Origin of the sequence: Streptosporangium carneum (assembly GCF_027922005.1) — a bacterium.
GTDB lineage: Bacteria > Actinomycetota > Actinomycetes > Streptosporangiales > Streptosporangiaceae > Streptosporangium > Streptosporangium carneum.
This window is the reverse complement of record NZ_BSEV01000008.1, coordinates 1-111,608: the sequence shown is the minus strand read 5'-3', so window position 1 is coordinate 111,608 and position 111,608 is coordinate 1. Positions and strand designations below refer to the sequence as shown.

General features: G+C 68.9%; 113 protein-coding genes, 4 tRNA genes, 3 pseudogenes and 1 riboswitch (1 of these 121 running past the window's edge). Of the genes and pseudogenes, 87 read left to right on the top strand and 33 right to left on the bottom strand.

Translation table 11 applies throughout. The features are described from left to right. The 5 genes in view from allB to PKF00_RS19140 are tightly spaced (at most 37 nt apart) and all read right to left on the bottom strand, a layout consistent with a single transcriptional unit that may run on beyond the window. Positions 1-372 carry the 5' end (the start) of an allantoinase AllB gene (gene allB, locus PKF00_RS19160; RefSeq protein ID WP_271218926.1) on the bottom strand. 969 nt of this gene lie to the left of the window's left edge, so only the first 372 of its 1,341 coding nucleotides appear in the window; the start codon lies at positions 370-372; its stop codon lies off the left edge, out of view. Further along, positions 372-1,154: an aspartate/glutamate racemase family protein gene (locus tag PKF00_RS19155; protein ID WP_271218925.1), complete on the bottom strand. Its 783-nt coding sequence runs from the start codon at positions 1,152-1,154 to the stop codon at positions 372-374. Before PKF00_RS19155 ends, allB begins: the two co-directional genes overlap by 1 nt. 1 nt (position 1,155) lies before the next feature. After that, entirely contained in the window at positions 1,156-2,427 is a 1,272-nt protein-coding gene (locus PKF00_RS19150; protein WP_271218924.1) for a DUF6986 family protein, read from the bottom strand. Then, positions 2,424-2,708, bottom strand: coding sequence for a hypothetical protein (locus PKF00_RS19145; protein WP_271218923.1), 285 nt, complete (start codon positions 2,706-2,708; stop codon positions 2,424-2,426). The genes PKF00_RS19150 and PKF00_RS19145 overlap by 4 nt, the downstream gene beginning before the upstream one ends. Before the next feature lie 37 nt (positions 2,709-2,745). Beyond that, entirely contained in the window at positions 2,746-3,876 is a 1,131-nt protein-coding gene (locus PKF00_RS19140; RefSeq protein ID WP_271218922.1) for an amidohydrolase family protein, read from the bottom strand. A gap of 76 nt (positions 3,877-3,952) precedes the next feature. Here PKF00_RS19140 and PKF00_RS19135 point away from each other — a divergent pair, with 76 nt between their 5' ends. Then, the gene (locus PKF00_RS19135; protein WP_271218921.1) at positions 3,953-4,621 is read left to right on the top strand and encodes a FadR/GntR family transcriptional regulator; all 669 of its coding nucleotides are present in this window, start codon (positions 3,953-3,955) and stop codon (positions 4,619-4,621) included. Between the two features lie 75 nt (positions 4,622-4,696). Here PKF00_RS19135 and sigJ read toward each other — a convergent pair whose 3' ends face one another. After that, on the bottom strand, positions 4,697-5,590 hold the full coding sequence (sigJ, locus tag PKF00_RS19130) for an RNA polymerase sigma factor SigJ (protein ID WP_271218920.1): 894 nt from the start codon (positions 5,588-5,590) through the stop codon (positions 4,697-4,699). A gap of 110 nt (positions 5,591-5,700) precedes the next feature. On the opposite strand from sigJ, the gene PKF00_RS19125 reads away from it, so the two are divergent. Together PKF00_RS19125 and PKF00_RS19120 are read left to right on the top strand one after the other, a co-directional pair. Continuing rightward, a complete protein-coding gene (locus PKF00_RS19125; protein WP_271218919.1) occupies positions 5,701-6,063 on the top strand; it encodes a hypothetical protein in 363 nt (120 codons plus the stop codon). 554 nt (positions 6,064-6,617) lie between these two features. Beyond that, a complete protein-coding gene (locus PKF00_RS19120; RefSeq protein ID WP_271218918.1) occupies positions 6,618-7,157 on the top strand; it encodes a DinB family protein in 540 nt (179 codons plus the stop codon). Positions 7,158-7,301: 144 nt separating this feature from the next. Here the strand turns inward: PKF00_RS19120 and PKF00_RS19115 are convergent, their stop codons facing one another. After that, a complete protein-coding gene (locus PKF00_RS19115; RefSeq protein WP_271218917.1) occupies positions 7,302-7,757 on the bottom strand; it encodes a GNAT family N-acetyltransferase in 456 nt (151 codons plus the stop codon). Positions 7,758-7,971: 214 nt separating this feature from the next. On the opposite strand from PKF00_RS19115, the gene PKF00_RS19110 reads away from it, so the two are divergent. After that, positions 7,972-8,808 (top strand): hypothetical protein, encoded by an 837-nt coding sequence (locus tag PKF00_RS19110; protein ID WP_271218916.1) that lies wholly within the window; start codon positions 7,972-7,974, stop codon positions 8,806-8,808. A 111-nt stretch (positions 8,809-8,919) separates the two neighbouring features. Here the strand turns inward: PKF00_RS19110 and PKF00_RS19105 are convergent, their stop codons facing one another. Both PKF00_RS19105 and PKF00_RS19100 read right to left on the bottom strand, forming a co-directional pair. Further along, positions 8,920-9,264 carry a glycosyltransferase family 2 protein gene (locus PKF00_RS19105; protein ID WP_271218915.1) on the bottom strand — a complete coding sequence of 115 codons (345 nt, stop codon included), beginning with the start codon at positions 9,262-9,264 and terminating at the stop codon, positions 8,920-8,922. 31 nt (positions 9,265-9,295) lie between these two features. Beyond that, the gene (locus PKF00_RS19100) at positions 9,296-9,703 is read right to left on the bottom strand and encodes a hypothetical protein (protein WP_271218914.1); all 408 of its coding nucleotides are present in this window, start codon (positions 9,701-9,703) and stop codon (positions 9,296-9,298) included. Positions 9,704-9,936: 233 nt separating this feature from the next. Between PKF00_RS19100 and tcuA the strand changes: the two genes are divergently transcribed. The 9 genes from tcuA to PKF00_RS19055 all read left to right on the top strand — a co-directional run bounded on the left by tcuA (position 9,937) and on the right by PKF00_RS19055 (position 19,558). Then, the gene (tcuA, locus tag PKF00_RS19095) at positions 9,937-11,463 is read left to right on the top strand and encodes an FAD-dependent tricarballylate dehydrogenase TcuA (protein ID WP_309298421.1); all 1,527 of its coding nucleotides are present in this window, start codon (positions 9,937-9,939) and stop codon (positions 11,461-11,463) included. A gap of 1 nt (position 11,464) precedes the next feature. Continuing rightward, positions 11,465-12,403 (top strand): SDR family NAD(P)-dependent oxidoreductase, encoded by a 939-nt coding sequence (locus PKF00_RS19090; RefSeq protein ID WP_309298416.1) that lies wholly within the window; start codon positions 11,465-11,467, stop codon positions 12,401-12,403. 100 nt (positions 12,404-12,503) lie between these two features. Beyond that, positions 12,504-13,289 (top strand): citryl-CoA lyase, encoded by a 786-nt coding sequence (locus PKF00_RS19085; RefSeq protein WP_271218911.1) that lies wholly within the window; start codon positions 12,504-12,506, stop codon positions 13,287-13,289. A 3-nt stretch (positions 13,290-13,292) separates the two neighbouring features. Next, complete coding sequence (locus tag PKF00_RS19080; protein ID WP_271218910.1) at positions 13,293-14,159, top strand: MaoC/PaaZ C-terminal domain-containing protein; 867 nt, start codon at positions 13,293-13,295, stop codon at positions 14,157-14,159. Next, entirely contained in the window at positions 14,147-15,079 is a 933-nt protein-coding gene (locus PKF00_RS19075; RefSeq protein WP_271218909.1) for a phosphotriesterase family protein, read from the top strand. Before PKF00_RS19080 ends, PKF00_RS19075 begins: the two co-directional genes overlap by 13 nt. 97 nt (positions 15,080-15,176) lie before the next feature. Beyond that, on the top strand, positions 15,177-16,154 hold the full coding sequence (locus tag PKF00_RS19070) for an alpha/beta fold hydrolase (protein ID WP_271218908.1): 978 nt from the start codon (positions 15,177-15,179) through the stop codon (positions 16,152-16,154). A gap of 36 nt (positions 16,155-16,190) precedes the next feature. Beyond that, complete coding sequence (locus PKF00_RS19065) at positions 16,191-16,955, top strand: enoyl-CoA hydratase/isomerase family protein (RefSeq protein WP_271218907.1); 765 nt, start codon at positions 16,191-16,193, stop codon at positions 16,953-16,955. 74 nt (positions 16,956-17,029) lie between these two features. After that, a complete protein-coding gene (locus PKF00_RS19060) occupies positions 17,030-18,094 on the top strand; it encodes an LLM class F420-dependent oxidoreductase (RefSeq protein ID WP_271218906.1) in 1,065 nt (354 codons plus the stop codon). Positions 18,095-18,130: 36 nt separating this feature from the next. Then, positions 18,131-19,558, top strand: coding sequence for an aldehyde dehydrogenase family protein (locus PKF00_RS19055; RefSeq protein WP_271218905.1), 1,428 nt, complete (start codon positions 18,131-18,133; stop codon positions 19,556-19,558). Positions 19,559-19,689: 131 nt separating this feature from the next. Here PKF00_RS19055 and PKF00_RS19050 read toward each other — a convergent pair whose 3' ends face one another. Beyond that, positions 19,690-20,445: a GntR family transcriptional regulator gene (locus PKF00_RS19050; protein ID WP_271218904.1), complete on the bottom strand. Its 756-nt coding sequence runs from the start codon at positions 20,443-20,445 to the stop codon at positions 19,690-19,692. 156 nt (positions 20,446-20,601) lie between these two features. On the opposite strand from PKF00_RS19050, the gene PKF00_RS19045 reads away from it, so the two are divergent. From PKF00_RS19045 to PKF00_RS18990, 12 genes and pseudogenes are all read left to right on the top strand, one after another. Further along, positions 20,602-21,330: a GntR family transcriptional regulator gene (locus tag PKF00_RS19045; RefSeq protein ID WP_271218903.1), complete on the top strand. Its 729-nt coding sequence runs from the start codon at positions 20,602-20,604 to the stop codon at positions 21,328-21,330. Beyond that, positions 21,327-22,082 carry a CoA transferase subunit A gene (locus tag PKF00_RS19040; protein ID WP_271218902.1) on the top strand — a complete coding sequence of 252 codons (756 nt, stop codon included), beginning with the start codon at positions 21,327-21,329 and terminating at the stop codon, positions 22,080-22,082. Before PKF00_RS19045 ends, PKF00_RS19040 begins: the two co-directional genes overlap by 4 nt. A gap of 107 nt (positions 22,083-22,189) precedes the next feature. Then, entirely contained in the window at positions 22,190-22,906 is a 717-nt protein-coding gene (locus PKF00_RS19035; protein WP_271218901.1) for a CoA-transferase, read from the top strand. Beyond that, complete coding sequence (locus tag PKF00_RS19030) at positions 22,891-23,820, top strand: phosphotriesterase family protein (protein ID WP_271218900.1); 930 nt, start codon at positions 22,891-22,893, stop codon at positions 23,818-23,820. Before PKF00_RS19035 ends, PKF00_RS19030 begins: the two co-directional genes overlap by 16 nt. A gap of 61 nt (positions 23,821-23,881) precedes the next feature. Next, positions 23,882-24,685: an enoyl-CoA hydratase/isomerase family protein gene (locus PKF00_RS19025; RefSeq protein ID WP_271218899.1), complete on the top strand. Its 804-nt coding sequence runs from the start codon at positions 23,882-23,884 to the stop codon at positions 24,683-24,685. A gap of 201 nt (positions 24,686-24,886) precedes the next feature. After that, positions 24,887-26,506 (top strand): ABC transporter substrate-binding protein, encoded by a 1,620-nt coding sequence (locus PKF00_RS19020; protein WP_271218898.1) that lies wholly within the window; start codon positions 24,887-24,889, stop codon positions 26,504-26,506. Positions 26,507-26,536: 30 nt separating this feature from the next. After that, positions 26,537-27,280: an enoyl-CoA hydratase/isomerase family protein gene (locus PKF00_RS19015; protein WP_271218897.1), complete on the top strand. Its 744-nt coding sequence runs from the start codon at positions 26,537-26,539 to the stop codon at positions 27,278-27,280. Between the two features lie 39 nt (positions 27,281-27,319). Continuing rightward, positions 27,320-28,378: an LLM class F420-dependent oxidoreductase gene (locus PKF00_RS19010; RefSeq protein ID WP_271218896.1), complete on the top strand. Its 1,059-nt coding sequence runs from the start codon at positions 27,320-27,322 to the stop codon at positions 28,376-28,378. After that, complete coding sequence (locus tag PKF00_RS19005) at positions 28,378-29,316, top strand: ABC transporter permease (protein ID WP_271218895.1); 939 nt, start codon at positions 28,378-28,380, stop codon at positions 29,314-29,316. The genes PKF00_RS19010 and PKF00_RS19005 overlap by 1 nt, the downstream gene beginning before the upstream one ends. Before the next feature lie 94 nt (positions 29,317-29,410). After that, positions 29,411-30,322 (top strand): ABC transporter permease, encoded by a 912-nt coding sequence (locus PKF00_RS19000; protein ID WP_271218894.1) that lies wholly within the window; start codon positions 29,411-29,413, stop codon positions 30,320-30,322. Positions 30,323-30,356: 34 nt separating this feature from the next. Continuing rightward, positions 30,357-31,415, top strand: coding sequence for an ABC transporter ATP-binding protein (locus PKF00_RS18995; RefSeq protein WP_271218893.1), 1,059 nt, complete (start codon positions 30,357-30,359; stop codon positions 31,413-31,415). Between the two features lie 211 nt (positions 31,416-31,626). Further along, a pseudogene (locus tag PKF00_RS18990) lies at positions 31,627-32,472 on the top strand (ABC transporter ATP-binding protein); the annotation flags it as partial. Positions 32,473-32,554: 82 nt separating this feature from the next. On the opposite strand, the gene PKF00_RS18985 reads toward PKF00_RS18990, so the two are convergent. From PKF00_RS18985 to PKF00_RS18960, 6 genes are all read right to left on the bottom strand, one after another. Beyond that, positions 32,555-32,920: a cupin domain-containing protein gene (locus PKF00_RS18985; RefSeq protein WP_271218891.1), complete on the bottom strand. Its 366-nt coding sequence runs from the start codon at positions 32,918-32,920 to the stop codon at positions 32,555-32,557. A gap of 152 nt (positions 32,921-33,072) precedes the next feature. Then, positions 33,073-34,110, bottom strand: coding sequence for an alpha/beta hydrolase (locus PKF00_RS18980; protein ID WP_271218890.1), 1,038 nt, complete (start codon positions 34,108-34,110; stop codon positions 33,073-33,075). Between the two features lie 496 nt (positions 34,111-34,606). Continuing rightward, positions 34,607-35,431 carry a MoaF C-terminal domain-containing protein gene (locus PKF00_RS18975; RefSeq protein WP_271218889.1) on the bottom strand — a complete coding sequence of 275 codons (825 nt, stop codon included), beginning with the start codon at positions 35,429-35,431 and terminating at the stop codon, positions 34,607-34,609. Positions 35,432-35,872: 441 nt separating this feature from the next. Continuing rightward, the gene (locus PKF00_RS18970; protein WP_271218888.1) at positions 35,873-36,826 is read right to left on the bottom strand and encodes an NAD(P)H-dependent flavin oxidoreductase; all 954 of its coding nucleotides are present in this window, start codon (positions 36,824-36,826) and stop codon (positions 35,873-35,875) included. Then, positions 36,823-38,451, bottom strand: coding sequence for an AMP-binding protein (locus PKF00_RS18965; protein WP_271218887.1), 1,629 nt, complete (start codon positions 38,449-38,451; stop codon positions 36,823-36,825). The genes PKF00_RS18970 and PKF00_RS18965 overlap by 4 nt, the downstream gene beginning before the upstream one ends. 145 nt (positions 38,452-38,596) lie before the next feature. Further along, a complete protein-coding gene (locus PKF00_RS18960) occupies positions 38,597-39,082 on the bottom strand; it encodes a MarR family winged helix-turn-helix transcriptional regulator (RefSeq protein ID WP_271218886.1) in 486 nt (161 codons plus the stop codon). 253 nt (positions 39,083-39,335) lie between these two features. On the opposite strand from PKF00_RS18960, the gene PKF00_RS18955 reads away from it, so the two are divergent. The 6 genes from PKF00_RS18955 (at position 39,336) to PKF00_RS18930 (ending at position 44,387) form a co-directional block, all read left to right on the top strand. Next, a complete protein-coding gene (locus PKF00_RS18955; protein ID WP_344927677.1) occupies positions 39,336-39,635 on the top strand; it encodes a helix-turn-helix domain-containing protein in 300 nt (99 codons plus the stop codon). A 382-nt stretch (positions 39,636-40,017) separates the two neighbouring features. Then, complete coding sequence (locus PKF00_RS18950; protein ID WP_271218884.1) at positions 40,018-40,503, top strand: hypothetical protein; 486 nt, start codon at positions 40,018-40,020, stop codon at positions 40,501-40,503. A 407-nt stretch (positions 40,504-40,910) separates the two neighbouring features. Beyond that, a complete protein-coding gene (locus PKF00_RS18945; RefSeq protein WP_271218883.1) occupies positions 40,911-41,369 on the top strand; it encodes a DUF4279 domain-containing protein in 459 nt (152 codons plus the stop codon). A gap of 85 nt (positions 41,370-41,454) precedes the next feature. Continuing rightward, positions 41,455-41,811: a GntR family transcriptional regulator gene (locus PKF00_RS18940; protein WP_271218882.1), complete on the top strand. Its 357-nt coding sequence runs from the start codon at positions 41,455-41,457 to the stop codon at positions 41,809-41,811. A gap of 38 nt (positions 41,812-41,849) precedes the next feature. Beyond that, a complete protein-coding gene (locus PKF00_RS18935; protein WP_271218881.1) occupies positions 41,850-42,437 on the top strand; it encodes a 3'-5' exonuclease in 588 nt (195 codons plus the stop codon). A gap of 294 nt (positions 42,438-42,731) precedes the next feature. Then, entirely contained in the window at positions 42,732-44,387 is a 1,656-nt protein-coding gene (locus PKF00_RS18930) for a hypothetical protein (protein WP_271218880.1), read from the top strand. Positions 44,388-44,426: 39 nt separating this feature from the next. Here PKF00_RS18930 and PKF00_RS18925 read toward each other — a convergent pair whose 3' ends face one another. After that, a complete protein-coding gene (locus PKF00_RS18925) occupies positions 44,427-44,663 on the bottom strand; it encodes a hypothetical protein (protein WP_271218879.1) in 237 nt (78 codons plus the stop codon). A 62-nt stretch (positions 44,664-44,725) separates the two neighbouring features. Here PKF00_RS18925 and PKF00_RS18920 point away from each other — a divergent pair, with 62 nt between their 5' ends. The 4 genes and pseudogenes from PKF00_RS18920 to PKF00_RS18905 all read left to right on the top strand — a co-directional run. Further along, positions 44,726-45,271, top strand: coding sequence for a DUF4396 domain-containing protein (locus PKF00_RS18920; RefSeq protein WP_271218878.1), 546 nt, complete (start codon positions 44,726-44,728; stop codon positions 45,269-45,271). 626 nt (positions 45,272-45,897) lie between these two features. Beyond that, entirely contained in the window at positions 45,898-46,884 is a 987-nt protein-coding gene (locus PKF00_RS18915) for a C40 family peptidase (RefSeq protein ID WP_271219149.1), read from the top strand. 590 nt (positions 46,885-47,474) lie between these two features. Continuing rightward, positions 47,475-47,642: riboswitch (cyclic di-AMP (ydaO/yuaA leader) on the top strand. 15 nt (positions 47,643-47,657) lie between these two features. Then, entirely contained in the window at positions 47,658-48,353 is a 696-nt protein-coding gene (locus tag PKF00_RS18910; protein WP_271218877.1) for a CHAP domain-containing protein, read from the top strand. Between the two features lie 198 nt (positions 48,354-48,551). Further along, a pseudogene (locus PKF00_RS18905) lies at positions 48,552-48,638 on the top strand (hypothetical protein); the annotation flags it as partial. A gap of 43 nt (positions 48,639-48,681) precedes the next feature. On the opposite strand, the gene PKF00_RS18900 reads toward PKF00_RS18905, so the two are convergent. Next, complete coding sequence (locus PKF00_RS18900; protein WP_271218876.1) at positions 48,682-49,308, bottom strand: MFS transporter; 627 nt, start codon at positions 49,306-49,308, stop codon at positions 48,682-48,684. Between the two features lie 166 nt (positions 49,309-49,474). Here PKF00_RS18900 and PKF00_RS18895 point away from each other — a divergent pair, with 166 nt between their 5' ends. The 3 genes from PKF00_RS18895 to PKF00_RS18885 all read left to right on the top strand — a co-directional run bounded on the left by PKF00_RS18895 (position 49,475) and on the right by PKF00_RS18885 (position 53,067). Beyond that, positions 49,475-50,356, top strand: coding sequence for a haloalkane dehalogenase (locus PKF00_RS18895; RefSeq protein ID WP_271218875.1), 882 nt, complete (start codon positions 49,475-49,477; stop codon positions 50,354-50,356). Between the two features lie 691 nt (positions 50,357-51,047). After that, the gene (locus PKF00_RS18890; protein WP_271218874.1) at positions 51,048-52,832 is read left to right on the top strand and encodes a chondroitinase-B domain-containing protein; all 1,785 of its coding nucleotides are present in this window, start codon (positions 51,048-51,050) and stop codon (positions 52,830-52,832) included. A 76-nt stretch (positions 52,833-52,908) separates the two neighbouring features. Beyond that, positions 52,909-53,067: a hypothetical protein gene (locus PKF00_RS18885; RefSeq protein ID WP_271218873.1), complete on the top strand. Its 159-nt coding sequence runs from the start codon at positions 52,909-52,911 to the stop codon at positions 53,065-53,067. Between the two features lie 584 nt (positions 53,068-53,651). Here the strand turns inward: PKF00_RS18885 and PKF00_RS18880 are convergent. Then, positions 53,652-54,614 carry a hypothetical protein gene (locus PKF00_RS18880; RefSeq protein ID WP_271218872.1) on the bottom strand — a complete coding sequence of 321 codons (963 nt, stop codon included), beginning with the start codon at positions 54,612-54,614 and terminating at the stop codon, positions 53,652-53,654. Between the two features lie 1,215 nt (positions 54,615-55,829). Between PKF00_RS18880 and PKF00_RS18875 the strand changes: the two genes are divergently transcribed. The 10 genes from PKF00_RS18875 to PKF00_RS18830 all read left to right on the top strand — a co-directional run bounded on the left by PKF00_RS18875 (position 55,830) and on the right by PKF00_RS18830 (position 63,673). Continuing rightward, positions 55,830-56,201: a hypothetical protein gene (locus tag PKF00_RS18875; protein ID WP_271218871.1), complete on the top strand. Its 372-nt coding sequence runs from the start codon at positions 55,830-55,832 to the stop codon at positions 56,199-56,201. Positions 56,202-57,245: 1,044 nt separating this feature from the next. Beyond that, positions 57,246-57,845, top strand: coding sequence for a DUF1707 SHOCT-like domain-containing protein (locus PKF00_RS18870; protein WP_271218870.1), 600 nt, complete (start codon positions 57,246-57,248; stop codon positions 57,843-57,845). A gap of 138 nt (positions 57,846-57,983) precedes the next feature. Further along, positions 57,984-58,607: a hypothetical protein gene (locus PKF00_RS18865; protein ID WP_271218869.1), complete on the top strand. Its 624-nt coding sequence runs from the start codon at positions 57,984-57,986 to the stop codon at positions 58,605-58,607. 455 nt (positions 58,608-59,062) lie between these two features. After that, positions 59,063-59,344 (top strand): type II toxin-antitoxin system RelE/ParE family toxin, encoded by a 282-nt coding sequence (locus PKF00_RS18860; RefSeq protein ID WP_271218868.1) that lies wholly within the window; start codon positions 59,063-59,065, stop codon positions 59,342-59,344. Further along, positions 59,341-59,697, top strand: a complete 357-nt coding sequence (locus tag PKF00_RS18855) for a helix-turn-helix domain-containing protein (protein ID WP_271218867.1) — start codon at positions 59,341-59,343, stop codon at positions 59,695-59,697. Before PKF00_RS18860 ends, PKF00_RS18855 begins: the two co-directional genes overlap by 4 nt. Positions 59,698-60,119: 422 nt before the next feature. Beyond that, complete coding sequence (locus PKF00_RS18850; RefSeq protein WP_271218866.1) at positions 60,120-60,365, top strand: hypothetical protein; 246 nt, start codon at positions 60,120-60,122, stop codon at positions 60,363-60,365. After that, positions 60,362-60,787, top strand: a complete 426-nt coding sequence (locus PKF00_RS18845; RefSeq protein WP_271218865.1) for a type II toxin-antitoxin system VapC family toxin — start codon at positions 60,362-60,364, stop codon at positions 60,785-60,787. Before PKF00_RS18850 ends, PKF00_RS18845 begins: the two co-directional genes overlap by 4 nt. Before the next feature lie 259 nt (positions 60,788-61,046). Next, entirely contained in the window at positions 61,047-61,559 is a 513-nt protein-coding gene (locus PKF00_RS18840; RefSeq protein WP_271218864.1) for a hypothetical protein, read from the top strand. 328 nt (positions 61,560-61,887) lie between these two features. Next, positions 61,888-62,193 carry a hypothetical protein gene (locus PKF00_RS18835; RefSeq protein WP_271218863.1) on the top strand — a complete coding sequence of 102 codons (306 nt, stop codon included), beginning with the start codon at positions 61,888-61,890 and terminating at the stop codon, positions 62,191-62,193. A gap of 325 nt (positions 62,194-62,518) precedes the next feature. Next, positions 62,519-63,673 (top strand): sensor histidine kinase, encoded by a 1,155-nt coding sequence (locus PKF00_RS18830; RefSeq protein ID WP_271218862.1) that lies wholly within the window; start codon positions 62,519-62,521, stop codon positions 63,671-63,673. Positions 63,674-63,829: 156 nt separating this feature from the next. Here PKF00_RS18830 and PKF00_RS18825 read toward each other — a convergent pair whose 3' ends face one another. Beyond that, entirely contained in the window at positions 63,830-65,119 is a 1,290-nt protein-coding gene (locus PKF00_RS18825; RefSeq protein ID WP_271218861.1) for an NsdA family TPR-like regulatory protein, read from the bottom strand. A 349-nt stretch (positions 65,120-65,468) separates the two neighbouring features. Here PKF00_RS18825 and PKF00_RS18820 point away from each other — a divergent pair, with 349 nt between their 5' ends. The 10 genes from PKF00_RS18820 (at position 65,469) to PKF00_RS18775 (ending at position 72,759) form a co-directional block, all read left to right on the top strand. Continuing rightward, the gene (locus PKF00_RS18820) at positions 65,469-65,774 is read left to right on the top strand and encodes a hypothetical protein (RefSeq protein WP_271218860.1); all 306 of its coding nucleotides are present in this window, start codon (positions 65,469-65,471) and stop codon (positions 65,772-65,774) included. A gap of 264 nt (positions 65,775-66,038) precedes the next feature. Beyond that, entirely contained in the window at positions 66,039-66,770 is a 732-nt protein-coding gene (locus PKF00_RS18815) for a GntR family transcriptional regulator (protein WP_271218859.1), read from the top strand. Between the two features lie 111 nt (positions 66,771-66,881). After that, positions 66,882-67,313 carry a plasmid replication, integration and excision activator gene (locus PKF00_RS18810; protein ID WP_271218858.1) on the top strand — a complete coding sequence of 144 codons (432 nt, stop codon included), beginning with the start codon at positions 66,882-66,884 and terminating at the stop codon, positions 67,311-67,313. After that, on the top strand, positions 67,313-67,585 hold the full coding sequence (locus PKF00_RS18805; RefSeq protein WP_271218857.1) for a hypothetical protein: 273 nt from the start codon (positions 67,313-67,315) through the stop codon (positions 67,583-67,585). The genes PKF00_RS18810 and PKF00_RS18805 overlap by 1 nt, the downstream gene beginning before the upstream one ends. Next, positions 67,582-67,896: a hypothetical protein gene (locus PKF00_RS18800; protein ID WP_271218856.1), complete on the top strand. Its 315-nt coding sequence runs from the start codon at positions 67,582-67,584 to the stop codon at positions 67,894-67,896. Before PKF00_RS18805 ends, PKF00_RS18800 begins: the two co-directional genes overlap by 4 nt. A 79-nt stretch (positions 67,897-67,975) precedes the next feature. Beyond that, positions 67,976-69,415, top strand: coding sequence for an FtsK/SpoIIIE domain-containing protein (locus PKF00_RS18795; RefSeq protein ID WP_271218855.1), 1,440 nt, complete (start codon positions 67,976-67,978; stop codon positions 69,413-69,415). Next, positions 69,415-69,609, top strand: a complete 195-nt coding sequence (locus PKF00_RS18790) for a hypothetical protein (protein ID WP_271218854.1) — start codon at positions 69,415-69,417, stop codon at positions 69,607-69,609. Before PKF00_RS18795 ends, PKF00_RS18790 begins: the two co-directional genes overlap by 1 nt. After that, positions 69,606-71,321: a replication initiator gene (locus PKF00_RS18785; protein WP_344930431.1), complete on the top strand. Its 1,716-nt coding sequence runs from the start codon at positions 69,606-69,608 to the stop codon at positions 71,319-71,321. Before PKF00_RS18790 ends, PKF00_RS18785 begins: the two co-directional genes overlap by 4 nt. Then, entirely contained in the window at positions 71,318-71,572 is a 255-nt protein-coding gene (locus PKF00_RS18780; protein WP_271218853.1) for an excisionase family DNA-binding protein, read from the top strand. The genes PKF00_RS18785 and PKF00_RS18780 overlap by 4 nt, the downstream gene beginning before the upstream one ends. Continuing rightward, positions 71,572-72,759: a tyrosine-type recombinase/integrase gene (locus tag PKF00_RS18775; RefSeq protein WP_271218852.1), complete on the top strand. Its 1,188-nt coding sequence runs from the start codon at positions 71,572-71,574 to the stop codon at positions 72,757-72,759. Before PKF00_RS18780 ends, PKF00_RS18775 begins: the two co-directional genes overlap by 1 nt. Before the next feature lie 83 nt (positions 72,760-72,842). On the opposite strand, the gene PKF00_RS18770 is transcribed toward PKF00_RS18775, so the two are convergent. Further along, positions 72,843-72,913, bottom strand: a tRNA-Gly gene (locus PKF00_RS18770). Positions 72,914-73,021: 108 nt separating this feature from the next. On the opposite strand from PKF00_RS18770, the gene dcd reads away from it, so the two are divergent. From dcd to PKF00_RS18755, 3 genes are all read left to right on the top strand, one after another. Beyond that, the gene (gene dcd, locus PKF00_RS18765; RefSeq protein ID WP_271218851.1) at positions 73,022-73,597 is read left to right on the top strand and encodes a dCTP deaminase; all 576 of its coding nucleotides are present in this window, start codon (positions 73,022-73,024) and stop codon (positions 73,595-73,597) included. Positions 73,598-74,119: 522 nt separating this feature from the next. Then, positions 74,120-74,737 (top strand): DUF47 domain-containing protein, encoded by a 618-nt coding sequence (locus tag PKF00_RS18760; RefSeq protein ID WP_271218850.1) that lies wholly within the window; start codon positions 74,120-74,122, stop codon positions 74,735-74,737. After that, positions 74,738-75,742, top strand: coding sequence for an inorganic phosphate transporter (locus PKF00_RS18755; protein WP_271218849.1), 1,005 nt, complete (start codon positions 74,738-74,740; stop codon positions 75,740-75,742). Between the two features lie 99 nt (positions 75,743-75,841). On the opposite strand, the gene mshD is transcribed toward PKF00_RS18755, so the two are convergent. Then, entirely contained in the window at positions 75,842-76,777 is a 936-nt protein-coding gene (gene mshD, locus PKF00_RS18750; protein ID WP_271218848.1) for a mycothiol synthase, read from the bottom strand. A 131-nt stretch (positions 76,778-76,908) separates the two neighbouring features. Here mshD and PKF00_RS18745 point away from each other — a divergent pair, with 131 nt between their 5' ends. Further along, positions 76,909-78,756: a bifunctional metallophosphatase/5'-nucleotidase gene (locus tag PKF00_RS18745; protein WP_271218847.1), complete on the top strand. Its 1,848-nt coding sequence runs from the start codon at positions 76,909-76,911 to the stop codon at positions 78,754-78,756. Positions 78,757-78,941: 185 nt separating this feature from the next. On the opposite strand, the gene PKF00_RS18740 is transcribed toward PKF00_RS18745, so the two are convergent. Beyond that, positions 78,942-79,655, bottom strand: coding sequence for a response regulator transcription factor (locus tag PKF00_RS18740; RefSeq protein ID WP_271218846.1), 714 nt, complete (start codon positions 79,653-79,655; stop codon positions 78,942-78,944). 206 nt (positions 79,656-79,861) lie between these two features. On the opposite strand from PKF00_RS18740, the gene PKF00_RS18735 reads away from it, so the two are divergent. The 9 genes from PKF00_RS18735 to PKF00_RS18700 all read left to right on the top strand — a co-directional run bounded on the left by PKF00_RS18735 (position 79,862) and on the right by PKF00_RS18700 (position 84,995). Beyond that, complete coding sequence (locus tag PKF00_RS18735) at positions 79,862-80,113, top strand: MoaD/ThiS family protein (RefSeq protein ID WP_271219147.1); 252 nt, start codon at positions 79,862-79,864, stop codon at positions 80,111-80,113. A gap of 116 nt (positions 80,114-80,229) precedes the next feature. After that, complete coding sequence (locus PKF00_RS18730; protein WP_271218845.1) at positions 80,230-80,910, top strand: LmeA family phospholipid-binding protein; 681 nt, start codon at positions 80,230-80,232, stop codon at positions 80,908-80,910. 279 nt (positions 80,911-81,189) lie between these two features. Next, complete coding sequence (locus PKF00_RS18725) at positions 81,190-81,702, top strand: sigma-70 family RNA polymerase sigma factor (protein WP_271218844.1); 513 nt, start codon at positions 81,190-81,192, stop codon at positions 81,700-81,702. Continuing rightward, positions 81,699-82,499: an anti-sigma factor family protein gene (locus PKF00_RS18720; RefSeq protein ID WP_309298415.1), complete on the top strand. Its 801-nt coding sequence runs from the start codon at positions 81,699-81,701 to the stop codon at positions 82,497-82,499. Before PKF00_RS18725 ends, PKF00_RS18720 begins: the two co-directional genes overlap by 4 nt. 243 nt (positions 82,500-82,742) lie before the next feature. Beyond that, positions 82,743-83,207 (top strand): TlpA family protein disulfide reductase, encoded by a 465-nt coding sequence (locus PKF00_RS18715; protein WP_309298414.1) that lies wholly within the window; start codon positions 82,743-82,745, stop codon positions 83,205-83,207. Between the two features lie 64 nt (positions 83,208-83,271). Then, positions 83,272-83,382 carry a putative leader peptide gene (locus PKF00_RS44690; protein WP_369011176.1) on the top strand — a complete coding sequence of 37 codons (111 nt, stop codon included), beginning with the start codon at positions 83,272-83,274 and terminating at the stop codon, positions 83,380-83,382. 62 nt (positions 83,383-83,444) lie between these two features. Then, positions 83,445-83,843: a DUF4395 domain-containing protein gene (locus PKF00_RS18710; protein ID WP_271218843.1), complete on the top strand. Its 399-nt coding sequence runs from the start codon at positions 83,445-83,447 to the stop codon at positions 83,841-83,843. 16 nt (positions 83,844-83,859) lie between these two features. Beyond that, positions 83,860-84,699 (top strand): sulfurtransferase, encoded by an 840-nt coding sequence (locus tag PKF00_RS18705; RefSeq protein ID WP_271218842.1) that lies wholly within the window; start codon positions 83,860-83,862, stop codon positions 84,697-84,699. Beyond that, positions 84,699-84,995, top strand: coding sequence for a DUF1416 domain-containing protein (locus PKF00_RS18700; protein ID WP_271218841.1), 297 nt, complete (start codon positions 84,699-84,701; stop codon positions 84,993-84,995). Before PKF00_RS18705 ends, PKF00_RS18700 begins: the two co-directional genes overlap by 1 nt. Positions 84,996-85,251: 256 nt before the next feature. Here PKF00_RS18700 and PKF00_RS18695 read toward each other — a convergent pair whose 3' ends face one another. After that, the gene (locus tag PKF00_RS18695; protein WP_271218840.1) at positions 85,252-88,395 is read right to left on the bottom strand and encodes an AfsR/SARP family transcriptional regulator; all 3,144 of its coding nucleotides are present in this window, start codon (positions 88,393-88,395) and stop codon (positions 85,252-85,254) included. A 291-nt stretch (positions 88,396-88,686) separates the two neighbouring features. On the opposite strand from PKF00_RS18695, the gene PKF00_RS18690 reads away from it, so the two are divergent. Then, positions 88,687-89,211 carry a hypothetical protein gene (locus PKF00_RS18690; RefSeq protein WP_271218839.1) on the top strand — a complete coding sequence of 175 codons (525 nt, stop codon included), beginning with the start codon at positions 88,687-88,689 and terminating at the stop codon, positions 89,209-89,211. Positions 89,212-89,303: 92 nt separating this feature from the next. On the opposite strand, the gene PKF00_RS18685 is transcribed toward PKF00_RS18690, so the two are convergent. Further along, a complete protein-coding gene (locus PKF00_RS18685) occupies positions 89,304-90,311 on the bottom strand; it encodes a DsbA family oxidoreductase (protein WP_271218838.1) in 1,008 nt (335 codons plus the stop codon). Between the two features lie 60 nt (positions 90,312-90,371). Here PKF00_RS18685 and PKF00_RS18680 point away from each other — a divergent pair, with 60 nt between their 5' ends. Next, positions 90,372-90,941: a TetR/AcrR family transcriptional regulator gene (locus tag PKF00_RS18680; RefSeq protein ID WP_271218837.1), complete on the top strand. Its 570-nt coding sequence runs from the start codon at positions 90,372-90,374 to the stop codon at positions 90,939-90,941. A gap of 246 nt (positions 90,942-91,187) precedes the next feature. Then, entirely contained in the window at positions 91,188-92,474 is a 1,287-nt protein-coding gene (locus PKF00_RS18675) for a hypothetical protein (protein WP_271218836.1), read from the top strand. Here PKF00_RS18675 and PKF00_RS18670 read toward each other — a convergent pair. The 3 genes from PKF00_RS18670 to PKF00_RS18660 all read right to left on the bottom strand — a co-directional run bounded on the left by PKF00_RS18670 (position 92,464) and on the right by PKF00_RS18660 (position 95,554). Beyond that, a complete protein-coding gene (locus PKF00_RS18670) occupies positions 92,464-93,123 on the bottom strand; it encodes a hypothetical protein (RefSeq protein ID WP_271218835.1) in 660 nt (219 codons plus the stop codon). The two genes, PKF00_RS18675 and PKF00_RS18670, sit on opposite strands and share 11 nt — an antisense overlap. Before the next feature lie 1,061 nt (positions 93,124-94,184). Next, on the bottom strand, positions 94,185-94,883 hold the full coding sequence (locus PKF00_RS18665; protein ID WP_271218834.1) for a hypothetical protein: 699 nt from the start codon (positions 94,881-94,883) through the stop codon (positions 94,185-94,187). Further along, positions 94,883-95,554 carry a hypothetical protein gene (locus PKF00_RS18660; protein WP_271218833.1) on the bottom strand — a complete coding sequence of 224 codons (672 nt, stop codon included), beginning with the start codon at positions 95,552-95,554 and terminating at the stop codon, positions 94,883-94,885. Before PKF00_RS18660 ends, PKF00_RS18665 begins: the two co-directional genes overlap by 1 nt. A 174-nt stretch (positions 95,555-95,728) precedes the next feature. On the opposite strand from PKF00_RS18660, the gene PKF00_RS18655 reads away from it, so the two are divergent. From PKF00_RS18655 to PKF00_RS18640, 4 genes are all read left to right on the top strand, one after another. Beyond that, positions 95,729-97,678 (top strand): hypothetical protein, encoded by a 1,950-nt coding sequence (locus PKF00_RS18655; RefSeq protein WP_271218832.1) that lies wholly within the window; start codon positions 95,729-95,731, stop codon positions 97,676-97,678. A gap of 172 nt (positions 97,679-97,850) precedes the next feature. After that, a complete protein-coding gene (locus tag PKF00_RS18650; protein WP_271218831.1) occupies positions 97,851-100,820 on the top strand; it encodes an ATP-binding protein in 2,970 nt (989 codons plus the stop codon). Positions 100,821-101,007: 187 nt separating this feature from the next. Beyond that, positions 101,008-102,345: a MurT ligase domain-containing protein gene (locus PKF00_RS18645; RefSeq protein ID WP_271218830.1), complete on the top strand. Its 1,338-nt coding sequence runs from the start codon at positions 101,008-101,010 to the stop codon at positions 102,343-102,345. Continuing rightward, positions 102,335-103,051, top strand: coding sequence for a type 1 glutamine amidotransferase (locus PKF00_RS18640; protein WP_271218829.1), 717 nt, complete (start codon positions 102,335-102,337; stop codon positions 103,049-103,051). Before PKF00_RS18645 ends, PKF00_RS18640 begins: the two co-directional genes overlap by 11 nt. A gap of 187 nt (positions 103,052-103,238) precedes the next feature. Here PKF00_RS18640 and PKF00_RS18635 read toward each other — a convergent pair whose 3' ends face one another. Continuing rightward, the gene (locus PKF00_RS18635; protein ID WP_271218828.1) at positions 103,239-103,601 is read right to left on the bottom strand and encodes a DsrE family protein; all 363 of its coding nucleotides are present in this window, start codon (positions 103,599-103,601) and stop codon (positions 103,239-103,241) included. Positions 103,602-103,669: 68 nt separating this feature from the next. On the opposite strand from PKF00_RS18635, the gene PKF00_RS18630 reads away from it, so the two are divergent. From PKF00_RS18630 to PKF00_RS18610, 5 genes are all read left to right on the top strand, one after another. Next, positions 103,670-104,179, top strand: coding sequence for a heme-binding beta-barrel domain-containing protein (locus PKF00_RS18630; protein WP_271218827.1), 510 nt, complete (start codon positions 103,670-103,672; stop codon positions 104,177-104,179). Between the two features lie 77 nt (positions 104,180-104,256). Next, positions 104,257-104,562 carry a DUF2470 domain-containing protein gene (locus tag PKF00_RS18625; RefSeq protein WP_271218826.1) on the top strand — a complete coding sequence of 102 codons (306 nt, stop codon included), beginning with the start codon at positions 104,257-104,259 and terminating at the stop codon, positions 104,560-104,562. A 600-nt stretch (positions 104,563-105,162) separates the two neighbouring features. After that, positions 105,163-105,243 (top strand) — tRNA-Tyr (locus PKF00_RS18620). A 4-nt stretch (positions 105,244-105,247) separates the two neighbouring features. Beyond that, positions 105,248-105,328 (top strand) — tRNA-OTHER (locus PKF00_RS18615). Positions 105,329-105,334: 6 nt separating this feature from the next. Continuing rightward, positions 105,335-105,408 (top strand) — tRNA-Met (locus tag PKF00_RS18610). A gap of 325 nt (positions 105,409-105,733) precedes the next feature. Here PKF00_RS18610 and PKF00_RS18605 read toward each other — a convergent pair. After that, complete coding sequence (locus PKF00_RS18605) at positions 105,734-106,108, bottom strand: peptidase inhibitor family I36 protein (RefSeq protein WP_271218825.1); 375 nt, start codon at positions 106,106-106,108, stop codon at positions 105,734-105,736. A gap of 334 nt (positions 106,109-106,442) precedes the next feature. Here PKF00_RS18605 and PKF00_RS18600 point away from each other — a divergent pair, with 334 nt between their 5' ends. Further along, positions 106,443-106,856, top strand: coding sequence for a Fur family transcriptional regulator (locus tag PKF00_RS18600; RefSeq protein WP_271218824.1), 414 nt, complete (start codon positions 106,443-106,445; stop codon positions 106,854-106,856). Positions 106,857-106,875: 19 nt separating this feature from the next. Beyond that, entirely contained in the window at positions 106,876-107,862 is a 987-nt protein-coding gene (ygfZ, locus tag PKF00_RS18595; protein ID WP_271218823.1) for a CAF17-like 4Fe-4S cluster assembly/insertion protein YgfZ, read from the top strand. Positions 107,863-108,059: 197 nt separating this feature from the next. On the opposite strand, the gene PKF00_RS18590 is transcribed toward ygfZ, so the two are convergent. Beyond that, positions 108,060-108,881 carry a hypothetical protein gene (locus PKF00_RS18590; RefSeq protein ID WP_271218822.1) on the bottom strand — a complete coding sequence of 274 codons (822 nt, stop codon included), beginning with the start codon at positions 108,879-108,881 and terminating at the stop codon, positions 108,060-108,062. A gap of 255 nt (positions 108,882-109,136) precedes the next feature. Continuing rightward, the gene (gene dtd / locus PKF00_RS18585) at positions 109,137-109,562 is read right to left on the bottom strand and encodes a D-aminoacyl-tRNA deacylase (protein WP_271218821.1); all 426 of its coding nucleotides are present in this window, start codon (positions 109,560-109,562) and stop codon (positions 109,137-109,139) included. A gap of 81 nt (positions 109,563-109,643) precedes the next feature. Here dtd and PKF00_RS18580 point away from each other — a divergent pair, with 81 nt between their 5' ends. Then, positions 109,644-110,585 carry an asparaginase gene (locus tag PKF00_RS18580; protein ID WP_271218820.1) on the top strand — a complete coding sequence of 314 codons (942 nt, stop codon included), beginning with the start codon at positions 109,644-109,646 and terminating at the stop codon, positions 110,583-110,585. Between the two features lie 27 nt (positions 110,586-110,612). Continuing rightward, positions 110,613-110,681: pseudogene (locus tag PKF00_RS44685) on the top strand (hypothetical protein); the annotation flags it as partial. 80 nt (positions 110,682-110,761) lie between these two features. Here the strand turns inward: PKF00_RS44685 and PKF00_RS18575 are convergent. Beyond that, positions 110,762-111,181 carry a hypothetical protein gene (locus PKF00_RS18575; protein ID WP_271218819.1) on the bottom strand — a complete coding sequence of 140 codons (420 nt, stop codon included), beginning with the start codon at positions 111,179-111,181 and terminating at the stop codon, positions 110,762-110,764. Between the last annotated feature and the right edge of the window lie 427 nt (positions 111,182-111,608).

Here is a 111,608-nt window from a genome sequence, read left to right as displayed (position 1 = left end):
GACGTCGACGTGCACCCGCCCCTCGGCGGCCTCCCGCTTCACCCGCAGCGCCGCCGCGTCGACGGTGGGCGGGACGCTGTTCAGCGGCATGTCGACGATCGTCGTGACGCCGCCGGCCGCGGCCGCCCGGGTGGCGGTCCCGAATCCCTCCCACTCGGTCCGGCCGGGGTCGTTCACGTGCACGTGACTGTCCACGAGGCCGGGCAGCAGCACCTCGTCGTCGCCGAGCTCGATGACCTCGGCGGCGTCGAGACCGGCGTCCAGCGGCTCGACCGCGACGACCGTCCCGCCCCGTACGCCGACGCTGCGTGCCGCCTCTCCGTCGGCGGTGACCACTCGACGGGCCCTGAACAGCAGGTCCAGCCCGGCCATCAGGCGTCACCTCCACGGCTTCGCCGTCCCGCGTCGGTCGACCGGACGCCGGTCGCGGTCCCGGTGGTGATCGGCCACCCGGTCACGGCCTTGGGGCGCGGCGTCCCGTAGGTGCGTACCTTGCTCGTGGTGAGGCCGAGCCGGACGAGCCCTTCGGCGAGGGCGACCGCGGCGGCGACGCCGTCGACGACGGGTACCCCGGTGGCGGCGGTGATCTCCCGGTCGAGGCCGGCCATTCCGCCGCACCCGAGGCAGATCACCTCGGCCCGGTCGTCGACGACGGCTTCGCGGGCCTGGGCGACGATCGCGTCGACGGCCAGGGCGGGGTCCCTCTCGAGCTCGAGAACCGACAACCCGCTGGCCCGGACCGACGCGCACCGGCCGGTCAGCCCGGCGAGCCGCAGCCTGTCCTCGATCTGCGGTACGGCACGGTCCAGCGTGGTGACGACCGAGTACGTGCGTCCGATCAGCATCGCGACCTGTGCGGCCGCCTCGGTGATGTCCACCACGGGGACGTCGAGCAGCTCCTGCAGCCCCTCGCGGCCGTGCTCGCCGTACCCGGCCTGGATCACCGCGTCGTACGGCTCGTCGTATCGGACGACCCGGTCCATCACGGCGACCGCCGCCAGATAGCTCTCGAAGTTCCCCTCCACCGACTCGGGCCCGAACGACGGGGTGAGGCCGACGATCTCGACGCCCGGCGACGCGTGCGCCGCGGCCTGGGCACGGATCGTGTCGGTCATCGACGAGGTGGTGTTCACGTTCACGATCAGGATGCGCATGTCAGCCCCCTGTCCTGCCGCCGACGCGCACGGCACGTAGTTCGGGTGGGGCGATGCCGACGAGGGCGTGGAGCTCGGCTTCGCCGACGGCGCCGCAGTCGAGACCTCGGGCGAGAAACCCGGCCATCGCCCGGGCGGTCGCGGGCTCGTCGAGGAAGCCGGACTCCTCGCGTTCGAGATAGCCGCGTAGCCGGGCGGCCGCGGCCTGCAGTCCTTCCCGGAAGAAGGCGTAGACGGCGGCGTACCGGCTCGGAAGCTGGGCCGGATGCAGGTCCCAGCCCTGGTGGACGCCGCCCTCCAGGGCGCGCCGGACCAGGCGCGCGTGCAGCCTCCAAGCGGCGCGGACCGCGTCACCGTCGCCGACCGGGAGCACGTTGGTCGAGCCGTCGCAGACGCGTACGCCGGTGCCGGCGGCGGCGACCTGCATCACCGCCTTGGCGTGGTCGGCGACCGGATGCTCCACGCTCTGGTACGCCGCCGACACCCCGAGCGCCGCCGAGTAGTCGTAGGTGCCGTAGTGCAGGCCCGTGCAGCGTCCGGCCGAGGCGCGGATCATCGGCGCCAGCGGCGAGACGCCGTCCGTGCCGAGGATCGCCTGCGGTGTCTCCACCTGGATCTCGAACCGCAGGCTCCCGGCTTCCAGCCCGTACGCCGCCTCCAGCCGCTCGCCGGTCAGCACCATCGCCTCCACCTGCTCGACGGACGTCACCTTCGGGAGCGTGACGACGAAGCCGCCGGGCGGCGGGCCGAGGGTCTCCAGGAAGAGCGCCAGGGTGCGCAGGCCGCGCCGCCGGGTCGGCGCCTCGAAACTCTTGAACCGGATTCCGCAGAAGGGCGAGCCGTCGCCGGCGGCGACAGCGGCGGCGAGGGCCTTCGCGGCGGTCCGGGCGGCGGCGTCCTCCTCGGCGTCCGAGCGGTTGCCGTAGCCGTCCTCGAAGTCGATCCTCAGGTCCTCGACCGGCTCGCGCTCCAGCTTGGCCCGGACCAGGTCATACACCTCCGCCGCCGTCCGCGGCGGCAGGTCGAGCGCGTCGGCGAACTCCATGGCGGTCCGGCCGTGCTCGGCCAGCGCCGCCCGGGCCCTTCGGCCCCATGTTCGTACGGTGTCCGGCGTGTAGCGGTCGGCCGGGACGTAGACGGTGTGCACCGGCTGCCGGCCGGACGGCTCACCGGGGTAGGCCGTACGCAGCCGCTCGTCCGCCGCGGCGAGCCGGGTGTCGAGCTCGGCGGCGAGGTCGGCGCTGAGCTCGGTGAAGCGTCCGGTGCCGCTCATGGGCCGGCCTCGACGACGCGGAAGGAGGCGGGGAACGGCAGCGCCGGGTCGCGGCGCATGCGGTCACGCTCGGAGCAGGCGGCCTTCATCGTCTCGAAGCAGGTCCGCGCGCGGAACCGCACCGGCTCCTCCAGCACGTCCAGCGGGTGCCGGCCGTACCGATCGCGCAGCAGCCGCAGCTCCGTCGACCCCCGCATGCGGATCACGTCGGCGAGCCCCTTCTCGCCGAGCTCGGGCTCCCGGCGCACGTCCTCGCCGCCGTCGGCACGCAGCACCGGCACGCCGGAGCGGTGGCCACAGGTATGGCTCGACGGATCATCAACAGGACCTTTCGCGAACGCGTCCGTTGCGGACGACGAACTGGGGGGTGGGCTTGTCCACGACCGCTTGGGCCACGGACTCGGCGCGAACCAGGATGAAGTCGGCGGGGTCGCCGGCCTGCAGCCGAGCCGGCTCCAGGCCCAGCAGGGCGGCGCCGCCGTGCGCCGCGACCTCGTAGCACGTGGCCAGCTCCTCGTCGGTGCGGGCGTCGGTGCGGTAGGCGAGCAGGTGCGCGCGGTTGATCATGTCGCCGTCGCCGAACGGCGTCCACGGATCCCGTACCCCGTCGGATCCGAGGCCAACCAGCACTCCGGCCTTGAGCAGCGACCTGACGGGCAGGACCGGGTCCGCGCCGAGCGCGCAGGTGGTCAGCGCGACCTTCGCCTCGGCCAGCGTCTCGGCCAGGTCCTCGCGGTCGGCCAGGCAGAAGGCGTGGCTGATCGTGGTCGGCACACCGCTGGACCTCGCCCTGCGAGCGATCTCGAGCACCTGCGCGACCCCCTGCTCGCCGCCGTCGTGCAGGTGGATGTCGACGGGTACGGTGTGCCGCTCGGCCATGCCGTACAGCAGGTCGAGGTGTCCGTGCAGGTCGCCGTCGACGCCCACGGGGTCGAGGCCGCCGACGATGTCCGCGCCCTCCTTCAGCGACTGCTCCATCAGCTCCGCCGTCCCCGGCGCCGAGAGCAGCCCGAGCTGGGGAAAGGCGACGATCTGCACGTCCAGCAGGTCCTCGCGCGCCTGAGCCGCCTCCCGCACGCCGTGCACGTTGCTCAGCCCGTACACCGGGGCGACGTCCACGTGCGCCCGCCACGCCCGCGTACCGCGTGCGATCGCGTGGTCCATGAGCGCCGCGGCCCGCGCGGCGACCGGCGCGGTCATTCCCGCCCGCGCCGCGACGTCGCCCTCGATCAGGTCACGCAGCGTCCGAGCCGGAGTACGGCTCAGCCAGGGCTGTCCCCAGGTGGTCTTGTCGGGATGGACGTGCGCGTCGACCGGGGCGGGCAGGGCGAGCAGCCCGCCCGCTTCCACCACCTCGCACCCTTCCGTTCTGCGTTCCAGGGGGACGAGGCGGCCGTCTTCGACCAGGACATCGTGGGGGCGGACATCGGTGAACAGAATCTGAGCCATACCGGCTGATCCCCTTAACCTGAGGGCAACAGTGGCATAGGATTATCAGACATCAGATGATTAGAGAAGAGGACAAATGCGGCATGTGGGCCGGACCTCCCTCGTTGACTCCGCCATCCGCGAGCTTCGCCAGGAGATCGCGAGCGGCGTCTGGCCGGTCGGCACCAAGATCCCTACAGAGGGCCAGCTGGCCGAGGCGCTGGGCATGAGCAGGTTGTCGGTACGCGAGGCCGTCCGCGTGCTGGTCCACGCCGGCCTGCTCACCACTCGTCAAGGCGACGGAACCTATGTCACCGCGACCGACGAGAGCGAGGTGGCGCTCAAGCGCCGCCTGGACCGCGCGGCCACGATGGACATCATCGACGTGCGGCGCGGCCTGGACCTCGTGGCGGCCAGGCTCGCCGCCGAACGACGCAAGCCGGCGGACCTCGACGAACTGAGGGAGGCGCTGGAGCGGCGCACCGCCGCTCACCAGGCCGCGGACCTCGACGCGTTCGCCGACGCCGACGTGGACTTCCACCTGTCCATCGCCGCGGCCTCGCACAACCCCGTGTTGCTGGACCTGTATCGCGGCATGAGCGAGGCGGTGCGCGACACGGTCCGCCGTGATCACTGCATGGAACGTGCGGGGCTCGGCTCCGACTCCACCCACCAGGACCTGTACGAGGCGATCGAGGTCGGCGACGCGGCCGGCGCGGTCACGATCGCGCTCGCCATTCTCAACGACCAGGAGCGCGACCTCTGAGCCCGCGACCGGCGGCACGGCGGCCCCCCGACGCCGACGCGGCCTTCCGCATGAGCCGTGTCGTGCGGCGACCCGTCAGCGGCCTCGCGCCCACGGCCGCAGCTTCTCCGGATTGCGGACCACCCAGATCCGGGTGACGCGGCCGTCGGCGACATCGAACGAGGCTACGGTCATGACGACGCCGTCACGCTGGGCCACCAGGCCCGGCACACCGTTGACCGACCGTTCCAGGAGTTCGAGCCCCGGAGCCTTGCCGGCGATGGCGACCATGTACCGGGCGACGCGCGCGCCGCCTTCGATCGGGCGCAGGACGGTACCGACCACGCCGCCGCCGTCGGCGGTCATCACGGCGGCCGGGTCGAGGAGGTCGACGAGGGCCGCGATGTCCTTCGTCTCCCATGCCTTCTTGACATGCCGCACCGTGTCGGCCTGCCCGGCCGCCGTCACCGGAGCGCGCGCGCCGCCCACCCGCCGCCGGGCGGAGGCCGCCAGTTGCTTGCAGGCCGCAGAGGTCCGGCCGAGGACGCCGGCGATCTCGGCGAAGGGGTAACGGAAGACGTCGTGCAGGACGAACGCCACCCGCTCGGCGGGCGTCATCGACTCCAGGACGACGAGGAAGGCCATGGTCACCGATTCGTCCAGGACCATCTGGTCGGCGGGGTCGGCGCCATGGCCGTGGTCCCACTCGGCGCGGTCGGGCAGCGGCTCGGGCAGCCACGCGCCGACATAGCGTTCGCGCCGGGCCCGCGCCGAGCCGAGCACGTCCAGGCAGACGCGGCCGGTCACCGTCGTCAGCCACGCGCCAGGGGACGTGATCTCCTCCTGCCGACTTCGTGGCAGCGCGTACCAGCGCGCGTAGGCCTCCTGGACGGCGTCCTCGGCCTCGGCCAGTGAACCGAGCAACCGGTAGGCGACATTGATCAGCTGGCGCCGCTCGCCGGCTATCTCATCGGTGCTCGTCCCAGCCATCCCCATGCTCCCGACCGCCTTCTCACCTTACCTTTCGCAGGCCCGCGTCGTCGGGCTGGTGAGACCTTATCGATCCACTGCCCCCCGGGGCGGAACAGGAGGACCGTGACATGGCCACCCAGGCGACGGCACAGCGCAGCTTCTCGTTTCTGCGGATCGCGATCACCCTGCAGACCCTGACCATCTTCCTTCAAGCGGTCTCCGCCGGACTGCTGCTGACCTCGCCCTACGGAGAGACGCTGCACAGTGCCGGAGCCCGCGTGATGTACGGGGCGTCAGTGCTGTACGTGCTCGCGGCGGTGCTGGCATGGAAGCCGGGCGGCGGCTCGCCCCGGCCCATCTGGCACGCGTCCGGCTTCCTTGTCCTCGCCTCCGTCCAGGTCGTGCTCGGCATCGCGCACGTACCGTCGGTCCATCTCCCGCTGGGCGTCCTGATGTTCGGGCTGAGCGTGCTGGCGCTGGCGCGGCGCTGAAGTCTGACATGAGCGCACCCGGGATCGGCTGATGCCGACCTCGCGCCTGACTACGGTGCCACACCCGGCTGTTCGGTGGGCCAGGCCAGGGGTGACAGATGCCTGATCGCCTGGCCAACCTAAATCGCAGAAATGGGAGTTCACACCTTCATGGCAGGATATGGAGCAATTCTGCGGTCCCGGTTTCGACGTTCTCCACCGAGGGCGCCTGGCCGCCTGTGATGACGCAGAGCAGGCGGTGCAGGCCGGCGGCGGTGTTCACGGCGGCCACCGGATCGGCCCGGTCGAGGTGTCCTGGGCGATCTGCCGCAACGGCCCGGACAACTGATCCGTCGTACCGCCACCGAAGCGGAACCTGGCGAGATCACCGTTACCGAGATGCCGTCCGACCTGGACCACCTCTGGTTACGAGACTGGTCGCGAGACGCCAACGGCGAGCTCCACACCGCCGAACCACGTCTGGCAGCGGTCAGACCGGGCTCGTCACGTCCCCGGAACACGGAGCCGAGTGTTTCCCTGACCACCGGTGATCGCAGTCGCTACGCTTGCCGTTCATGACTGATGTGGACGAGCACGGTCGACCCGAGCCGCCTGTCGCGGGTGACGAGACGGCGACCCTCCTGGGGTTCCTCGACTACCATCGCGCGACATTGGCGTGGAAGTGCCGGGGTCTCGGCGCCGCGGGGCTGACGGCAACGGTGGGTGCCTCGTCGATGACGCTGGGCGGGCTGCTCAAGCATCTGGCATACGTGGAAGACCACTGGTTCTCCCACCGGTTGCACGGGCGGGACCGATCCGCGCCGTGGAACACCGTGGATTGGCGCGCCGACAGGGACTGGGAGTGGAACTCCGCCGCCGACGACTCCCCGGAGGAGCTGTTCGCGTTGTGGGAGAAGACTGTGGACCGCTCCCGTGAGGCGGTCGCTGAGGCGCTGGACGACGGCGGCCTGGACCGTCTGGCCCAGCGGTCCTGGCCCGGCGGCGAGACGCCGTCCCTACGGTGGATCGTGGTCCACATGATCGAGGAGTACGCGCGCCACAACGGTCACGCCGATCTCCTCCGAGAGTCGGTGGACGGGGAGACCGGGGAGTAACGCCCGGCGACGGGCCCTGTGCGGTGATCATCCATCGCAAGATGGTCGCAGGAGCGGTGGGGCCGGGGGCGATGTCGAGCAGGCTCAGGTTCCGCTCGCGGGGCCGCAGCCCTGAGCCGTCACGGCGGGAGGTCCCCGACGGGCTCAGCCGTCGGCGGACAGGCGGAGTTCCAGGATCTCCTCCTCGCCGAAGGTCTGCCCGGTGGGGGCGAATCCGGCAGAGGTGTAGAGAGCCTTGGCCACGACGTTGTCGGCGCGTACGCCCAGCCGCAGCACCGGCGCGCCGAGCCCGTCCCGCACATGCGCGACGATCTGCCGGAGGGCGGCCCGGCCCAGGCCCTTGCCCTGGTGAGACTTGTCGATCATCAAGCGGTACAGCCACACGTGGCCGTCGTCGGGATCGGGACCGTACATCGCGAAGCCCACGGCGCACTCGCCGTGCATCACCGCCCGGGTCACGAAGCCCGGCAGAAAGCGGCTTTCGGCGATCGAGTACAGGTTTGACGCGACGAGGTCGCGCTGGTCGTCGGCCACCGTCAGGTCGGCCACGTCCTCCCAGGTCTCCCGGCACAGGTCCTCAAGGCGCACATGAATCGGCATGAGGTATCCCTAGTCGATCCTCACGTGGGTCGTCATGTGAATTGTTCGCACAACCGCCTGAGATCCGTCCGCGCGGCCTCGTACGGGCGCGGATCACGAGCCGCCGTCCAGGGCGAACCGGCGGATCGGTGCGGACGAGGCGTGTCTTGCGTCGCTCCGACAGCGCCGCGTACGCCGCACAACCTGATCTTGACGTGGGAATCGACCATAGGAGATGGTCATCCGCGTGTCCCCGTCGAACGACGAATCAGCAGCCGAAGTGGTCCCCCGCGAAGGTGTGTCCAAGCCACGCCCACGGCTGCGGGCAGCCGTGGCGACCGTGCTTGCACTTCTCGTCGTCGGTGGAGCAGGCGCTGCCTGGTTCGTCGGGGGAGGTTCACACGATGTTCTTGCGCCGCCGGACGGTCCATGGCCTGAGCAGCGTGGGTTCATGGTTCTGCAGTGCTCGAAGGAAGGGCTGACACCGGAGACCCAGCCGGCTGTTGAGAGGTTTCTCCGTGCCTTGCCGGAGATCGAGAGCCTCACCGCCTACAGCAAACTGCAGATGGAGGAAGGACCGCTGGGGACTCGCAATGTTTGCGGCGTCCAGGCGCATTTTGTGGGCACCGCCCGCGATGTGAGTGACATCCCGAAGATCGCAGAGGAGATCGCGAAGTCACCGGCCTCCGTAAGGCTGGTACGGCTGCCGTCCAACTTCTGGGCGGGCAAGGCAGACGTGCGGATCATATTGACCGGCCCGGGCTCTCCCTCTCTCCAGCTCGAAAAGGAGGGGGCCCGTGCGGCGACGAAGGATGACAGAGAGATCATCACCGAGAAGATCCGGCAGGCGGTGGACGTCGAAAAGATCTATTACGAGGACAGCGCCTTCGCGACGAAGGTCAACGCCTTCTACTGTCCTGACCGGCTGTGTGCTTTCGATCCAGGTCCGGTCGAGCAGGAGACCCTCTACGTCAAGACCGACGTTCTCGGTGCGGTCAGGACGTTGAAGAGCACGCTTGGTGACGTGCCGGGTGTGGAGTTCGTTGTTCCGGTCAGTCTCGATGTGCTGTAGCCGGCCTTGGCCAAGGAAAAGCGGCCACCCCTGTTGTCGGCGCGGGAAGTCTTCAAGATCACGCACTCTGAGCCGGGGAAACGCCACCCTGGGTCTACGGTGGTCGAGTCCTCAACGCCGGCGCCACAGTTGCCTGAGCGAGGTCGGCGCCTCGGTCCACGCCAGCGCCTGCTCCTCGTAGACCACCCTCCAGCCGTCCCGGCACAGCGCCATGGTCAGATCGGTGTCCTCGGCCAGGGTGTCGACGCTGACGCCGCCGAGTGCCTGCAGCGCCGAGCGGCGGAAGGCCCCGATCGCCCCCGGCGCGGTGGGCGTGCAGCCCAGCAGGTCGAAGGCGCGGCGGTCGAGGTTGAAACCGATGACGTACTCGATGTGCTGCCGGTCTACGGCGCGGTCCGGGACGCCTCGGGGCGGGTGTTGGCCGTGGCGGAGGTGCTGCTCCCGGCCGACCGCCATGAGTTGGGGGACGTCTACCCGATCGCGTGACCTACGACGCTGTCTTGCCGTGCCGGTGGGGGACCACGACGATCTGGTGGTCGTCTTCGTAGACGATCCTTCCTGGGTCTGAGGAGCGCACCGCTTCGTGGCCGACGCCGTGGGCGGTGAGGATCTCCAGGTAGCCCGCGACGCGTTCGACGAGCGGGTGCGCCGACGTTTTGAACCAGGCGGCGGCGCCCGGGTTCAGGTCGTGGTCGTAGACCGTGGGGTCGACGTCCGAGGGGTTGGTGAAGTTCGCGTCGTACCAGGCGTTGTTCGCCTGCCTGAAACGCTCCTGCTCCGCCGTCAGCTTCCCTGCGGCTGCCAGGACGTTGACCAGGCCGAACACGCCGGGGAAGCGTCCGCGCCGATCGAGGTCGGTGCCCTGGAACCTGACATAGAGCGCTCCGTCCGCCACGTGCTCCTCCGATCGATCTGACTTCCCGGCGAGGTGAATGCCAGGGCATGCGCATGGTGGCAGTTCGGTGGGGTGCCCATGTGTAACCGGCTGGATAGACGAGTCTCACCCCGCGAGCCCGCTCAGGCGCTTGACCTACCCCGTGGGCTTCTGGCGCCGGCCGACCTCCTCGGGCACAGCGGGGCCGCCTTGCCGGAGCATTGACATCTGATATATTAGAGTTTACGTTGCACATGCAAGGAGAGGGGCAGGCAATGGGTCAGAGTCGAGTTGTCGTCATCGGCGGCGGTAACGCCGGCTTGTGTAGCGCGTTGGCCGCCCTCGAAGGCGGGGCCGAGGTGACACTGCTCGAAGCCGCCCCGGAGCCCGAGCGTGGCGGGAACTCCGGATTCACCGCAGGGGCCATGCGTTTCGCCTACGACGGCAGGGAGGACATCGTCCAGCTCGTCCCCGACCTGTCGGAAGAGCAGCTCGCGAAGACCGACTTCGGCAGTTACTCGCAGGAGCAGTTCTTCGACGACATGGCCCGGGTCACGCAGTACCGCTGCGACCCCGACCTGGTCGATCTGCTCGTGACGCGCAGCTTCGACACGTTGAAGTGGATGCGCGACAAGGGAGTGCGGTTCCTGCCGATCTACGGCCGTCAGGCGTTCCAGGTGGACGGGAAGTTCACCTTCTGGGGAGGCCTGACGCTGGAGGCCAACGGAGGCGGCCCCGGGCTCGTCGACTCGTTGTTCGCCGCGTTCGAGTCGGCGGGCGGCAAGGTGTTCTACGGCCACCGCGCCATCGGCCTCACCGAGGACGGCGGCAAGGTGAGCGGCGTCGTGGTCCGGGCCGGCGGGGAGATCCGGACGATCTCCGCTGACGCCGTCGTGCTGGCCTGCGGCGGATTCCAGGCCAACGCGGAGTGGCGCACCCGCTACCTGGGGCCGGGGTGGGAGTTCGCCAAGGTCCGCGGCACCCAGTTCGACGTGGGCGACGGACATCGCATGGCGATGGACATCGGCGCCATGTCGTGGGGCAACTGGTCGGGCTGCCACGCGGTGGGCTGGGACAGCAACGCGCCCGCGTTCGGTGACCGCCTGGTCGGTGACGGGTTCCAGAAGCACAGCTATCCCTTCGGGATCATCGTCAACAGCCGCGGCGAGCGGTTCGTCGACGAAGGCGCGGATTTCCGGAACTACACCTACGCGAAGTACGGCCAGGAGGTCCTGAAGCAGCCGGGGCAGATCGCCTGGCAGGTTTTCGACAGCAAGGTGAGCCACCTGCTGCGCGACGAGTACCGGATCCGGCAGGTCACGAAGATCGTGGCGCCGACCCTGGAGGAACTCGTCCGGCGGATGGACGGCATCAACGCGGAGCAGTTCCTGCGGACGGTCGGCGACTACAACGCGGCGGTCGACCAGTCGGTCCCGTTCAACCCCAACGTCAAGGACGGGCGGGGCACCTCCGGGCTGGCGGTGCCGAAGTCGAACTGGGCCAACACCCTCGATTCGCCACCGTACGAGGCCTACGCGGTGACGTGCGGAATCACGTTCACCTTCGGCGGTCTGAAGATCGACACGTCGGCGCGCGTGATCGACGTCACCGGAGAGCCCATTCCCGGGCTGTACGCGTGCGGGGAGATCGTCGGCGGGATCTTCTACTTCAACTACCCGGGGGGCAGCGGGCTCACAGCGGGCTCGGTGTTCGGGCGGATCGCAGGGTCGGCGGCCTCGGGCGCGCTCGACCGCTCCGCCGCGTCGTCGGTGAGCGCGTGAGGTGGCTGTGCCTGGCGGAGTAATCGTTACCGGTGCGGGTGGAGGCATCGGAGCCGCGGTGGCCGAGTGCGTCGCCGCCGCGGGCTACGGCGTCGTCGTCAGCGATCTGGGGGTGTCCGTCGACGGCCGCGACCCGGACCGGCAGGTGGCGGAGTCCGTGGTCGAGGCGATCCGGGCCCGAGGCGGCCGCGCCGTGGCCCACCAGCACGACGTCGTCTCGTTCGACGCGGCGGCAGACCTGGTCCGGCGCGCGGTCGAGGAGTTCGGTTCGCTCGCCGGCCTTGTCACCTGCCACGGCATCCTGCGCGAGCGCATGATCTTCAACATGACGGAGGACGAGTGGGACTCGGTCGTCGCCGTGCATCTCAAGGGCACGTTCAACTGCGTGCGCTTCGCCACGGAGCAGATGCGCCGCCAGCGCGGCGGAAGCATCGTGGTGCTGAGCTCGGCGGCGGGCCTGGAGGGCAGCCCGGCACAGGCCAACTACGCGGCGGCCAAGGCGGGCATCGTGGGCCTCGCCCAGAGCACGGCGCTGGCGATGGGACGCTACGGCGTCAACGTCAACTGCGTCGTCCCCTCCGCGGCGACGCGCATGACCTCGCGGCTCACCGATCAGATGCAGGCCAGCAGGCCCGACGCCGAGCGACAGGGCCCCGAACTGGTCGCCGAGCTCATACGCGCGCTGCTCGACCCGGCCAACCGCCACATCACCGGGCAGACCTTCACAGCGGCCGGCCGCAGGCTCGCCCGGTGGGAGCCTCCTCAGGAACACGAGAGCGTGCGCCTCGCCGACGAGTTCACATACTCCGACGTGACCGACGCGGTCCGGCAGCGGCTCGGAGCCACGCCGCTTCGCCGGTTCGCGGCGCTCGGGCTGCCGACGCCGGCCGCGTCCGACCACCAGACCACGGACATCCTCGGGGTGGGAGACGGAACATGAACGCTCGGCCGACAGCGAGCTCCCCGCACGATCCGCACGATCCAGCCGCCATCCGGGACGGGCTCGCGTGCTCCGCCACGCGCGCCGAGGAGGTGGCGCGGTGAGCGGGCGCAGCGTGCCGCTGGAGATCGGCACCGCCATAGGAGCGGCGGACGAGCACCACGTGCAGGTGCGCGGACTGGATCTCGTCGACGACCTGATCGGCGAGCTGACCTACACCGAGGTCACGCTGCTCGCGGTGACCGGCCGCAGGCCGACCCCCGCCGAGGCCAAGGTGGTCGACGCGGTGCTGGTGAGCCTGCTCGACCACGGGCTGACGCCCAGCGCGCTCGCCGCGCGACTGACGTTCTGGGTGGCTCCGGAGGCGATCCAGGGCGCCGTCGCGGCCGGTCTGCTCGGCGCGGGAAGCGTGCTGCTCGGTTCGATGGAGGGCTGTGGGCGCCTGCTCACGGACATCGCCGGCGATGTCGCCGCCGGTGCCGTGGCCCGCGACGCGGTGGACACGCGGCTGCGCGCCATCGTGGACGCGGGCGAGCGGATCCCCGGCCTCGGCCACAGCCTGCACCGCGACGGTGACCCGCGCGCCAGGAGGCTGCTCGGCGTCGCGCGCGACCAGAAGGTCGCAGCGCAGCACGTCGAGTACCTCGAGCTCGTCGTCGAGCGGGCCGCCGCGCTCACCGGCAAGGCACTCCCGCTCAACGCGACGGGCGCCGCCGCCGCGCTGTTGCTCGAGGTGGGTGTGCCCTGGCGGCTGCACCGCGGTTTCGCCCTGATGAGCCGTACGGCCGGCCTGGTCGCGCACGTCGGTGAGGAGCTCGAATCGCCCATCACCCCCGCGGTGCGCGCCGCGCTGCGGGCCGCGAGCCGCATCGAACCGGAGGTGTGAGCGGTGTCGGAGGTCGTGGAGCCGCAGCCGGAACCGGGCTGGGAGATCTTCGTCTGCGACGAGTGGCGGGCGCGGGTGCTACAGGAGATCACAGGCCTGAACGGCCCGCCGTACGCCGACGGTCACGCGCCCTGCCCCGCGTTGCTGCCCCCGACGTTCCTGGTGGCCCATCGGACCGACCCGGCGGCCATGGGCGTCCCGGACGCACCGGTCCGGCTCAACGCCGGCAACTGGTGCCGGTGGGAGGCGCCCGTGATGCCGGGTGAGATCCTGGAGCGGCGCACGGTGATCGAGTCGGTCACCACGAAGCCGGGTCGAGACAGCGACCTGACGTTCTACCGGCTCGCGACGACGTACCGGCGCCGCATGACGCGCGACGTGGTGGCGCGCACGTCCACGACGACGATCCGCACGGGCGCCCGGCAGGGTCGCGGCGGTTCCGGGCATCACACGGAGCCGCCCGCCGACGCCGTGCCGGTCATCGAGGTCGTCCCGAGCAGTCGCGAGGTCGTGCGGTACGCCGCGGCCACCGACGACTTCTACGAAGTGCACTACGACCACGCGTTCGCGCAGGCGAGGGGTCTGCCGGGGACGATCACCCACGGCCTGCTCAAGCTCGCCTACCTGGCGCGTGCCGCCGTGCAGTGGGGCGGCCGCGGGACGTTCGTGCGGGAGCTGAGCGCCTCCTACCGGGGGATGGACCGGGTCGGTGCGCCCTTCCGCGTGCTCGCCCGGCCGGACGACGACGCCGGGGACGGGTCCTCGCGTCGTCTCACGCTGTACGGCGTCTCCGCTGACGGCGTGGTCAGCACCGTCGGCCGTGCGGTGATCGAGAGAAGCGAAGGAGAGGACGGACAGTGGCTGAGCTGACGGTGCAGACGGTACGCGGACCGGTCGCGGTGTCCGAACTCGGACGCGTGCTGCCGCACGAGCATGTGGCGTGCGACCTGTTCCGAGTGACACGACAGATGGGTCTCGCCGCGTTGAACGACCCGGACGAGGCGGTCCGGGACCTGAAGGTCTTCAAGGAGCTCGGCGGCGGCTCCCTCGTGGAGGCCACCAGCGGCGGGCTCGGCCGTAAGCCCGGCGTGCTCCGGTCGGTGTCCGAACGCGCCGACGTGCACATCGTCATGGGCTGCGGGTGGTACCGGGAGCCCTATTACGAAGAGGACATGAACAAGGTGAGCACGGCCGAGCTGACCGATCGCCTGCTGATCGACTACTTCGAGGGCGAGGACGGCGTGCGGCCGGGAGTGATCGGCGAGATCGGCGCCGACCGCGAGTGGGTGTCCGGGGTCGAGGAGCGGGTGCTGCGCGCCGCCGCCCGCGTCCAGAAGGAGACCGGTCTCGGGCTGATCCTGCACGCGGTCAAGAGCGAGGTCGGCGCCTGGCAGCTCGACGTGCTCGAGGACGAGGGCTGCGACCTGAGCCGGGTCGCGGTCGGCCACTGCGACACGTATCCGGACGTCGACTACCACGAGCGGCTGGCTGAGCGCGGCGCGATGGTGATGTACGACGGCAACGGCCCGGGTGACCCGCTGCTCCAGGAGCAGCGGATCGCGAACGCGGTCGAGCTGATCCGCCGCGGATGGGCCAAGAGCCTGCTGCTGTCCCACGACGTCTGCGTGCTGGGGATGCGCGAGCGCCGCGGTGGGCCGGGCTACTCGTACGTGCTGCGGCAGGTCGGCCCCGACCTGATCGCGGCCGGGGTTCCCGAGGATGTCGTGGAGACGATCTTCCGCGAGAACCCGCTGCAACTGCTCGCCGGGCACCGCCCGGGCGACAACTGAGGAACGCCTTTTCTCCCGGCCCGAACGTGCGAGGGACGACCGCTGCCGGATGCATTGGTGTCTGTTCTGTCAAGTTCCAAGAAAGTGTGAGGATGCCATGAACGACAGGACCGGTCGGACAATCAATCGACGCCGCATGCTCGCCGGGGCGGCGGGGGCCGGTATCGTCGCGTTCGCCCCGTCGGCCGCGTTCGCGGCGGGGGAGCGGGCGCGCGGCCCGAAGCGGGGCGGGCGCGAGACCGTGTTGCCCGCGCAGACGTCGTGGGACCCGGTGCCCGCGATGACCGGCAGGAAGCAGGTGCAGATCCCCGACGTGCGGCTGGCGGTCTGGGACACCGGCGACGGAGGCAGGGGCCCGGGCAGGGGCCAGACCGTGGTGCTCATGCACCCGCACACCGGGAACGGCGGCTCGTGGGGCTACCAGCAGGCCGCGTTCGCCGCCGCGGGCTACCGGGTGATCAGCTACTCACGGCGGGGATACCACGGGTCGGAGGCCGGGCCTGCGGAGCGGCCCGGCACGATGGTCGGAGACCTGACGGCCCTGATGGACGCGCTCGGCGTCGGAAAGTTCCACCTGGTCGGCCTGGCCGCGGGCGCGTTCGCGGCGTTCGACGCCGGCCTGTCGGTCCCGGACCGGCTGCTGAGCTCCACGGTGGGCGCGACGCTGGGGGGGATCCAGGAGCCGTCGTGGAACGAGGGCACCACGGCGATCCTGCCGGAGGGCTGGTTCGCGCTGCCCGAGACGTTCCGCGAGCTCGGCCCGTCCTACCGGGCCGCGAGGCCGCAGGCGATGACGACGTGGATCGAGCACACGAAGCTGCCGGTCACGACCGTGCAGCAGCCCCCGCAGAACAAGCTGCTGTGGCCGGCGATCGAGTCGATCAGGACGCCGACGCTCCTGCTCACCGGCGACTGCGACCTGTACCTCCCGCCGACGCGCCTGCGTGAGATGGCGAGCCACGTCCGGAACGCCGAGGTGGCGATCTTCAGCGAGGCGGGGCACGCCCCGCACTGGGAGTCCTACCGCGAGTTCAACGAGACCGTGCTGTCGTTCCTCGGCAAGCACCGGCGGTAGGCCATGGAAGCGGCAGGCACCGGGGCCGAAGAGCCCGTGGATCTGAGAATCGCGGGTCACGTCGCGACCGTGACGCTCGACCGGCCCGACGTGCTCAACGCGGTCAGCACGCCGATGTACCGGTGCCTGCTCGCGACCTTCGCGAAGATCGAGGATGAGGCGGACGTCCGGTGCGTCGTGGTGCGCGGGCGGGGCAGAGCCTTCAGCGTCGGCGCGGATCGGACCGAACGCGCCACGATGACGGTCGACGACCTGCGGCGCAGGCGCAGGCTCGTGCCCCGGGTGTTCTCGGCGATGTACCACTGCTCGCGCCCCGTGATCGCACAGGTGCAGGGCTACGCACTGGGCGGCGGTCTCGAGCTGGCGCTCAGCTGCGACCTCGTGGTCGCCGCCGAGGACGCCGTCATGGGGCTCGTCGAGACGACCCTCGGCAGCATGCCGGCGGGCGGCGGCACGCAGCTGCTCCCGCGGCTCGTGGGCATCCCCAGGGCGAAGGAGCTGATCTTCACCGGCCGTCGGTTCACCGGCGCCGAGGCCCGGCAGTGGGGGCTGGTGAACCACGCGGTGCCCGCCGCCGACCTCGAGGCCACGGTGGACGCGCTCGCCGCCGAGATCAGCGCGGCGGCACCGCTGGCGGTCGCGCAGGCCAAGCGCGCCATCGACCTGTCCAGCCAGCTGGAGATCGACAGCGGGGTCGAACTGGAGGCCGAGCTGTACGAGCGGCTCCTCACGAGCACGGACCGGCTCGAAGGGCTGGCCGCGGCGCGCGAGGGCCGACCGGCGCGCTTCCGCGGCCGGTGACGAGGCCGGTGACGAGGCCGGTGACGAGGTCAATGACAGGCCGGTGACGAGGCCGGTGACGAAAGGAATGCACGGTGATCGAAAGGTTGGGATGCGCTATCGGCGGGCTGGCCAACCCGGAACACCCGGGGGACGTCGCCGCGATGGTGCGGACGATCGAGGATGCGGGCTACGAGTCGGCGTGGTCCTATGAGGCGTTCGGCGCCGACTGCTTCACGCCGCTGGCCTGGTGGGGCTCGCATACGCGCACGATGCGGCTCGGCACCGACATCGCCCAGATGGCGGCGCGCCCCCCGACGGGGATGGCGATGGCCGCGATGAGCCTCGACCAGCTGTCCGAAGGGCGGGCCGTGATCGGGCTTGGGCTCTCCGGCCCGCAGGTCGTCGAAGGGTGGTACGGGATGCCCTTCGAACGCCCGCTGGGCTGGACCCGGGAGTACGTCGCGATCATGCGCGCGGCCATCGCCGGGGAGCGCGTCGCGTACGAGGGCAAGACGTACCGGCTTCCGGCGGAGGGAGGATCGGGGCTGGGCCGCCCGATCCGCTCCACGCTGCGTGGCGGCCGTACCGACATCCCGATCTACCTGGGCGCGGAGGGGCCGAAGAACGTCTCGCTGACGGCCGAGATCGCCGACGGCTGGCTGCCGACGAACTTCTCGCCCAGCGCGGACGACTGGTACCGGGAGCGGCTGGAGCTGGGCTTCGCCCGCCGGCCCGGCGGCCGGCCGGAGAACTTCGAGATCGCACCCGCGGTGTCGGTGGCGTTCGGCCCGGACCTTGAGTCCGCCGCTGACCGGATCCGCCCGTTCATCGCCTACCAGATCGGGGCGAACGGGGCGGCGAACATGAACTTCCACCTCAACGCCGTCGCGCGGCTCGGGTTCGAGGAGCCCTGCCGTGAGATCCAGGCCAAGTTCCTCGAACGGGACCGCGAAGGCATGGTGGCCGCGGTGCCGACCGAGATGGTCGAGGCGGTCGCGCTGGTCGGGCCGCCGGAGAAGATCCGGGCTGACCTGGAGACGAAGTGGAACAGGTGCGTCGCGACGAGCCTGATCGCCCGGGCGGGCTTCGACGACCTGCTCCAGCTGGCCGAGGTGTTCCGCACAACCACGGGCGCCGCGCAACGGCAGCCCGCCTGATTCGTACGACCGGTTTGGTCGGTGAGGAGTTCGCAAATGGTGATTAGGTACGAGCACTGGATCAACGGCAAGCCGGAGCCGTCGGCGAGTGGAGAGTGGCTCACGTCGACCAGGCCCGGTACGGACGAGGTCGTGTGCGAGATCCCGTTGGGCACCCGGGAGGACGCCGACCGGGCGGTGGCCGCTGCGAACGCCGCCTTCGCCGGGTGGGCGGCGGAGAAACCGATCCGCCGCGGCCGGGTCCTGATGGGCATCGCGGCGGGGTTGCGGCGCGAGCGGCAGCGGCTCGCCGAGCTGGAGGCCGCCGAGACCGGCAAGCCGCTGCGGCAGGCGGACGTCGAGATCAGAGGCGCGGCGGCGTTCTTCGAGTTCTACGCGGGCCTGGTCAACGTGCCGGCGGGGGAGATCCTCGATCTCGGCGACGGCTACCACGGATACACGCGGCACGAGCCGTTCGGCGTGGTCGGGGTCATCACCCCGTGGAACGTCCCGCTCAACCAGGCGGCCAGGGCGGTGGCTCCGGCGCTGGCGGTCGGCAACGCCGTGGTCTGCAAGCCGTCGGAGTTCACGTCGTCGACCACGCTGGAGCTCGGGCGGATCGCCGCCGAGGCCGGGCTGCCGCCGGGGGTGCTCAATGTGGTGACCGGCCTGGGCGACGTCGTGGGCAGCGCGATCGTCGAGCACCCGCATGTCCGGAAGGTCGCGTTCACGGGTTCGGTGCGCGCAGGCCGCATAGTCGGCCGGGCCGCCGCTGAGAAGATCATCCCTGTCACGCTCGAGCTGGGCGGGAAGTCGCCGAACATCGTGTTCGCCGACGCCGACCTCGACGCCGCCGTCGCCGGCGCGACGAGGGCGTTCGTCGGGAACGCCGGGCAGGTCTGCTCGAACGGCACCCGTCTGCTGCTGGCCCGCGAGATCCACGACACGTTCGTGGCGCGACTGGTCGAACGGGTGCGGACGGTGAAACCGGGCGAGGACTACGGGTCGCAGACGACGAAGGACCAGTTCGAGAAGGTGTTGTCCTACTTCGACGTCGCGCGCCAGGAGGGCGCCACGCTGGCCACGGGCGGGCGGTCCACCGGCGACGGGTGGTTGATCGAACCGACGATCTACACCGGGGTGACGAACGAGATGCGGATCGCTCGCGAGGAGATCTTCGGCCCGGTCCTGGCGGTCATCCCGTTCGACGACGAGGACGACGCCGTCGCCAAGGCCAACGACTCCGACTACGGTCTCGCGGCGGGCCTCTGGACGGCGGACCTCGGCCGGGCTCACCGCGTCGCGGCCGCCCTGCAGGTGGGACAGGTCTACGTCAACGAGTGGACGGCCGGGCTGATCGAGGGCCCGTTCGGCGGCTACAAGAACAGCGGCCACGGCCGGGAGAAGGGTGTCGAGGCGCTGCGGCACTACACCCAGTCGAAGTTCGTGTCGGTCCGGATCGGAAAGAGCGCGAGTGGCGGGTAGGCACGGCCACCACTCGTGACACGCACGGTCGGCCGGGCCGACGACCCCCGGTGAACGAGGGCAGGCGGCGGGTCGTCGCGAACGAGGGATATCGGAGGGATATCGGGGGACCCGCCCGGCCTGACGCGGGCCTACGTCGAGGCCGGAGACGAGCGCTTTCGGGACCCGCGCGTCGACCGGGACGTCCCGCGCCGGCCCGCCGCCAACTGAGTGATCGACGGCGTGTCGCCGTCGGTCGTCGGCATCAGCGCCTCGACCTTCGCGGTCGAATGCGCCTTGTGGGCCTGCATCGCGTTGTACGCCGCCTGCGGGTCGCCGGCGGCGATCGCTTCGGCGACCGCGCGGTGTCCCGCGACGGATTCGGCGAGACTGCCGGGCTGGCTGAGGTTGCGGAAGCGCAGCAGACGCACGCGGCCGTCGAGAACGCCCAGCGCGTCGCGTAACCCGCCGCTCCCGGCCATCGTCAGCATCTCCTCGTGTCTTTCCTCGATCATGCGGACATACGTGGGGACATCCTCGGCCTCGGCCACCCGCTCCAGATCGGTCACCGACCGCAGCAGAGCGCTGCGCTGCTCCACGGTGCCGCGCACGGCGGCCCACGCGGCCATCATGGGTTCCAGCGCGCTCTTGATCTGGTAGACGTCGCTGATCTCCTGCGGGCTGATCTCCCGGACGAAGACGCCGACGCGCGGGGTGATGGTGACGAGACCCTCCACGCTCAACTGCTGCAGAGCGTCACGCACCGGTGTCCGGGACACGCCGAACCGCTCGGCGAGGTCGTCGGTCGAGATCCGCTCACCGGAGGCCATCGTGCCGTTGTAGATCAGCGCGCGGATCTCCTCGGCGACCACATCCTTGGCCGAGAGGATCCGGACCTGTGAATCCAACGATTTCACCTACTCCATTAGCGCTGATGTGCAGAACCCCCTGAAGTAATCGTAGCCGCACGACAGGGCCGGCCAATGGAGATCCGAGGACATCATCGAGCGGCGCTGGGATGCTGATCCTTGACATGTAGTACATCAGCGCTCACACTTGAGTTTGTGCGCACTTCCCTGAGACTCCGTGTTCTCTCGGCGAAGGACGTCGTCATCGAAGAGATCCGCGCGTTGATCCACAACGGCACGGTGACCTCCGGTGAGCGGATCTCGACCGACGACCTCGCCGAACGGTTCGGCGTGTCCCGGACACCGGTGCGTGACGCTCTGCAGCAGTTGAGCGTGGAGGGTCTCGTCACCATCACCCCGCGCGTCGGCGTCTTCGTCCGGGAGATCAGCCCGCAGGAGATCACCGACGTCTACCAGATCAAGACCGCCCTGGAACCCATGATGGCCGCGTGGGCCGCCGTACGCGGCACCCCGGAACAACGTGCCGCGTTTCGCGGGACCTTCGACGAGCTCGAACGGCTGGCTCACTCCAACGACGTCCAGGAATATGTGCGGGCGCTGGAAGAACGCCGCGAAGCCCTGCTCGCGATGGCCCGGAGCGACGGGTTGCGGGATTCGTTCGCGGTGCTCGACGGGCGCGTGCGCCTGCTGCGGTTCCGCAACCTCAGCCAGCCCGGCAGGCTCACCGAGTCCGCGGCTCAGCACCGTTCCATCGCGGAGGCAATCGAGGCCGGTGACCCCGAAGCCGCCTACATCGCCATGCGGGACCACATGCTGGACGCCACCGCACGGGTGCGCCTTCTCGTGGTGACGGCGCAGCCGAACGGCGACCCGGCGCCCACCGCCTACTCAAAGTTGTCGAAACGCACGGAAGGTGAGAGATGATCAACAAGGTCGTGGAGTCGGCGGCCGAGGCCGTCGCCGACATCGGAAGCGGCGCCATGATTGCTTTCGGCGGCTTTGTCGGCGTGCCCGGTGTCCCGAGCACGCTGATCAAGGCAATCGCCGAGCGCGGCCTGAGCGACCTGACGATCATCGCGTGCGAGTCAGGGCGCGGCCGCGCCGGCGCGCAGTCGTACGGGGCCGGCGGCGGCAACCAGCCGTACATCCCGGAGCCGGAGGACGGCGTCTACCCCGTCGGATACCTCGCCGAGCTCGGCCAGGTGCGCAAGGCGATCACCACCTTCTCCTCGCTCAACAACCCGAACTTCGACGGGCCGCTGGAGGCGGGCGTCCGGCGGGGCGACGTGGAGATCGAGCTGATCGGGCAGGGCAGCCTGTGCGAGCGGCTGCGCTGCGGGCGCGCGGGTCTCGGCGGCGTCTACACGCCGGTCGGCGTGGGCACGAAGATCGGTGAGGGCAAGGACGTCCGTTATTTCGACGGCGTGCCGCACCTTCTCGAGACGGCGCTCCGCCCCGATTTCGCCATCATCTCCGCATACCAGGCCGACCGGTTCGGCAACCTCATCTACCGGCACGGCGCCCGGACGACGAACCCCGTCGTGGCCGGCAGCGGCAAGGTGACGATCGTGGAGGTCGAGGAGGTCGTCGACTATCTGGACCCGCAGCACATCGTCACTCCCAGTCCGTACGTGGACCGGATCGTCCTGAGCGACAGGCGCCTCATGGTGAGGTGACCAGCGCTCCAGCGAGTTCCAGGACCGAGGCGGTCGGGCGGCCTCGGGTGAATCCATCCTCGGGAAAGGAGTTCGGGGGACACTGCGCCCGGACCCCCGGCCAGGCTATGACGCCAGCTCAACACCCCTCCGCGCCATCCCTGAGCAGGGTCGGAATCGCGCGACGCATCTCACAGGACTTCCGTGAGGGAGACGTCATCAACCTGGGCGTCGGCGTGCCCATGCTGTGCAGCCTCTTCATCGAGGACGAGGACGACATCTTCCTGCACAGCGAGCACGGCGTCCTCGGGCACGGCAGGACGGCCCGCACCCAGGACGAGGTCGACCCGTCGCTGGCCACGGCGGGCCGGCAGCCGATCATCCCCCGTCCCGGGATGGTCGTCATGGACCACGCGGAGTCCTTCGCCCTGATCCGGGGCGGCCACCTCGACGCGACGATCCTGGGAGCGTTCCAGGTGAGCGTGCAGGGCGACCTCGCCAACTTCTGGCTGCCCGGGGCGATAGCGGGCGCGATCGGCGGCGCCCAGGACCTCGCGTTCTGCGCCCGGCGGGTGGTCGTCGCCATGCAGCTGCTGCCGCGCCCGCGGCGGTTCGTCAACCGGCTCGACCTGGAGATGACCGCGCCGCGCTGCGTCGACCGGCTGGTCACCGACATCGGCGTGATCGACCTGGAGGACGGCAGGGCGATCGTACGCGAGCTCGTGCCCGGCTGGAGCCTCGAGGACGCCCAGCGGGTCACCGAGGTGGAGCTCGTGGCCGCGCCGGAGGGCATCGCCGAGGTGACGCTCAAGAGCGACAGGGATGACCTGTGGACCGCGGCGTAGCGGGCGGCCGGACCGTCGAGACCGTGCGCGGCCCGGTCCCGGTGTCGGAGCTGGGGCGGATCCTGCCGCACGAACACGTGGTCTGCGACCTCATCAAGGACCGGCCGCGGCCCGATCCCACCCTGGACGAGTCCGAGGACGCCGTGCCCGACCTCAAGGAGTTCAAGGCGGCGGGCGGCGGCACGATCATCGACTGCACGAACAACGGCCTGGGGAGGAACCCGGGTCTGCTGCGCTCGGTGTCGGAGCAGACCGGCGTGCACATCGTGATGGGCTGCGGCTGGTACCGCGAGTCCTTCTACGAGGAGGACATGAACAAGGTCAGCGTCGCTGAGCTGACCGAGGTCCTGCTCGAGGACATCAGGACCGGGGTGCACGGCATCCGGCCGGGTGTGATCGGGGAGATCGGGGCCGACCACGGCTACCTGTCCGCGGCCGAGGAGCGGGTGCTGCGCGCCGCGGCCAGGGCCCAGAAGGAGACCGGTCTCGGGCTCGTCCTGCACGCGGTCAAGAGCGACGTCGGGAGATGGCAGCTCGACGTGCTCGAGGAGGAGGGCTGCGACCTGCGGCGGGTCGCCGTGGCCCACTGCGACATGTATCCCTACCTCGACTACCACGAGCTGCTCGCGAAACGCGGCGCGCTGGTGAGCTACGACCGCAACGGCCCCCGCAACCCCCACCAGCAGGAACGGCGCATCCGCAACATGGTGGAGTTCATCCGCCGGGGCTGGGCGTCGCACCTGTTGATCTCCCATGACGTGTGCATTCCGGGGGATCGCGGCAGTGCGGGCGGACCCGGATACGCGTACGTGCTGAAGCAGGTCGTGCCCGATCTGCGGGAGGCCGGGGTTCCCGACGAGGTCGTCGAATCCATCATGGTGGACAACCCCGTGCGTCTTCTCGTCGGCTCCTGACCGCGCCGATCCATCCGATTCCCCATTCCACCCATGTCCCATCGACGTCAGGAGAAAGCGAGTGGCTGACAACGCCGAGGTGGTGCTGTGCCGGACCGACGGCCGGGTGCGCGTCATCACCCTCAACCGTCCCCGGGTCCGCAACGCGCTGAACAGCGAGCTGATGCGGCTCTTCCATCAGGCGGTGGACGACGCCGTCGCCGACCCGGATGTGGGCGCGATCGTCATCACCGGCAACGGCCCCGCGTTCTCGGCGGGCGCCGACCTCAAGGAGGCCGGCACGAGCCCCCGCCCTGACGACCTGTGGGGCCGGTACGCGCAGGCGGTCGACAACGACCGGATCTACGAGCGGTTGTCGCGGGTGCCGAAGCCGGTGATCGCCGCGGTCAACGGGTTCGCCGTGGGCGGCGGTTGCGCGCTCGCGGTGTCGTGCGACGTCGTCATCGCGGCCGACACGGCGCGCTTCAGCTATCCCGAGACCAACCACGGAATCGCCCCGGTCACGGTGGCGGTCGGCCTGAGCCGCGTGGTCGGGCGCCTCCAGGCCCTCGACCTGCTGCTGTCCGGCCGGTTCGTCGAGGCGGCCGAGGCCCACGCGATGGGCATGGTCACCCGGATCGTTCCCGCCGCCGACCTGATGACCGAGGCCGTCGGCTACGCGCAGGCCCTGGCGGAGAAGTCGCCGACCGCGATCCGCCTCACCAAGCGGATCTTCCGGGCCGTCCAGGAGCTCGATTACGACCACGCTTTCGAGTACGCCCGCGACGTCAGCCTGATGACCCGCGAGGCGATGTCCGGCGGCCTCGGGGCGACAGGGGCGCCGGCCGGCCCGGGGAACCGGGCGGTGGACACCGCGACGGAATGACCATTGCGTATGTGATATTTCAGGTGTAACATTCAGTACTACACTGCAAGCGGATCAGCCCAGCGCGGTGTCTACCACTCGGGGACGGGATCGCCGCCGTCTCGGCACGACCCGTATCAATAAATTCCTTGGACTTTCGGAATCGGGTCTGTGCCCGGGACATGGGAGCGAACGATGAAGATATGCGGGGTTCAGGCCCGTATGGTGGCCCCTGCCGCGCTCGTCGCGGTGTTGGCGGCCGCCGGCTGCGGTGGCAGCGGTGGCAGCGGTTCGGCGACGAACGAGCGGCCGACCATCCGATGGGGCGTGGCCACCGAGGGCATCACGTCGATGGACCCGGTCCGTGCCGTACAGCCGGTCGACCGCACTCTGTCGATGATGTTGTTCGACGGCCTCGTCCGTTATCAGCCGGGCAACGCGACGGCGCCGTTCGAGCCGGGGATCGCGAAGGAGATCCCACAGGCCGCGACGCAGGACGGCAAGCAGGTCTGGACGATCGCGCTCCGCACGGGCGTGAAGTGCCCCGCCGGCCAGAAGACCCCGGCGTACGACCTGACGTCCGACGACGTGGTGTTCTCGCTGAAGCGGGCGGCCGACCCCGACAAGTCGACGTTCGCCTCGGTGTTCACCGCCTATGACACGGTCGAGGCGGTGGACGCCGGCACCGTGAAGGTGACGATGAAGCAGCCGGTGTCGCCCGCCGCGTTCCTGCCGACGATCTCGAACTGGCAGGGCGGGCTCGTGGTGTGCAAGAAGGCGGTGGAAGCCGAAGGCGAGGACTTCGGCAAGCACCCGGTGGGGCCGGGGCCGTTCAAGTTCGAGAGCTGGACCCCGGGCCAGCGCATCAAGTTGCTGGCGAACGACGACTACTACCTGGGCAAGCCGCTGTCCGCCGGGTGGGACATCCGGTTCATGCCGGACGACACGGCCCGGCAGGCCGCCCTGTTCGGCGGCGACCTCGACGTCGCGCCGCCCACCGCGACCGGCGACAAGGGCCTCGAGGTCATCGACTCCCGGAAGGGGTTCAAGGTCGTCCAGGCTCCGCTCTTCGGCACCTGGTACCTGTTGTTCAACGCGAAGGTCGGCCCGACCGCGAAGCCGGAGGTGCGCAAGGCGCTGGCGTACGCGGTGAACCGCGCCGACTACGTGGCCTCGGCCGGGCAGCGGACCGCGAAGCCGACGCTCAGCGTGTGGGGGGCCCAGTTGCCGGGCGGAATCCCCGACTCGCACGTGCAGCAGGCCGGCCTGGCGTACGACTTCGACGTGGCGAAGGCGCGTCAGATGCTCGCGGCGGCGGGATATCCCAACGGCTTCGACGTCACCGTCACCGCGCCCAGCAACGTGACCTTCTTCCAGATCCTTCAGGCCCAGATGAAGGAGATCGGCGTCAACGTCAAGATCAAGACCGTGGACCTGCCCACCTGGCAGTCGGCGATCATGACCGGCCAGGAGCCGCTCATGCTCACCCTCATCTCTTACCGGCCCACACCGCAGATCCCGTACACGGACTTCTTCTACGGCCCCTCAGCCGTACGGGGCGGCAAGCACCCGGCGCAGAACTTCGGCGGATACGACGGGGCCGACGCCCTGATCGAGAAGGCGTCCCAGTCGTCCGACTCCGAGGAGCAGGCGCGGCTGTGGCAGGAGATCAACGACAAGATCCTCGAGGACGCCGCGGCGAAGCCGCTCTTCATGTCCTACCAGGCGTACGGCGCGGTCTGCGGGTTCACCATGGGCGGCGTCGAGCCGCCGACCGCGATCCCCGGCAACTGGCAGCCGAGTTACAAGGCCACCGTCGACGCCCGAGCGAACGACTGCTGATCCCGTGCTGTGCGGAAGAGAGGTGCTGTAGTGGCTGAGGTCGAGTTCCAGGTCGTGACCGATGGCGTCGGCGTCATCACGCTGAATCGGCCGGAGAAGCTCAACGCGTTCAACTTCGAGATGCACCGGCAGCTGGCGGCGGTGCTCACCGGCGACGAGCTGCAGGACTGCCGCGCGGTCGTGCTGCGGGCCGAGGGCCGGGCGTTCTGCGGCGGCACCGACCTCAGCGAGCTGGGCAACCAGCTGGGGCAGAGCCGGACGCCCTCGTTCGAGGTGTCCACCGGCAGCGAGATGTCGCACAACTTCCGGTACGCACGGCCCGTGATCATCGCGGCGGTGCAGGGCTACGCGCTGGGTCTCGGGACGCTGGTCGCGAACCTCACCGACCTCGTGATCGCGAGCGAGGACGCCGTGTTCGGGCACCCGGAGGTCACGCACGGCCTCGTCCAGGGCAACGGCATCCCGCGGCTGCGCGAGGTCGTCGGCACGCGGGCGGCGATGTCGCTGCTCGTCACCGGTCGGCGCGTGCCGGCGGACGAGGCCCTGCGGATCGGCCTCGCGAACGAGGTCGTGCCCGCTGAGCGGCTCGAGGAACGTGCCATGGAGGTGGCGCGGCAGATCGCGGCGAACCCGACCTACGCGGTGCACATGGCGAAGAGGTTCTTCTACGAGTCCGCCGAGATCCCCTACGGCGCCGCCGTCCAGGCGGGCTACCGGGTCATGCGCACCGCGCAGCTGGCGAGGCGGGAAAACGGGGCGAACTTCCAGTGGTGACCACGCCGCGGGTGGTGGCCGGGCCGGAAGGAGCATCAAGTGATCGATAAGCTCGCCTGCTCGATCTACACGCTGGGCGCCGACGCCGCCGAGGTCGCCGAGGCCGCGGGTTACGAGTCGGGGTGGACGTCGGAGTCGTACGGCACCGACTCCTTCACCCCCCTGGCCTGGTGGGGCGCCAAGACCCGGACGATGCGCCTCGGCACGGGCGTCGCGCAGATGGCGGCCCGCGCCCCGACCGCGACCGCGATGGCCGCCATGACGCTGGACCGGCTCTCCGGCGGGCGCGTGGTCGTCGGCCTGGGGTTGTCCGGCCCGCAGGTGGTCGAGGGGTGGTACGGGATGCCCTTCGAACGGCCGCTGCAGTGGACCCGCGAGTACGTCACGATCATGCGCGACACGTTCGCGCGGGAGCGGGTCGCCCACCAGGGCGAGATCTACAAGCTCCCGGTGACCGGCGGAACCGGGCTGGGGCGTTCGATCCGCACGGGCATCCGGGACGCCCGCACCGACATCCCCATCTACCTGGGCGCGGAGGGGCCGAAGAACATCTCGCTGGCCGCCGAGATCGCCGACGGCTGGCTGCCGACGAACTTCTCCCCGGAGTTCGACCACTGGTACCGGGAGCGCCTCGAGATCGGTTTCCGCCGCAGGCCCGGGGGGCGCCCCGAGAACTTCGAGGTGGCTCCCGGCGTGTTCGTCGCGTTCGGTCCGGACGTCGAGTCGGCCGCCGACCAGCTCAGGCCGGGCATCGCCTTCCAGGTCGCGGCCAACGGCGCAGAAGGCATGAACTTCCACTACAACTCCATCGTCCGGCTCGGCTTCGAGGAGCCGTGCAAGGAGATCATCGAGCGGTTCAAGGCCCGTGACCGCGAGGGCATGGCGGCCGCCGTGCCCACGGAGATGGTCGAGGCGATCGCGCTGGTCGGCCCACCCGAGAAAGTCCAGCGGGACCTCGAGACGCGGTGGCACGACTGCATCGCCACGACGCTCATCGCGCGGACCTCCGTGCAGAACCTTCCCGTGCTCGCCGACGTGTTCGCGGCATCGCGAGCCGCCTGCGGCGCACCTGTGGCCTCACGAGCGGAGAACGGCTGATGGCGCGTTACTTCCTGAAGCTGTCCGGGCGGCTGCTGCTGACCCTGGCGGTGGTCTCCACCGCCGTCTTCTTCCTGATCCGGCTCACCCCCGGCGGTCCCGCCGTGGCCATGCTGGGCCAGGACGCGTCCCCGGACGCGGTGGCGCGGCTCAACGAGAAGCTCGGGCTCACCGACCCGCTGCTCCTGCAGTACTGGAAGTTCCTGGCGCAGCTCGCCCAGGGCAGCCTCGGCGAGTCGCTCACCAACGGCCTGTCGGTGAGCGAGACGATCCTGGGCGTGCTCCCGCACACGCTCGAGCTCGCTGTGGCGGGGCTCGCCATCGGCATGCTCGGCGGGATCACCCTCGGCATCGTGGAAGCGGTGTGGAAGGACAGGTCGCCCGACGTCGTCGGGCGGGTCCTGTCGCTGGTCGGGCTGTCCTTCCCGAGCTTCTTCGTCGCCGTGCTGCTGATCCTGTTCATCGCGCTGCCGCTCGGTCTGCCGACCAACGGGGTCGCCCCCTTCACGGAGCCCGGCTCGAACCTGCAACGCGTCCTGTTGCCCGCGCTGGCCATGGGGATCGTGAGCACGGCCTACACCTCCCGGATCACCCGCTCGCTCATGGTCGAGATCATCGGGGAGAACCACGTCCGTACGGCGCGGGCGAAAGGGGTGCGGGAGGGCCGCGTCCTGGTGCGCCACGTGCTCCAGCCCGGCTCGCTTCCGCTCGTCCCGATCGCCGGCATCTCGTTCATCACCCTGGTGGGGGACGCGGTGCTCATCGAGACGGTGTTCGCCCGCCCGGGGCTGGGCAGCCTGATGGTCAGCGCCATGCAGGCACGTGACTACACGACCGTGCAGGGCTGCATCATCGTGATCACCACGGTGATCGTCCTCGTGAACGCGGCCGTCGACGCCCTCTACCACGTCCTCGACCCCCGAACCAAGACGGTGTGAGGTCCTCCATGGATCCGACAAGCCTCCGGCCGCTCTGTATCCACAGCCCTCGGCGCCCGAGTGACGTCGAGACGACACGAATGCCGGTGCGAGCATGACGACGAACGACTCGGGAGCGGTGGTGACCGCCGCCGTCCCCCCGCCGGGCAAGGGCGGCTCACGAGATGTCTCGCAGCCCCGGAGGAGGGGAGTGCGCCGGCTCAATCCGCTGCTGGTCATCGGCGGGCTGATAATCGCCTTTCTGGTGCTCGTCGCGCTCTTTCCGACCCTGTTCACCTCTCAGGACCCGGCGCGCCAGGATGTGGCGGCCCAGCTGGAGCCGCCGAGCGCCGAACACTGGCTCGGCCGCGACCAGTTCGGCCGGGACATCTATGCGCGGCTGATCTACGGCACTCAGGTCTCGATGGTCATCGGGGTGTCGTCGGTGCTGCTGGGGATGGCCGTGGGTGTCCCGATCGGGATGATCGCCGGCTACTTCCGAGGGAAGACCGAGCGCGTGATCATGTGGATCGTCGACGTGAAGATGGCGTTCCCCGGGCTCGTCCTCGCCCTGCTCTTCGTCGCCCTGTTCGGGCAGAGCACCTGGAACATCACGCTGGCGATCGTGATCGGGATCATCCCGGTGTTCGCGCGGCTCGCGCACGGTCCCGCCCTGGCGTTCCGGGAGCGGGAGTTCGTCAAGAGCAGCATCGTGTTCGGCGCGCGGGCGCCGTGGATCCTGTACAAGCACATCTGGCCCAACCTGCGCAGCGAGATGGTGGTCATCGCCAGCATGACCGCGGCCGTGACGATCCGGATCGAGGCGGGCTTGAGCTTCCTCGGCCTCGGCCTGCCGCCGCCCACGGCCACGTGGGGTGGAATGCTCCGCGACGGCACCACCTACCTGCAGACAGACCCGTTGTTCTCGCTGGTGCCCGGACTGGCGATCTTCGTCGCCGCCCTGGGCTTCAACCTCCTCGGTGACGGACTGCGGGATGCCCTGGATCCCCGGACCGCGAACAGTTGACCTGCCGGAGACCGGCCGACCCGAAGGTGTGTCGATGACCGACGTGACCGAGTCCGAAATCCAAGAACGTCCGCAGACCCCGGCGTCGGACGGATGCCTGTCCGTGCGGAACCTGACGACGGTGTTCACCACCAAGCGCGGGACCGTGGCCGCGGTGACCGATGTGAACTTCGACCTGCGTGCCGGGGAGACGCTGGGGATCGTCGGTGAGTCCGGGTCGGGCAAGAGCGTGACCGCGATGTCGATCCTCGGGCTGATCCCGCGGCCCCCGGGCAAGGTCGTGTCCGGCGAGATCCGGGTGGACGGAAAGAACCTGCTGGCGCTCGACCGCCGCAGCCTGCGGGCGGCGAGCGGGTCGGACGTAGCGATGATCTTCCAGGACCCGATGACCTCGCTCAACCCCGTCCATCGGATCGGAGCGCAGATCGCCGAGGGGATCCTGGCCCATCAGCGCAGGCCGTCGAAGGCCGACAAGGAGGCGGCCCGGCGCCGGGCCGTCGAACTGCTCGCGGCCGTCGGGGTGCCGGCGCCGGAGCGGCGCGCCCGGCAGTATCCACATGAGCTGTCCGGCGGCATGCGGCAGCGGGTGATGATCGCCATGGCCATGAGCTGCGACCCGAAGGTGCTCATCGCCGACGAGCCGACCACCGCGCTCGACGCCACGATCCAGGCGCAGATCATGCGGCTGCTGCGCGAGGTGCAGCGGCGCACCAACGTCGGGATCATGCTGATCACCCACGACATCGGCCTGGTGGCGCAGAACGTCGACCGCGTCATGGTCATGTACGCGGGGCGGGTGGTCGAGATGGGCACCGTTGAGGAGGTGCTCGGAAACCCCAAGCACCCCTACACCGTCGGCCTGCTCCGGTGCACGCCGAGCCGGCTGCCGGCGGACTCCGTCCGGCGGCGGCTCACGCCGATCCACGGCCTTCCGCCCAATCCGACGGACCTGCCCCCCGGATGCTCCTTCGCGCCCAGGTGCGAGCTCCGCGGCGACCGGGAGCGGTGCCTCCTGGAACAGCCGGAGCTGCGCCCGGCGCCGACGGACGACCACCGGTCCGCATGCCACTTCCTTGAAGAGGTCACCCCCTGAGCGTGCCCCTGCGCTCGTGCTCGACGGTGAGGAGTCTGAGCTCATGTTCCACAGCACACAGCAAGACGTGGTGGATCCCACGGAACCGGTCGGCGAGGAGCTGCTGCGGATCGAGGGACTTAAGATCCACTTTCCGCTCGGCAGGCGCAGACGCGGCCAGTACGCCGAGACGGTGTACGCCGTCGACGGAGTGGACTTCACCCTGGACAAGGGCCAGACCGTCTCGCTCGTCGGGGAGTCGGGGTGCGGCAAGTCGACCGTCGCACGGTCGCTCGTCGGGCTGGTCCGCCCGACCGCCGGGTCCATCCGGTACAAGGGCATGGATCTGAGGACCGCGAGCCGGAACCAGATGCGGATGCTGCGGCGGGAGGTGCAGATCGTCTTCCAGGACCCGTTCGCGTCGGTCAACCCGCGGATGCGGGTGCGGGACATCATCGAGGAGCCCCTCCGCGTGCAGGGGATCGCCCGGGACAAGTACGTGGCCGAAGAGCTCCTGGAGATGGTCGGGCTCCAGCCCGTGTACGCGAACCGGTTCCCGCACGAGTTCTCCGGCGGGCAGATGCAGCGCATCGGCATCGCGCGCGCGCTCGCGCTGAAGCCGCGGGTGCTGGTGCTCGACGAGCCGATCTCCGCGCTCGACGTGTCGATCCAGGCCCAGATCATCAACCTGCTCATGGACCTGCAGGACGAGCTGGGACTGTCCTACCTGCTCATCGCGCACGACGTGGCCGTTGTGCGCGCCGTTAGCCACCGCGTGCTGGTGATGTACCTGGGCCGGATCGTCGAGGCAGGGCCGGAGGTGCTGTCCGACCCCGGCCACCCGTACACGCAGGCGCTGCTGAGCGCCATCCCCTCGGCCGAGGTCGGCTCCCGCGGCTCCAGGAAAGAGATCATCCTTGAGGGCGACGTCCCCAGCCCGACCGATCCGCCGAGCGGCTGCCGGTTCCGCACCCGGTGCTGGAAGGCCGCCGACGTGTGCGCGGAGGAGGAACCCGCACTGCTCGACCGCACCGGGCTCGGCGCACTCAACGCCTGCCACTTTCCCGCCCGCGAGTAGGAGGGGACTTTCCCCGTGCCGGGCGCACAACGCGGAAGGCCCGGAAGCCGTACGGCTTCCGGGCCTTTCTACGCGCCAGAACCTAGAGGCGGTAGATGTGGTACACCTTCTGGAAGGTCTCGTGGACGGTCCAGGTGCCCTTCCAGCCGACCGGGAAAACCGCACTCGCCCCGGGCGTGAGCTTGACGGGTTCGCCGCCGTCCTCCTGCACGGTCATGCTGCCGGACAGCACGTAGATGGACTCCTCCCGGTTGGGGTACTCCCAACGGGACGAGCCCGGCGCGCACTCCCAGTGGCCGATGATGAACTTCTTGTCCTCGCTCATGTGCAGGACGCGGTTGCGGGTGAGAATCTCGGCCGGCTCGATGGGCGTGGCGCTCGGCGGCACGAGCGGCCGCTGCTTCGCCTCGCTCAGGTCGAGCTCTTCGGGGCGGAAGTTCATCGTCATGGATCGCTCCTCACTTCGTCTGGATCGCCGGACGGCCTGGCCCCGGTCCTCGCCGGGGCCGATGACGACGGCGCTGCGTGAAGTCTTTTTTGAATTCTACCCCTGATATATTACACGTCAAATCTGGTGCATGCCAGGGGCGGTGGTCGTCGTCATCCGTGCGCCCCGCCGATCGGCGTGCCGGCCTGCCGGCCGCTCTTGGCCTCCCGGGCGGTCGGGCGGGGGAGAGTGAGGACACGCTCGAGCCAGGAGTCGCGGGCCGCCTTCGAGGCCCGGCTGACCGTGGCGTCGGGAGCCTGCTCCGTGAAGCCGTGGAACGCCCCCGCCCAGATGTGCAGCTCGGCCTGGCCGCCGACCGCCCAAATGCGTGTCGCGTAGTCGACGGCCTCGTCGCGGAACACCTCGCAGGCGCCCGCGTCGATGTAGGCGGGCGGGAGACCGGACAGGTCGGTCGCCCGCGACGGCGCGGCGTACGGAGACGCCTCCGGGCCGCCCGCGTCGTCACCCAGCAGGAAACGCCAGCCCCAGAGGTTGCTGTTGCGGTCCCACCAGCCGATCCCGTCGTACTGGTGACTCGACGCCGTGGTGTTCCGGTCGTCGATCATCGGGCAGTACAGCCCCTGCCCGGCGATGGCGGGCCCACCCCGGTCGCGCGCCAGCAGCGACACGCCCGCGGCGAGGCCGCCGCCCGCGCTGCGCCCCATCACGACGATCCGTCCCGGGTCGAAGCCCAGCTCGTCGGCGTGCTCGGAGACCCAGACGAGGCCTGCGTAGCAGTCCTCGACCGGCGCGGGGTGCGGGTGTTCGGGGGCGAGCCGGTACTCGACCGAGACAGCGACGAGCCCGTAGACGTCGACGAGCTCCACGAAGCTCTCCATGGACCAGAACCGGTTGCCCATGCACATCCCGCCGCCGTGGATGTTGTACAGCGCGGCCGGAGTCGTGACCCCGCCCTTCGGGCGCAGGATGGAGACGGTGAGGTCCGGGGCTCCGGCCGGGCCCGGGATCACCCGGTCCTCGAACTCCACCGGGCGGCCGCCGAGGATCTCCTCGACGGGCCTGGTCATCGACCCGCCGCCGTCGCGCTGCGCGCGTACGGTCTCCGGGCCGAGCGGCGGCCCCCCACCGGTGTGGAGCGCCTGGTAGACGGGCAGGAGGTCGGGGTCGAACGGGACGGGTGTCACGGTCATCGGTGGCTACTCCTTTGGGTGTCGAACAGGGGAAACGGCAGCATCCGCTGACCGGTCGTGATGTTCTGATGCGAGAGAGCGAGCAAGAGCGACGGCGCCGCCGGTGCCGGTTGAGGTGAAACCAAGCCTTGCCCGGTCTTGTGAGCGTGGGGCGGCGCCCGGAGTCGCGGGGATCGGTGCAGCCGGTGGCGAACGACGGCCGCTTGGGGGCGGCACGCTGCGGCGCCTGGAGCGGATCCGTCGACGTGAAGCCCCGGGGCGTGATCCCGTAGCGGATCGTCGGTCGTACGTCTTCTCCGGTGGCGTCGCAGCCTTCGCCGGCGCACGCGGCCGCGCCCGTCAGCGCGGCCGCCGTTCCGAGGATGAGCACGGTCCTCGCTCTGCCGTTGTTCACCCTGTTTTTGTGTATACTAGACGTGATGTATCAGCCCTGGGGTTGGGTGGTGCGGGCACCCGGGCCGGACGGCGTATGCCGTCCGGCCCGGGGAAGCCAGGTCTAACGCGCCGGGTCGAACTCGGCGGGATAGACCGTCGTGCCGATCAGCCTGCCGAATCCGTCGAGCGTGAAATGAGCGAGAACCTGCCGGGACTCGTCGAGCCCGAACAGCACGCCCCGCGAACGGATGCTGCGGATGTCGCGGTGGTCGGCGACCGTCACCGCCGCGCAGGGGAGCGTCTTCTCCCGCCAGGCGAACAGGAAGATGCCGGGGCGCAGTTCGTAGGCGGTGCACTCGTCGGTGTCCGCGAGCCCTTCCTCCGAACCGGCCAGGCACTGCCAGGTGTACTGTCGCGGCCCGAGGTAGATGTGCTCGTACACGCGGTCGGGGCCGTACTCCCACAGCACACGGCGGCCGGTGAGCGCGGTGGACGGCGCGGGTGGAAGCATGGTCGACTCGATGCCTTCGATCCGCGCCGTCGTGAAGCGCTGCCGGACCCGAGGCCGGCCCGGTGAGGGGTCGCCGATCAGGGTGATCACCGACAGCGCGTGCCCGCTCGTGAAGTCGAGCGCGAGGCTTACGGACTCCGCCGGCGTCTGCGTGTGGTGGAACTGCACGTAGAAGAGATCGTCCGCGATCCGGAACGCCTCATAGCGACCCTTTCCTGAGGCCGAGACGTCGTCTTCGCGCCCCGGGCTACGCGTCCACGTGACGGTGTCCGTGCCGAAACGGTGCGTGATGCGGGTGCCGTGGTCGTCGTAGAGCACGACCACGCGGCCGACGAGGGCGGACGGCGGACCGGTTCTGGTGAGGCCGATGTCCACGGCCCCGAGAAGTCCGTGGAGGGGGCGACGGATCGAGACTTCGGAAAGATCGCTAATCATGGTTCTCCTCACCGGAGGGAGACGAGGCGAGGGCAAGCGAGGACGCCGCGGGCGCGGATGAGGCAGCGCCTGCGACTCCCGTTCGGCTCATCAAGCTCGGTTTCGCCCGCAGCGGCGGACTCTGGTCTGTCAGTAGGCGCGCGGCTGTGCGCCGATCGTCAGGTGCGACGCTGGTCACGTGGAGTGGGATGAACGAGGCGGAGAAGGCGTGGTGGAACTCGGCGAAGTCATGGGCGAACGCCGTGGTGACGTGGCCGATCCGCGTTTCTTGAACAGTATCGTTCAAGACTTACCTCCCTTGCCTCAAGGGCAAAGCTTGCTGATCCCATATCGGATCCCGACAGGTCGGGTGCTGTCAAGGTGCCTCGAGCCGGCATCGGATCGGGTGATCGCCCCAGATCCGATGCTCGACGACAGGCTCCGAAGCGCGCCGGGCGACCGCTACCGAGGTGGGCGGAGCCGCTCAAGGGCGCCGACGTACTCCGCGACGATCCGCTCGACGATCTCGGCCGCCGGGAGCACCGAGTGGATGAGTCCGGCGGACTGACCAGCCTCGACCTTGCCCCAGGTGACGTCGCCGTACAGCGCGGCGTCCCTCAGCGTCGAGGCCTGGAACGCCTTGCGGCGCACGTCGAGGTCCGCGTTGGACTCTTCGAGTTCGGTCATGCGGGCGGTGAACTCGTTCGCGAGCGCGCGGGTGACGCCGAGCTCGCGTCCGACGGCGCGGGTGCCGTCGACGGTCGCCGCGAGGACGGCCTCCTTGTAGTTCGGGTGGACGCTCGCCTCGTGGCTGGCGAGGAATCGGGTGCCGAACTGCGCGGCGTCGGCCCCGAGGGCGAGCATCGCGGCGAGGCCCGCGCCGTCGGCGACGCCGCCGGAGGCGATGACGGGGATGTCGGGGACCTCGGTGACGACGGCGCGCACGAGGACCTGCGTGGTGACCATGGCGGGTGGCGGGTGGCCGCCCGCTTCGGCGCCGACGACGACGAGCCCGTCGACGCCCGCCGCCGCGGCCTTGCGGGCGTGCTCGGTGCCGGCGACGACGTGCAGGCACGTGGTGCCGACGTCGCGGAAGCGCTCGAGGTAGCGCCGCGGCCCGCCCTGGGATGCGATCAGGACCGGTGGTCTGCGCTGGAGGAGGAGGTCGATCACCTCGTCGGCGCCCCGCCGGTAGAGGGGAAGGTTGACGGCCCACGGCCGGTCGGTCCCGGCGGCCATCTCGTCGAGCGTGCGCGTGAGGTCGGCGAGTCGCATCGGGCCTGCGGCGACGACGCCGAGTCCACCGGCCCGGCTCACGGCGAGCGGCAGGGCGGAGCTGGACGAGGCCCAGGCCATGCCGCCCTGAATGATCGGCAGGTCGATTCCGAGCAGGCGGGTGACCGAGGTGGAGATCACGCTCCCACCTCGCTGCGGTCCTGCTCGAGCAGCTTGCGCGCGTGGGCCGCGAGCTGGTTCTTCTGCACCTTCGAGCTCGCGGTCATCCCGATGTCCTCGAACCCCTCCACGATGCGAAGGTAACGGGGGACCTTGAACCCGGCGAGGTGCGCGCGGGACCAGTCGAGCAACTCCTCCTCGGTGGCGTCACCGCCTTCGTTGAGCACGACGAACGCGAAGGGAACCTCGATCAACCGCTCGTCGGGGACCCCGACCACGGAGGCCTGATGGACGCGGGGATGGCGGTGCAGGGCATCCTCGACGTCGGCGGGTGCGACGTTCTCCCCACCGACTCTGATGATGTCCTTCGTGCGTCCGACGAAGTGCAGGCGCCCGGCCTCGTCGAGGATGCCGATGTCGCCGGTGAACAGCCATCCGTCAGCGTCGATGGTTGCGGCGGTCTGCTCGGCGTCGTCGAGGTAGCCCCGCATGACGTTCCAGCCGCGGACGAGGATCGAGCCCGGTTCGCCGGGGGCGCAGTCATGACTGTCGTCGAGAGCGCGGATCCGGACCTCGACACCCGGCTGGATGCGCATCGCGCCGGAGGCCCGTACGTCCTCGTCCTCCCACCAGGCGGACAACGAGACGTTGGGGGAGGCCTCGGACAGGCCGTAGGCGGCGACACACTCGGTGGCGCCGAGTTCGTCGATCACGCGCCGGATCACGGTGGGGGACGCCGCGACCCAGGCTCCCCGCAGGTGCAGCGTCCGCCGGGCGCGGTCGGGGTGGTTGAGCAGCATCAGCGCGATGGTGTCGTTGCCGGAGAAGTGCGTGCACCGTTCCGCCTCGAACAGGCGCAGCGCCTCGGCGGGCTCGAAGCGGGGCATGGTCACCAGTGTGGTGGCGTGCTGGATCGATGCGAGCACCGAGAGCGTGCTCCCCGCGACGTGGAAGAACGGCCGCGCACTGTGGTAGCGATCGCCCGGCCGCAGGCCGAGGCGTACCCCGGCGAAGAAGGCGTCGGCGCACATGCTGCGATGGGTGAGCAGCACGCCCTTCGGTCGCGAGGTGGTGCCGGAGGTGTACTGGACCAGCAGGACGTCGTCCGGATCGGCGGCGGGCGGCACGGCGCCCACATCGCTCCCCGCGTCGACGAAGTCCGACCACGCGGTCGCCCAGCCGGGGACGTTGTCGCCGAGCACGACGACCGACGTGAGCTCGGGCAGGGTCGGGCAGGTCGGGGTTCCGGCGTGACCGATGCCGAGCTCGTGCAGCATCGCGATGAAATCCACGCGCAGGACCCGGTCCGCCACGAACAGGGTGGAGACGCGGGCGTGGTGCAGGGTGTACTCCACCTCGCCGGCGGTGAAGCGGGTGTTCACCGGGACGGTGACGGCTCCGACGCTCCCGAGGGCGACGAACAGGGCGACCCAGCGTGGCTCGTTGCCGAGACAGACGCCGACCCGGTCACCGTGCCCGATGCCGGCGGCGGTGAGAGCCGCGCGGATGCGGGCGACCTCCTGGGCCAGCTCGGCGTAGGTGATTCGGTCATCGGCGGTGACTACCGCCTCGACGTCGGGAGCGAGCAGCGCGGCGCGGTCCAGCGCCTCGTGCGCGGTGACAGGACACGCCGTTCTGAGATCCATCAAGCTTTCTCCGTCCCGGATCCGGTGCGCCGGACCTGTGGTCCGCCCGGGGCGACGTACGCGCAGATCATGATCGCGTCGGCCATAGAGCCACCTCCTCGTGCTGGCTCTAGGAGTACGCAAATCTGTTGACGTTGTCAACACTCTAGAGATTGCTTGTGTGGTCGCGTTCCTGGCGTTCCACGTCCAGTGCGAGATCGGCGAGCTTGTCGAGCGCGCGCACCAGCACCTCTCGCTCCTCCGGGGACAGGACGGCGAGGAACGTCGCATCGCGCTCGTTCGCCGCGCGTATGAGGCCACGGTAGACCTCTATGCCCGTCTCGGTGAGCGCCAGCTGGAATGTCCGTCCTGACCCCGCGGTCCGGCTGACCAGGCCCCGTTCTGTCAGCTTGGTCACGACACGGCTCATCTGCGCTTTGTCGAGGCCCGCGCGCCGGGCCAGCCGGTTCAGGGTGAGCGTCGGATCGGACGCGATCAGGGCGATCGCCCGCCACTCGCCGAGGGTGACGTCGAACTCGCGGCGGTAGCGCAGGGCCGCACTGCGGGAGAGGGCCGCCGATGTGCGTGACAGGCGATAGGACAGCAACTCGGCGATCGGGACGAGATCACTGACATTCGCGCGCTCGGACATGGGGAGATCGTAGTCGGCAGAGGGTCTATGTTGCATCATCAACAACCAGCGGGCTCGTGATGATCGCCGGACGATCGCCACGGACGCGGGCGCGTTGGCATGGATTACCTACTGGACCGTCCCGGGTCGGCGGGTCATCATGCTGACGGTGCCCCGTAAGCAGCGGATGCGCGAGTCGGCCGAGATCGAGCGGGTGTGGCGGGTCGTGCGGCCGTGCATCGCTGAGGCGCACACGGCAGATGAGGAGTGAGCGATGGGCGAGCACAAAAGCTGGGGTACCAGGCGGGCTGAGATCATGAGCCGTCCGGAGGCTGGAGCGGCACATGAAGCGGCCAGGATCCGTTTTGAGCTGGGGGAGGCGGTACGGCTGCGCCGTGAGCAGCTCGGTCTGACCCAGAGCGAGCTGGCCGAGCGTACAGGGTTGAGGCAGCCGGCGGTGGCACGGTTCGAGGCGGGTGGGACGATGCCGACCATCCCGACGCTGGAGCGACTCGCGGAGGCCCTGGAGATGCGGCTGAGCGTCCAGTTCCAGCCACTGCAGGAAGCAAGCTGATCATCAGAGGCGTTTCCAGACCATGGATCACCGAAGCAGGAACGAAGGACGCTGAAAACCATCCAGGCCCAGCTCGGAAACCTGTCCCTGACCCGGGCCTTCGCTCTTGGAGCGGGTGACGGGAATCGAACCCGCGCTGTCAGCCTGGGAATCATCCACTGACCTCGCCGCCTTCAGCTGGGAAAACGGGGGTGCAGGTCAGGGCGGGTCGAGTCCCCGTGAGTGACCGTGGTTCCCCGCCTGTTCTGGCACGCGTCAGGCACGGGAAACTCGCTCGTCGTCCATCACTTGACGGCAACCTGATCGCGCCGCCTCTGACAGCCGATCCTGTCGGTGGCGAAGTCTATGCTTCCCGCCCGTGACCAGAGATAAAACCCCTGTCGTGCAGGTCAAGCAGCTGGATGTGGAGGTGGATTACCACCAGGCCTATCTTGTGGACGAGGGATGTAGCGCGGGTGGTTTTGACGACGTGCCGGGCCACCCCGTTGGGATCATCCAAGTGAAGAAAGGCAGTGCCCTCCTGACCGTGGCCCCTCAGTGGGGAACGGTGGGGTTCACGGTGGCTGTCGCCGATCGGGATCCGGGCGCCGACTTCGACGGCTACGAAGACATCGTCGAGATCAGCTACGAGTCCCCATCGGGCCGGCTTTCCCTTGAGGAGTGGGAAGGGGGGAGGGCCCATACTCTTCCTCGGCTGCCTGCCGGTCCCGGAACATATCGGTTGCGATACCACGCCAGGGGAATGGATGAAGAGGAGAGCTTGGACGCGACTGAGCACTATTTCCTGCAGATCTGGCCTGAGCCGCCATGCGATCCCGTCGTGCTCAAATCTACGAGTTCGTTGTTTCAATACTGGCTGAACTCGTAACGATCTGGGCAGGCTGGTGCGGAACAGAGCGATCTGAATTATCTGCTTGGGAAGTCTCCATCGCGCCTGGCCGCTGAGCTGGGAGGACGCCGATCCGCGGGGGAGCGGATCGAGTGCCCGTGGTTCCCCGTGAGTCCCCCCTTGATCACCCTCCTGACGGGCACGCAACGGGCCCGCGAGGAACACGGGAGCGTCTTCGTCTCCGTCGCCCTGGTGCTCGGCAGGCGGGGGTGAGGCACGAAACCCCGGACCGTCGATCGCCCCCAGCCCGGTACGGAGATCAGTCACCGCCAGGCGATCGTAGGGCGGTATGAGTGCGGTGCCACCCGAAGGCACGGCAGTGGGGAGCCTGATCTTTCCGGGACGTTTGAGCGAGTCGGAGGTTCTCGGCTGTTTAGAGTCGTCTCATGGAAGTGGATCAGTATGTGTACTTCGCCCTCAAGAGCGAACGCATGTCCGCAGAGGAGATGGCCACGCGATTGGGTCTTGAGGCGGACGAGGTCACGATTCGAGCCAGTAAGAGACTCGAACCTCCTCGTCCAGCGGTTCACATCTGGCGGATCAACGTTCCCAGATCGAGCCTGCCCGTTGACGACATGATCACGGTTTTGGTTGACCGATTGGAGCCATACGCATCGGCGATCGGAGCGCTCGCCGATGAGCTGGACCGGCATGAGCCTGGACACACCGCCGTCCTGCAAGTGGTTCGCTTCTTCGGTGACGATGACGAGGAGGGCTCCGAGGAAGAGCGAACAACAGAGGCTCCGCCTCGGCCGCTGGGCTGGCATCTTGATCGCCGTGTCCTCGACTTCTTGCAGACCACTCGGGCGGAACTCGACGTTGACGAGTACGGAGACACCCTCTGATCGTCGGGCAGTACCGCTCGGGCTGTGCGTCCGCCATGGCTCGGTTGAGGGGTTTCACTCGGGGGACTGCCCTCCGGGCTCCCTGGTGCCCAGCGAGGCCCAGCTCATCGACGAGTTCGGCGTCTCGCCCACCGTGGTCGCCGCACCGCGGGTGCCGCGCGAACAGGGCTGGACCGACTCCCAGCGGGGCAAGGGCCGGTTCGTGCGTGGCCGTCCGGCAGTCGCCTCGGTGGAACGGCCCCGGCCCGGTCAGGCGTACCTGACCGCCCCGGAGAGTGACTCTCCCGGTGATGTGGTCGAAGCCGCGGCCGTGACCGTGTCCAACCGGATCGCGCCCCTGCTCGGCCTGGCCTCGAAGACCAAGGCGTTCCTCCGACGACGGCTGGTCGGCCGGGAGGGGAGACCTGCTGAGGTGGTCTCGGTGTGGGCATGTGGAAATTGAGGTGCCAGAACCGGGCGCGCATCCTTACCCTCGGCCCCATGCGCCACGAATCCGCCCTGCTGAACGTCATCGATGTGGAGGCCACCTGCTGGGACGGACAGCCGCCGCCTGGCTCTGTGAACGAGATCATCGAGATCGGTCTCACCGTCGTGGACGTGTCGGCACGGCGCCGCGTGTCCCGGCACCGTGTCTTGGTCCGCCCTGTCCGGTCGGCGGTGAGTGACTTCTGCACTGAACTGACCGGCCTGACGCAAGCCGAGGTGGAACGGGGCGTCACCTTCGCCGAGGCATGCCGGATCCTCGTCGAGGAGCACGAGGCCGGGAGGCGCCCCTGGGCGAGCTGGGGCGAGTACGACCGTCGGCAATTCGCTCGACAGAGTCAGGCCGACGGGGTGGCCTACCCGTTCGGGTATCCAACGGAACGCACGCACACCAATGCCAAGGCCGTATTCGCCGCGGCGTACGGGCTGCGCAGGAAACCCGGCATGGGCCACGCTCTACAGATCGCCGGGCTGCCGCTCGAGGGACGCCATCACCGCGGCGAGGACGACGCGTGGAACATCGCGGCACTCGTTCTCGATCTGTTGGGCCGCGGGGCATGGCCAGTCACGGCCACGGTCGTCTAGAGAAGCGCCTCGACCGGTTGGCCGGGACGGCTTCGTCTGGCCCCGGTCGGCGGCTTGAGCCGGACCCATTTGTTGATCACTGGATGAAAAGGCGACGGCTTGAAATGGCCCCATCCTGATCGGAAGTGTCAGGCCTGTTGGGGCTGTGTCGACCTTGTGACTGATAGCCCTTGAGTTCGACTGGGCTTCTTCGGTCTCTCCGGCCGGTTCTTGATCACGGTTTGGTGTCGCGCGATCTGCCGATCTTGACGGAGGAGCGCCCATGGGACGTTATTAGAACGTACGTTCCCATCTATGGAGGAGGTCCTCGTGCGCCACTCGCTGGTTCGCCGATTAGCCGCTCACTGCGGCGCCGTCGGCTTGATCACCGGCCTGCTCACTGTTGCGGCTCCCACCGCCTCGGCGGCCGACACCACGACCGACCTCGGGGTGACCTTCGACTCCTACACCGCCGACCTGGCTGTCGGCGGCGGCCGGGTGTTCGTCGCCGCCGCCGACGACCGCATCATCGTGGCCGACACCGATGGAAACCTCACCGGCGGCGGCGTCACCGGCCTGTCCGGCGTCCGCGAGCTGGCCATGAACGCGGACGACACCCGCCTGTACGCGGCGCTTGCCGGTTCGAACGAGGTGGCCGAGATCGACACCGCGAGCCTCGCCGTCATCCGGCGGATCGACCTGTCGGCCCATCCGTGCCCTTCCACCCTGGCATTGCTGGGCGAGCGGCTGTGGGTGGGGCACGGGTGCGACAACGGCCCCGGTGGCGTCGTCGGCCTGGATCTGAGCGCGGCCACACCGGCGCCGGTGGCGGTCGGGGGCGAGCACCTGCGCGCTCCCGTGCTCGCAGCCGCCGGCGACACGCTCGTGGTCGGCCGAACCAGCCTGCACCACGCCGACATGCTGGTCTACGACGTCGGCGGCGGCACCCCGCAACCGCGCGGCACGATCGACGGCAAGCAGTGGCGCATGGACTACCTGCGCGACCTCGCCCTGACCTCCGACGGCACCACCCTGTTCTCCGCGGCCGACACCCCCGGTCACTTCACCAGGTACGACACCAGGACCCTGGCGGCGACCGGCACCTACGGTGACGGCTGGGACGGGTATCCGTCGGCCGTGGCGCTCAGCTCAGACGGCGCCTACGTCGCCGCGGGACGCCAGTGGGGCGGCACCGACCTCACGCTCTACGACGCCAGGACCGGTGCGGCGATGTTCGCGGCCGACCAGCCGGACGCCGAACTGCTCCCGGACGGCGTCGCGTTCTCCGGCCTGGACGTCTTCGTGCTGCTGCGGAGCTCCACGGACCGGCTGCTGCTGTGGCGGGTGACGGGCACCGCGCTGCCGGCATCCAATCTGACGGTGACGGCCCCGGCGCACGCGTACGTCGGCTCGCCGGTCACCGTCGAGGGGCGGCTCACCCGCACCGACGGCAAGGCGCTCGGGCTCAAGCCGCTCGCGGTGACCCGTCGCCTGCTCGACGGGACGAAAGAGCCGATCACCGGCGTGACGACGCAGAAGAACGGCACGTTCACCTTCAAGGACACGCCGCCGGACATCGGCGAGGTGACCTACCTGGTGTTCTGGGACGGCGACGACCACTACCGCCGAAGCAGCGCCTCCGTCACCGTGACGGTCAGGCACAGATCCACCCTCACCATGGACGGGCCGCAGTCAGGCGTCGTCGGCACGGCCATGAAGCTGACCGGCGTGCTGACGGCGGGTGGCAAGCCGGTCTCGCCAGGGGCCACGCTCACCGTGCAGCGCAGCGTGTACGTCGACAACGTCAGCGATGGAAGCGTCAAGCTGCCGCCGGTGAGCGTGAACGCCGATGGCACGTACACGTTCACCGACACGCCCGCCGTCGCCGGGAGGTACAGCTACCTCGCGTTGTGGTCAGGGGAGACCACGGCCGGGCCGGCCAAGGCCACCTACCAGATCACGGTCAAGTGACCTGACGGTCGTGCCCGGCCATCAGGCCGGGCACGACCGTCAGCCCTTCGTCGCACCGCCGAAGTCGAACGAGCCCGCCAGGTACTTGAAGTCTTTCGGCAACCGCAGGATGCGGCCGGCCGCCTCGCGCAGCGCGAACAGGTCGTGCGACGTGCAGGAAGGTGTGCTTGCTCGTGAGGCCGAGCGTCGACTTCCGCTGTCGGAGAGGTGGGGGAAGTCTGAGGCCAGGTGTCGCGTGACGTCTCCTCGGGACAGGAGCACCTCTCTGCTTGTCACATACCCATGGGGGGTATATGTTCTGTGAAAGCAGAAAGAAGTACGAAAGACCTGGAGTTCCCATGGCCGAGCAGCATCACGATCACAGCCAGCACGGCACGGCTGAGCGGGCGGAGCATGAGCACGCGGGCCACCATGACCACCACCAGCACGCGCACGCCGGCCACGGCAAGGTCACCTGGCGGATGGCGGCCTCGGCGACGCTGCACTGCCTGACCGGGTGCGCCATCGGCGAGGTGCTCGGGCTGGTGATCGCCACCGCGCTGGGCTGGCACGCGTTCCCGTCCATCGCGTTGGCCGTCGCGCTCGCCTTCTTCTTCGGCTATCTGCTCACCCTCATCCCGCTTCGCCGGGCCGGGGTGGGCTGGAAAGAGGCGATCAAGCTGGCCCTGGCGGCCGACACGGTGTCGATCATCGTGATGGAGGTCGTGGACAACGGCGTGATGCTGGTCATCCCCGGCGCCATGGATGCCGGGCTCACCTCGGGGCTGTTCTGGGGGGCGTTGGCGTTCTCCCTGCTGGTGGCGTTCCTGGTGACCACACCGATCAACAAGTGGATCATCGGCAAGGGGCGGGGACACGCGGTCGTCCATGCCTACCACCACTGACACGGGCCCGTCGGCGGCCATGAGTTCACACGCCTTCGGACTGCCGCACACGTCGGCGTGAAGAAACCAGCTCAGATTCTCCGTCCGAGGCCGGGACGCACCGCCATACCGGAGTCGATCATTACGGTTTGTGCGACAGGGCCGCCTCCAGAGGCGGCCGGTCCACATCCTCGTCGGCTCCGGGGCGACGCGACCGGCCAAGCCGATGCCGTCAAGCAGGCCGGCGGCTTGAGGCCCAGCGGTTCCAAGAAGGCAAGAGCGGCGATCGACGTGTCACAGGTGCCGACGTGTCGGCGATCGATCCCGGCGTCGGTCGGGTGCCACAAGCTCGGTGATCATCGAGGTGACCCCTCATCTACTAGATCTCATAGTGACGATTCCTCATCCCGACACCCGTCTCCTCGGCGGCCGACACGTGCGCTGCGGCCGCGTCGACCTCCTTCTGACCAGGGAGTTCGGCCACTCCCGCGGCGATCACTGTGCCCCCTTGATCAATGGGACTACTCGTGATCATTGACTCCTGTCGGTGTGACTACGAAGCAACGGGTTAAATGAAGCATGCCGCTTCTGTAGCATTTCGCCCGACATCTGATCGACGGGAAGGCGTCACAGTGGCCGTGGCGGGCATGCTGGTGAAGTTGGGGCGGATACCTGGGGCGGTGGTGCTCGCCATCATGGCCCTCCTCCTGCCACTCGACAGCGCGGTCGCCGAACCGAGACCCACCCTCTCGCAGGCCAAGGCGAAGCTGAAGAAGCTCAACGACCTGGCGGGTAAGGTCGTCGACCGCTACAACCTGGCCGACGAGCGCTGGAAGAAGGCCAAGAAGCGCTACGAGGACCTGAACAAGGCCTACGGCCGGCAGCGGGAGACCGTTGACGACCTGAGGCGCAGTCTCATCACCGTCGCCGTCGGCACCTACCAGTTCGGCGGGTTGAGCGGTGGAGCGGGACTGTTGAGCAGCGACGATCCCCAGGCTCTCCTGAGCGGTATGGCCGCGCTCGATCAGATATCGGCCGGGCACGCGCAGTCGCTGCGCGCGTTCGACGCCGCCAACCAGACACTGAAGGAACAGCACGAACAGGCCAGGGAGGCACTGACCGAAGCGGACAAGACTCGAGACACCCTGGCCGCGGAGAAGGCGAAGACCAAGCGTCTGATCGCCGAGCAGACGAAACTGCTGCGCAGGCTGGGTGCCTTTCGCGCCGGCGACCCGAACAGCACCGGCATCACCTACACGGGTCCGGCGTCCGGCAACGCCCGGGCCGCGCTGCAGTTCGCCTACGCCCAGATCGGCAAGCCGTACCAGTGGGGCGGCGAAGGGCCCGGGGGGTATGACTGCTCGGGCCTGACCCAGGCCGCCTGGGCCCGTGCCGGGATCACCATTCCTCGTACCACCTGGGAACAATGGAGCTGGGGTGTCAGCCGGCGGGTGCCGTTGGACCTGAACCAACTCCAGCCCGGCGATCTGCTGTTCAGCAAAGGACTGGGACACATGGGCATGTACGCGGGCGGCGGCAAGATGGTGCATGCCCCGCGAACCGGCGACGTCATCAAGATCGTCGATCTCGACGACTACTGGTGGGGACGTCTTGCCGGGGCTGTCCGACCCTGACCAGGCCATGCCCGCATCGCGCGACGCAATGCGGGGATCACCCGTCTCCGACGGCGGCTTCCAAGCTTGCTTACCGGAGCGGATTGCGTTCTTTCCGAAGCGAGATGAAGATCATCGACGTACCGTCCGGCGACGGAGACGGTCGGCTCCGCGGTGGGTGCCCGGCTCGGTGGACGAGGTGGGCGCGGCTGCGCGCCGTCGCGTGGGCGACAGCCGTCGAGCCATGGTGACAAGCCTGCGCAAGCTCCCAATAGGACAATTCGCCCGGGATGGCAGATGCCGATACGGCGCGGCGTCTTCGGGCGGTCCATGATCATCCTCTCTGCTGTCCCCCGTGGCAAGGAGTGCGCCACGGGTGCGCCGCAGGCTGGTGAAGTGCTGGGCGGGCACGGCGAAAGGTAAAGCTTTCGGGGGCGGAACTCCTACTGCGCAGGGGATTGCGTAAAGATCCCTTTTGTACTACTTGCCACTAGTTGGCCTATTCGCTTACCTTCAAATCACCTAAGGCATACACCTGATGCGCGGGACGCGCCACGTATGCCGCACATTGCCGAGACCGTGCCCCACCTGCAGGCATCTGTTCCCGCAGGGGGAAACGGCCGCCGAATTCGCGATCTTGCGGAGCCGGGGACCCACTCTGTCCGAGGTGAATCCTCTGTTGGGGTGAATCGGCGCGCCCGCCATGCGGCGGCGTGCCGTAGGGCACTTCCACGCCCGAACCCGTCAGCTAACCCGGTAGGCGGCATGGAAGCGAAGCAAGGAGTAAACCCCGCATGACCATGCGCCCCTTCCCCTCTTTCCGCATGCCTGCCAACCTGTCGCGTCTTGCCGTCGGCGCCACCGTCAGCGCCACCGTCCTGGCCGGTGCTCTTGCCACCGGTACCCCCGCCTTCGCCGACCACGCCGACCACAGCCAGGTCGGCACCACCCGCGCCGCCGACACCTCGCAGGTCGCGGCCGACAAACAGCAGCTGCGCCGGGGAACGGCGCAGACCGTGCTGCGCGTGGCCGAGCAGCAGGTGGGCGTGACCGAGAACGCCGCCGGTGGCGGCACCCCGTTCCACAAGTGGTACATGGCCTCCCCTCGCGCCCAGCAGACCCTGGCCCGCGACGGCGGAAACCTGCAGGCCTACGCAAACGCCCCCTGGTGCGCGATGTTCGTCTCCTGGGTCGGCGAGAAGGCCGGTGTCCGGCCCTCGATGGGCTGGGACGCCTACACCGTCACCTGGGCCAAGTGGTTTGAGAACGAGCAACGCTGGGGCAACACGGCCAAGCCCGGCGCGGTGGTGTTCTTCTCCTGGGACGCCAAGAGCATCAGCAGCATCGACCACGTGGGCCTGGTGAAGAAGGACAACGGCGACGGCACGATCACCACGATCGAAGGCAACACCGGCAACGGCAAGGTCGAGCAGCGCGTCCGTCCGAAGTCACAGGTCGTGGGCTACGGATACCCGCAGTACAAGGCCTGACGGCACAGCCACCGAAAGGGGCACGGCACACGCCGTGCCCCTTCGGCATGTTCACGCCTCTCGTTCCGCTCTCCTTCGGTCCGAGCCGGTTTCGACGACAGCCCGCCACCCGCCTCGGCCGCTGGGGTTCTGGTTCCGCTTCGGTCCACGAGGGCGAGCGCTTGACCGCCAGGGGTCTTCGATTCCGAAGGAAGCAATCCGCAGGCCAAGGAACTCGCCAAGACCATCGAGACAACTCAGCAGGCGGAGATCAAGGAGATGCAGGAACTGCTCGGCCAGCTTTGATCCGCTACATGGGGAGTGGACCTGGAGATGAGGGCGCTCTTTGTCACCGCTGTTGAGTATCGGAGCTGCGAAGAGTGACAAGAGCTATCAGGGCGGCAGCGGCCAGCAACCCGACGCCGGTCAGGAACGCAGCCGAGTAACCGCCGGTGAGGGCCGAGGCCGATCGGGGATCCGCGGCGGCACCGGTGACGGCCAGGGCGAGTGCGTTGAGGATCGAGATCCCCACGGCCCCACCGATCTGCTGGGTGGCGTTGGTCAGCGCGCTGGCGACACCGCTGTCGTCGGGCAGGACGTCCTGCAGGGTGACGACGACGATCGTCGTGAGCGCGGTGCCCACCCCGAGACCGACCACAAGTTGGGCGATCAGCAGGACGGCGTAGCCGGTACGGGGCTCGACGGTGGCCAGCCCGCTCATGCCCAGCGCGCCAAGGGCCAGGCCGGTAGTCAGGACAGCTCTGGGCGTGACGCGGACGGGCAGCCTGCCGGTGCCGAGCGCTCCGGCCAGGATGCCGGCTGTCTCACCTACACCGCCTACCGGCACACAGCCTGAGAACAGCCGGGACGATCCGGCGAAGAACGCGATGCCGGTCGCACTCCTGTCTGGTCGCGCCGGTCGCCCGGCTCCAGGGCGTGCTTCGAAGACGTCGCGCAGGAACTCCTCGCGGTGCACGTTGTCAGCCGCGGCCTGGAACAGTGCCTCGAAGGTCGCCGGGTCCTCGTGAGGCCAAGGCTGACAGCGGTCGCACACTATGGCGCACCGGGGGGCTTGTGGCAAGACCCGGGTCGTGCTGCAGAATCTCCGACCGAAGCAAGAACCCGCGGAAATGAGGAAAGTCATGATCTCGACTGAGGAACGATATCGGAAGCGTCGTATTGAGGTCGATGGGCTTGAAATGGCATACGTCGAGGAGGGAGAAGGTGATCCGATTGTCTTTCTTCACGGCAACCCGACTTCGTCGTACGTATGGCGGAATGTAATCCCGTATCTGGCGGACAAAGGGCGCTGCATCGCCCCGGATCTGATCGGGATGGGCGAGTCCGCGAAACTTCCGGCCAGCGGGCCGGGCTCATACCGCTTCGTCGAGCATCGCCGCTATCTCGATGCGTTCCTTCAGGCCCTCGGCGTACGTGATCGGGTGGTCATGGTGCTGCAGGACTGGGGTTCGGCCCTGGGTTTCGATTGGGCGTACCGTCAGCCTTCCGCACTCCGGGGTATCGCCTACATGGAGGCGTTCGTGGCTCCGATCCCCTCGTGGAGCGACTGGCCGGAGCCTGCGGTTGCGCTCTTCCAGGCGATCCGCTCCACCGCAGGTGAAGAGATGGTCCTCGACCAGAACTTCTTCGTCGACGACGTCCTGCCTGCACAGGTGCTGCGAGGGCTGTCGGAGGCGGAGATGGCCGTCTACCGTCGTCCCTACACGGAACCGGGCGAGTCACGCCGACCGACGCTGACTTGGCCGCGCGAGGTTCCCGTTGCGGGCGAACCACGCGATGTTCACGACGTCGTCACGCGTTATGCGGAATGGCTCGCCAAGTCTTCGGTTCCCAAGCTGTTCATCGAGGCGGTTCCAGGAACGATGTTTGAAACACACCGGGCCGTCGCCCGGTCGTGGCCGAATCAGGCACACGTCACGATCACGGGTGGCCACATGGTTCAAGAAGACGCTCCCGATCAAATCGGGGCGGCCATTGCCTCCTGGCTGAGAGATCTTTCCTGAAAGGGGCGGTGGCTCCGGGGCGACCTGGTGCTGGCGGAGGGCGACCCGATCACGGACATCACCGCTCCCCGGTAATCGTGGAGATGTGGCGGGGCGGAGTCCGCCAGAGCCGGGCCTACGGCTTCTGTCCGGCCTCGTTGACGATGCCCACCTGGTACGGGTGGGCATCTGCCAGGTTGTCCCCTTCTCGATGCTCCACTCCACATGCGGGGCCATCGGGACGCGCTTGCCGTCCTTCACGGTGAACTTTTCGACGCCCGGCCGCGGGTGGCGCTCCTCGTGGTCCCTGATCGCGGTCTCGCGCCTGCCTCTGAAGGCGCAGGTCGCCGGATCCAGCAGGATCTCGAAGTCGCGCCACCCCTCGACTCCGGCTCCCCGCACGTCCTCCTGTCCAGGAACACGTCCGTGCGGGAATGCTCCTGCTATTGGCCTGAGATCAACGTGAGATCACCGGATGGACTCATGGCGGTCAGGGGAAAGGCATGGCTCGGGTTCGGAGCGGAAAGTCCGTCCCGGCATGACCGCAGCCCGAGCCGGCACGCAGAACCCGACTTCGGACCCTGGAGTCGAGATCTTCGAGTGGGCTTGAATTGACTCATCGTCAAACATGATCCATTTCGCCCTGTTTTGATCTACCGAAGATGAAGCCCTAGCTTACGAGTTCGTAAGTAAAGTTACCTAACCACAGGGGATGATCGTGCTTGGTCTGTCGGTCTTGACGGCCGTTCTCACCGGGCTGTACCCAGCGGCCGTACCGAGCGCGGCGCTCGCCGCGTCGACGGCGCCCACGGCCTCTCCCACCGCCCCCTCCGGCACGTCTGCCTCCTCCGCCGTCTACGAGGCCGAGAAGGCCACCTTGTCGCGCGCCGCGGTCGACGACAGACACGCGGGCTTCAGCGGCACGGGCTTCGTGGACTACGCCGCCGTCGTGGGGAGCTACGTGGAGTTCACCGTGACCGCCGCTTCTTCGGGCAGTGCGGACCTGGTCGTCAGATACGCCAGCGCGGCCGGGGAGGACCGCCCGCTCGACATCACGGTGAACGGCGCGGTGGCCGCGGCCCGCAGCCCGTTCGCGCCGACCGGGGCATGGGCGACCTGGCGCGAGGTGACGGTGAGGGCGACGCTCAGGGCTGGTGCGAACAAGGTGCGCCTGGCCGCGGCGACCGAGGACGGCGGCCCCAATCTCGACCGGCTCACCGTGAGGACCACTGGGGCGCCCCTGGTCACCTCGGTGACCGGGCTGAGGGCGGCGATCGCCAAGGCGGCGCCCGGCGAGCGAGTGGTGATCGCGAACGGCACCTACGCCGTGGACGGCGACATCCCGATCGAGCGGAGGTCGGGGATCACCGTGGCCGCGCAGAGCGTCGGCGGCGTCACCCTCACCGGCACCGGGACCTTCACCTTCGACCGGTCCTCACAGGTGACCGTCGAGGGCTTCGTGTTCCGCCAGCGGAGCGGGCTCACGGTTCCCGCAGGATCGACACGAATCAAGATCCGGCGCAATGTGTTCCAGCTGACCGAGACCCCTACTGACAAGATCAATTGGCTGACGGTCGAGGGCGACGACGCGGAGATCACCGGAAACGCCTTCAGGAACAAGACGACGCACGGGGTGTTCCTCCAGGTTAACGGCGCTGGATCGACCATGGCCCAGCGGGTGGCGATCCGCCGCAACCACTTCTACGACCACCGGTGGACCGGCAACGGCGGCGAGGCGATCCGGCTCGGCTACGGGGAGAAGGGCCAGGTGCCCGCGCACGCCGTGGTGGAGTACAACCTCTTCGAAAAGGCCGAGGGCGACGACGAGACGATCTCGGTCAAGTCCTCCGACAACGTCATCCGCGGCAACACCATCCTCGGCGGCAGGCGGGGCAGCCTGACGCTGCGCGCGGGCGACCGCCACACCGTCGAGGGCAACTTCATCGTCGGCGGCCCGAAGGGGGTGCGGGTCTACGGCGAGGGCCACACGATCGTCAACAACTACATCGCGGACGTCGGCGGCGACGGGATCGTCCTGGGCGCCGGATACGACGCCATCCACCAGCGGGCGGACGACACGCGCCTGCTGTTCAACACCGTGGTGAACGCCACCGGCTCGGCGATCCGGGTCCAGGGCGGAGCCAACCCCGCGAAGGACTCCCTCATCGCCGACAACGTCCTCGTCCGCCGCTCCGCGGGCGACCTGCTCAGGCTCGGCGGCGCGCAGAAGGCCACGACGAGCGGGAACATGCTGTGGGACGGCGTGGCCGGATCGGGTAAGCGCGATCCCAAGCTGGTCCGCGACACCGCCGGGACATACCGGCTCTCTGCGGGGAGCCCGGCGATCGACGCCTCGAAGGGGAGCTACCCCGAGGTAGGCGAGGACATGGACGGCCAGCGGCGCGTGTCGGTCCCCGACGTGGGCGCGGACGAGTTCCACGCGGAAGGCGGTGGGGGGCCTCTCACCCGCGCCGACGTGGGTCCCGCCTTCCACTGACGAGCCACTGACGAGGCGGGACCTTCGCCGGCGGGACGGGCCCGTCCCGCCGGCGAAGGTCCCGCCCTCCTCAGGCATGCCGGCCCTGCAGGGCGTCGCCGCCGCTCTGGCCGGCACGCTCGCCCAGCTCATATCGCCGGAGGTCGCGATGAGCGTCATGGCGGCGGCGTCCGTGACGGTCACGCTGGCTCTGACGCGCCGGACCCCGGAGCCGGTGCACACGAGCGAGCTCTAGCAGAGTTCGCGGACACTCAACCTGAGGACGAACGCGTCACCCGCGATGTGGACGCAAGGCTTTGAAGATCCCAGCAACGTGGGCTGACGGGTGCCTTGCCCCGGACCGGTGGGGCGAGTACACGACCTTGATCTGGTCCTGGGCCGAGACGGCGGGGATCGAGACGGTCTAACCCCTTGATCGACCGCGTTTGGGCTGGCACCCCAGTTGTTTGCGTCGCGCGACCGTCCCCGTCTTCCGCCTCCCAGGTCGGCAAGCACAGCGACACGAACGCCCGTTGAACGCCGAACCATGGAATGGTGAGGAAACGTTCAGACGTTACCTATGTCTGAGCTGCATAGATAGCGGAACGTATGCATAAGCTTTCGACGTCTTGGGGTGCTTTACGTGTTCGGGGTGTTCGTCGCGGTGCTCGGGGGAGCGGTCATCTCGGTGCTGCTGCTGGTGGTGATGGTGGCATCGCTCCGGACCGAACGGCGGGGCGACCGTTCCCGGTAGGCAGGGGAACGCATGGAGCGGATCGAATACAGCTCGTGACAGTTGCCCCGCATGGTTATGTGACGGTCATGTTCAGTATCACCGTGTCACGGGCACTCACCGTTGCCGAGGTGGTTGCCACATTCGTGGAATTGATCCCGCCTGGCCTGCAGCTGGTGGTTCAGCCGGATGACGCCGACATTCCGGACAACATGGGAGACCTGTGGATACGCCTGGTGGACAACGAAGATCCGGCGTGGCCGCTTTCCCTGGATGTGCTGGGCGGGTACGACTGTGGACTTGGGCCGCACCCTGACCTCCGCGTCGCAGAGCACATGGGAGAGCGACACGGCGTCGACGTTTTGTGTGGCGTCGAGCCATCCCTCGTCGATGTCGACCCCCAAGATCCGTACTACCGGCTGGCGCTGGTCGGCGGCCGGTGGTACCTGGCCAGCACTGCCGGCGCACGGCTCATGGGACCGTACACCGTGTGTGACGCCGCCGGATTCCGGAAGGAACCGGGCGAAGAGCCCGTCAAGCTGATCCGGCAGGTCGTGGTTGACACGCGCTGAGCCGTGATCGACGGCGTCCCCTGGGTGGGTGCCGCAGACAAGGCTCTTGACCAGGGAATCACCCGTGAGAGCAAAGAGCAGACAGCATAGGGCAGTTCTGACGTGGCGCTCCAGCAGCGTCCGGGTCGCCCTCGCCGTCGTCCAGCCGGGGCAGGCGGGTGCGGGCGGCAGGATTGGAGACGCGGATCGGTGGGGTGGCCCCACCGCGCTCTGCAGGACGGCGTACAGCAGGCCGTGCAGGTTCTGGATCGTCTTGGGCGCCCGCGGACGCCGTAGCCATGTGCGGCGCTCATCCGGATGGGGAACGCCGCGGTGGAGCTCGTTCACCCACGTGGACACGGTCACCCGGTCGAACGTGTGGCTCTCGTCACGCAGGTCCAGGCCGCCGAAGGTCGGCATGATGTGGTTCTTGAGGTCGCGCTCGTAGTCGTGTCGGGTGCGTTCCTCGACGCCGGACAGGCTGGTCACGAACCGCAGGGCGTAGTCGGTGAAGAGCACGGGTTCGTCTTTGGCGGGCCGTTTCCCGGGAGAAGGCGCCCATCCGAAGCCGCGGATCCAGTTCTCGGGCCAGTGACGGTCACATGCCTCGACGGCGAGTTTGAAGGTCAGGGCCGCTGCCTTCTGTTCGAAGGTCTCGGACTGCCACTCGCCGTTCCGCGCTCCGCCGAGGCGCCAGCGGACTCGTAGCGGGTGTTGCCGGAGGAGGTCTTGCGCTTGTCGATGCTTGCCGCGACGCCAGTTTCAGCTGGTCAGAGGGCATGCCAAGGGAATCTAGAAGATCGTTTTTCTGTGGTGTGTCCACGGTGTGACCATGAAGATCAAAAGCCTGACCGGTGATCAAGGGGTCGCCTGGTCAGGCCGGCTGAAGGAGCGGAGCGGGTGACGGGAGTCGAACCCGCGCTGTCAGCTTGGGAAGTCTCTATCGCACCTGGCTGCTGACCTGGTGAAACGCTGACCTGCAGGGGAGCGCTCCGGCTGCCCGTGACTCCCCGCGAGTTCCCTTTGATCACTCTTCTAACGGGCACGCAACGGGCACGCCTGTTCGCTGTGGCTCATCGTGATCCGCTTGCCAGGCCCAGGCTGCCGGCGGAATCCTCTGAGAACCCTACGACGACCTCATCGCTGCCCACCCGAAAAGACTCAGGGCTCATCCCGTGTGGTGCCGCAGCAATGAGCCAGGCAGAGCCGGTTGGGAAGTCAAGCCGGACGGCGGTCGGACATTGCGCCGGGCCCAGGTCTCCGATTGCCTCGTCCCAAAGGATCTGCGCTCCCGCGATTGGCTGCCTGGTCCCGTCATGGTCAGCTCCACTCCCATTACGGGGTGGTGCCAGTCGCCGTAGTCCCAATCCTCAATGCGCTCGTTGTAGTCGTGGAGGCCGTAGTAGGTCGTCTTCTCGATCTGGAGCCCGATTCTTCGCCGCAGCGGACATGACGCGCGCCTTGGCTCGCTGGTCCCATGAGGTGGGCCTGTGTTCGCTCATGCTTCGGGCGTACCCCCAGTGCGGTCTTTCGGCGACCACGTCGTCCGGCTCGGCACCGCGCTTGTCCCTCATATGAGCTACACGCAATGTCCGCCACGGGGTGATTCGGGACAAGGCCCTTCACTTCTACCTTTCTCATCAGCGGCTGACAATCACGGTCAACCGCGAAGCCAGATCGCGGCACCCCAGTGGGCGACGGTCTCGTCCACTCCTGATGCAAGGAGGAACCCTCATGACATCAACGCTCCGCAGAGCCCTCACTGTGGCCGCTGCCGCTGCCGCGGCAGCGGCAGCGCTGGCCATCCCCGCAACACCCGCCTTCGCGATCGATGAAGTCCCATGCGGCCGCAGCGACTTCGCCTCGGTGAAGTACCACGAAACGCCAGGTCAGAGCCATGAAGTATGTTTCGCCAACAGCGGAGAGGCGAATTTGGACAACTGGGCCGCGAGTGAGTGGCTTCATGAAATCTGGACCGGCAACAACCGTGTCCAGTGGTACGGGGACGGTAGGTGGCAGCCTGAGGGCGGGATCAACAAGTGGACCCGCTTCACCTTCCCGAACAACCCGGGCGGGGTCAGCTTCACAAAGATCAGGATCCTCTGAACTTCCGGTGATCATCAGGGACGGCGACCCTGCCCGGTCGTCGTCCCCCCGGCCGCTGTTCACGTCTTCGTCCAGGCCTTCACCGCAGCCCAGTCCGCCACCCTGCCGCCCCTGCCTGGTCCCGGCGCCCTGGTCCGGGCCGTGCCCGGCCTGACCTGCACCCTTGTCACGGCGCTCAGCCAGGGGGGCGGTCAGAAGGCCGAGCCCGAGTCCGGTGCCGCCTGAGGTCCCGACCGTGGTGGGCGTCTGCGACGCCTCTTCGCCCTGGCCGACGCGATCGAACCTCGGTTCCGGGCGTTGGTGCTCCTGGCAACTTTCGGCAGTCTGCGGTGGGGTGAGCTGGCGGCGCTGCGACGCAGGTACATCGACCTGGAGGCGGGGACGGTGCGGGTCGTGGCCTCCACCACCGAACTCAAGGACGGATCGGTCACCATCGGGCCGCTCAAGTCCGCCGCCGGAACGCGCACGGTTGCCCTGCCCGAGGTGGTGATCTTGGAGCTTTGGAGGTCAGGAGGGATCGGGCACGGAACGGGCACGGAAGGCCGGAATGGAGCCCGGAAAGATCGAAAGCCAGGTCGGGAAGATCTCCCTGACCTGGCTTTTCGTAATGAGAGCGGGTGACGGGAATCGAACCGGACAGGTAAGAGGGTTCTCACCTGCAGGTTTGCCGTTTTCGCTGCTCGCGGCGATGGGGTTGGAGCAGGTTCTGCGGGGTTCTGCCGACTCTTGCCGGCCCGGTGTGCCCACGTGGACACACCGATGATCTTTCCGCGGACGGCCAGGTTTGCGAAGCTGAGTCAAGGCACTTCCTTCTCAGTGGCCGCGGAGCTTCTGTCCAGTAGGGGCGAGCAGGTGTGACGTGGCCGGCATGAGTGGAACGGAGGCCGCTGCCCGCGTCGTGTGCACGGCATTTCGAGTGGCTTCTTGCTCGGCGGGGGAACGTCCTGCCCGGCGGTGTGAGTCGTCGGTGAGGCGTGGGCCAAGGGCCGATCCGGCAGGCGGAGAGCGATGATCGCCCCCCGTTTCCTCCGTATCATCGGTTGTATGACCGGCGAGCTCCCAGAACCCGTCAGCCGCAACGAGCTGCGCGTCTCCCACGCCGAACGCGAGGCGGTGGTGGAGAGGCTGAGCAAGGCGGCGGCCGAAGGACGGCTCGACCTCACCGAGCTGGACGCGCGGCTCGACCGGGCGCTGACTGCCAGAACCTACGCCGATCTGACCCCTCTTACGGCGGATCTTCCCTCCGAGGTTTCCTCGGTCCCGAAAGAGCCGCTGGTCATCAAGGGAGGCCTCAGCGGCGCGACACGTGCCGGATACTGGCAGGTGCCCGCGAAGATAGTCGCCTACGGCGGCATGGGCGGTGCCAAGCTCGACTTCACCCAGGTCGACTGCCACCTGCCCGAGATCGAGCTGGAAGTGCACGGCCAGGCGGGCGGCGTCACGGTTGTCATCCCCGACGGCTGGGTCGCGGAGACCAGTGCGATGGATCCGGGCCTCGGTGGCCTGAAGGACAAGGTCACCCCGACCCGGCTTCCGGGGACACCGCTGGTCCGCGTCAGCGGCACCGGCGGCCCGGGGGGCGTGGTCGTCCGCCACTCCAACAGCTGGGAACGCCGGAAACTGAGGCGCAACCAGCAACGGTGAGCCGCGGGACCCGGCGTACTCCCTCCGCCTCCCGTGGCCTGGCGCCAAGGCGACACCCGCAGGCGCGGGGCCGACGCTTTCCCCGGGCATGAACCTGCCCCTGCGCGAGGAACACCCCGCGTGGGAATGGTCCGAGCGGTGGCAAGGAGGAGTCTCCGGAACGGCCGTCTGCCCTGCGTGTGCGGGGGTGATCCGACGGCCCAGCTGTACGAGGGCCTGCTGCGGTTGCGCATCGATCCGGCGCTCGGGGACCGGTTCTTGTCGGAGATCACCGTTCGGCGCGTCCGGCAGCGGTGCACCACGCTTCTCGGCGAGGCCGGTTCCGGTGCGTCCACATTGGCCGAGGCGTACCAGCTGCTGCGCGACATCCCGAACTCCGCCGTGGAGGACGAGCTGATCAAGAAGAATCCGCGCCGGATCAAGAGTGCCGGGTGGAGCGTCCGGAAGAGCGGCCGTGTCGGCCGTGGCGGAGGTCTTCGGGCTGGCGGCTGCCGTACCTCCATGCTGCTGCGCTCCAGGGTTCCTGGCGACGTTCGGCAGCCTATGGTGGGGTGGCCGGCGGCCCTGCGACGGTGTCATCTCGACGCTCAGACGGTCCGGATCGAGGTGACGGCGATGGCCTACCTGCATGCGGCGAAGAACAGGGACCGGGCTGTCGCCGACGTCCTCGGGGAGATCGTCAAGGAGGGGCTCAGGTCCAGGGAAAAGGAAGGGGTCAGGTCTGGGGAGGACGAGCACCTCATCGAGGGCAAGATCAACTGATCTGGCACGCGAGTGAGAAACGTCTCAGGAAACAAACAAGGCCCGGTCCGGAAATCGTCCGTGACCTGGGCCTTCATGGGTGGAGCGGGTGACGGGAATCGAACCCGCGCTGTCAGCTTGGGAATCGGCTGCTGGCGTTGGTGGCCTGAGCTGGGAAAACAGGGATGCAGGTAGACGGGGTGCGGTTCCCCGTGAGTCCCCGTGGATGACCGAGGCTCCCCGCCTGTTCTGGCACGGAGCTGGCACGCGATCAACGCCGCCGGGAGGATCTGCACGAGCAGCCAAGGTCGAGAAGTGGACGCCGAGGTAGACCTGGTATTCGTTCCCGCTACGGGTTACCATCGAGTGCATATACTATTGATGGTATGCCTCAGTGGGGGATCGACCTAGAGCCGGAGGTGGAGTCTTGGCTGGACGGACTTTCTTTTCCGCTCTACTAGCGGGTTATGCGGAACGTGGACGACTATCTCGTCACTGGCGGCATCCCTGACGGGGATCACGTGAAGAAGCTGAAGGATGCCGAAGGTGTGCACGAGCTGCGTGTTTCTCTCGACCGCACGACCTGGCGGTTGACCTTCTGGAAGCCATCCAACAAGGTGATCGTGATCCTGACGGTCTTCCGCAAGACACAGGACGGGACGCAGACCGCCGACATCGCCCGAGCGATCGCTGCTAAGAAGCGGTGTGAGGCAGAGCACGACCTAACCACCACGCACGTGTTCGAGAGGAGCGCATGATGGGTCACAGCCGTTGGGAAACCTACAAGGCGAAGCGTCTGCGCGAGATGGAAGCGGATGCGCAGCCTCACCCCGAATACGAGCAGGCAGGCCGTGACCTAGAGCTCGGAGACCAGTTGCGTGAGATCCGTAAGCGCCGAGGCTTGTCTCAGAAGGTCGTAGCGGAGCGCTCCGGGATGTCCCAACCCGCCCTGTCTCGCATCGAGGGCGGCGGCGGTATCCCGGATATAGCGACCCTGCTGCGCCTCGGTGCGGCAATGGGGGTTCGGTTCCGCGTCGAGCTCGTCGTCGACGACGACACCACTGAAATCGAGCCTCTAACGGTGCATCACCGACAGCTCGCGACCGCATGAGTTTCAGGCGGCCGCTTCGAGGCTCAGTCCGTAGGCTTCCGCTTCTCCTTCCGCGGTAGCGGTCTGAGGAGTCGTCAGCGCCAGGGGAACGCGGAAGGATCAGCTCTAGATCACATTCTTGAGCTGGGCATTCGATGTTGGAGCGGGTGACGGGAATCGAACCCGCGCTGTCAGCTTGGGAATCGGCTGCTGGTGTGGATGGTCTGAGCTGGGAGAGCAGGGATGCAGGTAGACGGGGTGCGGTTCCCCGTGAGTCCCCGTGGATGACCGGGGTTCTCCGCCTGTTCTGGCACGGATCTGGCACGAAAGCTCGATGTCGAGAAACCCGCGCCGATCTGGAGAGTAGCGATGCTGGTTGTACTGGAGTCTTTGAGCACGTGTGACGCTGCCGCAAGCAGAACGGCTTGCGTAGACTCGTGGGCATGAGCGCCGGGCATGCTTATGAGGAGCTTCATCACCTGGTGGATCGGCTGTCGCCGGACCAGGCGCGTCGGCTCCTGCGCTTGGTCAAGACAGATCCAGAACTGGCTGGGGCGGCCGATGGGGAGCCGTCTGAGCCGGTTCGGCGTCGTCGGCTGTCGATCGCTGGGCTCGGCGCGTCCGGTGAGGGTGATCTGTCGGAACGGGTCGAAGATCTGCTGGCGGAGCGGTTCAATCGCTCAGTGTGAGCGCCACACTCCTGGACACCGGTCCTTTGATCGCTGCTGTCGATCGAGACGACAAGCACCATGCCTCGTGCGTGCGGCTTCTTGAGGAGTTGGAGGGGCCGCTGCTCCTGCCGTCAACGATCTTGATTGAAGCCGGTTGGACGATCAACAGGCACATGGGTCCTGCCGTACATGCGCAGTTCCTTGATCTGGTCACTGAAGAATTCGAGCTGGTCGATCTGCTTCCCGCTGATGTGCGGCGCATGGCCGAACTCGTCCGGCTCTACAAGGACGCTCGTCTTGACCCGGCTGACGTGTCCGTGGTCGCCATCGCGGAGCGCTTGGGCATCACCCAAATCGCAACGATCGACCGACGAGACTTCAGCCTGATCCGCCCTCGGCATGTGCCAGCGTTCAGACTGCTGCCGGAGGTGCTTGCTTGAAGATGGGAGCGGGTGACGGGAATCGAACCCGCGCTGTCAGCTTGGGAAGTCTCTATCGCGCTTGGTCGCTGAGCTAGGAAGACGCTGACCTGCAGGGGAGGGGGGTGAGTGACCGTGGTTCCCCGTGAGTCTCCCTTGATCCCCCTCCTGACGGGCACGCAACGGGCACGGACGCGGGTCTGTCCTCACCGGTGGTACGGCTGAGGAGGTGATTCATAAGGGTGTGACCTCCTGGCATCGTTATTGGGATCATCGCTGGATGTGGGACTACGGGGTATCTGGTTACAGTCCGGTGTGGCTGACGGGACGTTCGGCTGTCACCGCCGCTCATGGCCGGAGGCTGGCCATGCTGGAAGGCCGGAGGCTGACCCGGGCCCTGCTGGTGTGGGATCTCGACGATGACGTGTGGTTCGCCGACGGTCTGGTTCTGCTGGACTTCGAGGGCGAGCAGGTCGAGATCGTTCACACGAAGTTCGACGAGGTCTCAATCACGTGGAACACCGTTGATCCGGCTCAGCCGGTGGACTGGGGCGAAGAGTTCCGGCTGGCATGGCGAGACGGTGTGCCCGGTGAACTGGCCGTTTTGGAGGGGCAGCGGCTGCGGGCCGTGGAGCTTCTCGAGTGGGTGGGGGAGGACATGGCCCAGGGGATGGTGGCTCTCAGCTTCGTCTTTCCGAACGGCCGGGTGACGATCTACAACGCCCTTGACGAGAATGGCCTGGAGTTCGGGCCTCCCGATCACCGGTACATACGCCAGCGGCTCGGTGCGTAGCGGGTACGGCTCATCCGGGTCGGGCTACATTAGCTGGTCAACGGCCGTCTCTATGTAATGCGGTGGTCCGGGGTTGAGGTACGAAACCCCGGACCGTCGATCGCCCCCGACCACGTACGGAGATCGGCCACCGCCGGGCGATCGTGAGGGCGGCAGTCCAACGGGCCGGGTCTGGAGCTTCTCTTCTTGGCGTGCGATCATCGGCTCATGACGTTGATCAGAAAGGGCCATGCCGCGTAGGCGCCCTTCGGAGGTTCGCGCGCGGGGATCGGTGTGCGCAACCCACAGAGCTTCGATCCATCAGGTTCCCGGTCTCGGACGTCGGCCCATGGCCGCGGTGATCGCGCTGGAGCACACTCGGATGCGGCCGGGCACGGTAGCCGGGGCGCTGCTGGCCTGGATGCAGGCGGTCGTTCCCGGCAGTGTCGACCGGATCGGTCCCGGGTGCATGTGTCCTGAGTGCTGCGGAGACGCGCCACGCCAGCGGCTCGAACAGGCGCTCACCGCCTTGCCACGCTGGGCCAGGCCGTATCTGTACGCCTTGATCCTTCCTATCGACAGGCGGTTCCTCGCCCGGACGTCGCCAGACCCGCACGCCTCACCCGAGTGGCCGTGGTGGCAGCAGCGGCGTTGAACATCAGGGATGGCTCTCAAGTAGGGAGGCGGCGGCGCGGCCCGGTGCGGTGGCCGATGGTCGAGTACGGCGCGCGAGCGGTGCGGTGGGCGGCCCGTGGTCCCGCCGCCGGCCGAGACCGGCGCCCACGCCGCACGCTCGGGCGGCGTTCGGGCGGCGGGCCGTGCGGCGGCGCGCCGCGCTGCCGCGCTTGATCCCTACAAGAACAATTCGGCAAGGCAAGCCCAGGCTCGATTGTCCTGTCTCGCTTGATGGTTGACACTCTGGCTTCGCTTGATGCTTGACACCCCCATGCAGAAACGGCGCAGCAATATAGCTGCTGGTCATGCGGACGGGACGCCTGAAGCTGGGAACGCGCCCGTGGGTGTCATCGTTGAGACAAACGTCGGTTGCCTCGCTTAGGATTCGCGATATTGATCAGGAAGGACTCATCGTCGGGATGATACGAAGGCTGATAAGGACCCGCTGGGGGGCGCTGGCGACGATAGCCGTTATCGCAGGCGGTGTCTGTGTGTACATGTCGTCGGTGTGGCGCGGCGACAGTTGGTTGTCAGGCGTTCTAGTCAATGTTGGCACGGGCCTGGTTCTCTTCCTTCCTCTACTCTTGATTGGTTGGGGCGTAGAACGGAGGCTTGATGATGTCCGTAAGCGGCAAGATGTTGCTGCGGAACGCCAGGCTCAAATAGAGGAGCGTCAGGCCGAGGTGACTTCCGATGTCGCTCGGCTAGAAGGAGAGATTACAAAAACGCAAGACGATCTGCGGCTGACCCGGGAAGAACTCTCTGACGCTGTTGTAGCGCGGCTTGCTGCTAAACGTTCAGAAGATTCTAAGATCTTCAGTGCTGTCGGAGTGGACCCTAAGCAGGAAGAGATGTTCGCTGCTATTAACCGAGCATCAAAATTGGGAATAGTGGCTCCCGTTGGTCCTCGCGTCTATGTTCCAGGAGGGGATGTTTATGTTCGTTTCGCTACAGATCAAGAAGAGTATGGCGCAGGGGTGATTGTTTTATTTGTTGAGACGCCTTCAGGTGAGTCGAAGGAGGAGCTGGGGTGGTACCCAGGTGAGAGTGCCACGGATCTACTCGTAAGCCTTGGTGAACTTCTTCAGTCCATTGGTCGGTATCCGGGAGACAAGTCCTTTGGTTCTTTAAGACTATTTTCTGACCTACATGACCTGCTTGATATCGGCCATCAGTGGTCGATCAATGGAAAGGTTGCGCTTCACGAGCTCGCGCCTCTCGTTCAGTTTTGCCCTCCTCAATGGGTGGTAACGATGAGCGGTATCACGAGTCTCGATCCGGCTGGGTATACTATTCCTGTTTCTCGATTTGATGAGGACTGGGAGAGTCATATGGGTGGCAAGCCCTGGGTGGATCAGGACTCGCTCCAGGAAGCTCTTGCTGCAGGAAGGGCGTTGTTTCACGCTTATCGCTTGGCGTCGCACCCCCGTTCTCCATGGGACAGCGAAGTGCCCTTCTGAAGGGATGTAATGAGTCTGGCTGTCTAGTCCAGCGCCTAGCTGCTTTGTATGCAGAGGATCACTCGATATCTTGGGATGCATCCTGCATGGAATGGCTGAATATAAAGTCTCTAGGATGCGGTTTTATGTTTCTGTGATTTCTCTAGCTGGAGTGGCTTAATCAAGAAGGTCGGGGCGGTGGGCGGCGAGTGCTCGGCGGGCAGTTATATGACGCTCATGAAACTCATCGGCAAGGGCTTCACGCCGGTAGCGCTGGTATAGAACTCGGTCAAGGTCTCCAGCTCGGTGGACGAGGTCGGTGAGGGATCGGCGGTCGATGTCGAAGGCGGCCATGCCTTGTTCCACTGCTGCGTCGAGGTCGCCGCGGCGGGCGTGGATGATGCCGAGGTCGATGTGGGCGTCGGCTACCCGCATTGGGGCGTTGGAGGTGCCGTCGGGGCGGGTGTGCATCTGGATGGTTTCCAGGGCGTGTTCCTCGGCGCGGTCGTTGTCTTCGAGCCAGGTGTAGGCGGTGGCGGCGTAGAAGACCCACTTGGCGTGGTCGAACACGAAGTGGTGGTCCGGGTTGGTGGGCAGTGGGAGTTTGGCCAGGATGTCGGCTCCGCGGGTGAGAGCCTTGTCTGCGTCGCGGCGGTTGCCGATGCGGGCCAGGCCGCGGGCTTCCTGCAAGGTCAGTTGGACCATGGCGCTGGAGTGGCCGGCTACGGCCTGGCCGGTGCGGGCGGCGATGACGACGTCTTCGTAGCGGCCCTCGACCAGGGCGAACCAGGCGCTCATCTCGTAGGCCCAGGCCATGAGTTCGCCGTGGCCGACCTGGCGGCCCATCTCATAGGCGGTACGGCGGGCGGTCTCGGCCTCCTCCCGCTCGCCCAGGTCGTAGTGGACGCATCCGAGCAGCGCGGTCAGCCAGCCAGTGATGACCAGGAGTTCGCGGTGCTGGTCGAGCGTGATGCGTCCAGCGAGGAGGCCGTTGATCTGGGCGAGGCGTTTCTGGGTGCGGTCGCGCAGGGTGGCGGCGGGGACTACGGGGTAGGCGCGGCACAGTAGGTCGACGGCCTCGGCGAGGGCTTCCAGGGTTCCGGTTCCGACATCGGAGGCTTGGAGTTGCTGGGCCAGCTCCATCGTGCCGTACAGGTCGGCCTCGGCGCGGAGGGCGTCCACGGGCATCACGGTCGCCTCGACGAGACGGTTCTGACCGCGCCGGTTCGGGCGGAATCCCAGATCTTCCGGTTGCAGGCCGGTCCGCTGGGTGAGGGCCAGCCGGTAGGCAGCATGTGGCCAGGAAACCTCTCCAGCCTCCCAGCGGCGGATACGTTCCTCATCGCACACCAGGCGTTCGGCGATGCCGATCGAGGTGGCGTTGATCTGCTCGGCCATTTCAGCGCGGGTCAGCAGGTGCTCGTTACGCCACGCCCTGAGCTGAACGTTGGGGATGTAGTCGGGCATCTGGGGCCTTCCTCCCGGCTGGGGGCTCAAGAGGGGGGAATGAAGGGGGGCCTTTCAGGGGTCCTGCTGTCTCCGGTTTGCCGGTGGACTTGTCATCAAGCAACCACGGTACGTCAGCCCGCCTTCCGCCGCAGGGAGCGTGGATCGAAATCGAGGAGATGGCGACGGTGACCCGGCCAGACGAGTCCAGCGAAGAAATGCCCTGCCCCTTTTGCCGGGGGCGGGGGACCAAGCTGCGCAGCTCGCGCCGTGCCCTCCTCATCGGCGAGAGCGGCAGTGATCAAGAGACGTACGGAGAACAGGAATGTCTCGACTGCCTCGGAAGCGGCCGGGGCGAAGGGAGCGTGACGTGAACCCACCTCCTCAGGCCGCCGCCGTCCCCCCACAAGTCGGTCCTCACGAAGAGCCACAAGAACAGAGTGAAGCCGTCCTCCTCACCCTGCTGCAGGACGCACTGCTGCGTCGCGGGGTGCGAGCCGAGCTGCGCGACAACGTCACCGCGCTGATGATCCCCCGTCCCGACGTGGGGATGCCGGTGTGGGTGTTCGTCGGATACGGCGGTGCCTACTTTTCCTGGCAGTCCGCCGAAAGGCGCCATTCGGTGAACGATCTGGATGGCGCGGCACAGGTCTTGGCCGATTACGTCGGCCGATAGACGGGCGCGGCGGGGCAGGGTCCCCTGGGTCTGGAGGGGGCCGGGGAGCGTTACCCCTGTCCCGTCGCGCCTCTCACCGTCCCGGCAGACAGCAGAGCGGACGCATGCAGCCCGCCCCCGGTAACCGCATGCCCTTTCCCCCGCTCCTGTCTGCCGGGATCGTTCTTTTCTCTGGTCTCGCCCTCCTCGAACGCGTGACAGGGGAGGAAAGCCAAGTTACGCTCTAGCTTGGTAAAACAACCTGTTGGGTGATGGACGGTCGTTATGTCGCTAGAGTCCGTACCGCCGAAGTACGCGCAACTTGTCCAGGCGCTACAGCGGCGCATCGAGTCGGGGGACTACCCTCCGGGCTCCATGCTGCCCAGCGAGAACCAGCTCATCAACGAGTTCGGCGTCTCCCGGCCCACCGTGGTCGCCGCTCTGCGAGTCCTGCGGGAACAAGGGTGGATCGAGTCCCAGCAGGGCAAGGGGCGGTTCGTGCGCGGTCGTCCGGCGGTGGCCTCGGTCGAACGGCCTCGGCCGGGGCAGGCGTATCTGACCGCTCCGGAGAGCGCGTCTTCCGGTGAGGTGGTCGAAGCCGCGGCCGTGGCCGTACCCAACCGGGTCGCGACCTTGCTCGGCCTGGCTCCGAAGAGCAAGGCGTTCCTGCGGCGACGTCTGGTCAGCCGGGAGGGGAGGCCGGCCGAGGTCGTCTCGGTGTGGGTGCCACTTGAGCTGTCCGAGGGCAGCGACCTGACGAGCGCGGACTCGCTTCCCCAGGGGCTGCGGGAACATCTCCAGGCCCGTAAGGGGGTGCGGTTCGATCACGTCGTGGAGCAGATCACCGCGCGGATGCCCACGGCCGACGAGGCCAAGCAGCTCGGCATGCCGAAGAACACGCCACTGCTGGCGGTCTACGGGGCGGTTCGGGACGCCTCGGGCCAGGCGCTGGCGGTGGCGGAAGTGCTGCTCCCGGCCGATCGCCACGAGCTGGAGGACGCCTATCCGATCGGATAGCAGAGTCTCACCACGCGAGCCCGCTTAGGTACTTGACCTACCAAGCGGGCTTTCTTATCCTCGAAGCACATGACAGGTTAAGTGCCTGTCAGACGACAGAGGAGTGCTGTCATGGCTCTGCAAGGCCTCATCCCCGTCAGCTTCGACCAGGTCTTCCCGCACGGCTGCTACGTCGTCGGCGACGTCGAACCCGTCAAGGACTTCGACGCCTCCACCAACGGCCGCTTCGTCCAGTCCCGCGACAAGACCACCGGAGACCCCATCTGGCAGGTCGCCGTCATGGACGCCGACCCCACCGTCAAGGCCGGACAGAAGACCGTGGCGGTCAAGATCCTGTCCACCGTCCAGCCGGTTCCCCCGGCCCCGCTGCCCGACTCGCCGTTCACGCCGGTCGAGTTCGACAACGTCACCGTGACCCCGTACGTCAACGGCGCTGGACGCCTCGCCTACTCGATCAAGGTCCGCGCGATGCGCGCTCCCCGTACCGGCTCCGCCCCTGTCTCCACCAAGAAGAACACCGCTACCGAAAAGGACGCCGCCTGATGGCACGTAGAAGAACACACCGCATCAGCACCATCACCCTGAACACGGGTCGTGGGGCTCGCGCGACCAACCACCCCTACCCGGCCCGGACCCCGATCCTGGCTCTCGACTTCGGAGCCCTCTCGGTCCTGGTCACTACCTCGGCCGGCGACCTGGTCACCGCCTCCGACGTCGACTTCGCCCGCGAGCTCGCCAGTGAGGCTCACCGATTCGCCCGCTCGGTCGAGCGCTCCTTCCACGGTCTCGCCAACGGCAGGGGAGTCGCGGCATGAGCGACTACCAGCCGTACAGCTACGTCACTGCGTCGATCCATGAGGGAAACACCCGGCTCAGTGTCTCCTTCCACACCGCCGACCTTTCGGTCATGGCGCTGAACGTCCACGGCATCCGGCCCTACCTGTGCTTCGGCAGCACTGAGGGTGAGTTGTCGATCTCCACCACCGGAGGCGGGCCGGTCACCGCTGCTGACCTGGCCTTGGCTCGGGAGATCGCGGACGCCGCCACGCGCTACCGGGACGAGTGCGAGCGCTTGCACGCCAACCGGTCACCCGACCCCGACCAGGCCGACGAGAACGCGGCCTGACATGAGGTGGGGCCGCTGGAACTGGTCCTTCCGGCGGCCCCCTTTCTCCCTGACGCGAATCAAGAGAGGGCTCAAGCCTATGTTCAAAAAACTGCCCGGCGACGAGGCACAACGCCTTGTCTCCACCACGCCCGACACCGCCGTTGTCTTCCGTCCGGCCGTCGTCCGTACTCCGGCGCTGCTCACCCTGCTCGTCTTCATCTGGCGTACGGTCGCCGGACTGGGACGGCTGCTGTGGCGGCACCCGATCGCCTCGGCCGTCGTCGCCGTTCCCGGCGTGATCTGGACCCTGTACGGCTGGCCGTACGGCCTCGGTGTCGTCGCCCTGCTGGTCGCAGTCCCGGCCGTCTGGGGGTTGGTCGATCGGGGCTCGTTCCGGCGTCTGGTGGGCTGGCGGCTGCTGGCTTTCTGGCGGCTGGTGTGGGTCTACCGGCGGCACTGGCAGCCGGTGATGGTCGTCTCTGGTCTGGCCCGTCACCTCGACGGCCGCGACTGTCTGCCCCGGCTGGTCAAGGTCACCTGCACCTCGTGGGCCGACCTGGTCGAGGTCCGGATGCTCACCGGGCAGGCCGTCACCGACTGGGCCGACCGTACCGAGCATCTGGCGCACGGGTTCGGGGCCGCGTCCTGCCGGGTGACGGTCACTCGCGCGGGGCGTCTGCTGCTGACCTTCCCGCGCAGTGATCCACTGGCGGTGCCGATGTCCGCCGTACCGATCTCGGCCGCCGCGTCGGTCGGGCCGGTGGAGATCGGCCGGTGTGAGGACGGCACCCCGTGGCGGCTCAGAGTCCACGGCACTCATGTCCTGGTCGCCGGGGCCACCGGTTCCGGCAAGGGGTCGATCATCTGGTCGACCGTTCGAGGGCTGCTGCCCGCCGTACAGGCTGGGCTGGTCGAGGTCTGGGCGCTGGACCCCAAGCTCATGGAGCTGTCCTTCGGGCGCGACCTGTTCGGCGACCGGTACGCCGCTGAGCCGGCCGCCTGCGCCGAGCTGCTGGAAGCGGCCGTGAAGGTCATGCAGGAGCGGGCGGGCCGCTTCGCCGGGGTCCGCCGCAACCACATCCCTACCGCGGACGACCCGTTCGTCCTGGTCGTGGTCGACGAGGTGGCGTTCCTGACCGCCTACCAGCCGGACAAGGGGCTCAGACTGCGGATCTCCGCCGCACTGGCGACGCTCACCACGCAGGGCCGCGCGGTCGGGGTCGGGGTGCTGGCCGCTCTCCAGGACCCGCGCAAGGACGTGCTCAGCATCCGCAACCTGTTCCCCGACAAGATCGCGCTCCGGCTGGACGAGTCCGAGCAGGTGGACATGGTCCTCGGCGACGGCGCGCGGGATCGGGGCGCGCTGGCCGACCTGATCTCGCCTCGACCGGAGCAGGGGGCGGGCGTCGCCTACGTGCGGTTGGAGACCTCGCCGGATCCGATCCGGGTTCGCGCGGCCTATGTCTCCGATGACGACATCCGCGACATGGTCGCCGTGTTCGGCGCGGACACGCTGCCCCTACCGGAGGTGGCCTGATGAAAATCGTCATCCACGGCACCGCCGACGAGATCGACGCCCTTCCCTTCCGGCGGCTGCGCACCTTCGACGGCTCCGACCTCGCCGAAGTGGTCGTGACCGTCGACCTGAACACCGCCCGACTGCGTAAGGACCCCCACGGTGACGCCTACCGCCTCCACGCCGACGTGCTCGACAGGAAGGAGACCGCGTGATCGACACCACCCATCCGTCCACCCCCACGGCTCCACCCAACGGGGCCGACCGCACGCTTCCCCGCGTCGTCCGCGACACGCTGCCGCTGGCTCTGGACGTGGCGGTGGAGGTCGCCAAGCTCAACGGCGTCTGCATCCGCCCGATAGAGCTGCGCCGCTTCGACACTCACACCGGCAGGAGCGAGACGTTCGACGTTCCGTGCGGGGCGACCAGCGAGGTCAAGTGTCCGCCGTGCGCCACGCGGAACAAGCAACTGCGCATGGCCCAATGCCGAGAGGGCTGGCACCTGGAGGCCGAGCCGGTCGCCGAGCCGCACCCCAGCACGGACGACCAGCGGTGGCTGATCGAGTTCCGGGCCGACGTGCAGGCCAAGCGTGATCAGGCCGAACGTGAGGGTGAGGACACCGCCGACTGGGACGAGGTCATCGCGGGCATCGACGCGGAGATCAACGCCGCTGGCATGCGGGGCAACGTCCTGGGCGGCCGGGCCGCGCCTCGGCGTTCTCGTTCCACTCGGCGTCGGCAGGATGCGCCGGATCTGCCTCGGCGGGCACGGCAGAACACCACCCTCGGCCGGACCTTCGCGGCTCCGGATGGGAAGGTGTATCGGCCGTCGCTGTTCGTCACACTCACCCTGCCGTCCTACGGCAAGATCCGGTCCGGTCAGGGTGTGCCGGTTGATCCCTCCACCTATGACTATGCCCGCGCTGCTCGGGATGCCCTGCACTTCTCCAAGCTGGTCGACCGGTTCGTGCAGAACTTGAGGCGGGTGGCGGGCTATGACGTGCAGTACTTCGCCACTGTGGAGCCGCAGAAGAGGTTCGCGCCTCATCTCCACATGGCGATCCGCGGGACTCTGCCACGCGCGGAGATCAAGGCCATCGCAGCAGCCACGTATCACCAGCTGTGGTGGCCTGCTGTGGACAAGGTCCGCTTCGAGGGCGATCACCTGCCGGTCTGGATGGAGCGGAACGAGTTGTCTCCCGATGGGCAGGCCGGCGACTACCTCGACCCGGCCACGGGGGAACTGCTGCCCACCTGGGAGGAGGCACTCGACCGGCTCGACCAGCACGAGGAGGCCGCGCCCCTGCACGTGGTGCGCTTCGGGGCTCAGGTCGACGTTCAGGGTGTCATCGCGGGCTCGCCGGATGCCCACAAGCGCATCGGCTACCTGACCAAGTACCTCACCAAGAGCCTCGGTGACACCCTCGATCCCGACGAGCCCGGCGACCGGGCACGCCGTGACCACGCCGCCCGTCTGGTCGAGGCGCTGCGTTACGAACCCTGCTCGCCTGCCTGCGCGAACTGGCTCCGGTACGGCGTGCAGCCCAAGGGGGCCAAGGCGGGCATGGTCCCAGGCCGGTGCCGGTCCAAGGCGCACAAGGCCGAACACCTCGGCTACGCGGGCCGCCGTGTCCTGGTCTCCCGCAAGTGGTCGAACAAGACGCTGCGGGAGCACAAGCAGGACCGCCGGGCTTGGGTGCTCGACATGCTCGGGCTGCCCGACGAGACCGAGACCGATCCGAACCGCTATATCTGGCGGCCGGTCTCCTCCTCCGACCCGGCCCGGACTCCGCTGGCCGTACGGCTGTTGCGTGGTGTGGCCAACCGGCAACGGACCCGCGCCCGGCTGGACGAACTCCGAGCCAGAGCGGAAGGCAGACCCCTCCCAGATCTTTCGGCAACTTCAGAGATGGGAGTGGCGGCATGATCAGGAAAACCATGCGAGAGTCCGTCTCGCCCCTCCCGGACTGGGCGCAAGGCAAGCTGCTGACCGTCGAGGAGGCGGCCGAGCGGTTGAACACCACGGTCCGTTTCCCCCGCCGCCTGATCGAAGAGCGGCGGATCGCCTTCGTCCATGTCGGGCGCAACGTTCGGATCCCCGAGGCCGCCCTGGAGGCGTTCGTCGCGGCTGGGCTCGTCGAACCGATCACCACCACACGACGCAGGAGGGCCGCGTGATGGCCAGGACCGCACTCGACACTCCCGAGGAAGAGCCCCGGCGTACGGCCAAGAGCAAACCGACCAAGAGACGCTTCGGCCGTGTTCGGCAACTGCCCTCGGGCCGGTTCCAGGCTCGCTACAAGGGGCCGGACGACATCGACAGGGCGGCTCCGGAGACCTTCGCGACCAAGCGCGATGCCGAGGTGTGGCTGACCAAGAAGGAAGCGGAGATCCTCGCCGAGGACTGGAGCAACCCGGACCTCGGGAAGGTGTCGTTCAAGGAGTACGGCTCCGACTGGGTGAACGAGCGCCCTGGCCTGCGACCCAAGACAATGCAGCTCTATGAGGGGTTGTTCCGCCTCCACCTGGTGCTGACGTTCGGCAACTGCACCGTCGGTGAGATCAAGGCCGCTCACGTGCGCAAATGGCGCAAGGCGCTCCTGGACGGGGGAGTCGGGCCGGTGACCGTGGCCAAGGCGTATCGGCTGCTCAAGGCGATCATGAACACGGCGGTGGAAGACAAGATGATCAAGTCCAACCCATGCCAGATCAGGGGCGGCGGCAAGGAGGAGTCCCCCGAACGGCCGACGCTGACCGTGAGGCAGGTCTTCGCCTTGGCCGACGCGATCGAGCCTCGGTTTCGGGCGCTGGTGCTCCTGGCCACTTTCGGCAGTCTGCGCTGGGGTGAGCTGGCGGCGCTGCGACGCAGGTACATCGATCTGAAGGCGGGGACGGTGCGGATCGTGGCCTCCACCACCGAACTCAAGGACGGATCGGTGACCATTGGGCCGCCCAAGTCGGCGGCAGGCACGCGCACGGTGGCACTGCCCGAGGTAGTGGTCTCGGAGCTTCGCGTCTACCTGGGCACTTACGTTGGAGATGGTGATGAGGCCTTTGTCTTCCTCGGGGCGAAGGGGGCCATGCTGCGGAGGTCGACCTTCACTCGGCCGTGGGCCAAGGCGCTCAAGGAGGCGGGCCTGACCGGAGTCCACTTCCATGATTTGCGTCACACGGGAAACACCTTCGCCTCCCAGTCCGGTGCCACGCTCCGGGAGCTGATGAACCGTATGGGCCACTCGACCACGCGGGCCGCGCTGATCTACCTGCACACCGAGGGGGACCGGGATCGGAAGATCGCCGATGGCATGGGCAGGCTCGCCCAGGAGGCTCTCGGCAAGGGAGGTCAGGAGGGATCGGGCACGTAACGGGCACGGAAGGTCGGAATGGAGCCCGGAAAGATCGAAAGCCAGGTTGGGAAGATGTCCCTGACCTGGCTTTTCATAGTGAGAGCGGGTGACGGGAATCGAACCCGCGCTGTCAGCTTGGGAAGCTGATGTTCTGCCATTGAACTACACCCGCAGCGGTGAACCGCGTCCCCTACTGTAGCGGAAACTTCGACGACTCTGGTCGTTCGCGGGTCGGGTTTCCGGACCTTCTGGGAGTCAGGACGTTGGTAGGTTGCCTCACGTGCTGCTTTCCGATCGTGACATCCTTACCGAGATCGAGTCCGGCAGGGTCAGGCTTGACCCCTTCCAGCCGGAGATGGTCCAGCCGTCCAGCATCGACGTACGGCTGGACCGTTATTTCAGGGTCTTCGAGAACCACCGGTACCCGCACATCGATCCGGCCGTCGAGCAGTCCGATCTCACGCGGTTGGTCGAGCCGGAGGGGGATGAGCCGTTCATCCTGCATCCCGGGGAGTTCGTCCTGGCCAGCACCTATGAGGTCATCACGCTTCCGGACGACATCGCCTCCCGTCTGGAGGGGAAGAGCTCACTGGGCAGGCTGGGCCTGCTCACGCATTCCACCGCCGGGTTCATCGATCCGGGGTTCAGCGGGCATGTCACGCTGGAGTTGTCCAATGTCGCGACGTTGCCGATCAAGCTCTGGCCCGGGATGAAGATCGGTCAGCTGTGTATGTTCCGGCTCAGTTCGCCTGCCGAGCATCCCTATGGCTCGGAGAAGTACGGCTCGCGCTACCAGGGCCAGCGGGGGCCGACGCCGAGTCGTTCGTACCTGAACTTTCACCGGACGCCGATCTGAGGGGCCGGAATACCTGGAGTCACCGGGGGGCGGGGCGGGGTCGTGCGGGTGTGATGAGAGGCGGGGGGAGCGGTGACGGAAATCACCGTGGTGGATTCCCCGGCGCTTCGCGGTCGTTCTTGGAGCGGGGCGCCTCGGGGGGTTCCTTACGCCGCTCTCGAGACGGGTTCTCCCGGTGACGCCTCGGTGTCGGGTGGGAGGGAAGCCGAGGTCAGAGGCCTGTGGGAGTTACGGCCGAGGCTGGTGGGGCACAGGAGGCGGGAGCCGGAAGGGCGAGGATAACGCGCCGATCACTGTCGAGGTGAGGGGCTCCATAGACGGCTAGTTTCGGCGTAACATGGGCCAAAACCAGCATAACGGTCATCGAAAAGATGCACCCAAGGCTCCCTCAACCCGGGTGTCGCCAGGTATACGTCGGGTAGCGACAACTGGAAGAGTAGGCGTCTAGCGGGTGAAGTTCGCATTTCCGCTGGTAACCCGTACCCTTCTCTGCGGACCATCCCCGCACATCTGGAGAACGACGTGCGCCTGCGTCTCACGCCTAGTGAGGACAGCTACTACGACTTGTTCGCCGACTCGGCGAACAACCTCGTCACAGCGTCCCGTCTGCTGGTAGAGATCATCAGTGACGGTTCGGACAGGGAAGCCCTGGCCGAGAAGATGCGCGCTTGTGAGCACGCCGGTGACGAGCGTACTCACGCGATCATGAACCGGCTCAACGAGAGCTTCATCACGCCCTTCGACCGCGAGGACATCTACCGTCTCGCGTCGAACCTCGACGACGTGATGGACTACATGGAGGCCGCCGCCGATCTCATCGTGCTCTACCAGATCGACCACCTCCCCAAGGAGGTCGTCCGCCAGGTCGAGGTTCTGGAACGTGCCGCCGAGCTGACCGCCGAGGCCATGCCCCGCCTGCGTTCGATGCGGAACCTGAACGAGTACTGGATCGAGATCAACCGGCTGGAGAACCAGGCCGACCAGGTCTACCGCCGCCTTCTGGCCAAGCTGTTCGGCGGCGATTACGACGCGTTGACCGTCCTGAAGATGAAGGAGGTCATCGACCAGCTCGAGATGGCCGCCGACGCCTTCGAGCACGTGGCCAACACGATCGAGTCGATCGCGGTCAAGGAAAGCTAAGTGGATCTCACGCTCGCACTCGTCATCGGCGTGGTGGTCGTGGCGTTGGCGTTCGACTACACCAACGGCTTCCACGACGCCGCCAACGCGATCGCGACCTCGGTCTCGACGCGCGCGCTGACGCCGAGGGCAGCCCTGTTCATGGCCGCTGCCATGAACTTCCTGGGCGCCCACCTCGGCACGCAGGTGGCGGCGACTGTCGGCAAAGGCATCATCGACGCCCCACAGGGCTCCCACGGGTTGGTGATCGTGGGGTCGGCCCTGGTCGGCGCGATCGTCTGGAACCTCGTCACCTGGTACTTCGGACTGCCGTCCTCGAGCAGCCACGCCCTCATCGGCGGGCTGGTCGGCTCGGCGCTGGCCTCGTCGAGCCTCGTCCACTGGGACGGCGTCGTGGACAAGGTCGTCATCCCGATGATCCTGTCGCCGGTGATCGGCTTCTTCCTGGCGGCGATCATCATGATCGCCATCCTATGGGGTTTCCGCCGGTCCCAGCCCGCGAAGACCAACCGGGGCTTCCGGCACGCGCAGACGATCTCCGCCGCGGCCATGGCCCTCGGCCACGGTCTGCAGGACGCGCAGAAGACCATGGGTGTGATCTTCCTGGCGCTGGTGGTCGGAGGGTTCCAGCAGGAGGGGGATCCGATCCCGCAGTGGGTCATCCTCTCCGCCGCGACGGCCATCTCGCTGGGCACCTACGCCGGTGGCTGGCGGATCATGCGGACGCTCGGCCGCCGGATCATCGCGCTCACCCCTCCCCAGGGGTTCGCGGCCGAGTCGGCCGCGGCGGCTGTGCTCTACGTCGCGGCCATCGGCTTCGGCGCCCCCGTCTCGACCACCCACACGATCACCAGTGCGATCATGGGCGTCGGCGCGACCAAGCGCCTGTCGGCCGTGCGCTGGGGCGTGGCGGGCAACATCGTGACCGCCTGGATCCTCACGATCCCGGCAGCCGCGCTGGTCGCCGCGCTCTGCTACTTCGCGCTGCACTGGATGGTCGAGTGAACGCGTCACCTTGAACGCGATGTGAACGCCGGTCGGGAATCCGACCGGCGTTTCATCGTTTCCAGGGTGAGTCCGGCAGATGGGTCTCGTCCGTGAAGGTCACTTCCGGTACATGACGTCCACGTCCCACCGGGTGAATCCGAGCTTCTCGTAGAGCCGGATCGCCGCCGTGTTGCTCTCGTCCACGTACAGCATCACCTGGGCCAGGCCGCGGGAGCGCAGGTGCGTCAGACCCGCGAGGGTGAGCGCCTTGCCCAGGCCGCCGCCCTGCTCGGCGGGGTCGACGCCGACGACGTAGACCTCGCCGATCGGCTCGTGGCCGTGGCCGCCGTCGCCGTGGACCTTGGTCCAGTGGAAGCCGGCCAGCGCGCCTGTCTGCGGAGTCGCGTCCGTCCGGGGGGTCTGCCGTTCCGCGAGGAAGAAGCCCGCGGGGTCGAACCAGGGCTCCTGCTCGCGTCGCTTCAGGTCCTCCATGGTCCACGCTCCCTGCTCGGGGTGGTGGGCGAAGGCCTTGGCGTTGAGCGCGACCCAGGCCTCCTCGTCGGGGGAGCCGGGTTCGAACGTGCGCAGCCGTACGCCTTCGGGAAGCTCGAAGCCGGGTATCGCGGCGAACAGGGAGCGGCGCATCTGCCACAGTGACCTGATCTTGGCGAATCCCGTCGACGCCGCGAGGGCCTCGGCTCCGGGGTGGCCTCCGTGCGCCCACAGGCGCAGCCGTCCCCCTGTCCGATCCAGTACGGCCCGCAGTAGCCGCCCCCCGTGTCCCTGTCTCCGGAAGGCGGGATGGATCACCAGTTCCCCGCTCGGACCCTCGACCGGGTCGGTCGGGTCCACGTGTGCGTAGCCCGCGAGGTCGTCCCCGACGTACAGGAGCACGGCTCCCGCCCGTTCGTCGCCGCCGTAGCGCAGGTGCAGCATCACGTGTTCGTTGAGCGGCCTGACCCCGTCGGCCTCTGTCGCGGCCTCGACCACCGAAAGGACGGCGGCCACGTGTTGTTCGTCGAGTCGTCCCCTGTGTTCCACGCGCACGTTCATGTTCTGGACTTTAGGCGGCCCCGGACCCCAAGAGTTGGTCGGGGACTGGCAAAAGCCGCCATCCTTCGAGCGGGTGAATCGTTACCTCTAGGACATTCCTTGCATGGGTAGCCGCTTTAGTGTCGTGGTTCATGACGTCTCGTACCTTCCAGCGATTAGCCATGGCCGGGATCCTCGCCGGAGCCGGACTCGTCCTCGCGATGGGACCCGCGGAGGCGGGCAACAAGCCCCCCAGGACCGTGCCGGTCCGGCTGCTCGCCCTCAACGACTTCCACGGCAACCTCGAACCGCCGACCGGCTCCTCGGGCCGCATGGTCGACGAGACCGGCGCCACGGTCGACGCGGGCGGCGCGGCCTACGTGGCCACGCACCTCAAGCAGCTGTCCGACAGGAACACGCTGAAGGTCGCCCAGGGCGACCTGATCGGCGCCACCCCGCTGATCTCCGCCGCCTACCACGACGAGCCGTCCGTCGAGTTCCTCGGCAAGGTGGGCGTCACCGCCTCCGCCGTCGGCAACCACGAGTTCGACGAGGGCTACGACGAGCTCAGGCGCATCATGTACGGCGGTTGCCACCCGGTGGACGGTTGCTCGCCCGCGGGTCGCTGGAAGGGCGCGAAGTACAGCTACCTCGGCGCCAACGTGATCTTCAAGGGCTCGAACGGCGCCGCGGAGAGGGCCAGGGGTTCGAACGGCGTCGCGGAGAAGGCCGAGAAGGAGACGCTCGCCGCGCTCAACGGCCAGAACGCCGGCCTGACCGCCGGATCCCTGCGCGCCCTGCTGAAGGACTACGGCGTCCCCGCGCTGCCCCCGGTCACCGTCCGCTGGATCAACGGCGTGCCGGTCGGCTTCATCGGCCTGGTCACCCAGACCACTCCGAACATCGTCACCTCGGAGGGCGTCAAGGCCCTGGAGTTCGTCGACGAGGTCAAGGCCGCGAACGTCGCCTCCGGGCTGCTGAAGCTGGTCGGGGTCAAGGCGCAGGTCGTGCTGGTGCACGAGGGCGACCAGGTCGCCGCGGGCCAGTCGCCGGACGCCTGCAGCGCCCAGCCGGGTGCGGGCAACCGGATCGCCACCCAGGTCGACCCCGAGATCGACATGGTCCTGAGCGGCCACTCCCACCAGGCCTACCTGTGCACGGTGACCGACCCCAAGGGGGTCGCCCGCCTGTACAGCCAGGGCGGCTCCTTCGGCCGTGTGATCACCAAGGTCGACTTCCAGGTGGACGTCCGCACCCGTGACGTCGTGCGCTCCTCGGTCGTGGCCGACAACCAGGTCGTGACCCGCACGGTCACCCCGGACCCGGAGATCGCCACGTTCGTCCAGAACTGGAAGGACCGGGTCGCGCCGGTGGCCAACAAGCCGATCGGCAGGATCACCGCGGACATCGTCAACACCGCGTCGGCGTCCGGCGAGTCGCCCCTGGGCAACCTCATCGCCGACGGCCAGCTCGCCGCGACCAAGAGCGGCGGCGACGCCCAGATCGCCCTGATGAACCCGGGCGGCGTGCGCACGAGCCTCTCCTACGCGGGCTCGCCCGCCGGTGAGGGCGACGGCGTGGTGACCTACGGCGAGGCCTTCACGGTGCAGCCGTTCAACAACCTCGTGCAGGTGATCACCCTCACCGGCGCGCAGCTCAAGACGGTTCTGGAGCAGCAGTTCACCGGTGGCCCCAACGCGCAGCCCTTCAACAAGATCCTGCAGCCGTCGTCGAACCTCACCTACACCTACAGCAGGAGCGCGGCGTGGGGCTCGAAGATCTCCGACATCGAGATCGACGGTGTGGCCGTGACGGACGCCCAGAGCATCCGGGTCGCCGTGAACAACTTCCTCGTCGGCGGCGGTGACGCGTTCGCCGGGTTCAAGGACGGCACGAACCTGTGGAGCGGCCCGCTCGACATCGACGCCTTCGCCGCCTACTTCGCCGCGAACCCGTCGATCACGCCCCCGGTCCCCGACCACATCACCGTCGTCCCCTGACCTCGCGGCCGTACGGCCCGCGACCGGCTCGGGGTGACGCCGTGTCGTGAGGGATCCCGGACCGGTCGAGGAGCTCCACGCCGCCGAGGCGGACTCCAGGCCGGTTCGGGCGGGCGGAGGGTCCGCCGGATCGCGTCCGGCGGGCTTTTCTCCCGTGCAGGTGTTTCCGCCCGCTTCGTCAGGCCCTACCGGCGGGCGGGTTCGCGCTCCTCCGAGGACTCGTTGCCGCGCTCGGGGACGAAACGGTAGCCGACGTTGCGCACGGTCCCGATCAGTGATTCGTACTCGGCGCCCAGCTTGGCGCGCAGCCGCCGGACGTGGACGTCGACGGTCCTGGTGCCGCCGAAGTAGTCGTAGCCCCAGACCTCCTGCAGGAGCTGGGCGCGGGTGAAGACCCGCCCCGGGTGCTGCGCCAGGTATTTCAGGAGCTCGAACTCCTTGAAGGTCAGGTCGAGCGCCCGGCCGCGGAGTCTGGCGGTGTAGGTGGCCTCGTCGATCGACAGGTCACCGCTGCGGATCTCGTCCGGGACCTCCTCCACGGCGGGGAGGTTCAACCGGCCGACGGCCATCCGCAGCCTGGCCTCGACCTCCGCGGGGCCCGCGCTGTCCAGGATGACGTCGTCGACGCCCCACTCCGCGGTCATCGCGGCCAGTCCGCCCTCGGTGACGATCACCAGGAGAGGACAGGTGATGCCCGTGGTCCGCAGCAGCCTGCACAGGCTCTTGGCCTGGACGAGTTCGCGGCGCGCGTCGACCAGGACGGCGTCGGCGGGCGGGGCGTCGATCAGCGCGGACGCCTCGGCGGGCGCGACCCGGACGGAGTGCAGCAGCAGCCCCAAGGCTGGAAGTACCTCGGAGGAGGGTTCAAGGACGTTGGTGAGCAGCAGGAGATTGCTCACGGTGCCTCCTTCCCGCGTCATGCCGGCAACGGCCGTACAAACACGTAAGGACCCGGGGGCTACGTCGCCCAGGTCCCGTAATAGGTGAGGATAGCCCACGAGGATGAGGCGTCCACGGAGTGTCCACCTGGTGAACAGTGTTTCCCCGGCGAGGACGCCGTGACGGCACGGTTACCGTGGGTGTGAGTGAGGAGTTGATTCGAAAGATGGCCAAGGGCACGATCCGCTACTGGGCGGCGGCCAAGGACGCCTCCGGCGTCGCGGAGGAGCCCTTCGAGGCGGCGACGCTGGCCGAGCTGATGGCGAACGTCACGGCGGGGCGCGCGGAGCTGGCCCGGGTGGTCCGGCGGTCGTCCTTCCTGGTGGACGGACACCCGGTGGGCAGGCGGGCGCACGAGGAGGTCGTCCTCGCCGAGGGGGTGACGGTCGAGGTGCTTCCCCCGTTCGCGGGAGGGTGACCGTTCCGGGGGCGGCATGATCGACCTGCTCGTTGTCATGACGTTTTGGGCATGATTGCCGGGGGAGATGCCGCAGTGGCACTCTGGCCGAACCGAGGCAACGAGCAGGGAGTCAGATGCGAAAGCTGGCCGCTTTTCTGGTTTTGCTCCTCGTTCTCGTCGCGATCCTGGACAGGGTGGCCGTCGCCGGGGTGCAGAAGGAGATCGCCACCCGGGCGACCGCCAAATACGACCTCGCGACCCCGCCCGAGGTGACCATCTCCGGGATCCCGTTCCTGACGCAGGCGATCGCGGGACGGTACGACGAGGTCAAGGTCGACGCGGGTCCGATGAGCCTCGCCGGGATCCGCTTCTCCAGCGTCGACTTCACCCTCCACGGCGTCACCGCTTCGCTCGAGGACCTGGTGCTCCACCCCGAGCGGGTGGACATGCGCGCCGAGCGCGTGGCGGGCACCGTGGTGGTCCCCCTCGCGACGCTGAACCAGAAAGCGCCGCGCGGGATCAAGGTCGCCGTCGACGGCGACGTTCTCGTCGTCAGCGGAGAGATCAGCGTGCTGGGGCGGAAGGTGCCGGTCAAGGCCGACCTGAAGATCGACGTGGCCGAGAACGAGCTGCGGTTCGTGCCCGAGAAGGTCACGGTGAGCGGCGGCATCCCGGTGCCCGAGCCCGAGCGGTTGATCAGCTACCGGATCCCGATCAAGAACCTGCCGTTCAACCTGAAGGTGACCGATGTGAAGACCGTGCCCCAGGGGATCAGCATCTCCGGCGAGGCGACCGACGTCCCTCTCCGCGGCTGACCCCGCCGCCCTGACCGCCTGCCGACGCGCCCGCCCGCCGACGCCGCCCGCCGAGCTCCTCGCCTGTCGGTCGGAACGCCTGCCGGCTCCGCCGGGCCGTGAGCGCGCCGTGACCGAGCCGGACCGTGACCGAACCGAGCCGAACCATGACCGCACCGCTTCCGATCGAACCGAACCGTGACCGAACCGAACCGTGACCGAGCCGAACCATGACCGCACCGCTTCCGATCGAACCGAACCGTGAATGAACCGAACCGTCCCGCCGTACGTCGTGAGGGTGTGAGCCACGCAGGAACCGCCGACGAGCAGCTCGTCAGAGCGCTTTTCGACGAGCACGGCGGGCCACTCTACGGTTACGTTCTGCGGCTGACGGGTGACCCGGGGAGAGCGGAGGATGTCGTGCAGGAGACGCTGCTACGGGCGTGGCGGCACCCTGACGCGATCACCGGGCGTCCCATCCGCGCGTGGCTGTTCAAGGTGGCCCGCAATCTCGTCGTCGACCAGCACAGGGCGCGCAAGGCGCGTCCGCCGGAGACGGGAGAGGACGCGCTCGCGGTCGTGCCCGCCGACGACGAGCTCGAGCGGGCCGTCGAGTCGTGGGCGGTCGCGGAGGCGCTGGCCACGCTGCGGCCCGAGCACCGGGAGGTGCTCGCCGAGGTCTATTACCAGGGAAAGTCGGTCAAGGAAGCCGCCGAGGCGCTCGGTATCCCTGCCGGAACGGTGAAGTCGCGCACGTATTACGCGCTTCGGGCGCTCAAGCTGGCGCTGGAGGAGCGGGGGCTCGCGCCATGATGATGAACTGTGACGATGTGCGCATGTCGCTCGGGGCGTATGTGCTCGGGGCGCTGGAGCCCGAGGAGTGCGTGGTGGTCGAGGCGCACCTCGCCGAGTGCGACGGCTGCCGCGCCGAGTTCGACGAGCTGACCGGGGTCGCGGGGTTTCTCGGCAAGGTGTCGGAGGAGGACGTCGCCCAGGTCGCCAGCCCGCCGCGCGCGGTGCTCGACCGGCTGCTCGGCGCGAGGGCCAGGAAGCGCAGGATCGCCAGGGTGATGCTCTCGCTGGCCGCCTCGGTCCTGGTGGTCGGGCTGGGCGGGACGATGTGGGCGGCGACGCGGTCACCGGAGAGCACCCTCGATTCGGCGGCGCTGCCCGCGCCCGCGGCGGCCTCGGCAGGGAGCGAGGGCGGCTTCGCGGCGCCGCAACAGCGCAAGGACGAGCATTTCGCCGCCTCGGCGTCGCCGGTGTCGCCGGAGAGCGACGACCGGATCCTGTCGGCCGCTCCCGACGAGTCGAGGACGGTCAAGGCGGGCAAGGGCGCCGTCCGCGCCGCGGTGACCATGACGCGGGGGGACGGGACGACCGCCGTCAAGGTCGTGCTCTCCGGGGCGGCCATGGGCACCCCCTTCAGGCTGGACGTGATCAGCGCGGGCGGGGAGCGGCAGACGGCGGGGAACTGGGTCGTCAACAAGGCCGCCTACGACAGGTCGGGGCCCTTCCTGGGCAGCACCACGATCCCGTTCGGGAGCATCTCCAGATTCGAGGTCGTCACCGCGGAGAACCGTGTGCTGGTCGACGTCCGGGTTCCCTGAGAAGGGCTCTCCTGAGAGGGGCTCTCCAGAGGGGCTCTCCTGGGCGGAGGCCCTCCGGGCGGGGGTCTTCTGAGCGGGGCGTCCTGAGCGGAGCGTTCTGGGCGGGGCGTCCTGGGCGCTGCGTCGTGCGCGGTGCGTCGTGAGCGGGGGCGCGCCGGGGGCGGGGCGGGCTCCCGGTGGCGCTCTGGCGGAGCAGGACGGGAACAGGACGGGAACAGGACGGGAACGGGGCGGGGAGCGGGCGTGGCCGTGTCGGGAATGGCCCGGCACGGCCAGGTGTTGTCGTGCTCTGTGACCGGATTGGCAGTGGTGCTCGTCACATTGGCGGTGGCCACGCTGGTCGGCGTGGCCGTACGGCGGCGCGACGGCGTGCCGCGCGAGGTTGGGGGCGACGTGGAGCTGCTGACATCCGATGACCTCGACGCCTCCCTCGGGGAGCGGGCGACGCTCGTGCAGTTCTCCAGCGCCTTCTGTCAGCCCTGCCGGGCGACCCGTCGGATTCTGAGTGAAGTGACCGAAATGGTGCCCGGTGTGGCGCATGTGGAAATTGATGCGGAGTCCCGTCTTGACCTCGTCCGCTCGCTGAACATCATGCGCACTCCGACCGTACTGATCCTTGACGCGTCAGGGCGTGTTGTGAAACGTGCCTCCGGGCAGCCACGTAAGGCTGACGTGATCGGTGCCCTGGGTCTCGCCGTCGACGGGTGAACGGGGCTTCGTACCGCCTGTTGAACAATTTTGTCTCATAAGTTGGACAGGGATGTGACAGACGATGGAGCGTCGGGGTAGTGTCTTGGGCATGAACTCCTCGACAGAGCTGCTGACGAAGCGGCGCGCGGTTGATTTCTGCCGCGTGACCACCGCGCTCTGTCGCGTTTCCTAAAGGGCGATCTCAAGCGGCATCGCGCCGCACCGATCTGTACAACCCTTCAGGAGCATCGAGTGATGCACGTTGATCCCCGAGCCCTCCGCTTTTCCGCGGCCGTAACGACCGTCGTCCTCGCAGCCGTCCTCGTGACAGGCAGTGCGTGGTTGCTGGGAGCCCAGGCTGCGGTGTTCGCACTGGGGCTTTTCGGCGCCTCGCCGTACGGGATGATATTCAAAGGGATAGTGAAGAGCCCTCCTGCGGAGTTGGAGGAGGCGTCCCCGTCGCGTTTCGCGCAGGGGGTTGGCCTTTTCTGTGCTCTGCTGGGTTTGGTCGGATACGTCACACAGATCACGCCGCTGGCCCTCGGCGCCACCGCTGCGGCTCTTTTCGCCGCCTTTCTCAACGCAGCCTTCGGCTTCTGCCTCGGCTGCGAGATGTTCCTGATCATTCGCCGTCTACTGCCCGCCGCAAGTTAATCCCGGAGGAATCCCAATGAGCCGCTCCGCCGTCCTGGTGGACGCTGACTGGGTCGAGGCCAACCTCGACGCCGATGGCATCGTTCTCGTCGAGGTCGACGAGGACGCCAGTGCCTATGACAAGGGCCACATCCGTGGCGCTGTGAAGATCGACTGGAGGCAGGACCTCCAGGACCCCGTCCGCCGCGACTTCGTGGACCGCGAGGGCTTCCAGGCGCTGCTGTCCTCCCGGGGGATCGGCAACGACGACACCGTGGTCCTCTACGGCGGCAACAACAACTGGTTCGCCTCCTACGCGTACTGGTACTTCAAGCTCTACGGCCACGAGAACGTCAAGCTGCTCGACGGCGGTCGCAAGAAGTGGGAGCTCGACTCCCGCGAGCTCGTCAAGGACGTCCCCAACCGTCCGGCCACGAACTACCAGGCCAAGGACCAGGACCTGTCCATCCGCGCCTTCCGTGACGACGTCGTCGCCGCGATCGGCAAGCTGAACCTGGTCGACGTGCGCTCGCCCGACGAGTTCACCGGCAAGCTGCTCGCTCCCGCGCACCTCCCGCAGGAGCAGGCCCAGCGCGCCGGGCACGTCCCGACCGCCCGCAACATCCCGTGGTCCAAGGCGGCCAACGACGACGGCACCTTCAAGTCCGACGAGGAGCTGAAGGCCCTCTACGAGGGTGAGGGCGTCGACTTCGCCAAGGACACCATCGCCTACTGCCGCATCGGCGAGCGCTCGGCCCACTCGTGGTTCGTCCTGCACGAGATCCTCGACCAGGCCAGCGTCAAGAACTACGACGGTTCGTGGACCGAGTACGGCTCGCTGGTGGGCGTGCCGATCGAACTGGGAGAGGCCCGATAATGACTCAGGGATGCGCTGCTCCGGAACAGACGATTGCTCTTCCGGCCGGGATCGACCTTTCGACCCAGGCCGTCATCCAGGGTGTGGTCTCCGGCACCGGCACGGCTTACGCCCGCCTGCTGGACCACTCCGGCGAGTTCACCGGCGAGGTCGTGGTGTCCGACGAGGGCATCTTCCGCTTCTTCGCCGCCCCCGGTGACTGGACCGTCCGCATCATCGCGGGCGGCGGCGTCACCAAGGACATCCCCGCCCAGGCCCGCCTGGGTGAGGTCACGCAGCTCGCCGTGGCTGTCTGACCCGTTCGACGACTCGTTCGACGGCTTCGGGCGACGAGCGAAGACTGAGGCGAGCGAAGACTGAGGAGAGCCGGCATCCCCGTGACGGGGGTGCCGGCTCTCTTCTCGTGCGGGACGCTTTTCACACCGGCCGCCCCGGCGACCCGCGCGCGGGACGTTCTTCGTGCCGGCACGCCGTCGGCGGGCTCGGCCGTCACGGCGATCGCCCGGTGTGCGGGACTCACGTTGATCGGCTGCCTGTGGGTGCGACGGCCGTTCACGAAGCGAGGGTGATCTCGGTCAGCTCACGCCAGTCCCGCCGCCGCCCCGCACGGGTCGCCTCGGCGAACGCGGTTTCACCGAGGCGATCACGCGTGTCCGCGGCGATCCTGGAAGCGTCCGGGTGCGAACGATCCTGCGTCCCGCGCACGGCGTCGCTCGCCGCGAGCAGTCGCACGGCCTGCTCGTCCTGTCCCTGGCGCAGCGCGAGATCCGCGATCCCGACCAACATCTCGGCGATCAGCGGTGGATACGCCGTCTCCACGGCCGCCCGGAGCGCTTCGGCCCGATGCGCGCGGGCCTTCTCGAGATCCTCGGTGAGGTAGCCGTACAGGTCCTGGGTCTTGGCGCGGAAGAAGTCGTTCAGTTCCGCGTCGTCCAGCGTTGACCGCACCGTGGCCAGGTGCTGGTGTGCCTTGTCCGGCTCGCCGCGCCGCCACGCCAGCTGCGCCTTCGAAAACGCCAGCTCGACCAGCGTGTCCGCCCAGGCGATCCCGCCCGCGTACCGCTGTGCTTCGGCCATGGCGGACGTGCTGGATCGCTCGTCGCCGAGCAGCCAGTACAGCTGCGCCTGCCGCCCCCGCAAGGAGATGACGTCCTCGGTCGCGCCCACCTCGGTCAGCGCCACAACCGCCTCTTCGTAGTGCTCACACGCGCGGGTGAACTCGCCGCGCGTGGCGAGCCGATCGGCCAGGAAGGTCAGCGCCGTCGAGATCCCCCACCGGTCACCCAGCGTGCGGAACTCGGCGAGGGCTGTTTCGATGTCGACGTCCACGTCGGTCTCGTCGCCGCCGAGCGTGAGCCGCAGCCGGCCGCGAGTGAGCCTGGCCTGCGCGCGCACCCATGGGTCGTCGTCGGCGACGAGCGGCTCGAACGCGGGCAAGAACTCCGTCGGCTCCCGCAGCATCCGCTCCAGCGGCGCGACCAACCCGAGCACAGGGTGGCGATGCCCGCTGCGCTGGGCGAGTCTGTGCGCCTCGTGGATCCACTCCTGCGCCTCGTACTGGTCGCGGCCGGGTCCGGAGGTCAGGAACACCGCCACGATGCTGCACGCCATCGCCCGCACCCCGTCGGGGGCCTCACCCCGCAGCGAGGCCGCGGCGATGCTCAACTCGGTGCCCTCGCCCCTGTGCCCGCTGAGGAAGTAGTACCACCCCGCGGCCGCGACCAGCCGCATCGCCTCCTGGGCCCGTCCGTCGGCGATCGCCCCGCGCAGGGCCGCACTGATGTTGTCGTGCTCGGCCTCGAGCGTGGCCAGCCATTCCAGCTGCTCGGCCCGGCGCAGGTGCGGCTCGGCCGTCTCGGCCAGCTCGGTGAAGCAGGCGAGGTGCGCCCGGCGCGCCGACTCGGTCTCCCCGGCTTCGGCGAGCCGGTGCGCCGCGTACTCCCTGATGGTGTTGAGCATCCGGTAGCGCGGCGTGCCCTCGCCGTCGGCGAGCAGCAGCGACTTCTCGATCAACGCGGTCAGCGCGTCGAAGACCTGCTCCCCGGCGAAGGCCTCGTCCCCGCACACCCGTTCGGCCGCCTCCAGGCTCGCCCCGCCGGAGAACACCGAGAACCGCCGCAGCACTTCGCGCTCGGTCTCGGTCAGCAGATCCCAGCTCCAGTCCACGACCGCGCGCAGCGTCTTGTGCCGGGCGAGCGCCGTACGGCTGCCGCCGGTCAACAGCCGGAACCGGTCGTCGAGCCGGCGGGCCAGCTGATCGACGGACATGGTGCGCAGCCGTGCCGCGGCCAGTTCGATCGCCAGCGGTATCCCGTCGAGCGCTCGGCAGATCCGCGCCATGGCCGCCAGGGTGTGCGCGTCGGAGCCGATGTCCTTGCGCACCAGGTCCGCGCGGTCCCGCAGCAGCCGCACCGCGGGCGAGGACCCGACCTCGGCGGGGTCCGCTCCCTGCGCGGGCAGCGCGAGGGGCTCGACCTGCCACAGCACCTCCCCGGTGATGCCGAGCGGTTCCCTGCTCGTGGCCAGGATCCGCAGCCTCCGGCACTCTCCCAGAAGCCGGTCGGCGAAGGCCGCGGCCGCCTCGATCACGTGCTCGCAGTTGTCAAGGATCAGCAACATCGCGCGCTCCCGGAGCGCGGCGATGAGCCGATCCATCGGCTCCCCGCCCCGCGCGTCACCGAGCAACGCCTGGTCACGCAGGCCGATCGCGGTAAGGGCGGCCTGCGCCAGCTCACCGCCTGCCCGCACCGAGGCCAGTTCGACCAGCCACGCCCCGTCCGGCAGCTCGGTGAGCATCGTCCGCGCGGTCTCCGTGGCCAGCCTTGTCTTGCCGGAGCCGCCCGGCCCCGTCAAGGTGACCAGCCGGTGCCCGATGGACAGAACGGCGACCGCGGAGATGTCGCCGTCCTTGCCGACGAAACTCGACAGCTCGGCGCGCAGGTTCGTCCTGCGGTTCTCTGCCCGCTCGCCCAGCTCGCCCCGCAGCAACGCGGTGTGCAGCGCGGAGAGCTCGGCCGACGGATCGGCGCCCAACTCCTCGGCGAGCCGCTCGCGCGTCCGCTGGTACACGGTCAACGCCTCAGTGCCGCGCCCCGCCTCGGCGAGCGCGCGCATCAAGGCCGCCACGAACCCCTCCCGCAGTGGATACGCGGCGACCAGCTCGGTCAGCTCGGAGAGCAACTCCGAGCCGCGGCCGAGGCGGATGTCCGCATCCACCCGATCCCCGAGCGCGGCGACGTAGAGGTCGTCCAGACGCGTCACCACGGCGTCGAACGCGTCGCTGTCTCGCATGGCGATGTCCGCCATGGCCGTACCGCGCCACAGTGCCAGGGCCGAGCGCAGCAGATCCGCCCGCGCCGCGGGCTCGGCGGCACGGGCCTGACCCACCAGGTGCTCGAACCGGCACACGTCCACGGCGTCAGGAGCCACGGCCAGCCGGTATCCGCCGGCCTCCGCCTCGATCACACCGTCCGGCAACACCCTGCGCAGCCGGGACACCAACGCCTGCAAGGCGTTCACCTCGTCCGCGGGCGGCCGTTGCCCCCAGATCCAGTCCACCAGCCTCGCACGCGTGACGATCCGGCCAGGTTCGAGGGCGAGTGCGGCCAGCAGCGCGCGCAGCCGAATCCCAGGAACCTCCACCACGGCCCCATCGCGGTTGCGAACCTCGAACGGCCCAAGCAATTCAACTCGCACATCAGCAATTGTGCCGAACCGCGGCGACGTCCCGAGCCGGTTGCCGGGCTGGAGCCTGCCGGTCACCGGGGACGCGTGACCGCCGGCCGGTGAACAGGTGAGGGTGCGTCCGGCCGTCCGCCGAGTCCTTCATCCGAGATCACCGGCCTGTTGGCACAACCGCCGGTGCTTGTACGGACTTGTACGGAGAATTCGGCTAGGGCTTCACCGGCTGCGGAGTTCTCGTCAGCGTGGTTCCGGCAACGACCCGTCGCGGAGCGCACGGCTCCGCGCAAGCAGGGAGGAACCCCGATGTCCAGACTCATCAAGACCGCGTTCGCCGCGGCGGCGCTGTCCGGCGCTCTCGCGCTGACGGTCACGGCCGCCGGCGCCGTGGCCAGCTCCCAGAACGGCACACAGACCAGCGCGCAGTTCTTCACCGGGGAGAGCAGCCCCTGGACCGCTCAGACGATCGGGGCCTGGGGGAACATCCCGACGGCGGCCGTCAACGTCACCGTGCCCTCGGGAACGACGCGATTCCTCGACGCCCGCTTCACCGCCGAGTCCCTCTGCGCCGGCGACGCCGGCGCGTGGTGCACCGTGCGCATCGTCGCGGTCAACTCCGCGGGGACGACCATCGAGCTGCAGCCTGTCGTGAGCACCGACTACAAGTTCGACAGACCCGGTGACGGCGAGGAGGCGCACGCCCTCGAGCGTTTCTCCGGCCCCCTGGGCCCCGGGACCTACACCGTGCGGGTGCAGGCCCTGCGCATGACCGGCATCACCCAGTTCACCCTGGACGACTACGCCTTCGCGGTCGGCCTCGTCGAGCCCTGAGGTGTGACGGCACAGTGCCGGATCGTCCATGGGCCCCCGCGGACGTCTCCGCGGGGGCCCATGGGTCACGGGGCCAGGCGTGGCGGATCCGGTCAGGCGCCGGCGCGCTCCTGCGCCCGGCGGACCGCGCCCGCGTACTCGGGGTCGGAGGACATGGCCGCGGCCATGCGCAGGTGGGGCAGGGCCTCGGCGTGGCGGTTGGACCGCTCAAGGGTCCTGCCCAGCAGGAACCTGGCGTAGTGGTCGCCGGGAGCCCGTTCGAGCAGCGACTCCAGCGTCTGCCTCGCCCGGCCGAGCTGGGCCGAGCCGAAGTAGGCGCGGGCGGCCAGCAGGCGCACCGCGGGGTCGTCGCCGTGTCCGTCCAGCAGAGGTCGCAGCATCTCCAGGGCGCCGAGGGGGTCTCGGGCGTCCAGGAGGGCCTCCGCGTGACGAAGGCACGTGACCTCCTCGGGGAGTTCGCGCTCGGGGACGGCCTGCCGTACCAGGTCCCGCAGGACCTCGGGAGACTGTGCCCCGGAGACGGCGGAGCGGCCGACCACGAAGGTCGGGGAGGTGGCCACGCCGATGGCCTTGCCCCGCAGGAGCTGGGAGCGGACCTCGGCGGTTCCCCGCCCTGAGGCCAGCGCCCGCGCCATGCCGTCGAGACCGGCCTCGGCGGCCAGGGCCGCCAGGGTGGCGCGGTCGCCGATGTCGGCCCCCTCGGTGAAGTGGGCGCGCATGAGCCGCTCCACGACGGCGTCCTGCAGGGCGGAGCCGCCCCGTTCGTAGGCGAGGGCGATCACCCGGTGGGCGTCGAAGGTGTTCGGCCGCCAGACCGCGCCCCATCGAGGGCCGAGCCTCTCCTCGGCCGCGACGAGCGAGACGCGCTCGCGGTTCTCCTCGGGGGTGAGGGTGGGGTGGCAGGCGCGCAGGGCGCCCTCGGCGACCGGGTCGCGCAGCGCCTCGTCGAGAGGCTCCGTCTCGGCCGGGGCCATCGGGTCGATCTGGTACGGACGCCAGACGACCTCCACGTCCTCGCCGAGCTCCGCCTTCTCCAGACGCTGCCTGCCGATGTAGGCCCAGGCGCACACCATGTCCGCCCAGACTTCGATGCGCTTCATGACAGGTGCAACAACCGACACCTGTCGTTTATTCGACGGGTGTCGTCTATCCTTGCGGCCGTGCCGGAAATCGTGCCCGAAGGGGATCCCAGGGTCCGCAGAACCCGTGCCAGCCTGCGCTCGGCGGTCCTGAGGCTGGCCGAGGAGCGCGATCCCGACTCGATCACCGTCGCCGAGATAGCCAGGCTGGCCGAGGTCAACCGGGCCACCGTCTACGTCCACTACCGCGATCGCGACGACCTCGTGCTGGACGCGATGGAGACGGCGATCGGAGAGCTGGCGGCCCAGGCCGCGGGCTGCCCCTACCGGGAGCCCGGGCCGGTTCCCGCCCCGCTGGTCGCGCTGTTCGACCACGTCGGCGCCCGGGCGCCGCTGTACCGGCGGATGCTCGGCCCCTACGGCAGCGCCCGCTTCTGCGCGCGCCTTCGCGAGGTGCTGGCCGCCGAACTGCGTGTCCCGTTCACGGCGGGCTCCCGGCCGCCCGGCCACGACGACGTGCCCGCGGAGATCCACGCGGGCTACGTGGCGGGCGCGCTGGTCGGAGTCGTGACCCACTGGCTCGCCGAACAGCCGCCCCGCCCGGCCGAGGAGATCGCGGCGGCCACGTGGAACCTCGTCCGCGGAAGCTGACCGGGCCCCGCCGGCCGCCGGAAACCCCGTGAACGAGCAGGGCGAAGAGAGCGCTTCCCGCTGCGGGTTCCCGTCGTCCCGCCGAACACTTCTTCAGTGTTTGTCAGGAAACGAAAAGCGATCAAGCAGTGAATCGACGGCCGTATTGAGCTGGGAAACGCGGAGAAGACGTCGGCGGCGTGTGTGCCCGGCTGTTCGTGAGCGTTTGGCTGTGGGGGCGGAGCCGGGGTCGCTACGATGCATCGGGTGTCCGGAACGTCTGTTATGCCCCCGCCTTCACAGCCCGCGGCTCGCTCGCTCTCGGCGTACGCGCTTCCGGCGCACGCGCTCAGGATCTTCGGCGCCTGTGCCGTCTCCCTGGTGCTCTGGTTCGCCGCGGGACGCGCGATCCGGGTCGGCCTGATGTGGGTGGGCACCGAGATCACCCACGGTGACTACCAGCAGGTTCGGTTCGCCCTCACGATGTTGATCTTCACTCTGATCGTGCTGAACCAGCTCGTGGTCATGGTCGGCATGCTGCACACGGTGCGGGGGGCGCTCTGGGAGATCCGGGCGCGGCGAGCCGGGGACGAGGCGGACGAGAGCCTGTACGGCGCGCTCAACCGGGCCACACTGGTCTTCGCCACGATCTACATGGCCTGGAGCTTCCACGTTGAGGACGCCCGCGAGTTCATCTCCCTCGACTTCATCAAGCGGGCGGAACAGGACCTGAAGGGGGCCTTCGCGGGAGTCCAGGGAGACGCGGGAACCGCGCTCATCGGCCTGGACGTGCGGGTGTCCATCGGGATCGCCGTGGTGGCCTACCTGTTGAAGACCCTGTTCGGCTGGTGGCACTCCAACGACAAGGTCAAGGGCAGTGGCGTGCTCGCCACCTTCTTCGAGCTGGCCTACGCCTTCTACGGTCTCAACGCGCTGTTCACCTTCACCTCGGCGCGATCCGACTGGATCTCGCAGCGGGCCGTCATGACCACGCTCCACGGCTGGGTCGAGCAGGCGGAACAGGCGCTTCCGTGGTGGAAGGCGTTCCTGACATGGCTCGGCGAGGTCTGGCCGCACATCATCGACGCCCTGATCGTCCCGCTCACTTGGCTCACGGTCGCCTCACTTGTCTACGGCGCGTTCGCCGAGGACACGCGGGCGGTCGTGCGGGGGACCAGACTGGACGCCGTGGCGGACCGGATGGAGCAGACCCACACCCTCACCCGCTCGACCATGACCCGGGCCACGACCGGGTTCCAGGAGCGCTGGGTCCCGCCGGCCAACGCCTTCAGGCTCGCCGCCCGCGGAGGCGCCGCGCTGTTCGGCACGTTCTGTCTCTGTTACGTCGCGCTCCACGTGGGAGGCGACTACGCGGCCCGCGGGGTGAAGTCGCTGATCGGAAGCGAACAGCCGTTCTTCTGGCTGGTCATCGGCCCTCCCGTCGACTTCGTCAGAGACCTGGTCGTGGAGGTGCTGACGGTCTGCCTGCTGGCGGCCACGTTCGACCTCGCGGCCACCCGCAGCCGCGAGGCGGGAGAGACGCTCACCGCCTGAACAGCAGCACCTGGTCCTGCGGTTCGGCCTTCTCCGTGCCGATGCGCTTGAACATGTCCTCCACGGACTCCTCCTCCAGCGGCACCCGGATCGTGCTCGGGATGACCCGTACCTCGACCTGGCCCGCGACCGCCTTGGGCACCAGGCTGATCACGTCGTAGTCGTATCCGACGCCGACCTTGTGGTCCTTGACCTCCAGGGGGAGCTTCTCCTCGACGACCTCCGCCTGCCACCTGCGGCCGTCGGGATGCTCGACCTGGATCTCGGGCTTGCCGCGGCGGATCACGCCTTCGGTGTTCAGGGAGGTCCTGGTCACCGTGATCCTCAGCCACTGCTGGTCCGCCTTGATCGGACGCGCGCCGGGGAGACTGTCGGCCTGCTCGACCTTGACCTTCCAGGCCACGTTCATGAGCGTCCCCGTGCTTCCCGCGGCCACGGTGTGGATCCGGTAGTCGGGGACGCCGGAGCGATACATGAGGTAACCGCTCCATGTGGACAGGCCGACGGCCAGCGTCACGGCGAGGACCGCCGCGCCTGCCCGCAGCGCCGTACGGCGGCGCGGCGGTGGATCGGAGACAGGGGCTCCGGCGGTCTCCGCAGCTCCGGGGACCTCGGCGGTTCCGCCGGGAGGCACGGCGGGCGCGGTCACGGGCGCCGGGGCGGGCGGGGACGAAGGGGAGAGCGCAGGGGACGCCGCCTCGTGGCGCGCGGCCTGGGCCCCTGCTTCGGGCCCGAGAGCGTGAGGGGGCGCCGTCCGCTGCAGCGGGGCCGCGGGGACGGCGGGGAACGGCTGGGTCGAAGCCCCGACGGGCTCGCCGGTCGGTTTCGGCAGAGGCGGCCAGACCTGCTGGTCGGAGAACGTCCGCTGAGGGCCGGGCGTCCACGGGGTAGGGGCAGGGGCAGGGGCAGAGGCAGGGGGCCGCTGGGGCGGGACGTCGGCGGGAGGACGTTGGAAGAGGGCGTCGGCGGACGCGGGCCCGTGGGGGGCCGTCGGCGAAGCCTCAGGACGCCGTCCGGGCGCGTCCGTGCGGGCGGCCGACGAGTGCCGCCCTTCGTGCGGGGGAGAGGGGCTCAGGAGCCCTGCGTGGGCGGCGGGGTGGGGCGGAGGCGTCGCGGGGTGCGGAGCAGGCCCCGGGGGCCGTACGGTGGCGCGCTCGTCGGGAGCGGAGTGACTTCCGGCGGCCCTGCCGTCCTCCACGGGGTGTGCGGTCGGGCGCCTCTCGGGGGTGGTCGCGTGACCTCCCCGGTCGCCTGGGTGTCTCCCGCCGCCGAGAGGGTCGCCGAGCACGTCGGTGTGTCTCTCGAAGCCGGTGGGGTGGTCCGTGGGGGGCATGGGGGCGGCGTGCCCGCTGGGGGGCGGCGCGGACGGAGGAGCGGGCCAGGAGCCGGTGGCAGGCCAAGGAGCCCCCCGGTACGGGTCCTGCGCCGCCGGAGCCTGGCGCCCCGGTGCCTGGTGGGGCGGGACCTGACCGGGGGCGGTCTGCGGCGGTGCCTGGTGGGGCGGGAACTGGCCGGAGCCGGAGGCGGTCTGCGGCGGCGCCTGGTTCGGTGAGATCCGGGACGGAAGCTGGTCGGGCAGGGGCTGGTCGGAGAAGGGCCTGTGGGGCGGGCCCTGGTTCGGCGGGGGCTCCGGCCGGTTCGCCGGCGCGAGGGGGTCCTCTGCGCCGAACCAGTTGGGACGGCTCTCGTTCTCGGGGGACGGGGCGCCGGTCACTTCTTGCTCGCCAACGGGTAGACGTCCTTCGCGTTCGCGACCAGGCGCTGCGCCGAGGCCTCGTCGAGTCCCAGGTCGACCTCCACCTCGGGTAGAAGCGCCTCTGCTATGAATCCGCTCTGCGGGGCGAGCACAATCCGTGATCCTGCCAGTGCCGAGGCCGGAATCTCGAACACCGCCACACTCTGGGCCCACCAGCCCACCTGGATGTAGGGGTTGGTGATGGTGAGAGAGCTGTCCACCTTGTCGGTCGCGGTGTAGCGTTTGCCGTCCTGGCCCAGCAGCACGGGAGGGGCCAACTTCTGCGGCGTCCGGGTGGCCGTCGCAGCCACCTCGGCGACCAGGAAGACGCCTGAGGTCTCGGCCTTCTTCGGCTTGCCGCTCAGGGGCGTGAACTCGACGGCTTTGGCGACATGGATGGCTTTGACCTCCGCGCTGAACCGGGAGGCGGAGACCTCCTCTCCCACGCTCCCCGTCCAGGTCAGGTGGGCCGAGCTCGCCTCTGAGGACAGCGCGGCCGACTGCAGGAGCACCGCGCCCACGGCCAGCGCGGCGCCGACGGCCAGCACCCCTGCTCGGCGTGCCCTGCCCGGCTGCCTCGGAGCGCGGCGGCGACGGCGGGTGGACGACGCGGGGCCCGCCGGGGCGACGGCGTCCGACGCGGTGTTCACCGCGTCGCTCGTCACGGAGCTCATCACAGGGCTCCCGCCTGCCGTACGGGAAGGGTGACCTGGGCGACGACCTTGGGCGGGGCGTTGACCCCCTCGTCGTCCTTGACCAGGAACCACGTGCGTTCGAGGGACTTGACGCCCCCCGCGGAGTACTCGAACGTCCCGACGTCGTAGCTGACCTGCTTCGGCGGACGCTGTCTGTCTCCCAGCTGGTACCTGAGCACGACGGTCGCGGGCATGCCCGGATGCAGTTGCGAGCTCGGCGTGCTCGCGCCGGGCACGGAACTCGCGCCGGGCACGGAAACGGACGGGCCGAAGTCGCTCTTGATGGCCGGCGTCATCTTCAGCAGGGAGTTGGCGAAGAAGACGCCGGGAGTCTTCCCGTTGGACGGGGAGCCGACCCCGGTGGTCTCCTCGCCCTTGTTGGTGACCTGGAGCTCAACCTCCAGGAAGCGTTTGTCCGCCGTGCCGAACAGGCCGGGCTCCACGACCGTGCGGGACTCGACGAACTTGGTCGTGAACTCGCCCTGGTCCAGGGTCGCGCCGGGGCCCAGCTGTTTGGGAGGCTCTTCGGGGGTTTCGGCGAAACCGCCGAAGGCGGCGATGATTCCCAGACCGGTGACCGCGGCCAGGGCGGCTATCGGAACCGCTACCGGGCGCCGTCGCCTGCTTTCGCCACCGGGGGGAGACGTCATGACAAAGGATGGTAATCGCTTGCCTTCACACCATCCGACTCATTCATCCCTTAAGTGGCGGTGAACATGGGGAAAATACAGCAGATTGGCGGGAACGCTGCCCGAATCGGAGGTCCAACTCTTACGCTGTCTCCGAGGCGGCGAGAGCCCTATGGCGGAGGTTCCGTGGCGGACGTGCATCCCGAGCATGCGCAGCTCCAGGCGGACCGGATCTACCTGGGCTGGCAGTATGCCCTGCTGCACCCGGATCCGGGTCCGGCCCCCAGACGACCCTCTCCGGTCGACGACGGCGTCACCGTCGTCGCCGACGAGGTCGACCACGAGTGGATGCGCAGGGAGCGGCTCAACGAGCACCTGCTGAACCGCCCCATGAAGCTCTTCAGGGCGTTCATGGGCGGGCTCGCGGCGCTGATCCTCGTCCTCGGCGTCACCGAGCTGCTGAGCTGGTCCTTCGCCGCCGTCGGGCTGGTCGCCGCGGGCGGGGTCGCGGGCTTCTGCAGCTACGCGATCCATCAGGGCGACCGCGCGGTCCGGCACCGGATCCGCGAACGTCAGGCGGTCGGCGACCGGCAGCGCGAGGAACGCGACAGGGAGCTGTTCCAGGCCCAGGAGGAGCACGCCGCGCGCTACCGGGAGTGGGCCGAGCGCAAGGAGCGCCACGACCGGCAGCTCACCTGGTACGCCGTGACCGTGCCGGACGAGATCGACCGGATCGACGTGGCCGGGGGCACGCTGCCCGGATGGTCGGCGCTGATCACGCTGCTCGGGGCGACCCGCCTCTACAGCGGCGGCCACATGACCGTGCTCGACCTGTCGGAGGGCGCGGTCGCCAAGGACCTGATCGAGCTGGCGCGCAGGGGCGGCGACGACCCGCTGGTCTGGGTGCTGCCGACCGACCTGCCCAGGCTCGACCTGGGGGCCACGCTGTCCCCCGAGGCCTTCGCCGACGTGCTCGCCCACGTCGTGAGCGTCAGCGAGGAGCACCGCACGACCAGGGACCTGTCGTTCGACAACGCGATCCTCGAACGGGTCCTCGAGGTCCTCGGGGAGAAGGCCACGATCAACCAGGTGACCGCCGCCCTGCGGGCCCTGGCCCAGGTCGGCGACCCGCGCGAGGACCTCCAGCAGGGCCTGATCACCGCGAGCCAGCTCGAGCGGATCGGCACGCTGTTCGGGCGAGGGGTCAGCGACCGGGTGGTGATCGAGCGCGCGTGGGCGCTGGAGTCGCAGCTGCGCAAGCTGGAGACGCTCGGCTCCGAGGCCGTGCGGCTGCCGCCCGCGCGCCTGCGCGTGGTGTCCATGGACCGGCAGGCGGGCGTGTTCGGCAACCGCGTCCTCGGGACCTACGTGGCCACCGCGCTCACCCACATCCTGCGTCAGTCGCCCGCCTCCGAGCGGCCGTGGTACCACACGATCATCGTCGCGGGCGCGGACAAGCTCCGCGGCGACGTGCTCGACCGGCTGATGGACGCCTGCGAGACCTCCAGGACCGGCCTGGTGCTCACCTACCGCTCGCTCACCCCGACCGTGCGGGAACGCCTGGGACGGGGACACGCGGCCGTGACGTTCATGCGTCTCGGCAACGCCGAGGACGCCCGGATCGCCAGCGAGCACGTCGGCACCGAGCACCGACTCGAGCTCGCCCAGCTCACCGAGACGATCAGCGCGGCCGGAGCCGGGCTCGACGGCGGCTACGTCTCGACCGTCGGTCACGCCGACGACGCCGACGACGCCCGGGACGTGAGCCGTACGGACCTCAAGGAGGACATCACCTTCTCCACCGAGTGGGGCCGCCGCGCGACCAAGGCGATGGGCGGCGAGACCGAGCGGGTCCTGCACCGCTCCCGTGAGTTCCTCGTCGAGCCCCACCAGCTCCAGCAGCTGCCGACCACCTCGGTCATCGTCACCGACGCCACCGCGGAGGGCCGCAGGGTCCGCCTCGCCGACGCCAACCCGGCCATCCTGACCTTCCCCAAGACCACGCTGGGGGAGTTCGACGAGATCAAGGAGGCCGTGCTGGAGCGCGCGGAGGAGACACGACGCCACGAGCCCAGCCTCTTCGAGAACGCGCCGCCCAATCTCGGGCCGCCTCCGGCCAGGCTCGACTGGCGCAGACGCCAATGAACCGTTCGTTTGTGGTAATGGCCTGGTCAATGCGGAGGTGCGATCCCCCAGGGAGGTTCGATTTTGGTTGCCGGGGTACCCCGCCCCCGGGTCTCCGCCGCTCCTTACGGCGGAGCGATCCGTGAAGCGTCGACCCCCCGGTCTAGAGCCGGGTCCCCCGGGTGGAGAGCAAATGCAACCGAGCGTGTCCCGTCCTCCCAACCCCCTCGCCGGTCCGTGGTACCGGATCCAGGCCATCACGGCTCCCTCGCGCAGCTCGTCGGCGGAGTGGGACTTCGTCACCGTCCTGCCCGCCGTGCTCTCCGCGGCCCAGCGCAACCGGCCCTTCGTGGTCGGGTGGCTCTCCCGGGGCTCAGGGGCTCCGCTTGAGCTCATCACCAACGCGGGGCCGCTGACCCCGCCGCGCCCGCCCCGCAGGGCCGCCGCCGAGCCCGAGCCCGTCGCCTCGGGTCCCGAGCCGCTGCTGTTCCCCAGCGGGGCCAGGGGGGTGCGGATCGGCGACGAATGGCTGCGCGACCTGTCCGACCTGGCGTGGGCCGTCTGCCCCGGACGCCAGGCCCCGCCGCTCGGCGGGCGCCGCGAGCCGGACGCCGACGAGATCAGGCGGCCGACGCTCTTCGAGTCCACCCTGGTCACGCTCATGTCCAGGCCCTTCGCCTGGCTGGTCGTCGCCGAGCAGACCGACCTGCTCGACGCCGAGGTCTCCCACCTGCGGACCCAGCTCAACGTGCTGAGGCAGTACGGCGACGCGTCGGAGCGCTCCCGCTACGACGCCGAGCGGGCCGAGCGGCGCATGCAGGAGCTCGACGCCTTCCGCGAGGCGGGGCTGTGGAGCGTGCGGGTGCTGGCCGGAGCCGCGGGGCCCGAGGAGCTGCGCCAGATCGCCCCCGTGCTGGTCGGCTCCGCCGAGATGAGCCACCACCCCTACCGGCTGCGCAGCGCGCTGTCAGGGCCCGTGCACGGCTTCGTCGAGGCGCTGTCGGTGACCCTGCAGGACCCGACGGACGGCACCGCGGCGCCGTTCGCGGCCACCGCGGGAGCGCTGGCGGCGCTGGCGGGGCTGCCCCGCAGGGAGGTGCCCGGGGTCAGGGTGCTCGACGCGGGGTTCTTCGACGTGACCAGCGAGGCGGACGTCACGCCCGGGGCGCTGACCGTCGACCTCGGATCGATCCTGGACGGCCAGGACAGGGCGGTCGGCTCGTTCAGGGTCCCGCTCGCCACCCTGAACCGGCACGCGTTCGTCACCGGGGCCACGGGCTCCGGCAAGTCCCAGACCGTCAGGCACCTGCTGGAGCAGCTCACCGGCGCGGGCATTCCCTGGCTGGCCATCGAGCCCGCCAAGTCCGAGTACGCCGCGATGGGCGGCAGGGTCGAGCACCTCGCCCCGGTCACCGTGATCAATCCCTCGGCTCCGGAGAGCGTGCCGTTCAGCGTCAACCCGCTCGCCCCCGAGCCGGGCTACCCGGTGCAGGCCCACATCGACATGGTGCGGGCGCTGTTCATGGCGGCCTTCGACGCCGAGGAGCCGTTCCCGCAGATCATGTCGCTCGCCCTGCAGCGGGTCTACGAGGCGAACGGCTGGGACGTGGTCACGGGCTGGGCCGCCCCCGGGGCGGCGGTGCGGCCCGCCGTGCCGACCCTCGAGCAGTTGCAGCAGCACGCCATGGACGTCATCCAGGAGATCGGCTACGGCAAGGAGGTCCAGGCCGACGTCGAGGGCTTCATCTCGCTGCGGCTGCGGTCGCTGCGGGTCGGATCGGCGGGCCGGTTCTTCGAGGGCGGTCACCCGGCCGACATCGGCGACCTGCTCCAGCGCAACGTGGTGTTCGCGATCGAGGACGTGGCCAACGACGAGGACAAGGCGTTCCTGATGGGCACGCTGATCATCCGGATCGTCGAGCACCTGCGGATGCGGGCCAGGAAGGAGCGGAGCGCGGGGCTTCGGCACGTCATCGTGATCGAGGAGGCGCACCGGCTGCTGCGCGACCGGGGCGCGGGCCGGGCCAGCACGCACGCCGTCGAGCTCCTGGCCGGGATGCTCGCCGAGATCCGCGCGTACGGCGAGGGCATCGTGGTCGCCGAGCAGATCCCCACCAAGCTCGTCTCCGACGTGGTGAAGAACACCGCGCTGAAGGTCGTGCACCGGCTCCCCGCCGAGGACGACCGCCAGCTGGTCGGGGCGGCGATGAACCTGAGCGAGGAGCAGTCCCGGCAGGTCGTCTCGCTCCAGCCGGGCGTCGCCGCGATCTTCGCCGACGGGATGGACCGGCCGCTGCGGGTGCAGGTGCCGCTGGGGGAGGACCGTGAGCGGCTGCTTCCCGGCCACATGCCGCCGATCTGCGGCCGTCGCTCGGCGGCGTGCGGCCAGGAGTGCCGGACGGGACGGGCGTGCACCCTCGTCGAGCTCCGCGAGGCCGACCTGCTCGCCGACGCGCCCGAGTGGGCCTGGCTGCGGATCTGGACCGACACCCTGGTGCTGGCGTTCTGCGCCAACCGCCCCGTGCCGGGGGTTCCCAGGGTGCTCGCCGACCTGTGGGCCGAGCTGCCGCTGAGGCGGCGCGAGTGCCTGCTGGCCACGGCGGTGGAGCGCAGCGTCGGGCGCAGGGCGTGGTCGCTGCGGACCGTCGGCGACCCGGCGAAGCTGACCGAACAGGTCGCGGCCACCGCGACCCGGCTGCTCGGGCCCGACCGGGAGCCCGGCGAACGCCCGGGCCCGGCCTGGGTCATTCCGCAGGTCCGGTGGCTGCACGAGGTGGACAGGCTCTTCCCCTACGGCCAGCCCGCGCCCAACCCGCGTGGCGCGGCGCCCGTCATGGAGTACGTCCTGTTCAACCGCCCGAACAACGGCGCCGAACTGCTGGGCCACCGGGCCAAGGCGCTGCGCCACCACCCGCTGTCCATGGAGGTCGACCGAAACCGGGCGCTGGCCTGGCGGGTCATCCTCGGCGACGACGAGCACGAGGGGGTCGAGCAGGACATCCTCACGGTGACGATCGGCATCGACCCCGCCGAGCGGCTGCGTCACGTGGCCCAGACGATGGGGGCGGGGTGGATGGAGAGCGTGCTGGCGTGGCCGCGCCGCTTCGTGCTGCCGTTCGACGCCGCGTCGCCGGAGACCGCCGAACTGGCCTTCAGCGAGTGAGGACCGGCCCGCGCCGCGAGCGCGCGCGGACGCGGGCGGAACGCGCTCGCCGTGAACCCGCCCAGGGCGTCGAAGAACGGTCACCGTGCCCAACGACGGCTAGGATCGGCGGCATGAACGATTCGGCTATTCCGGTCCTTCGAGCTGCCGGATCGTCCTGCGACGGGTCGCTACGCGAGGAGACGGCATGACTCAGCTTCCGCTGCGGGCGCAGCTCGCGAGCGCTCTCGGCCGGACGGCCGCGACCCTGTCCAGGGCGACGGGGCGAGGCGACGGATCGGTGATCGGCGGCCGGGTCGGCCTGGCGCTGGAACCCGACCTGCTGCGCAAGCTCGCGCAGGACCGCAAGCTGGCGCTGGTGAGCGCGACCAACGGCAAGACCACCACGACCCGGCTGATCACCTCCGCGCTCCAGGAGCTCGGCGACGTCGCCACGAACGCCTTCGGGGCCAACATGCCCGCCGGGCACGTCTCGGCGCTGTCGTCGGCCAAGCACGCCCCGTACGGGGTCCTCGAAGTCGACGAGAAGTACCTCCCCGAGGTCATCGACACCACCGGGGCCGGGGTGATCGTCATGATGAACCTCAGCCGCGACCAGATGGACAGGGCGGGCGAGATCTGGCTGCTGGCCCAGAAGTGGCGGCGGGCGCTGGCGGGCAGGCCGGCCCACGTGATCGCCAACGCCGACGACCCGCTGGTGGCCTGGGGCGCCTCGACGGCCGCCAGCGTGACCTGGGTCTCGGTGGGGCAGCCGTGGAAGGAGGACTCCTGGTGCTGCCCCGAGTGCGGCGGCCCGCTGGACCGCAAGGGCATGGACTACACCCCGCCCGGCACCGCCGCTCCCGCGGCCGTCTCCGGGCCCGTCCCGGGAACCGCCTCGGGCGCCGTCTCCGGCGCGCTCGTCTCCCGCTCGGCCGAGAACGACTGGGCCTGCCGTGAGTGCACCTTCCGGCGCCCCGAGCCGACCTGGTCCCTCGACGACGACGCGGTGATCGACCCGCGCGGGCAGCGCTGGGTGCTGGACATCCAGCTGCCCGGGCGCGCCAACCGGTCCAACGCGGTGATCGCGCTCGCCACCGCGGAGACCTTTGGCCTGCCGGTCCAGCGGGCGCTGCCCCGGCTCAGGGAGGTCACGTCCGTCGCCGGTCGTTACACGACCGTCCAGCGCGACGGCAGGCACGCCAGGCTGCTGCTGGCCAAGAACCCGGCGGGCTGGCTGGAGGCGTTCGACGTGTTGGACCGCTCCCTGCCGGTGATCCTCTCGGTGAACGCCCAGGGCCCCGACGGCCGCGACACCTCCTGGCTGTGGGACGTGGACTACCGCGTGCTGCGCGGCAGGCCGGTCTACGTCACCGGGGAGCGCAAGCTCGACCTGGCCCTCAGGCTGGACGTGGCGGGGGTTCCGTTCCAGCTGACGGGCTCCTTCGCCGAGGCGCTCGCCGCGCAGCCGCCGGGCAAGGTCGACGTGATCGCCAACTACACCGCCTTCCAGCAGATTCGATCGGAGTTCGGCCGTGCAGTCTGACAGCGTCCTGCGACTCGTCTGGATCTACCCGGACCTGCTCAGCACCTACGGCGACCAGGGCAACGTCCTGGTGCTGGAGCAGCGCGCCCAGCGCCGAGGCATCCCGGTCGAGACCGTTCACGTGCGTTCGGCCGACCCGGTTCCCGAGGGCGGCGACATCTACCTGATCGGCGGCGGCGAGGACCGGCCGCAGATCCTGGCCGCCGAACGGCTGCGCAGGGACGGCGGCCTGAACAGGGCCATCGCGCGCGGCGCGGCCCTGCTGGCCGTCTGCGCGGGTTACCAGATCATGGGCACCACGTTCGGCGGCGAGGAGGGCCAGCCGGTCGACGGCATCGGGCTGATCGACATCGCGAGCGGCCGCGGCCAGGGCCGTGCCGTCGGCGAGCTGGCCGGTGAGGCCGACCCCGTGCTCGGCATCCCGACGCTGACCGGCTTCGAGAACCACATGGGCGTCACCCGGCTCGGCTCCGGAGTGCGGCCGCTGGCACGCACGGCGGTTGGCATCGGCAACGGCGACGGCACGGAGGGCTGCCACGCCGGCAAGATCGTCGGCACCTACCTGCACGGCCCCGCGCTCGCCCGCAACCCCGGGCTCGCTGACCTGCTGCTGACCTGGGCCGTCGGCGCCCAGCTGCCCCCGATCGACGACTCCTGGTTCGAACGGCTCCGCCAGGAGCGCCTGGCGGCCGTGCTTCCCCAGTGAGCGCCCCGCTCTCCCGCTGACGGCCGCCCTCCCGCCGACCGCGGGGCGCGGCGAGCCGCACGGCCTCGCCGCGCCGGGCGGGGCCGTGCCGTACCGCCCGCGGACGGGAGTCCGGACCCCGTCACGTCAGCAGGATCCCGTCACGTCAACAGGATCCCGTCAGCGGGGTCCTGTCAGCGGGGTCGCGTCAGTAGACGAGGGCCTGGACCCCTTCGCCGAGGACCTCCTCGACGAAGGTGGGGGCGCCCGCGATGCGCACGCCCTCGATCACGTCGTCGACCGTGATGTCCCGCCGAGCCGCGCACTGCGTGCACAGCGTCACCTTGCCCACCGCCAGAACCGTGTCGAGCAGGTCGCCGAGCTGGGCCGCGTGCGGGAGAGAGAAGTCCTTGGCCCGTCCGGGGAGGGCGAACCACGCCGACTCCCCGGTCAGCCAGAGCGAGACGGGAACCCCGCTGGCCAACGCCGCCGCCGCGACCGTGAACGCCTGGTTGCAGCGCTCGGGCTCGTCCGCCCCCGCGGTCACCTTGATCACCAGTGATCGTGCCATACCCCGAAGCCTATTCGGGTCCGTGTCACGGGCGCGAGCCGTACCCGGACGGCTCTAGGCTCGGATTCATGGACGTTCCCGAACTGCACCCCGCCCTTGAGCCGATCGCTTTCCTCCTGGGCCGGTGGGAAGGTGCCGGGGTGGGTGGATACCCGACGATCGAAAGCTTCAACTTCGGACAGGAGATCGTCTTCGGTCACAACGGCAAGCCGTTCCTGACCTACACCAGCCGCACCTGGCTTCTGGACGAGTCGGGCGGCAAGGTCCGCCCGCTGGGCACGGAGACCGGTTTCTGGCGCAGCCTGCCCGAGCGCCAGCTCGAGGTGTGCCTGTCGCACCCGACCGGCATCGTGGAGATCTACGTCGGCGAGGTGGTCTTCAACAAGATCGAGCTTCAGACCGACGTGGTCGCCCGCACCGCGACCGCCAAGGAGTACACCGCGGGCCACCGCCTCTACGGCCTGGTCAACGGCAACCTGATGTGGGCCTACGACATGGCGGCCATGGGTCAGCCTCTCCAGTCCCACATCTCCGCGGAGCTCAAGAAGGTCGCCGACTTCGTTCCCGAGGTCGACTAGCGTCCGTTCTCCGGCACGCCTGCCGGAGAACAGACGTCGTTCCGGGGGCCGTGAACGCGGCGGATACCATCGCGGGCATGAGCACTCCCTTCACCCCCGATGTGGTCGAGGCCATCAAGCGCCACATGAACGACGACCACACCGACGACGCGTTGCTGATCTGCAGGGCCCTGGGCGGCCGACCCGAGGCCACGAGCGCCGTCACCTCGGGTGTGGACGCCGAGGCGATCGAGTTTCTCGCGGTGGTCGACGGCGAGGACGTCACGGTCAGGGTGCCCTGGAGCACGACACTGACCGAGCGCGCCCAGGTCCGCAAGGAAGTGGTCCGCCTGTACCAGGAGGCGTGCGCCGCTCTCGGCCTCCCGGCCCGCGGGGAGCACTGAGGGAGCAGAGCTCCGGAGACCTCGCGCGCCGGAGACCTCACGCGCCGGAGGGATCCGGAAGCGCGCACCGGAGAGATCCGGAAGCGCGCACCGGAGGGATCCACTCGCGCGCGCCGGATGGATCCGGAGGCCGCGGAGCCGGGAACTCCGGAAGCCGGAAGATCGGGATGGGAATTCCGGAAGCCGGGAAGATCTGGAAAAGCCGGGAAGATCTGGAAAAAGGAAGAACCCCGGGCCTGTTCCTTCCGCGGAGCGGAAGGGCCAGATGGACCAAAGACGGGAAGGGACTTCCCGCCCTCTGGCAGCCCGGGGTTCCGGTGATTGTCGTGGATTCGCCGAACGTCGCCAGACGTCCGGACAGAGTCCGGAAGCTGGGGCGTCCTAGCGGACAGCCACCTCGCTAGCCCAACTATGATCAACCATTGTTCGGACCACCTCCTTTCGGCGTGCTTGTACAGTACGAAAACGATCCGGCTCGGGCAAATGAATATTCGAGCCCGCCCCTTCGAGCCGGTGATCCTCATGGCCGGTCGCCCTGTCGCGGGCGGGAGAAAACCAGATGAGATCGTCGGGGATCGCTCGGTAACCTCGCCTCAGCACGCAGGGGCTGAGCACGCGGTGAGCTCACTCGGTTGTAACCCGGACGCTTCGGCTGTGGCGGTTCGACTCCGTCCCCCTGCACTCCGTTCCTGTGCGTCCAGCGGCCCAGGACGACCGGGCTCCCCTCGGGGACCCGGCGGCGCCGGTTCGAATCCGGCCGGGAGCGGTGCCTGCCTGCATAGCTCAGTCGGTGAGAGCGCCGCACTCATAATGCGGAGGTCCCAGGTTCGAGTCCTGGTGCAGGTACGCCCGGAGACGACGAGGCACGCGGACGGCTCTTTCACGTGGCGGGCGTCGACGCGGTGAACGGTTCCGAGCAGGTCGGCACAAGCAGATCGCCGCCGTCGGCACACGATACGCGGGGCCGTGTGCCGACGACGGCGGCGATACCCGGCGCGTCGCTCTCCGTGCGCGGTCACGTGAAGCCGGGTGAGGTCACGTGACCTCGGGTGGGGGTACGGGGGAGGGATCCGGCGGCGCGGAGAGAGCGGAACGGCTCCTCGACGCCGCCGGGCGCGCTCACGGGCGTGACACGTCGGCTAGCCGCGCGCGACCTCCGGGGTCGGCACGGTCAGCACTCGCCGCGCCACACGACCTTCACGAGGGCGTTGCCGGGAGCGGCGTTGCCCTTGTACTGGCCGGGGCCGGGGTTGTAGTGGAGGCACACGGTTTCCTGGAGGCCCTGCCAGTCGTACGTCATGTCGACGTGGTCCGCCCCGGGGAGCGCGTAGCCGTTGTTGAACGCGGACTGGAAGGCGACGCCGCCGGTCCAGTTGCCGGCCGTCTTCAGCACGAGGGTGCCGGTCTGGTTCGGGCCGCTGTAGGCGCAGAAGTATCCCTTGGGGCAACCGGGCGGGTTCGGCTCGGCCGACGCGCCCGTGGTGGTGGCCATGACGCTGATGAACGCGGCGGAGGCGGCAAGAACCGAGACGACTCGTTTACGCATGACGATCTTTCCCCTTCGTGCAATTGCCGACGACGACACGGAGCCCGCCGTGAAGATCTGTGGCGGGCGTCTCGCCAGGTGCCGGTCTAACACGGAAAGATTGTTCGGCGTCGGGGGAGGCGGAGTGAACAAACAACCGCCGAACAACGTCACCCGGTTGTTTCCGAGGTGACGAGGCCGCCTGCCGCCCAGGAGGCCGGGGCGGCGCGCGGAGGAGCCGTGCGCGGTCGTCGACGGCGACGTCTTCGGAGGGGGCGCGAGGTCTTCGGAGAGGGCAGGGAACCCGGCGGCTCGGGCTGCTCCGGCGGCGTCGATATGCTCTTAGACTCTGTTCATGACCGAGACGTCGTGGCACGAGCAACTACGGGCGCGCGGTTACCGGGTCACTCCGCAGCGTCAGCTGGTGCTTGAGGCGGTCAAGAGCCTTGAGCACGCCACTCCGGAGGAGATCTGCGCCAAGGTGCGCGAAACCGCGCGCGGGGTCAACATCTCGACCGTCTACCGGACCCTCGAACTCCTCGAGGAACTCGGCATGGTCACCCACAACCATCTCGGGCACGGCGCGCCCACCTACCACCTGGCCGCCGACGCCGACCACGTGCACCTGGTGTGCCACGAGTGCGGCGAGATCAACGAGGTCCGCCCCGAGTTGGTGAACGACTTCGTGACCAAGCTCGACGAGGAGTTCGGGTTCGCCGTCAACGTGCACCATCTCACGGTCTTCGGCCGCTGCAGCAGGTGTCGCTGAGGCCTCGTAGGCTTGGCCCATGCGAAGCCCTCTGCTGGACACTCCCGGCGCGGTCGCGGCCGAGACTCCCGATGCCGACGTCGCCGGACACTACGGCGACCCGTTCGCCGAGCAGCGCGCCTTCCTCGCCGGTGAGGCGCTGGTCGACCGGAGCAACCGCGAGGTCGTGCGAATCTCCGGAGCCGACAGGCTGAGCTGGCTCAACAGCCTGAGCTCTCAGAAACTCGACGACCTCAAACCGGGCCAGGCCACCCAGACGCTGCTCCTGGACGCCCAGGGCAGGGTCGAGCACCACCTCACGCTCGTCGACGACGGCGAGGTCGTGTGGGCGCACGTGGAGCCGGGCACGTCGGCGGGGCTCGTCGCGTTCCTCGACAAGATGCGGTTCATGCTCAGGGTCGAGGTCACCGACGTGACGTCCGACTACGCGGTCGTCTCCGTGGCCGACGCCGGGCGGCTCACCCCGCCCCAGGGAGCGATCCTCGTCGGCGACGACGTGCTGCTCCCGCGCGACCAGCTGACCGAGCGCCTCGGCGGCCTGTGGCTCGCCGGGCTCTGGGCCTACGAGGCGCTGCGCATCGAGGGCCACCGCCCGCGGCTCGGCTTCGAGACCGACCACAAGACCATCCCGCACGAGGTCGGCTGGATCGGCACGGCCCTGCACCTGAACAAGGGCTGCTACAAGGGGCAGGAGACCGTGGCCCGGGTCCACAACCTCGGGCATCCCCCGCGCCGCCTGGTCTTCCTGCACCTGGACGGCAGCGCCGACACCCTTCCCGGGCACGGCGTCCCCGTCGTCCACGAGGGCGCGGAGGTCGGTTTCGTCGGCAGCTCCGCCCGCCACCACGAGCTCGGTCCGATCGCGCTGGCCGTGGTCAAGCGGACCGTCCCGGTGGACGCCACGCTGCAGGCCGGGGAGGTGGCGGCCTCCCAGGAGGTCGTCGTGCCGCCGGACGCGGGGCGCAACGTCCAGATCGACCCAGCGCTGCGCCGCCGCGTTCGCTGAGCCGCTGCGGTTCGCTGGGCCGCCGCGTTCGCTGAGCCGCTGCGGTTCGCTGGCCCGGCGTATTCGCTGGGCCGCTGCGTTCACTGGCCGCCGTGTTCGTTGGGCCGCTGCGGTTCGCTGAGCCACCGCCAGGTCGCCGGGCTGCCGGGTTCTCCCCGGCCAGGCCCGTGCGACCGGGTCCTCGTGCCCGTGAAAGGTCAGTTCTTCGCCCAGATGGCCGTGTAGTTGCCCTCCTCCACGTCCAGCTGCGTGGGGTAGAAGCCCTTGGCCTTCAGGTCGTCGAAGCGCTTCTGGTAGCCGCTCGAGCTCATGCCGGTGTACTCGTACCAGCTGGAGCCGTTGTCCTTGACCCAGACGGTCGTGTAGGTCTCGCCGGGGCCCACCGAGACCAGCGAGGGCTTTTCGCCCTTCTTGGTGCGGGCGAGGAACTCCGCGTGGTGCTCGTCGAAGGACTTGCCCGTGGTGACGGACCAGGCCTGCGAGCCCTGCGTCCAGACGCCGACGTAACGCGGGGCGTCGGCGGTGCCGTAGACGTTGGCCGCGGTGAGGACGTACCCCTGCCTCGCCGCGTCGGCGTTGGCGGCGGAGAACTGGCCGGCGTCGATGTTGTGCTTGGCGAAGAACTTGCCGGGCGTCTTCTCGAAGATCGCGGCGAAGACCGCGTCGTCCCCTGAGCCGCTGGCGCTCACCGTGGTCGGGCGGTAGCCCTGGGCGCGGTAGTCGTCGAAGCGCTTCTGGTAGCCACTGGACGACATGCCCTGGATCATCGCCCAGGCCGGGCCCGACCTCTTCACCCAGACGGCGCCGTAGCGGGGCGAGGACGTGTTGTCCACCGTGAAGGTGATCGGCCGGTAACCCTGACCGCGCAGGGCGTTGAAGCGTTCGGTCTGCTGCTCGCCGGTGACGCCGTGGTAGGCGCTGAACACCGGCAGGGCCTGTGCGTCGGCTGCGGGTGCCGTCGCGGCGACCAGTGCGGCGGCGACGACGGACGCGGCGGTGATGGACGCGAAGGTACGCATGACCCTCCCCATGGGTTGCGACTTTCCTGATGATTCATCACGGACAAGCGGTGACCTTAGCGGATCACCGCCGGAGGAGTACGGCTTCGCGTCGCTTCCCGATCTTGGGGGCGGTGCGTCAGGACGGTTCCGAGGGTTTCGTGATCCGTCCTCACCAGGCCTTTCCGGTTTCTCCCGGTTCGGCACGATCGAACACTTCTGAGATCTTCGAAGTTCGGTGCGGCCGGACGCCGCCCGGCCTGTCCGGGCCGCCGCTCAGACCTCCAGGATCAGCGTGATCGGGCCGTCGTTGGTCAGACCGACCTGCATGTCGGCGCCGAACACCCCGGTCTCCACGTGCGCGCCCAGCGTGCGCAGCTCCGCGCAGACGGCCTCGACGAGCGGCTCCGCGACCGGTCCCGGTGCCGCGGCCTGCCAGGTGGGACGGCGGCCCTTGCGGGCGTCGCCGTACAGGGTGAACTGGCTGACCACGAGCAGTGGCGCGCCGATGTCCGAGCAGGACTTCTCTCCGGACAGGATCCGCAGGCCCCAGAGCTTGGCGGCGAGCCTGGCCGCCTCCGCCGGGGTGTCGGTGTGGGTCACGCCGACCAGCACGAGCAGCCCCGGCTCGTCGATCGCTCCGACCGTCTGCCCGTCCACCTTCACCGAAGCGGAGTTCACCCGCTGTACGACCGCACGCATGCCCTCCATCCTCCCGCCTTTCCCGCCGTGCGATAAACCCGGACTCCGATCTTCATAGAATCTTCGCGAAAGGAGACAAAGGTGTCTGCTGAGTCGTTGGTTGTCGAGGTCGTCCGTTCGGGGTTCGTGGAATCCACCCATCTGGTCCGCATGCTGGCCGTCGACGCGGCGGGCTCCCCGGTGCGGGTGCACGGCGCGGTGGACGCCCTGGTCTCGCCCCGTTCGTCGTTGAAGCCGCTGCAGGCGCTCGGCATGGTGCGCGCCGGGCTGCCCCTGGACGGGGAACTGCTCGCGCTGGCGTGCGCCAGCCACGCGGGAGAGCCGTTCCACGTGGACGGCGCGAGGAGGATCCTCTCCGGGGCGGCGCTGGACGAGAGCGCGCTACGCTGCCCGGAGGACCTGCCCGAGGACGCCGCCTCCCGCGACGAGGTGCTGCGTTCAGGAGGCGGACCCGCGCCGATCTACATGAACTGCTCGGGGAAGCACGCGGCGATGCTCGCCACCTGCGTGATCAACGACTGGCCGCTGGAGACCTACCTGGATCCGAGGCACCCGCTGCAGAAGGTCATCCGCGATACCGTCGAGGAGCTGACCCGCGAACGTGTCGCCGCCACGGGGGTCGACGGCTGCGGCGCTCCGCTGTTCTTCGTGTCGATGATCGGCGTGACCCGGGGGTTCCGCGCCTTCGTCCAAGCGGAGCCGGGCACGTTCGAGCGCCGCGTCGCGGACGCCTTTCGTGCCCATCCCGAGTGGACCTCCGGCACGACCAGGGCCGAGGCCCGGCTGATGCGGGCGATCCCCGGCCTGATGGTCAAGGCCGGGGCCGAGGCGTTCGACGCCTTCGTCTTCGCCGACGGCCGCGCGGGAACCGTCAAGGTCGAGGACGGCGGCTACCGCGCCCGAGTCCCGGCCACCGTCGCGGCCCTTCGCGCCCTCGGCTTCGAGGCCGCCGAACTGGAGGAGCTCGCGACCGGCGTGCTGCTCGGCGGCGGCCGTCCGGTCGGCGAGGTCCGCCTGCGCTGAACCCCGCCTGCGCTGAACCCGCCTGGGGTGGACTTGTCTGGGTTGAACCTGCCTGGGGTGAACTTATCTGGGCTGGACCTGTCTAGGCTGGACTTGTCTGGCCTGGACTCGCCCGGGTTGGAGCCGCCTGGGCTGAACTTGCCCGGACTTGCCCGGACTGGATTTGCCTGGGCGGGTCAGGCTCGGGAGAGCTCCTCGGCCACCAGGCTCGCGCCGATGCCCACCAGCCAGATGTCCTTGGCGATGCCCAAGCCCTCCTGGGTGGGACGCAGGCTTCCCTCCTGCCGCATGCCGGGAGTCCTCAGGTAGAGACCGACCAGTCCTCCGGCGAAGGCGGTGAGCGCGGCGCCCGCCAGCAGCGACGGCACCACCGGGATCAGCAGGGCCGCGCCGACGGCGATCTGCCCTTTCGCCAGCCAGTGTGAGAACCGCTCCGGTTCGATGTGCTTCAGGAACGGGTAGGCGTTCGCGGCCATTCCATGGACGGCGACCGCGTTGTCCGCACCTGCGGCGGCCATGGTGAGCCCGGCGTTCAGGACGAACGCGCCTGCGGCGATCCGGGCGGGAAGCTGGTGCGGACGGACCATGATCCTCATGAGTGCTCGCAATGGTCGATGGAGCGATAATCATGCTCCTTCCCGCTGTTTGCGCTGCTCATCCGCATAGCAACCGTTTCTTGAACGTCGGGGGACCTTCTCGCGGGGCGCGCCGTACGAAGGCGCTGAACACGTCCGTGTCGACACTTGCCGTACCGGTGCTCAGGAAACATCACGAATGCGGTGAAGGCATGCGGTCACCGCGCCAGGAGACCGGCCACCTGTCAGCCGCGTCACCAACCTGCCTGGACAGTACGACCATGGGGCGTTTCCCGGGCCGGGACTTGGGCGGCTGCCGTCGGGGGTGGGTGGTTCGTTGGGTCTGCTTGGCCTGCCTGGTCTGCTTAGCCCGTGGTGTCGCTTGGTTCGTGGGTTTGCTTGGTTTGTGTTGCGGTGGCTTTGTTCTCTGGGTTCGCTTTGTTCGCGC

Bases quoted from the DNA above. Each gene is read 5' to 3' on its own strand.
- dtd (WP_271218821.1), bottom strand. From the start codon at position 109,562: ATGCGTGCGGTCGTACAGCGGGTGAACTCCGCTTCGGTGAAGGTGGAC.
- PKF00_RS19120 (WP_271218918.1), top strand. From the start codon at position 6,618: ATGACTGATGTGGACGAGCACGGTCGACCCGAGCCGCCTGTCGCGGGT.
- PKF00_RS18920 (WP_271218878.1), top strand. From the start codon at position 44,726: ATGGCCGAGCAGCATCACGATCACAGCCAGCACGGCACGGCTGAGCGG.
- PKF00_RS18835 (WP_271218863.1), top strand. From the start codon at position 61,888: ATGGCCGCGGTGATCGCGCTGGAGCACACTCGGATGCGGCCGGGCACG.
- PKF00_RS18915 (WP_271219149.1), top strand. From the start codon at position 45,898: ATGCTGGTGAAGTTGGGGCGGATACCTGGGGCGGTGGTGCTCGCCATC.
- PKF00_RS19110 (WP_271218916.1), top strand. From the start codon at position 7,972: ATGGTCATCCGCGTGTCCCCGTCGAACGACGAATCAGCAGCCGAAGTG.
- PKF00_RS18625 (WP_271218826.1), top strand. From the start codon at position 104,257: ATGAGCACTCCCTTCACCCCCGATGTGGTCGAGGCCATCAAGCGCCAC.
- PKF00_RS18605 (WP_271218825.1), bottom strand. From the start codon at position 106,108: ATGCGTAAACGAGTCGTCTCGGTTCTTGCCGCCTCCGCCGCGTTCATC.
- PKF00_RS18600 (WP_271218824.1), top strand. From the start codon at position 106,443: ATGACCGAGACGTCGTGGCACGAGCAACTACGGGCGCGCGGTTACCGG.
- PKF00_RS19140 (WP_271218922.1), bottom strand. From the start codon at position 3,876: ATGGCTCAGATTCTGTTCACCGATGTCCGCCCCCACGATGTCCTGGTC.
- PKF00_RS18960 (WP_271218886.1), bottom strand. From the start codon at position 39,082: ATGTCCGAGCGCGCGAATGTCAGTGATCTCGTCCCGATCGCCGAGTTG.
- PKF00_RS18685 (WP_271218838.1), bottom strand. From the start codon at position 90,311: ATGAAGCGCATCGAAGTCTGGGCGGACATGGTGTGCGCCTGGGCCTAC.
- PKF00_RS18730 (WP_271218845.1), top strand. From the start codon at position 80,230: ATGCGAAAGCTGGCCGCTTTTCTGGTTTTGCTCCTCGTTCTCGTCGCG.
- PKF00_RS18855 (WP_271218867.1), top strand. From the start codon at position 59,341: ATGATGGGTCACAGCCGTTGGGAAACCTACAAGGCGAAGCGTCTGCGC.
- PKF00_RS19150 (WP_271218924.1), bottom strand. From the start codon at position 2,427: ATGAGCGGCACCGGACGCTTCACCGAGCTCAGCGCCGACCTCGCCGCC.
- PKF00_RS18815 (WP_271218859.1), top strand. From the start codon at position 66,039: ATGTCGCTAGAGTCCGTACCGCCGAAGTACGCGCAACTTGTCCAGGCG.
- PKF00_RS18980 (WP_271218890.1), bottom strand. From the start codon at position 34,110: ATGACCGTGACACCCGTCCCGTTCGACCCCGACCTCCTGCCCGTCTAC.
- tcuA (WP_309298421.1), top strand. From the start codon at position 9,937: ATGCAAGGAGAGGGGCAGGCAATGGGTCAGAGTCGAGTTGTCGTCATC.
- PKF00_RS18955 (WP_344927677.1), top strand. From the start codon at position 39,336: ATGGGCGAGCACAAAAGCTGGGGTACCAGGCGGGCTGAGATCATGAGC.
- PKF00_RS18775 (WP_271218852.1), top strand. From the start codon at position 71,572: ATGGCCAGGACCGCACTCGACACTCCCGAGGAAGAGCCCCGGCGTACG.
- PKF00_RS18800 (WP_271218856.1), top strand. From the start codon at position 67,582: ATGAGCGACTACCAGCCGTACAGCTACGTCACTGCGTCGATCCATGAG.
- PKF00_RS19035 (WP_271218901.1), top strand. From the start codon at position 22,190: ATGACGCCAGCTCAACACCCCTCCGCGCCATCCCTGAGCAGGGTCGGA.
- PKF00_RS18995 (WP_271218893.1), top strand. From the start codon at position 30,357: ATGACCGACGTGACCGAGTCCGAAATCCAAGAACGTCCGCAGACCCCG.
- PKF00_RS18910 (WP_271218877.1), top strand. From the start codon at position 47,658: ATGACCATGCGCCCCTTCCCCTCTTTCCGCATGCCTGCCAACCTGTCG.
- PKF00_RS18690 (WP_271218839.1), top strand. From the start codon at position 88,687: ATGTCCAGACTCATCAAGACCGCGTTCGCCGCGGCGGCGCTGTCCGGC.
- PKF00_RS18810 (WP_271218858.1), top strand. From the start codon at position 66,882: ATGGCTCTGCAAGGCCTCATCCCCGTCAGCTTCGACCAGGTCTTCCCG.
- PKF00_RS19040 (WP_271218902.1), top strand. From the start codon at position 21,327: ATGATCAACAAGGTCGTGGAGTCGGCGGCCGAGGCCGTCGCCGACATC.
- PKF00_RS18630 (WP_271218827.1), top strand. From the start codon at position 103,670: ATGGACGTTCCCGAACTGCACCCCGCCCTTGAGCCGATCGCTTTCCTC.
- PKF00_RS18735 (WP_271219147.1), top strand. From the start codon at position 79,862: ATGGCCAAGGGCACGATCCGCTACTGGGCGGCGGCCAAGGACGCCTCC.
- PKF00_RS18575 (WP_271218819.1), bottom strand. From the start codon at position 111,181: ATGAGGATCATGGTCCGTCCGCACCAGCTTCCCGCCCGGATCGCCGCA.
- PKF00_RS19000 (WP_271218894.1), top strand. From the start codon at position 29,411: ATGACGACGAACGACTCGGGAGCGGTGGTGACCGCCGCCGTCCCCCCG.
- PKF00_RS18795 (WP_271218855.1), top strand. From the start codon at position 67,976: ATGTTCAAAAAACTGCCCGGCGACGAGGCACAACGCCTTGTCTCCACC.
- PKF00_RS18805 (WP_271218857.1), top strand. From the start codon at position 67,313: ATGGCACGTAGAAGAACACACCGCATCAGCACCATCACCCTGAACACG.
- PKF00_RS18635 (WP_271218828.1), bottom strand. From the start codon at position 103,601: ATGGCACGATCACTGGTGATCAAGGTGACCGCGGGGGCGGACGAGCCC.
- PKF00_RS18650 (WP_271218831.1), top strand. From the start codon at position 97,851: ATGCAACCGAGCGTGTCCCGTCCTCCCAACCCCCTCGCCGGTCCGTGG.
- PKF00_RS18700 (WP_271218841.1), top strand. From the start codon at position 84,699: ATGACTCAGGGATGCGCTGCTCCGGAACAGACGATTGCTCTTCCGGCC.
- PKF00_RS18885 (WP_271218873.1), top strand. From the start codon at position 52,909: ATGCCGGCCCTGCAGGGCGTCGCCGCCGCTCTGGCCGGCACGCTCGCC.
- PKF00_RS18935 (WP_271218881.1), top strand. From the start codon at position 41,850: ATGCGCCACGAATCCGCCCTGCTGAACGTCATCGATGTGGAGGCCACC.
- PKF00_RS19055 (WP_271218905.1), top strand. From the start codon at position 18,131: ATGGTGATTAGGTACGAGCACTGGATCAACGGCAAGCCGGAGCCGTCG.
- PKF00_RS18975 (WP_271218889.1), bottom strand. From the start codon at position 35,431: ATGATTAGCGATCTTTCCGAAGTCTCGATCCGTCGCCCCCTCCACGGA.
- PKF00_RS18945 (WP_271218883.1), top strand. From the start codon at position 40,911: ATGGAAGTGGATCAGTATGTGTACTTCGCCCTCAAGAGCGAACGCATG.
- PKF00_RS18850 (WP_271218866.1), top strand. From the start codon at position 60,120: ATGAGCGCCGGGCATGCTTATGAGGAGCTTCATCACCTGGTGGATCGG.
- PKF00_RS19115 (WP_271218917.1), bottom strand. From the start codon at position 7,757: ATGCCGATTCATGTGCGCCTTGAGGACCTGTGCCGGGAGACCTGGGAG.
- PKF00_RS19135 (WP_271218921.1), top strand. From the start codon at position 3,953: ATGCGGCATGTGGGCCGGACCTCCCTCGTTGACTCCGCCATCCGCGAG.
- sigJ (WP_271218920.1), bottom strand. From the start codon at position 5,590: ATGGCTGGGACGAGCACCGATGAGATAGCCGGCGAGCGGCGCCAGCTG.
- PKF00_RS18830 (WP_271218862.1), top strand. From the start codon at position 62,519: ATGCGGACGGGACGCCTGAAGCTGGGAACGCGCCCGTGGGTGTCATCG.
- PKF00_RS18780 (WP_271218853.1), top strand. From the start codon at position 71,318: ATGATCAGGAAAACCATGCGAGAGTCCGTCTCGCCCCTCCCGGACTGG.
- PKF00_RS19005 (WP_271218895.1), top strand. From the start codon at position 28,378: ATGGCGCGTTACTTCCTGAAGCTGTCCGGGCGGCTGCTGCTGACCCTG.
- PKF00_RS18645 (WP_271218830.1), top strand. From the start codon at position 101,008: ATGACTCAGCTTCCGCTGCGGGCGCAGCTCGCGAGCGCTCTCGGCCGG.
- PKF00_RS18720 (WP_309298415.1), top strand. From the start codon at position 81,699: ATGATGATGAACTGTGACGATGTGCGCATGTCGCTCGGGGCGTATGTG.
- PKF00_RS19155 (WP_271218925.1), bottom strand. From the start codon at position 1,154: ATGCGCATCCTGATCGTGAACGTGAACACCACCTCGTCGATGACCGAC.
- PKF00_RS18965 (WP_271218887.1), bottom strand. From the start codon at position 38,451: ATGGATCTCAGAACGGCGTGTCCTGTCACCGCGCACGAGGCGCTGGAC.
- PKF00_RS18930 (WP_271218880.1), top strand. From the start codon at position 42,732: ATGGAGGAGGTCCTCGTGCGCCACTCGCTGGTTCGCCGATTAGCCGCT.
- PKF00_RS18825 (WP_271218861.1), bottom strand. From the start codon at position 65,119: ATGCCCGACTACATCCCCAACGTTCAGCTCAGGGCGTGGCGTAACGAG.
- PKF00_RS18890 (WP_271218874.1), top strand. From the start codon at position 51,048: ATGATCGTGCTTGGTCTGTCGGTCTTGACGGCCGTTCTCACCGGGCTG.
- PKF00_RS18660 (WP_271218833.1), bottom strand. From the start codon at position 95,554: ATGACGTCTCCCCCCGGTGGCGAAAGCAGGCGACGGCGCCCGGTAGCG.
- PKF00_RS18895 (WP_271218875.1), top strand. From the start codon at position 49,475: ATGATCTCGACTGAGGAACGATATCGGAAGCGTCGTATTGAGGTCGAT.
- mshD (WP_271218848.1), bottom strand. From the start codon at position 76,777: ATGAACGTGCGCGTGGAACACAGGGGACGACTCGACGAACAACACGTG.
- PKF00_RS18840 (WP_271218864.1), top strand. From the start codon at position 61,047: ATGTGGGACTACGGGGTATCTGGTTACAGTCCGGTGTGGCTGACGGGA.
- ygfZ (WP_271218823.1), top strand. From the start codon at position 106,876: ATGCGAAGCCCTCTGCTGGACACTCCCGGCGCGGTCGCGGCCGAGACT.
- PKF00_RS18985 (WP_271218891.1), bottom strand. From the start codon at position 32,920: ATGACGATGAACTTCCGCCCCGAAGAGCTCGACCTGAGCGAGGCGAAG.
- PKF00_RS18705 (WP_271218842.1), top strand. From the start codon at position 83,860: ATGAGCCGCTCCGCCGTCCTGGTGGACGCTGACTGGGTCGAGGCCAAC.
- PKF00_RS18745 (WP_271218847.1), top strand. From the start codon at position 76,909: ATGACGTCTCGTACCTTCCAGCGATTAGCCATGGCCGGGATCCTCGCC.
- PKF00_RS18790 (WP_271218854.1), top strand. From the start codon at position 69,415: ATGAAAATCGTCATCCACGGCACCGCCGACGAGATCGACGCCCTTCCC.
- PKF00_RS19125 (WP_271218919.1), top strand. From the start codon at position 5,701: ATGGCCACCCAGGCGACGGCACAGCGCAGCTTCTCGTTTCTGCGGATC.
- PKF00_RS19105 (WP_271218915.1), bottom strand. From the start codon at position 9,264: ATGGCGGTCGGCCGGGAGCAGCACCTCCGCCACGGCCAACACCCGCCC.
- PKF00_RS44690 (WP_369011176.1), top strand. From the start codon at position 83,272: ATGGAGCGTCGGGGTAGTGTCTTGGGCATGAACTCCTCGACAGAGCTG.
- PKF00_RS18710 (WP_271218843.1), top strand. From the start codon at position 83,445: ATGCACGTTGATCCCCGAGCCCTCCGCTTTTCCGCGGCCGTAACGACC.
- PKF00_RS19070 (WP_271218908.1), top strand. From the start codon at position 15,177: ATGAACGACAGGACCGGTCGGACAATCAATCGACGCCGCATGCTCGCC.
- PKF00_RS18590 (WP_271218822.1), bottom strand. From the start codon at position 108,881: ATGCGTACCTTCGCGTCCATCACCGCCGCGTCCGTCGTCGCCGCCGCA.
- PKF00_RS18875 (WP_271218871.1), top strand. From the start codon at position 55,830: ATGACATCAACGCTCCGCAGAGCCCTCACTGTGGCCGCTGCCGCTGCC.
- PKF00_RS18870 (WP_271218870.1), top strand. From the start codon at position 57,246: ATGACCGGCGAGCTCCCAGAACCCGTCAGCCGCAACGAGCTGCGCGTC.
- PKF00_RS18665 (WP_271218834.1), bottom strand. From the start codon at position 94,883: ATGAGCTCCGTGACGAGCGACGCGGTGAACACCGCGTCGGACGCCGTC.
- PKF00_RS19020 (WP_271218898.1), top strand. From the start codon at position 24,887: ATGGTGGCCCCTGCCGCGCTCGTCGCGGTGTTGGCGGCCGCCGGCTGC.